Origin of the sequence: Caballeronia sp. INML1, assembly GCF_023631085.1 — a bacterium.
Lineage (GTDB): Bacteria > Pseudomonadota > Gammaproteobacteria > Burkholderiales > Burkholderiaceae > Caballeronia > Caballeronia turbans.
On the sequence record NZ_JALQDT010000069.1, the window covers coordinates 1 to 115,343 of the forward strand.

Below are 115,343 nucleotides of genomic sequence, written 5' to 3' on the forward strand. Positions count from 1 at the left end.
TTATTCGACGCCTGCCGACATGCGCGGCGGCACGCACATTTCTGCGGCCGATGGCAGGCATCGAATAAACCTTAACGAGCGGCGACGTCCTCGAAGACCTTCACTTTCGGGCGATCTTCGGGGACATCAAGTACGGTTACCGGCCTGCGCTCAGTTCCTCCTGCCGCCGCACTCGCGCATCTTCCTCAAGACGTGTCGCTTCGAGTTCCTGCAGAACGCCGTCGAGGTCCACAGGACGCGTGTCGGCTTCGATGCGACCGGTCAGTTCGGCCTCGACATGCAGCCGCCCTGCCTCGAAAAGCGCCCAGATCTCCGTCCCATAACTCGCGGTGAGTATTTGCGGTGCAAACCGTCCGAAGTACGCGGCCAGGTTGTCGACGTCTCGCTTGAGCATGGAGGCAGCTTCGTTGTTTCCGGATGCGTCGACGGCCTGCGGCAGATCAATGATCACCGGCCCGTCTGCTGCCAGGAGGATGTTGTATTCCGACAGGTCGCCGTGAATTACGCCCGCGCAGAGCATGCGGACAACCTGGTTCAGCAGCAACGCGTGCAGTTCGAGGGCGCGGGCTTCGGTCAGCTCGACGTCGTTGAGCCGTGGTGCGACGTCACCCACCTCGTCGATCACCAACTCCATCAGCAACACGCCGTCGGTACAAATATAGGGTTGCGGCACGCGCACACCTGCGTTGGCGAGCCGGAACAGCGCGTCCACTTCAGCGTTCTGCCATGACGCTTCCTGCATCTGACGGCCGTAGCGCGTACCTTTTTCCATCGCCCGCAACTGCCGGCTGTTCTTGACCTTGCGACCGTCCCGATACGACGCTGCTTGCCGAAAACTGCGTTGCTTCGCGTCCTTGTAGACCTTGGCGCAACGCGTCGATTCGCCGCAGCGCACGACATAGACTGTCGCCTCCTTGCCGCTCATCAACTGGCCGATGACTTCGTCGATAAATCCTTCTTCGAGAAGCGGCGCAAGCCGTTTGGGCATTTTCATACGATCGTCGCCCGCGGTTCGTGAAACGTGCATTCCACGCGCGTGGATCGTGAATGGCCCGCTAAGGTATGCGAGACCAACAAACCGATGAATCGAGAAGCTGTTGCCGGCGGCCGTAAGCTTTCTACGTGGGAGATGGGTGGAGTCATGCCGGATTATACGGGTGGTCGAGGACGCGCAGGCGAATATCTCCCGGCGACTGCGTAGATGCATTGAGCCGCCTCCAGACAGCTCCCGGCTTGGCACGACAGGCAGCACGCGACCCGTAAGCGACGTTCGCCTCGCAGCCCCTGAGCGTCCGCTTTCTGGTCGAGTACGGCCTATCGAACACCATCGCATGTAGCCCAAGCGTCAAGCGGGGGGAGTTCGCAAACGCCCGTTCTCTTCGCTACATGCAAGTATCACGCGGTATCGCAGCATCTCATCTTCCAGCCACGATGCGAAGGTAGCGAACGGTGCACAGTCGCGCCTCTGTTCTGGAAACATGAGATAGGTCTTCTGCGCATTAATCGCGGCATATCCGCCGATTCGGATCAGTTGGCCGGAAGCAAGTTCCTGTTCGATCAGAACGCGTGGCAGGAGTGCGACCCCAAGTCCCGCGACCGCCGCGCGGATAGCCATGATAAAGAAGTCGAAGAAATGATCGCTACCATCGCGCGCATGTTCAGCCCTTTCCGGTGCGACCGTTTCACTCCACGTCATCCATGCAGCAGGCAAATCGCGCGTGTGGATCCACGGCATGGAAGCGATATCGCAATCGGCATAGTGCTCCGTAAGGGAAGGCGACGCTACCATCCACACTCTATCGTCGGCTAGCAGCACCTTGCTCGCGAGTCCAGGCAACGGCGATTGCTCGAAGTGAATCGCCGCGTCAAAGTTCAGATCCTGAAAGTAGGTCGGTTGATCACGGCCCGTCAGCCGCACCTGAATGTTCGGATGTGCGCAATGAAATCCCGGCAGCCGCGGCACGAGCCATTGAGCGCCGAAGGTCACGCCGACCGCGACGCGCAGCGTCGAACGCTCCCGGTTCGCGACCAGATGCCGGGTGTCTCGGCGAATCTGTTCAAGATTCACCCGTATGCGATGGGCATAGTCGGCGCCGGCATCGGTGAGCACCAGCCTTTGGCTTACGCGCCGGAACAACTCTACGCCGAGACTCGCTTCAAGTTCGTTGACTTTTTTGCAGATGGCGCCGTGCGTCTGTTGCAACTCGGCGGCGGCTTTCGAAAAGCTCTGATGACGCGCCGACGCCTCGAACGCCTGCAATGCCGTCAGGCTGGGAATTCCTCGACGCAATGACACGGGCGGATCTCCATGGAAATTCCGCTCATTTTAGCGCCATGCCTGCGGACGGCACGCGGCGTCGTTCGGGGTCGAGTGCGATCGCTAGCGCGGAGCCGACCGTCATCGCCACGGCGATTGCTATGAATGCGAGCTGGAATGTGCCGGTCGTATCGCGCACCCAGCCGATGAAGTACGGCATCATAAAACCGGACGACACGCCGATGCTCGTGATGAGTGCGATGCCGGCCGCCGCCGCTCGGTCGGTAAGGATACGACTTGGCAATTGCCAGAAAGTGCTGATGCTGCAGAAGCACGCAGAGGTGCCAATCGCGAGCACCGCGACCGTTGCCAGCGGTGACGACAGATATAGTGCGCTCGCGAGCGTCATGGCCGAAAGCATCATCGGCCCTGCGACGTACAGCGCGTGAATACGCTTGTGACTTACGATGCGCCCCCAAACGATCACGCTCACCACTGCTACCGCAAACGGCGCAGACGTGATGAGGCCAATCTGCGTTAGTGAGAGTTGCGAGCCTCCCTTGAAGGTCTTGACTACTTGCGGCAAGAAATAGAGCAGCCCAATGATGCCCGAGTTTATACCGAAGTAAACAATTCCTAGTCCCCACACCTTGAAGTTCGTTAGCGCGCTCCGCGCGTTCCCCGGCTGAATGGCGACCGCCGCGGCTTGTTCTTCGTGTGCGAGCGTCGTGCGAATAGTGTGGCGATCTTCGTCAGACAGACCACGCCAGTCGTGCGGGCCATCGGGCAGGTAGAACCATGCGATCACACCGAGGATGATGGCCGGCAAGCCTTCGAGAAGGATCATCGCGCGCCAGCCGGTTACGCCAAAGACGTTTGCGTGATCCATGATCCAGGTGGAGACCGGCGCGCCGATCATCCCGGTAAGCGGAATCGACATCGTGAAGAGCGACATCATCCAGACACGGTTGCGCGAGGGCATCCACAGTGTGAGGTAGTAGACCATGCCGGGATACAGTCCCGCTTCGAACGCGCCGAGCATAAAGCGCGCAACATAGAGCCATTGAGCGTTCGGCACGAAGCTCGTGAGCGAGGAGAGCAGCCCCCAACTCACGAGTATGCGCGTCATCCAGCGACGCGCCCCGTAGCGATGCATGCACAGGTTGCTCGGCACCTCGCACAGGATATAGCCGAGAAAGAAAAGGCTCGCAGAAAGCCCGTATTGCGCGACCGTCAACCCGAGTTCGGCGTTCATCGTCAACGCCGCATAGCCGACGTTGGCTCGGTCGAGTTGATTGGCGACGTACATTAGCACCATCAGCGGCGCGAGGCGCCACACAATGCGCTTCATCAATTGTGGCGGCAAGGTGCTCTTGAAGTCTGGGGTCTGCATATCAGGTGTCCAGTGCTAGCGTCACGTGCATTTAGCACCGGCCGAATTTCCGTGACAATTCACGAAAAGTATCTCTCCTGTGACGCTTTGGCATGACCTCCTGCCGAGCCTTGTGTCGCGGGCCGTCCGGCACCCCGCTTGACGAAAGCTCACACGACAGTGAGCAAATCGCCATGGACGGCCCGAGTACTGGCGCGACACAATGAGAATCCTGAGGGCTACAGATTCTTTCCCATTACTTTCATTTCCGAAGGTGCCGTATGTGCCTGGCTGACTCGAACGACCACCAAATCCCTACTCCGATCGGTGGCCCGCTTCCAGTGCCCCGTGAGTTTGCCGGCCTGGAGGACGAACGCAGCCATCGCAAGCTTAAGCTCGCGGCGGCCTTCCGTTTGCTCTCGCGCTTTGGACTGACGGAGGGGATCGCTGGGCATGTGACGGTGCGCGATCCCGAGCATCACGACCGGTACTGGGTCAACCAGTACGCGCAGCACTTTTCCACGATTCATCCGGACGACCTCATATGCATCGACGACGCGGGTGTTGTGCATCATGGTACTGGCCCCGTCAATGCGGCGGCGGTCGCGATCCACTGCGGCCTACATCGTGTGAATCATTCGGCAATGGCGGCTGTGCACACCCACACAACTTACGGACGCGCATTTGCGGCACGTGAACGGTTGCTCGCGCCGATCAATCAGGAAGCTTGTTTGTTCTTTGAGAACCACGTTGTCTTCCGCGGAGATATTGTCGTCCTCGCCGCTGACGAGGGTGCGCGCATTGCGCGGACGATGGGCACTTGCAAGGCCGCGATTTTGCTGAACCACGGCTTTCTTACGGTGGGGACCAGTGTGGATTCCGCAGTGTACCGCTTTATTTCGATGGAGCGATGCGCACAAGTTCAGTTGCTCGCCGAGGCAGCCGGCGCGCTCGCTCCCCTCAGCGCCGAGGAAGCACGCGCGACACGCCGACATCTGGCGTCGGACTATGTTGCCTGGTTAGCGTTTCAGGGCTTGTACCGGCAGATACTGCGCGACCACAAAGACTTGCGAGATTATGCGAAGACTTTGCCACAGTAACCAACTGAGCAAAAGTGTCGTCACCGTCGGACGTGAGACAGTCAACAGGCCACGTAGCTAGCGCTGACACATCAGAGAGACTTGGCCAGCGTGCCCTAATCCTGCCCGGGATGCCTCACAGTAATCGGCGTGTCATCGAACACGCTGCTGTCCAGAACGGCATCAGGCTTCGGATAGAGTTCCACGCGCCCATAGCCGGGGACCGCGATCGTATAGCCGCCGTCCAACCTTCGCCTCAGTGCGAAGTTAGGCCCAGAGAAACAGCCTTCGATGACGCCGGGCGCCTCAGCGGTCCGCAGCGCCGTTCCGATCACGTTGATGGCGGGCAGGTCGATGTCATGATGCTGGCAGAACAACGCGCTCCAGGCGCCTGCCGCGAGGACAACAGTGTCCGCTGCTTTCGACTGGACTCCCGTTATCTGCGCCCACTGGACGGTGCGCAATGGATCACTGTCAGCAAGTGAAATCTGGGCGCAAGCGTGATTGCGTCAAATTGCAACCCGCGCTGCGACACATCCACCCCTCACGCCAGCGCAACCCGGCGACGCTGAACCACCGCTCCCGCCTTGCGGCACACCACTTCGAGCCGCTCCCCGGCCGCGGGACGCGGCAGCTTTAAAACCCCATCCCCGATCACTCGCGCCGCATCGAGCGGCCTGCCGTCCACATAAAGTTCAAGCTCGTCGAGCCCGGCCGTCGTCACCGTGAGTTCCGACTTGCCGAGCGTCACGCGAAGGCTCGAATACGGTGCGCCCGCCAGAAACCGCGCGCACCAGTCGATGAGATCGGCGTTGCCGTCGAGCACGTCGCGCCGGGTCATCGCATACGGAATGCCGGCGATGCCGAGGTCTTCGATCGGCACGCCGGCCGCATCGCCGGCACGCACCGCGCGGCGAAATGCCATCGTGAAGCTCACGCCGTCGGGCAGTCGCGGCAGTGCGAAGTCCGTTCCGTCCAGTGCATCGGTCAGGTCATGGCTCGTCCACACGTTCGCGCCGCCCGCGCCGGTCGCCTGGCCCACGCACACGAGCGGCCCGATTTCGTTGTCCACGAAGCCCGCGCAGAAGAGGTCGCCGGACGAGTACGTGTTGGCATCGGCGACGCACACGACCGGCCCGCCATAACGCTGACCGACGTCATCGCACCAGGACGGATCGGTGATCGGCAGCGCCTGCGAGTATCCCTCGCCGGTCGAGATCGCCGATTCGAGCGACGCGATCCACGGTTCGAGCTCCATGCGGTTGAACGCGCTCTTCGCCATCGCGCGCGTCAAGGGCGTGGCAACGAGGCTGAAGCGCGTCGGCTGCACCTTGTTCGGCGTGAAGAGTTGCAAAAGGCGCTCCGCCGCCCAGATCAGGCCGCCAGGATTGCCGCGCACATCGACGATGAGGCCCGTGTCGGGCAACTGTCCGACGAGGCGCGTGACCTCATCAACGAAGGCTTCGTGATCTTCGACATCGAAGCTCCAGATGCGTAGATAGGCGACATCGCCGAGCACTTTGCTCGGGAACGTGCGCGCGGAAAGCGCGTCGGGAAAGCGGGTCTTGATCCAGCCGGCGTCGCGCGCCATCACCGCGCGCAGATGCTCGGCGTTCCATTCCTTGCCCGAGAACATCAGCTTTTTCGCGCGCCGGACCTGTTCCGCCGCCGGATTCACCGCGACGCGCCGCGCGGTATGCGCGCCGGGCCGCACGCCGGTCGCGGGGCGGCCCGGCCAGACGATGCGCCACGGTATGCGCACTTCGCGCCGCGCCCTCGCCGGACCATCGCGAAAACCGATGTCGACCCACATCTCGTCGGGCGGCGGACCGTATTGCAGCGAGCGGAACGTCAGCGATTCGAGCGCGCGCGCGAGCCGCGCATCGGGGCGTCCGCCCGTTTCGCGATCGGCATGGATCGCGACGGCGCGCTCGAACGGTATGCCGTTCCAGGTATCGAGCAGCACGCCCGGCTTGAACGAGGGGTCCTTGATGAGCTTGCTGTGCCCGACTTTCGTGACGAGAAACGAAGGCTCGTCCGTCGAGCCGAACTGTTCGACCAGAAAGGGCAGTTGCGCGACCGCGCCGGCGAGCGACGCCGGGCCGGCATAGAGCGTGTGCGCATCGCGCAGATCGACGACGATTCCCGTCACGATCATATGGAACTCGGCTTCGCTCATGTCGGCGGCGTGCGTGCGCAGCAGTTCTAGCGCCTGCACGGGATCGTTGGCGTAACCCGCGCGCTTCTGATGCAGATGACAGTACGCCCCGGCGATGACCGTCAGAAGCGCATCGACGATGACTTCGCGATCGGCGGCATCGAGCTGATCGCCGGATGCTGCCGGACGCCGCGCGTGAGTCGTCTTCACGAGACCCGCGCGCTCGGCGAGCAGCACGCCCATCTGCGCCTTCAATAACGATGATGTTCTCGTGGCCATGATTCGCTCGCGATGTCACGCATAGAACTTTTCGAGGCCATCGAGCAGGCCGCCGTGGAAGCCGCGTCCGACGAGCGAGGCGAAGAAGGCCGCGTCGTGTGCGAGCGGCTGGATCGGCGGCACGACGATCTCGCCGAGATTCTTCGGCAGCCCGCCGATAGGCAGCTTGCCGAGCGGCATGTCGAGCGCGAGCCGCAGACGAGGCGCTTCGCCCGCCATGCGCGCTGCCGCCGCCGCATTACCGGCGGCATCGATTTCCTTTTTCGGATCGGCGCGGACCTGTTCCAGGCGCGTCAGCACTTGCGCGAAACTCCACGGCTCGGAAGCATTGTCGAGTTTCGTCATCGACAGGACGCGCTTCGTTCCGGCGATTTTCAGTTCGGACGGAAACGTGGCCTTCGCGGCCTTCATGAGCTTCGCATTCCCGTAGCGCGCGCGTGCGCCGATGACCACCAGTTGCACGTCATTCTCGGTGGCGGCGAGCACGGTCGCGAACGGATCGGCGGAAGCCTTGGCCGCGATGACGACCACATCGCCGAGCGCATTCAGCTCAAGGCGTCCGGCCTGCACGTTCCAGGGACCGGCGATCGCGTCGCCGGGTTCGCAGGTGATCATGCGCACGAGATCGAAGGGCGTGAGGTTCCATCGCTCGCGTTTGCTCACCAGCGCGGCGACCTTGATTTCACCGAGCACATTGCGCGTGCCCGATGGCCCCCAGTCGGACCCGACGCACACGCGGATCTTTCTCGCCAGCGCGGACGGCACGCTGGTCGTGCTGCCATAGAGCCAGAGGTTCGAGAACGGCGACCAGACGACCGTGCCGGGATCGGTCCATGCATCGTAATCGCCGGGATTGAGCGCATTCGTGTGAATGGCGACGAAATCCTTCTGCAGGCAGCCGCACTTGCGCGCGCTCTGATACTCGTTGGCGGCGATGGAGCTCACCTGCCCTTCGGCGCAGTGATAGATGAAGCCCGCGCCCGCTTTCATCTGCGCGGATCGTTTCGCGAGGACTTCGGGCTTGACCGTCAATGTGGAGGCTAGCACGCGGTTCGACGAGATGGTTCCGCCGAAGGTCTCATCCTCGACGTTGCGCACCATCCAGCCGTCGAGCGGCCGGTTCTTCGGCGGCGAGCCCTGAATGCTCGTCGTGCCGCCGATGAGCGCGCGCACTTCGGCGTAGGCGAGCGACGCTTCGGGAGCGGCGGTGAGAAGCGCGTAAGCGGGCCAGGTGATGTCGCTTGCATAGGTGCTGGCGGACGGCCACGAGTCGTGATGCAGGAACGGTGTCGTGCGGCCGGGCTGGGTCCAGAGCGGCAGCGTCGCGTAGGCGAGATGGCTGTGAAGATCGACGAAACCGGGCAGCACGAGATCATCGCCCACATCGACGACGGCCGCTTTGTCGAAGCCGCTGCGCGGACCGGCTGCGTTGCCGCGCGTGACGCGCTCGATGCGCCCGTCGTCGCCGATCCACACCTTGCCGGCAAACGTACTCTTCTCGGACGTTCGCGCAAGCGGAACGATGCGGCCGGAAATCACCAGACTCACGCTGCCTCCCGGATATTTTTCGATACCTTATTGTCCCGAGGATAGTGGGCGTTTGCGCATTTCCCAAGAAGATTTCGGGCATCGAAATAAAGCCGTGCATATCTATAATCGATGCATCCGGCGAGGCGCGCGAAATTCAGCCGCGCTACCCTACGCCTTTTTCTGCGAGGTCAGCGCGATGCCGTCATCGACACCGACCGTGAAGCTCATCGTCGTCACCACGCTCGTCGGGCTGGGTGCGGGGCTCGGCGGCATGCTGCTCGCGTTGCTGCTGCACGAAATCCAGCACGTCGCGTTCGGCTACAGCCTCGATGCGCTCACTGGCGGCGAAAGCTTTCTCGTCGGCATCTCGGCCGCGTCGCCGCTGCGCCGTTTCATCGTGCTGACGCTGTGCGGCGTGATCGCGGGCGTCGGCTGGTGGTGTGTGCATCGCTTCGGCAAACCGCTCGTCAGCATCCGCCAGGCCGTCGATTCCGACGATCCGCGCATGCCGCCCGGTAGCACGATCGCGCATGCGCTCCTGCAGATCGTCACCGTGGCGATGGGCTCGCCGCTCGGCCGGGAAGTCGCGCCGCGCGAAATCGGCTCGCTGTGGGCAGGCTGGCTCGCGCACTACGCGAGGCTCACGCCCGCGCAGTCGCGCATCATGGTTGCGTGCGGCGCGGGCGCAGGACTCGCCGCCGTCTATAACGTGCCGCTCGGCGGCGCGGTCTTCGTGCTCGAAGTGCTGCTCTGCACGTTCGATGGCGTCATCGTCGCGGCGGCCTTCACCACCTCCGCAATCGGCGCGATCGTCGCGTGGATCGGGCTCGGCGACGGACATCAGTACCATCTGCCCGCCTTTGCGCTCGATGCACAGATGATCGTCTGGGCGATCGTCATGGGACCGGTGTTCGGCGTGGCCGCGTGGTGCTTCATGACGCTCGCGGGCGCCGCGCGCAAGCACGCGCCGCGCGGCAATGCGCTGCCTGCGCTGGCGGTCCTGAACTTCGCGCTGATCGGCGTGCTCGTCATCTATTTCCCGCAACTCGCGGGCAATGGCCGAGGCCCCGCCGGTCTTTCGTTCGACGATTCGCTCGGCTTCGCGCTCGCCGGCGTGCTGCTGATCCTGAAGGTGACAATCGAAGTCAGTTCGCTGCGCGCGGGCGCGCAAGGCGGCCTGCTCACGCCGAGCCTGACCAACGGCGCGTTGCTCGGCGTGGTCCTTGGCAGCGTGTGGAACGGCATCTGGCCCGGCACGCCGCTCGGCGCGTTCGCGGTGATCGGCGCGGCGGCGTTCCTCGGCCCGGCCATGCAGATGCCGCTGACGGCGCTCGTGCTGATGATCGAGTTCACGCGCTTCAATCACGACTTCCTGATCCCGACGGCGCTGGCCATGGCGGGCGCGTCGCTCGCGTATCGCGCGCTCGCGCGCTCGCGCATCGAACGTCCGTCGACCGCACCTGAACAGACGCTGCGGCGTCTCACCGATTGAGCGCCCGAACATCGCGACGAAGCTGCTGCTCTCACAGTCAAGCTGGTCCGCGACGTATCAGCGGTGATGGCGCCGGCCTCGACGGCCGCATTGAGCGCGAGGATATTGGTCTGAAACGCGATGCCTTCGATCACGCCGATGATGTCGGCCATGTGCGACAAAGCCTGCGCGATGCTCCGCATGGTCGCCACCACATTATTGACCGTGTCGCCGCCCTGAGTCGCGTCGCCGAATGCTTTCGTCGCCGCGTGCGTGCCCTCGGCGGCGTTGTCGGCATTCTTCGCGACGGTGCTCGCGAGTTCTTCCATGCTCGCCGCCGTCTCTTCGTTTCTTCGAGCGATGCGGCCTGCGACTCCGTGCGCTTCGACAGATCGACGGTGCCTTGCGCGATCTCGCTGGCCGCTTCGGCGATCGCCACGCTCGATGACTGAATGCCGAGAACGATCGTGTTCAGACGCGCGCGCGATCGTTTTGAGCGAGACCATCAGGCTGTCGGGGGGTGGCACGCCGATCTTTCGTTTCTTGCTCGCTCGGCACGCATAAACACAGCTGTCCGCGTGCCGTGCCGCCCGGCCCCCGACCGGATTCGCCGACATGCGCGCTGCGTGTGACGAGTTGCTGATCGCGCGGCAGCCGCCAAAGGCTGAGAGCGAGGCGACGGAGAACATAACGCGAGCGCCTGTGATTCCGTTTAAGAATTCTCCGGTAGCGGGCCTGTCGTTGGCTTAAATCGCTAAGCCTCCGGAACGGCTCGCTGCGGCGTACATAGGCACGATGTTCGTGTCACGACTGATCGCACCTGAGCGCGTTGGTATGCTCCAATCATTCCCACTCTGATGCCGACCAACTGAAACCAAAAGCGACCAGACAAGCCCTATATTCATTGGGAGTTCGTGAAAGATGTACGTGGTGGAGAGCTTACATCAAGCATTTCGGACTGCGAAGATGCGAATCCGCAGGATCGCGTCGCGCATACCAATCTTACAGAAGGTTTCGTCCAATGCGTTGTAGGCAATCGGCGACCGCGTATCCATCGACAGGCTTACTGAGAAAACACACGGCGCCTGCGTCGAGCGCCTGACGCCGGGCGTCGTCCGAAGCGAATGCTGTAATAAAAATCAGTGGCAAGCCCGGCTTTAACTCGCGCACCCGTCGTTGAAGTTGCAGGCCGGACATGCCGGGCATGTGAAGATCGGTGACGATGCACGCAAGGCCTTCGAGCGAGTCACCGCTGAGAAACGATTCCGCCGACGGATAGAGGCTGACCTCCCAGCCCAGCGAGCGCAAGAGGCTTGAGGAGGCGACGCGGACAGACTCGTCGTCATCGATCACTGAAACTCTGGATGGCGATAACAAGGACGTTTTCCTCGACGGTGTGTGTGATTGGCGGCACTCGTAGTGGTCCCGCTCCGATGAGGACGAGCTTACGCGGGCGAAGCCGTCCGCGAAAGCATATTAAGGTATAGCGCTGAAGCGACCCAGCTCGTGACCAACTACGCGCGCAGCGCTTCCCTGTCTCGTCGGGCGCTCTCACTTTCAGTCACGAACGTCGCGAACAGTCGAGACGAACCTCAACTCGCGCGTCGGACCTTGATTGTCGACGCATTTACGCAGAGGTGAGCATTCACTCTACCCTTTCCCAGTCAGGGAGAAGTCGGTCAATACAGACCCTGGTCGCGGCGAAACTACGTGCAATGGGCTGACGGAATTCATTTCTGGCTAACGTCTGCGTGGGATCCCCCAGATTGGCTCAGCACTCAAATCAGTGCAGCGGGACGTGGCATAGGTGGAGGTTCAAACGCTCCAGATCTGCGCCTGTACTGCCTTTCCGACCCTATACGGAGAGATGAGAACGCCGAATGCAAGTCTGATGGCGCAGAGCGTTCCAAGATCGTATCGTGAGTCCATTCGGAGGAGGTGCGCCGAAAGGGCCGCCTCTCGCCATGCGAGCTAAGTTCGCGCGTCGCCCGATGCGCTCCCCGGGCGCCTTCATTCGGAAAGGATGCATCGGACCAACGGCAAAACTGCGCTGGACTTTGCTGCAATCGCGCGTCTACCGCTCGCCCACCTTTCAAACGGACCAGCACCATGTGGATTGTCAAACTGGCCCTGCGACGGCCCTATACGTTCATCGTTCTCGCGGTGCTCCTCTTCATTTTGGGGCCGCTCGCGATCCTGCGCACGCCCACCGACATCTTTCCGAACATCGACATTCCGGTCGTCAGCATCGTCTGGTCGTACAACGGCTTCTCGGCGGAAGACATGGCCAAGCGCATCACATCGAACTACGAGCGCGCGCTGACCACCGATGTGGACGATATCGAGCACATCGAATCGCAAGCGCTCAACGGCGTTTCTGTCGTGAAGATCTTTTTTCATCCGGGCGCGGATATCAATCGCGCCATTGCGCAGGCGGCGTCCAATTCGGCATCGATTCTTCGCGTGCTGCCGCCGGGCACGCTACCGCCGAACATCATCACGTACAACGCTTCGACCGTTCCGGTGCTGCAGCTCGGTCTTTCCAGCAAGACGCTGCCCGAACAGACGCTTTACGATCTCGGCAACAGCTTCATCCGCACTCAACTCGCAACGGTTCAGGGCGCCGCCGTGCCCTTGCCTTACGGCGGCAAGATCCGTCAGATCATGGTCGAGCTGGATCCGGCAAAGCTGCAGGCGAAAGGCCTTGCGCCCGTCGACGTGGTCAATGCGGTCAACGCGCAGAATCTGATACTGCCGGGCGGGACCGCGAAGATCGGCACGCGCGAATACAACGTCGAGATGAACGGCAGCACGCAGACCGTCGCGGCATTGAACGACCTGCCGATCAAGACCGCGAAGGGCGACGTCATCTATGTGCGCGACGTCGCGCATGTGATAGACGGCTTCGCACCTCAGACCAACATCGTGCGGTCCGACGGCAAGCGCGCGGCGCTGCTTCAGGTCGAGAAGACCGGCAGCGCATCGACGCTGACGATCATCGGTCAGGTCAAGGCCATGCTTCCCAAAATCGCAGCCGGCCTCCCCAAGGCGCTCAAGATCACGCCGCTCTCCGATCAGTCCGTATTCGTGAAGTCCGCGATCTCGGGAGTCGTGCGGGAGGCACTGATCGCGGCCTGCCTCACCGCCGTGATGATCCTGCTGTTCCTCGGGAGCTGGCGCGCGACGCTCATCATCGCGGTGTCGATTCCGCTCGCGGTGCTTACATCGCTGATCGCGCTAAGTGCGCTCGGTCAGACGCTCAACATCATGACGCTCGGCGGGCTTGCGCTCGCGGTCGGCATTCTCGTCGACGATGCGACCGTGGCAATCGAGAACATCACGCATCATCTTGAGAACGGTGAGCCGCTGCACGGCGCGATCCTTAATGGGTCCGGCGAGATCGCAGTGCCGACCTTCGTCTCGACGCTTTCAATCTGCATCGTCTTCGTGCCGATGTTCCTGCTTTCGGGCGTCGCGCGCTATCTCTTCGTGCCGCTCGCCGAAGCCGTGATCTTCGCGATGTGCGCGTCGTACTTCTTTTCGCGCACGCTCATTCCGACGCTGGCGATGTATCTGATGCGCGCGCCATCGAAAACGAGCAAGGCGGTGCGTGGCATCGGCGGTGCACTGACGCGCTTCCAGTCGGCGTTCGAAAATCGCTTTGAAGCTTTACGCGCACGCTATCGAGACGTGCTGCAACGGGCCATCGACAACCGACGCCGCTTCGTGCCGCTCTGGATCGCGCTGTGCCTCGCATCTCTCGTGCTGGTGCCATTCGAAGGACGCGACTTCTTCCCGTCCGTCGATACCGGCGAGATTCGCCTGCATCTGCGCGCGCCAACCGGAACGCGCATCGAAGAGACAGCGCGCATCACCGATGAGGTAGAAGCGAAAATCCGCAGCTTAATTCCCGCGAACGAACAGGCCGCAGTGCTCGACAACATCGGCGTGCCGGTGAGCGGCATCAACCTGACATACGATTCGTCGGACCCGATCGGCCCCGAAGACGCTGACATCCTTATCACGCTCGCGCCGAAACACCAGCCGACCGAGCTGTACGTCTCGAAGCTGCGAAATGTGCTGAATGCTTCGTTTCCCGGTGTGAGCTTCGCTTTCCTGCCCGCGGATATCGTCAGCCAGATTCTCAATTTCGGCCTGCCCGCGCCGATCGACGTGCAGATCGTCGGCAACAGGCTCGATGAGAACCGCGCGGTCGCGAATCGTCTGCTCGATGAAATGCGCGGCGTGCGGGGTCTCGTCGATGCGCGCATTCAGCAACCTGGCGACGAACCGACCATCAACGTGAACGTCGATCGAACGAAGGCCATGCAGGCGGGGCTCACACAGCGCGACGTCGCACAGAACCTGCTGATCGCGTTAAGCGGCAGCTCGCAGACGACGCCAAACTTTTGGCTTGATCCGAAGAACGGCGTGAGTTATCCGCTGATGGCGGAAGTGCCGCAATGGGACATTCATTCCTTGCAATCGCTCGCGAACATCCCGGTTACGACCAAGAACGTGTCGCTCAATCCGCAGAATCAACTCGGCACGCTCGGCACCACCTCGCGCAGCGAGCAGGAGGCCGTAGTCTCACACTACAACGTGCAGCCCGTGCTGGATATCTTCGCGTCGACGCAGTATCGCGATCTCGGCGGCGTCGCCGCGGACGTGACCAAGCTCGTCGACGCCGAGCGCGCGCACCTGCCGCCCGGCTCGTCTATCGTGATTCGCGGTCAGGTGCAGTCGATGAGCGAATCGTTCAGTGGCCTGGGCCTCGGGCTCGTATTTGCCATTGCCCTCGTCTATCTGCTGATGGTCGTGAATTTTCAGTCGTGGATCGATCCGCTCATTATCATCAGCGGCCTGCCGGGTTCGATGGCGGGCATCGCCTGGATGCTCTTCGTCACGCAGACGACGCTCTCCGTGCCCGCGCTTACCGGCGCAATCCTGTGCATCGGCATTGCGACGGCAAACAGCATTCTCGTCATCAATACCGCGCGCGACGCACTGCTCGGCGGCGCGCCACCGCTCGCCGCCGCGCTCGATGCCGGCTTCAACCGATTCCGCCCCGTGCTGATGACCGCGCTCGCCATGTTGATCGGCATGATGCCGATGGCACTCGGCCTCGGCGACGGCGGCGAACAGAACGCGCCGCTCGGCCGCGCAGTGATTGGCGGCCTCGCCATCGGCACCCTGTCCACGCTCATATTCGTGCCGGTGGTGTTCGGCATGGTGCACGGCTGGCTGGCGAAGCGTCGCACGAACCGGCCCGGATCTGCCGAACTCCCCCCAAGCATCGAATGAGGACCTCGAATGGAATCGCCCACTCCCACGCGGCTGCGCCCGATCCCTGCCGCGATCGCCGGACTCGTCGCGATCATGCTCGTCGCCGGCATCATGCCCCGGCTGCATGCGCGCGCCGCGCAGACACATCAGATTGACGAGCAGCGCGAGCCGATCGTCTCGACGATCTCGCCGAAGCAGGCGCCCGCGACGCAGGAACTGCTTCTGCCCGCATCCGTGATGCCCTGGGCCGATGCTTCGATCTATGCACGCACAAGCGGCTATGTGCGGCAGTGGTACGCGGACATCGGCACGCACGTGAAGGCCGGACAGCTCCTTGCGAGCATTGAGACGCCCGAGCTCGACGCGCATCTTCAGCAAGCCCGCGCCGATGCTGCGATGGCAGAAGCCGACTATCGCTTCGCGAGCAGCACGGCCTCGCGCTGGCAGACGATGCTTCAGACGCAATCCGTCTCGCAGCAGGACGCCGATGCGAAGACCAGCGACAGCGACGCGAAGCGCGCCGCGTTGCAGTCGAAGCAGGCGGATGTCACGCAGCTTCAGGAGATGGTGTCGTACCAGAAAGTGACCGCGCCATTCGATGGCGTGATCACCGTGCGCAACATTGACATCGGCTCGCTCGTGACGGCGGGCGGCGCGCCGGGCCTGGCAGGCATGCGCGGAGAGTTGATGCATATCGAGCAGACGGACCGCCTGCGCGTCTTCGCCGATGTGCCTCAGGACGATGCGGCAAGCGTGCAGCCGGGCGCTGCGGTCTATCTCACGTCGCAGCAATATCCGGGGCGCCGTTTCACGGCGACCATCGCGCGCAGCGCAGGCGCGATCGATCCTGTGAGCCGCACGTTGCACGTCGAGGCCGATATCGACAACCGGGATGGTGCGCTGATGCCGGGCGCCTACGCGGAGCTTCATCTCTCGCTTCCGAACTCCTCGCCCGGACTCCAGCTTCCGGCGAGCGCGCTCCTGTTCCGGCCCGCTGGCGTGACCGTCGCGGTACTGGGCAGCGACGGCAAGGCAAAGCTGAAGCAGGTCACCATCGGACGTGACTTCGGAGTCTATGTCGAGATCGCGACGGGACTCCAGCCGGCCGATCGCGTGATAGACAACCCAGGCGATTCGATTCGCGACGGCGAAGCCCTTCGTACGAACAGCAAAACGTAAGTGGACACACATCATGCTCGATCTCTCTGCGGCGCCCTTCCGCGCGGTGCTTGCCGTGTGCCTCGCAGGCACCTTAGGCGCCTGCTCTACACTGCCACGCTACAGTGCGCCTGCTGTCGACGTTCCCGCGCACTATTCAGCCGCCCAGCCGTCGGCCGGGTGGACGGTCGCGTCACCCGGCGATAGTACGCCGCGCGGCCCCTGGTGGACCGTATTCGGTGACCGCGAGCTCGACCAGCTTGAAGAGCGGGTCGATGTTTCGAACGAAACCGTGAAGAAGGCAGTCGCGCAATTGGAGGCAGCACGCGCGATCGTAGCTTATCAGCGTGCGGGCTACGCACCGACGGTGAGCGCAGGCGTTTCACAGGAGCGCTTTCGCACGTCGCAGAATCTTCAGCATCGGGCTCTCGCGGGAAAGACGATTCCCGACTATTCGGCGGGGCTTGTCACCAGCTGGGAGCCCGATCTCTTCGGCCGGGTGAAGGACGCCACCGCGCAGGCCAGCGCCAGCTCGCAGGCAGGCCAGGCTGATCTCGAAGCCGTGCGGCTATCGGTCACGAGCGAACTCGCCGCCGATTACTTCGAGTTACGTTCGCTCGATCGTCAGAAGCAGTTGCTCAACGACACTGTGACCGCCTACGGGTCCTCGCTGGGCATCCTCCAGCAGCAGCTTGACGATGGCGCCGTCGATGCCTCCGCCGTCGCGCAGGCGCAAACTCAACTCGAAAGCGCCCGCACGCAGGACAGCGACATCGACGTGAGGCGCACGCACATGCAGGACGCCATCGCGACGCTGTGCGGCGTGCCGGCGTCTTCGTTCACTCTTCCGTCCAAGACGTGGTCGATCACACTCCCGGACATTCCGGCAGGAGTGCCGTCCGAACTGCTTGAACGCCGCCCCGACATAGCCGCGGCAGAGCGCCGGGTCGCGGCCGCCAATGCGCAGATTGGTGTTGAACGTGCGGCCTTTTATCCCGATCTCACGCTTACGGCATCGGCGGGACTGGAGAGTACATTTTTCGCGCCGTGGCTCACAGCATCGAGTCTGTTCTGGTCGCTCGGGTCTCAACTGACGGGCACGCTATTCGACGGCGGCCGCCGCGAGGCCACGCTCGCCAAGGCGAACGCTCAATACGAAGGAGCCGTCGCCGATTACCGGCAGACGGTACTCACGGCCTTTCAGGAAGTCGAGGACAGCCTCAACACGCTGAACACACTGGCGCAGGAGGCGCAGAGCCAGCAGCGAGCGACGGCCGCCGCCGAGCTCTCACTGAGGCTCGCGACGAACCGCTATCACGCGGGGGCAGTTGACTATCTGGAGGTCGCCAGCGCGCAGACCATCGCGCTCGAAAACCAGCGCAACGGCGAGACGATCGACGCGCGCCGACTGAATGCTAGCGTTCAACTGCTCAAGGCGCTAGGAGGCGGCTGGGATCGCACGGCGCTGCGCGACCCGGAGACCGCAAAGCGATAACACCGTTGTAAATACAGCTTTGCGACGTGAGACCGACGAAGGCCGCGAACTGTCGTGACCTCGAGCGCGCACTCATTGGACTTCGCAGTCGTCTTAGGCTGTCCGGGAGGCGTATTGGCCACCTAGTATCAATAAGGCAGGGCGTTTGCCAAGCGTCTCCGACGGTGCAAACCCCCAATTAGTAAATTGGCGCGCCCTACGCCGAGTTGCCACTCATCGATCAGCGGGGGTCATATACCAAAGAATGACACGGCTGTATCGACGGCGGATGGCGCGAAGTTCCGGAGCTACGATTCGTTCACCGGCAGGCTCGCCGGCTCTCGATCGGCCCGGTCCAGCTCATCCTTATAGCGGGCAATGCTTTGTTCCAGTTGCTCCATGCGAGCCGGAAGCTTGCGGCCGGCAAAGTTCTTGTCACGGTTGTTGACCGCCCTAAATTTGCTGCCGTCGATAGCAACGGTCGCGTCTGCGAATAGCTTCAACCGGCGGCAAAGCAACACGACTCGCGACAGACTTTGCAGATCGCAACGCCGTTGTCCTTCCGAAAGTCCGCGATGGTCTTGAAGTCAGGCGCCAGCCGGCCTGTCAACCAGATCAGTTCGAGATTCCGTCGCGCATCCCGCTCAAGGCGGCGACTCGATTGAATTCGATTCAAGTACCCGTAGATGTAAAGCTTGAGCAAGGTCGACGGATGATATGCCGGTCTGCCCACCAACGAGGGCGAGGCTCGCTCGAAGCCAAGACCTATCAGGTCAAGCTCCGTACGGCGTTATCGGCATCGACGTAATCGTCGGGACACTCAGGTAGCAGTGCAACTTGATCTCGCGCCGCGCCTTCAATAAATCGCTTCATGGGCCACCGTCGAAAGACCCGTTGACTAACTATAGGCAACCAACGCGTTTTTATACAGCCTCGACCCCAAGCAGACCTTCGATCCGGCGAGTGTCGAGCGGCGGATGTCCGATGCATAGCCGCCCTCCAACTGCGCTCCCTCGCATAGACGCGCCTGCCTAGGAAAGGCCTGCGGCGAAGACCGCTACCTGGTTAGCAGAATCAAGATTGTCAATTGATGTTGATGCGCGCTCACATGATTGCACTAATCTGCCAAGGTACGAATTCGTTCTGTCCATAGCCGTGCCGCTCACTGCGAGAACGGGTCCCCGAGGCGACATCTAGCAGCAATTCGAAAAGGACTCGACCCAGTTGCTCGATCGTCGCTCGTCCTTCCAACACTTCTCCGCAGTTCAGGTCTATATCATCGGACTGTCGTTGCCACAGAGCCGTGTTGGTCGCGAGCTTGACCGACGGCGTGGGCGCGCAGCCGTAAGCTGAACCACGCCCCGTGGTGAAGCAGATCAGGTTCGCACCGCCTGCTACCTGGCCCGTTGCCGACACTGGGTCGTAGCCCGGCGTGTCCATAAAAACAAGGCCACGCGCCGTGATCGGCTGGGCGTACTCGTACACTTCGGTCAAATTGGTGGAACCGGCTTTCGCGATGCCTCCCAGCGATTTTTCAAGAACGGTCGTCAAGCCACCTGCCTTGTTGCCCGCAGACGGATTGTTGTTGATCTGCGCCCCTTGCCGATGCGCATAGGCTTCCCACCACTTGATGCGATCAATCAGCTTCCGGCCCACCTCGGGCGTTTCGGCGCGGCGCGTCAGTAAGTGCTCCGCGCCATAGATTTCGGGCGTCTCCGAGAGAATCGCGGTGCCGCCGTGTTGCACCAGCAGATCGACGGCAGCGCCGAGCACCGGATTGGCGGTAATGCCCGAATACCCGTCGGACCCTCCGCATTGGAGACCGACTGTGAGATGACTTGCACTGACCGACTCTCGCCTTACGTTGTTTGCTTCTGGCAACATGCGCCGAACCAGTTCTATTCCCTTCGCGATCGTCAAGGTGGTCCCACCGCTGTCTTGAATCGTGAACGTTCGCAAGCGGTCGTGTTCTCGGAGTCCCTGCGTCTCCAGAAGTCGCGGGATTTGATTCGTTTCACAACCGAGACCCACGACCAGCACGCTTGCGAAGTTCGGATGGCATGCATAGCCGCCGAGCGTGCGCTGCAAAATCGCAAGACCGTCGCCCTCCGAATCGATTGCGCAACCGGAACCGTGTGTGAGCGCCACGACGCCATCAACATTCGGGAACGCGGCTAGTTCCTCTGGATGAATGTCGCGGCGAAAATGATCAGCAATGGCTCGCGCAACCGTGGCCGAGCAATTTACCGAGGTAAGGATCCCGATGTAGTTGCGTGTGGCAACTCGGCCGTCTGCGCGCACAATGCCTTGAAATGTTGCGGGCTCGTTCGAGCGTACAGTCTGACGCGCGGCCTGACCGAACGCGTAGTCCCGCGCAAAGTCGCCCATAGCGAGGTTGTGGGTGTGTACATGCTGCCCCGCGCGAATCGGCTGACTGGCAAAGCCGATTACCTGGCCATAGCGGTGCACCGCCTCACCCTGCCCGATGTCCCGTGTCGCCACTTTGTGCCCGGGCGGGATCAGTCCTGAGACTGTCACCGCTTCCTTGTCAATCACCGTACCGGACACAAGCTGTTCGAGTGCGATAACGACATCGTCGGCAGGATTGAGCCGTATGACACGAGCCGACATCGACGCGGCGGATCGGGCGGACGTGTCGGCAATATTCAACGACATGGCACTACTCCTACGTTTCTCACGGTAACAGCGGGTCGCGCCTAGCCACATGGGGCTCGCGAGACGCGCCGTGAAGCGGTTGACAGACGACGTTTAACCGCTTAGCCAGCGCTCCAGGGTGTTTTGCAGCGCGTGTACTCGAGTTGATAAAGCGTCGTGTCCGGCGTTGTTGCGCCGGGCCGGGGCAATGCCGCCAGTCCCGAAACGAAGCGGTCCACGGCTGAACGCGCATAGTCCGCCCGGCACCCTTCGACTAACACGATCCACGTGGGTACCTGCGTGCCTTCTGAGCGCGCCTTCTTCTCCGCCGTTTCCACCTTGCTGACCGCTTCGTCAGCAAGGCACAGGTGCACGCCCGTGATACCTGGCAGATCCACGAGCGGCGGCAGCACGCGCTGACGCAAACCCTTCACGACCTCTGCCCGGGCATCCGAAGGCACGTCGAAGCGCACCGTCATGAGATAGGCACCCTGCCCAACGCCGTCCGAATAGGCGACGTGACAGATCGAGCGTGCGACGCTCCGGAAAGAGGCGACGACCTGCTTGGTCCACGGCGTCGGCGTATTCAGCCGAGAAAGGTAGTCTTGCGCGCCGAGCACCTCGACGGTGTCGGCCTCGTACAGATTGAAGTACTCCGGACCTGCATCCATTGCTATGAAGCGCCGACCGCGCCTGAACCCAGGGATGCCCGCTCGTTCGGGCATGTGCTCGCGGTTGTGCCACTCGTAAAAATCATCTTTCGCTTCCGGCAGCAGGTCATGCCAGATTGCGACGACGCCCGTTCCAGCAAGGCTCATATCTCCTCCCTTTTTAAAAATAGAATCGTCTTACAGTGCCGATGGATATTCGCCGCGGCCCCAGGCCGCGCCAAGAGACTCTGCGTACTGCACGACCTTTTGGGTCTGCGCGCCGAGTCCGCTGCCGCCGAGCGTCATGGTGTCGCCGGGTTTGAGAAAGACTGGCGGCTTCTGACCGAGGCCTACGCCGGGAGGCGTGCCCGTAATGACCACGTCGCCAGCCATCAAAGGCATGAAGCGGCTGAGATACGCCACGATATGCGCGACGTTGAAAATCATCGTGCGCGTGTTGCCGGTCTGACGGCGCGTACCGTTCACGTCGAGCCACAGGTCGAGCGCCTGCGGATCGGGAACTTCGTCGCGCGTCACGAGCCACGGACCAAGCGGAGCGAACGAAAATCCGCTCTTACCCTTGGTCCACTGGCCTTCGCGTTCGAGCTGATAGGCGCGTTCGGAAACATCATTCGCGAGGCAGTAGCCCGCCACGTGCTCCAGCGCGTCGGCTTCGTCGATTTGCCACGCGGGTTTGCCGATCACCACGCCGAGCTCCACCTCCCAATCCAGCTTTTGTGCGTCTGAGGGCAAGACGACCGGGTCGTTGGGGCCGCTGATGGAGCCCGTGTGCTTGTTGAACACCACAGGCTCGAGCGGTATCGGCGTGTCGGTTTCAGCAGCATGATCGGAGTAGTTCAGACCAATGCACACGAGATTACGGACATTGCCGACGCAAGCGCCGAGACGCGTCCCTGCCTTAACGACAGGTAAACGACTCAGATCCAGTTCGCTCAGCTTTGCAAGGCCGACTGGTGAGACGGTCGTTCCGTCAATGTCGTTCACGATGCCGGTAAGATCGCGGATCGCGCCGCTCGAATCGATGATACCGGGGTGCTCTTGACCAGGCGGGCCGAAACGGACGAGACGCATCTAGTACTCCTCTCAAAACAGTAAAGTAAGTGGTAATGTGCCGAGCTCGCCGAAGCCGATACGCAGCTCGCGACCGACTGGCAATTCCAGAACGCCCGCGTAAGACCCGGTGATTACGGCTTGGCCTGCGTACAGTCCGAGGCCGCGGACGCGAACGAAATTGGCGAGCCATACGATCGGCGCGAGCACGCCCCGATCGGGGTGGCGTCCCGCCAAGGTGACCGCTTCTTCCCCGACTCCGCTCAGACTGACGTTGAATTCCGCGGGGAGATCAGCCGGCGTGGCGCCATCGAGGAGCCTAACGCGGGGTCCGAGAACCAGGCCCGCGTTAAACAGCCCGTCTGCCAGTAGTTCAGGGAACGTCAGCTCTTCGGGATGCGCATAGCGGCTGCCCAGCAGTTCGAGCGCGACGTGCGTGTCCCCAAGAGCGTCGAGCACTTCGGCTTCGCCATAGGCTTCACGCCGTGGCGGCAGATCGCGGTCCAGTAGGCAGGCCAGTTCTGGTTCTGCCCTTACAGAGCCACGCGGAGACCCGCGCATGCGACATGCAAGGCCTCGATGAATATCAGCGTCGTAGATCGGAGCGGCGATGACTTTGCCCGGGCGCGGAAGCGCGCATTTCCATGCGCCAGTCCGCCGCCCTAGTTGTCGGCTGACCTCTTGCTGGATCGCGAAACCGTCGTCCACATTCGCAGGCTGTAGCTCGACGGGCAGTCTCTCGACGAGCGCGCCTTTTTGGCGCGCTGTCACAAGAAGGCGTGCTGCCTGTTCGCGCGGACTGGCGATTGCCTCGGCGGCCTGTGCTGGGGCTGTCATCTTCAAGCCGCCTCACTTACGTTAGCCTCAACGCTCCGGCGCGGCCATACCGCACCTAGCTTCGAAGCCGCTTCTTTCAACAACGTGTAGAAGTCGTCATAACGCTCGGGCTGAACGCGCATTACGGGTCCAGCAATGCTCATCGTGCCGACCACCGTACCGTCGGTCAACGACTGCACGGGCACCGCCAACGCGGCAACGCCAGGCTCGGCTTCTTCTACAACAAGCCCATAGCCGCGCTGCCGAGTCAGTTCCAACTCCGGAATCAACTGCTCGACGCCGGTGATCGCCTTAGGGCCAGAGGCGCGGGTGGCTGCTTTTCCGAGTCCCCCGCGCAATGCATATTCGACCGCCCGGTCGTTTGGCATCGACGCCAGCCACACCTTGCCGTTCGCCGTTGTATGCAAGGTAATCGGGCTATCCATTGACGGCGAATACATGAGGCCCGGTGCCGCGCCTTGGGAGGACGCCAGCCACGCGAGCGTCCCTTCGCTGACTACGGTCAGGCGAACCAATTCTCGGCATTGCGCGGCCACCTCATCGAGGATCGGCTGCACCAGGCCCGGCAGGCCAAGCCCATGCAAATACCGCTGACCGAGCAGGGACAACTTCAGAGTCAGACGGTATTGGGATGTGTGTTCATCCTGTTCAGCCCAGCCCTGCTCGCACAACTGCGCAAGCACTCGATGGGCGGGGCCCTTCTCCAACTCGAGCTCGGCGGCGATGTCGGACATTCGCATCCAGCGCGCCTCACGTGCGAGCAACTCGATCGCTTGCAGCGACCGGTCAACTGCTCCCTTGACAACTCTCATGATTTGCGTAACATCCTTCCTATTGGAACGGTGTTACAACAATAGACCAGCAACACCGGAAAGTCAATCACCCATGGAGACAGGCATGAACGCAAAGGCACCGGCTAAGCCTCACGGCAAGCGCCAGTCGAAGATCGCAGCCGCTAGTGGCTGGATCGGCTCGGCGCTCGAGTACTACGACTTTTTCATCTACGCGACTGCGGCGTCATTGCTGTTCCCGCAGCTGTTCTTTCCCTCAAACAATCCAACGGTAGGCATCGTCGCTTCCCTGGCGACCTTTGGCGTCGGCTATGTCGCACGACCCATAGGGGCAATGGTGCTCGGGCACATCGGCGACCGCCACGGACGCAAGACGGTCTTGATCTTCTGCATGCTCTTAATGGGCGTCGCAACGATGTGTGTTGGCCTCTTGCCCACCTATCAGCAGATCGGCATCTGGGCGCCAGTGCTGCTCGTCATCCTGCGGCTCATTCAAGGATTCGCAGTCGCCGGAGAGATGTCCGGCGCCAGCTCCATGATTCTCGAACATGCGCCGTTCGGACGGCGTGGCTACTTCGCAAGCTTTACCCTTCAAGGGGTGCAGGCAGGGCAACTCCTCGCGGCAGGCGTCTTCTTACCGCTCGCCCACTTCATGCCGAAGGATCAGTTTGCTTCCTGGGGTTGGCGCATTCCGTTTCTGCTGAGCGTCGTCGTGATCATCGCGGGCTACATCATTCGGCGCGAGGTCGATGAAACCCCCGCGTTTTCTGAAGAACAGGCACACGGAGAGGTTCCTCCCTCTCCGGTCATCGAGGTCCTGCGCGAGAGTTGGGGCGATGTCTTGCGCGTTGTCGGCATGGCACTTGCCGCGGTCACCGCGCTTCTAGCGACCGTGTTCGGTGCTACCTATGCAGTCCAGCCGGCGTATGGCATTGGCTTTCCTGCCGCCGTTTTTCTGTGGGTGCCGGTGCTTGGCAACCTTTGCTCCGTAATATTGATCCCCCTCGTTGGCAACCTCTCGGACAAGATTGGTCGCAGGCCCCCGGTTCTGGTCGGCGTCTTGAGCTCCGGGGTCCTTGCTTTCGGCTACCTGTACGCCATCAGCATCCACAGTATCTGGCTCTCACTGGTCTTTTCCATGCTCATGTGGGGCGTCGCTTACCAAGGCTTCAACGGCGTGTTCCCGAGTCTCTTCCCCGAACTGTTCCGCACGCGCGTGCGTGTCACCGGCATGGCGATTGGACAAAACGTCGGGACGACTTTGTGTGCCTTGCTGCCGTCGCTTTTCGTCGCGGTCGCGCCCCCCGGGTCCTCCAACATCCCGTTGAAGATCGGCTTTCTCACGTTCGGCATCTGCCTGGTCGCAGCGTTTGCGGCGTTCACTACCCGGGAAACCTACCGCATCCGCCTCGCCGATCTGGGCGACCGCAACGCGATTCCCGTACCGAAGGCCGAATATGAGCGTCTACGCAGCGAAGCCATAACCTCGGCTAGCAAGGATGCCGCTGAACCCGAGTTTGCCAGTAAGGTGCGGTCTTAAGCAGCCGCCAGCCGCCTGCTCGCCGTAATCAGCGCGTGGGCGCAACGCAGGCTCGACATCACTGCAAAGGTGCACTTCGGCGCCGTATGCCGGTTCGAATGTGCACGAATTGACCTTCGTCCTAGATCGAACATCAAACCGAAATGCAATCACATATCTCAGGTACAACGCGCCTCTACGGTTTGGTAGGCGACCCGCTGAGTTCCGCGAAGTCGCCACAACTGTTGAACCGGCTGTTTCTCGAACAGCGCGCCGATGCGGCTTGCGTTCCTTTCTGGGTCAAGGCAGATAACCTCTCGGCCTTCGTTAGCGGAGCACGAGCGATGGGCAATCTGTCCGGCATGCTGGTCACGATGCCTCATAAACAACGGATGCTCGCATTTGTCGACGAGCTGGATTCGACTGCTCGCGAGGTCGGCGCGCTCAACGTCATCCGCTGCGAACCGGATGGTCGCTGGGTCGGCGCGATATCCGATGGCATCGGCTGCGTTCTTGGGATGCAGTGGGAAGGCAACCATCCGGCGAATAAGTCGGTGCTTCTCGTCGGCGCAGGAGGCGCGGGTAGAGCGATCGCATTTGCCGTCGCTTACGCAGGCGCTAGCAAGCTGACGATCTCCGATGTCGACGAGCACCGTGCCAGGGATCTTGCGGCGTCTGTCGCCGCCGAAACGGGTCGTGCTGTGCATTCAGGGCCATCCGATCCGGATGGTTTCGAGGTCGTGATCAATGCGACGCCGCTCGGCATGAAAGCAAGCGACGCCATGCCAGTTGATCCGGAGCGGCTCGCACCGGGCACTATCGTGGTAGACATCATTAATGCGGCCGAGCCGACGCCGCTGCTCCGAGCCGCGCAGGCACGTGGATGCCGTACCCAGGACGGCGGTCCAATGCATCAAGGACAGGCGTTATACGCACTGCGCTTTCTCGGGTTCGATTACCGCCCTGAAGGCCGAGCCGGGGTGGACGTCGGCGCGACGTGAGCAGCGTAGCAGCCACGCACGGCCCCAGTCGCGAAAAGCGGCCGAATTAAGTCAGTTGTTACCCCTTCAATCAAGAACGGGCGGAATCTACGAAGGAGAACATGTATGAAAGTTGCCTTGTTGGAGGTGAGCCACTGGCATGTCCCGCTGTATCTTGATGCGCTCGAAGCGCCCGGGATCGAGGTGGTTGCCGTCTCCGATGCGCAGCAAGCGAAGGGCGAAGCGATCGCTGCACGCTTCGGATGCAAGCTTTACTCGTCGGCCTACGAGTTACTTGAGCGCGAGAAGGTCGATTTCGCTTTCGTGTTCGGGCGGCACTCCGAGATGCCTGCGCTTGCCGAGGCCGTAATTGCGCGGAACATTCCGTTTGCGTTAGAAAAGCCGTGCGGCGTCAACATGTCTCAAGTCACCCGGCTTCGCACGCTGACCGAAGAAGCGAATCTTTATTGCGCGGTGCCGCTAATCTTCCGAATGAGCGAGTTGCTCGGGTCACTTGGAGAAGCGGAGGGACGCATACCATCCGACTTTAACTACATGTCATTTCGTTTCGTTGCTGGACCGCCGAGTCGATACGAAGCATCAGGCTCCGGTTGGGCAGTCAACCCCGTTTATTCCGGCGGTGGATCCACTATCAACCTGGCGACACACTTCATCGATTTTTTCCGGCTGCTCACAGGCAAGGAGGTTGCCCGTGTCTCGGCCGTCATGAACGCAAGAACGCATCGAGGCGCCGTAGAAGACTATTCGCTTGTGACCATGCAGACCGAAGATGGCGTGATCGGCCTTATCGAGACGGGATACAGCTTTCCCAGTACCGCCGACGAGCAGCGCGAATTTTCCTTCACTTTTTCTTCGGACCGTATGTACGCGAAGTCTGGCCCGGACAGAATCGAGTTCCGCGACCGGAATCAGCTTTCGGCAGGTACGCGAAGCCGCCGACTCCAGCTCGAGACTGATATCTACTACCCCTTGTTCGTCAAGCGGGTGCTCGCCGAGAGCCAAACCGGCGCAAAGCCGATCGCATCGTTGCGCGACGCGGAGCTGATGATGCAAGTCATGGACGCGGCCTACGCTTCCGCTCAACAAGGCGGAGTGCTCGTTCACCTCGAGCCGATTTCCTAGGTCACACATCAGTCGGGTAGGAATGATGCAAGACGGTCCGAACTTGAAACCACCGACGGCCGCCAATTTGCAACGGCCGTTCGGCTGAATCCCTGTTGGGCAATTAGTCGGCCGCGGAGGCGCATAGTGCAAACGTCGAGGGGAACAGCGGCGGCCTAAAACGAGCACGATGAAAATTGAGCCGTGTCGCGCCCTCGTCGGCGTGCGCGCGATCGAACGCCCACACTGCAGGGAACCCGATCAACTCACACATCTCTGAGAACGGATACATCCCGTCGTCGGCGGCTTCCGTACTTCGACGCGAGAATCTGCCCGTAGACATCTTCAAGCGCCTTTGCGACGGTTAAGAAGCCCGACGCTGGATAAATGGTTAGGGAGAATCCAATTTTCTGCTGGGGCGCAAGGTGCGCGCAACGATCTGGAAATCGCTGTGGCTGCGAGTTTCAACCGCCACTTTTATCTTGCTCACCATATCTTCGACCGGAATCACGGTAGGGTCCACGCTTGTCAGGCAGCGGCATCACACTCAAGAGCGCGCCGAGCCATCCGGCGATCGAGCTGAAGCCACGGCCGCGCCTAGTGCTGTGCAGGCTCCCCATGAACACCGTAGTGATGATCCGGATAGCGCGGCGGTACTTCTTGCAGCGCGCGATGACAGTCGAGGATCAGCACTCACATAGCCCTTCGTTGTATTCACGAGGGCGGGCAACGAGCGACGTGCACCGACACAAATCGTTCACGCTGCGGAGCAAAGCAGAAATCGATCTTTGGCGCACCGGGCCGCGTTGCTAACATCGCCGCTCCATTCCAACGGCCTACCATAACGACAATGATCTCGTCCCGTTCGATTGCGCTCCGTCGCGCCGCAGTCGCGCTTGCCATAGGCAGTCTGTTTACGCTTGCCTCGTGCGGTTCTTCCGACGACGGCGCGCCCGTCACAACGCCTGTCGCCTCCGCCGCCAAGCGTCCCAACATCCTCTACATCATGGCCGACGATCTCGGCTACTCGGACATTCATGCCTTCGGCGGTGAGATCAATACGCCCAACCTCGATGCGCTGGTGCAGTCGGGCCGCATCCTGACGAATCATCACACCGGCACCGTCTGCGCCATCACGCGAGCGATGCTGATTTCGGGCACGGATCATCATCTCGTCGGCGAAGGGACGATGGGCGTGCCCACCGACGAGCGCAAGGGTCTGCCTGGTTACGAAGGCTACTTGAACGATCGCGCGCTGTCGGTGGCGCAACTGCTCAAAGACGGCGGATACCACACCTACATGGCGGGCAAATGGCATATCGGCTCGGGCATCGTCGGCAGCGCGACGGGCGGCGGACAGACGCCGGATCAGTGGGGCTTCGAGCGCAGCTACGCGCTGCTCGGCGGCGCGGCGACGAATCACTTTGCGCATGAACCCGCAGGCTCGAAGAATTACACCGAGGACGGGCAATACGTGCAACCGGGACAGCCCGGTCAGCCGGGCGGCACGGGCGGCAGTCCGGCCGTGTTCTATTCGACCGACTTCTACACGCAAAAGCTCATTGCCTACATCGATTCGAACAAGGGCGACGGCAAACCGTTCTTCGCGTACGCCGCGTACACGTCGCCACACTGGCCGCTGCAGGTGCCGGAGCCTTATCTGCACAACTACGCGGGCAAGTATGACGCCGGCTACGATGCGATCCGAAGTGCGCGCATCGCGCGACAAAAAGCGCTCGGCATCATTCCGGCCGACTTCACGCCCTACCGGGGTGCTCCGGAAACACTGACTCAATCGCCCGCGACGGCGAACAACGGCGCCGCGAACGCGAAGTACGTCAGCGCCGTGCATAGCGCAGCGCAAGGTTACGGCGACTATGGCCCGGGAACCGTCGACAAGTCCTGGAACAGTCTGTCCACCGCGGAGAAGAAAGCGCAGGCGCGCTATATGGAAATCTACGCGGGCATGGTCGAGAACCTCGATCACAACATCGGGCTGTTGATCCAGCATCTGAAGGACATCGGTGAATACGACAACACATTCATCATGTTCCAGTCGGACAACGGAGCGGAAGGCTGGCCGATCGATTCTGGCGCCGACCCGACCGCAACCGACACCGCGAACGCGACGGACGCGATCTACCCGACGCTCGGCACCGACAACGGCAAGCAGAACGCACAGCGCCTGCAATATGGCCTGCGCTGGGCCGAAGTAAGCGCTACGCCGTTCCGTCTCACCAAAGGCTACGCGGGCGAAGGCGGTGTGTCGACGCCGCTCATCGTGCATCTGCCCGGTCAGGCTGCGCAACTGCCCACGCTGCGTGCATTCACGCACGTCACCGACAACACGGCGACCTTCCTCGCGATCGCGAAGATCGATCCGCCGACGCAAGCTGCACCGCCGCTCGTCAACACGTTGACGGGCGTCGATTCGAACAAGGGCAAGGTCGTCTACAACAACCGATATGTGTATCCGGTGACGGGTCAATCGCTGTTGCCGTTGCTCAATGGCGATGCGTCGGGCGAAGTACACACCGCCGCATTCGGCGACGAGGCCTACGGGCGCGGCTATCTGCGCAGCTCCGACGGCCGCTGGAAGGCGCTGTGGACCGAACCGCCGAGCGGTCCCGTCGATGGACACTGGCAGCTCTTCGACTTGCAGGCCGACCGCGGCGAGAACAACGACGTGGCGACGCAGAATCCGTCGATCATCGACAGTCTCGTGCAGCAGTGGAACACCTATATGAGCACGGTCGGAGGCGTCGAGCCGCTACGTCCGCGCGGCTATTACTGAGCGCGACATGAAACGACACTGGCAGACCATCGGCGGCGCGGCGCTCGTTATCGGCATACTCTTCGCGGGAGGCTTCGGCGCCGCGCTCGCTGTCGACTCCGATCGCGGCTTCGATCCGCGCAATCTGACACGCGCGCTTGCACCGCTCGGCTCCGAGCAGCAATGCGAGCGTTACACTGGCCTGCCCGCGCACTGGCGTGACGATTCGCACGCGGGCATGGTGCATCTCAGCGGCGGCGAGTTCGTGTTCGGCAGCAAGCTCGGTTACGAGGACGAGCGTCCCGCCGGCGACGGAAGAACGAAAGTCGGAGGCTTCTGGATCGACCAGACCGATGTCACGAATGCGCAGTTCGCCACCTTCGTCGAGGCCACCGGCTATGTGACTGAAGCCGAGCGCCAGGGCGGCGCGGTCGTCTTTCACGTGCCCACGCGTGAGGAAATGAACGCACGCGATCTCGCGTGGTGGTCGTGGGTGAAGGGTGCGTCATGGAAGCATCCGCAAGGTCCCTCGAGCACGTGGAAGAGCCACGAAAATGAGCCCGTCACGATGGTCACGCTCGCCGACGCGCTCGCCTACGCGCACTGGCTCGGACGTGACCTGCCGACGGAAGCCGAGTGGGAATACGCGGGCAAGGCCGGTCACGAAGGCGCTGAACTGGACGCCGCCCCGCGCGATACGCACGGCAAGCCATCGGCGAATTACTGGCAAGGCGTCTTTCCCGTGCTCGATTCGGCCGAGGACGGTCACGCGGGTCTCTCGCCAGTCGGCTGCTATGCGGCCAACGATTTCAGGCTCTACGACATGATCGGCAATGCCTGGGAGTGGACCCGCGATCCGTACACGGGAGCGCGCCAGCCACATTCGAACGGAGACACCGCGGCCGTCGCCCCCGCCACGCGCCGGCACGATACGGCGATGGTCATCAAGGGCGGCTCGTTTCTGTGCTCGCGTGACTACTGCGTGCGTTATCGGGCGTCGTCGCGCGAGCAGCAGGAAGCGGATCTGCCCGCCTCGCATATCGGCTTTCGCACCGTATCGAGGGATGAGTGATTCGTTTGAGTCGAACTCTCCTCGGCGCGCTCGTGGCCGTCTGCTGCACGTTCGTCGATGCGGCGCCGCGCGCTGTTCGTATCGGCGTGACGGCGGGCGAAGAATCCCAGATCATGTCGCAGGTGCGCGACGTCGCCGCGAAGCAAGGGCTGCGACTCGATATCGTCGTCTTCGAGAACCCATCGCACATCGACGCCGCGTTGGCGGGGGGCTCGATCGACGCGGCCAGCTTCGAGGACGAAGCAAGCCTCGACGCGCGGCGCAGGCGCGACGGCTATGCGATTCGAAGTGTCGCCGCGACAGTGACATTGCCGATGGCGTTCTACTCGCGCAAGCTCGCATCGCTCGCCCAACTCACACGCGGCGCGACCATCGCCATACCCGACGATGCGCCCGGCATGGCGCGTGCGCTGATCTTGCTGCAGAACTATGCGTTCGTCACGCTGAAGGACAGTGCGGGACTTTCGCCCACTGTCGCGGATATCACGAGTAACCGCTACGGCCTGCTCATCCGTCGTGTGCCACGCGCCCGGCTGTACGCGATGCTCGATACGGCGAGCTTCGTCGCAATGAATGCCGACGACGCCGCGCACGCCGGCCTGATGCCCGGACGCGACAGCATCGGCATCGAGGATGCCCGCTCGCCCTGGCAACACGTGCTCACGGTGCGTTCGGGCGAAGCGAACGCGCCGTGGGTCGCGCAACTCGTGCGCGCCTATCACTCCGGCGACGTCGCCCGCTTCATCCTCGCGCGCTATCAGGATTCGGTGCGCCGACCATGGTGAGCCCGTTTCCACATGCGTTTTCGTTCGAATGCACGGCGTGCGGCAAGTGCTGCAATAGCCCGCCCGCGTTGTCGTTACGCGAATTGTTCCGCTATCGCGATGTGTTCATCGGCGCCATTGCGATCAGCCGGGCACCGCCCGTGCGGGCGGGCCAGCGTGTGCGCACTGGCCCATATGAAACCCTTCTGAGCGATGAGCACGCGAGCGCTTGTGACGCGCTCGCCCGGCTACACACCTTCTCAATCGGGGCGCATGGCGATTCCATCAGCGTGACGACACAGGCCATCGACTACGCTTCGTCCGGCCGTTGTACCGCACTCGCGGACGACGGCCTTTGCCGCCTGCATGCCGATGGCAAACCGGATCAGTGCATCGCCGTGCCGCTCGACCCGCTCGTGCCAGACCGTCTGCAACATGTCGTTCTGGCGCAGCGCTCGTTCGGCGAGGGCTGGCTCGGTGCGCAATGCATCGAGCCGGGCGAGCGGCGCGAGCCGGCACTGGTCGCGAACGGCGGTATCGTCGCCAACGACGCGAAAGCGGCGGTGGAACGCAGGCGTCGCGCGCTTGCAACGGAGCGCGAGTGGTGCGGCCGCACGATCGCCGATGCACTACGGCGCGACTTCGCTGCCGATCCGCGCCGCGCGCTGGCTCAGGTTCCCGAGAACGGATACCGGACCATTTCGCTCGTGCCCGCGTTGCTCTTCATTGGCGCAATGTCGCCGGTGCTTGCGCGGCATTGCATCGGCTATATCGACGCTCAGACGGCGCTGATCCGCCGCAACATCGCACGCGCGATCGAGCGGCGCCGCCTCGACGACCGGCCGATGACGCAGACATTGCGCGCTTTTCTCGATGCCCTCGCCCGCGCGCGCGAGCAACTCGCGAGCATGCGCACTCAATCGAATGGATGGCCGCTCGCAAAAGAAGCCGAAACCTACTTTTTATGCTAGGCGGCTGATGGGGCCGCGATACATGCTTCGTCCGTAAGGCAACGGCTTTATCCTCACGCCACACATAGATTTCTCGGATACGAAGAAAATTCCCAGGTAAGCGTGGCATGCGCAAGTCGCGTTTAACGTTGGCAGTTTGGCGAGCTGACGGCGTTGGCGACGTGGACCGGCAGGACGGTACCCGTGCATCAGCGAAGTCACACTTACGGCCCACATCTGCCCTTCGACCCGACGCCCGCGCTACGGCTGCTTCCAAAGTGGAACAGCCATTCGAGCAGCCGTCTCGGCCGGCAAGTTCTTGGCCTTTGCGGACCTTCGACGAGGCTTCCTTGGACGTCGGCGATGTGTCGGGTTGCCGCCATTAACAGCGTCGCGCAGCAGAGGGTCGTTTCCTGCATTCGCCAACTCACAGTTTCGGTAGAGTCGAGATGTGGCGCGCTAGCGGCAGGTTCGGTTTGTCTGTTGCCGCCCCCTTCGTCTGGCGGTGCCCGAGTAACCGTCGCCTTAACCCCGTCTCCACATCCCGCTTAGCGAACCGGACATGCAGATCTCCCGCATCCGCAATCCAATGGACAAACCGTGAGGAAGTATCATGACAGATACCGGCGTGCTTACGAGCCACCAGCGCTCACTATTCGATCATTATGTAACCAATCCCAGATAATCGTGAGCCGCCTCGTCCTGCCATTCTTATCGCGACACAACCCGCGGACGTGCCCCCGGCGCAAGCACGACAATGAGGCGATATGCACAACACAAAATATTTCGAACCCAATCGCCGCGCCACCTGGCTCGAGTTGTTCTTCGACCTGATTTTTGTGGTAGCGATCGGTGACGTAACGCATATCTTGAGCCACACGCACGATGGTCATCTTGACCCACTCCAGTTCTGGCAATACGTCCTGATTTTCATACCTTTGTGGTGGATTTGGGCCAGCCACACGATGTATGCCAATCGGTTCGATGCCGATGACCGGAAGCATCGGGTGGCAACCCTGTTCATCATGTTCCTGCTGATTATCATCTCAGGCTTGATCGACCAACGATTCCTGGCCAGCTTTGACGTTATCATCGTCTGCTACGCTTGTTCGAAATACATCGTCGCCATGATGTATTTCGTGTCCAAATACCGGCATGAGGAAAGCGAGGCAGTCACAACGGCAGTTGGCTGGGTAATCGTCGCTGGCACCACCATCAGCCTCGCTTCGATCCTGTTCCCGGCGCCACAGCGTTATGTCGTGTTTTACCTTGGAATACTGTTCGATCTGATTGTGTTCATCTTTTTTTTGCCGCGTCGTCTCCAAGGCATCCCAGCGCATACCGAACACCTGATCGAGCGCGTGGGTCTGCTCACGCTCATCATGCTGGGAGAGTCCGTTATCAGCCTGTCGACGGGACTGGCCAATATCAGCTGGAGTGTGGAGAGGCTGATGACCGCCGCCACCGGCTTCGTGACGATATCGAGCATCTGGTGGGTCTACTTTGACAGTTTTCACCTGCTGTCCAAACAGAAGCTCGCGACCGGCCATTCGGTCCTGTACTCGCATTTTTTCGTTTTCATCGGCCTGTCGATCCTGGCCAGCATGATCCGGCACGCGATCCTGGACGACATAGTGGTATCCGATTTCCGAGTACTGTCGGTCATCGGCGCGGTCTGCTTTTTCATTGGCAAGCAGTACGGCTATTTCATGGAGCGTCCCGAGTTGCGGCGCCAACTGGTCGTCAACACCCTGATCGTATTCGTGTTGATCGGGTTTGCCCTGCTATTGCCCAGAACCAGTTACATCCTGCTTGGTCTTACCGCTGCGGTGATTTGTTATGCTTTCCTCAGTCTCAGATACCTGAACGTCCCGCCCCAGCGTCACGACCGTCCGCGCGACAGCGCTATCACAGGAGACTAGCCATGAGCGACACCGCAAGTTCTCCAGCCACGATGCGCGGCTATGCCATCAGGGCCTGTTGCGAAGAGATGGTGCTGATGAACGATCTGCCGCTTCCGACACCGGGGCCGCACGACATCCTGATGGGGTGCGTAGTGCGGAAGTCGGCGATTGGGACGAACTGGTGCGCACCGGGGCTCTGATAATCATATAGCCGGCTTCCCTCCGTTCGACTCGACCCGCTGGCGGAGAGTCGGGGGCCCTGTCGCAGCAGGCCGAGCGCGAAAAGGCTGCAGGAACCGGAGTCACGATCTGTGGAGCGGCGCATCGTTGAATTTCACCAGTGTCTAACGCTTTACCTTGTTGGCATTCAGGAAGCGATGGTCAATTATCGACTAGACTTCCGCATTGGAAGCGGTTGACTCCGAATTGGGTTTTGAGTTGATGACCGCCTACTGCAAGCGACGGAGGTGACATCAACCAGTCCTCCTATCGTTCGGCCGCTCATCGTCCTGCAGCGGCCGCTGTGCCCGCGTCAGACAAACGTCCGCTAAGGCCGATCAAGCAACGTTCACCATCTTGAATTGAATGGCCGCTTCCTGGGTGGAGACGACGTCTGAGTGTCCCAGCAACGGTGCGGGCGCATGACGCTTCATGGCCGAACTGTGCCGACCCTCGAGCCATCCCCGAAAGTTTCCCACGGCATCAGTGCTGACGCCCGCGCCCGACAGTGGCCGCGGCACCCGTCCGTCGCTGCTCCTGACGCCATGAATTCAAACGGCGCCCGCCGGATCCAATCGTCAACGGACCTCGACATCGCTCGAGCCTCTATCGTCCAGATTCCAAAAAGACGATAGTCGAAACCATTCAACCGCCGAATCAATGCGACGAAACATATAGCGCGGACCCCGGACCCGCCTCCGGGACTGCAGAATGCTGTTTCATTCGTCGCAATTCTTCCGAAGGCGTGCCACCAAAGAGCCGCTTGAATTCGCGGCTGAACTGTGACGCACTCTCATAGCCCACCCGTGCGCTTGCCGCAGCAGCTGTCATGCCTTGCCGCGCCATCAACAGCCTCGCCTGATGGAGTCGCGTCGACTTGATGTACTGCAGCGGAGAAGTGTTCGTGGCCGCCTTGAAGTGCAGATGAAACGACGGCACGCTCATTGCCGCTTCCCTTGCGAGCGTTTCGATCGTCAGCGCCTCGGCATAACTAGAGTGAATCATGCGCAGCACTCTCGATATGCGCCCGAAGTTTCCATTCAGGTTGAGCGCCGCACGCATCGAAGCGCCCTGTTCGCCGATGAACACGCGAAAGTAGATCTCCCGCACGAGGGTTGGCCCCAAAACCGCGGCTTCGAGGGGATCGCGCATCGCATCGAGGAGCCGCACCATGGTTTCGCCGAGCGCCACATCCAGCCTCGTCGTGGCCATGCCGCCCGGCTCGCCCGGCACCACGCCGTCGCGCTCGTCGATCTGCAACAACACATCGGCGGCAAGCGTCGCATCGAGGCGCACGTACACCGCGAGCAACGGTTCGTCGGCGGTCGCGTCGGTTTCCATCGAGAACGGCAGCGGCAAGGCGACGGCCAGATAGTGCTGCGCATCGTAGACATAAACCTTGCTGCCGAGATAGCCGCGCTTGCAGCCTTGCGCGATGACCACGATCCCCGGCTCGTACAGCACCGGCGTGCGCGTGAGCGGACGATTCGACCGCAACAGGCGAATGTCAGGCATCGGCGTCGCGTTATAGCCTTCGTTTGGCGCGAGTTCCAGCAGCCGGCTCACCATCGAAGCGTGCACGCGAGCGAGTGCAGCGGCTTCGGTTTCTATCATCGGCAATTTGGAAGGGCAGTGCATTTTCATGCTTCGAGTTCGATAACAGTGTGTTCATAGAATCGGGCAAGCTTCGCAGACGATCAGACGTTCCCGTCACGTTGCCACATCCCTAACATTCGATCATGCATCGGCATGCGCGAATTGCGATGCCTCGATGCCCTGAGAAGACTCACTTACTTCGGAGAAAAAAGCATGATCGATGTAATCAATCCCGCCGACGGCACACTCGTCGGGCAAGTCGAACATCATTCGGAAGCGCAGGTGCGCGCGGCCATCGATCGGACATGCGCGGCCTTTCCAGCGTGGTCGCGCACGCTGGCGCGCGAACGAAGCGCACTGCTGCGCAAATGGTTCGACGTCGTCAGCGCCGACAAGACCGCATTCGCCGAACTGATGTGCCGCGAGAACGGCAAGTGCATGTCGGAAGCCTTCGGCGAAATCGACTATGGCCTGGGCTTCGTCGAATGGTATGCCGAGGAGGCGAAGCGCGTGTACGGCGACACCATCCCCACGCACGCGAGAGACGCCGCGGTCATCGTGACGAAGGAACCGGTCGGACCGGTCGCGTCGATCACGCCGTGGAATTTCCCCTTCATGATGATCACGCGCAAGGTCGCGACCGCGCTCGCGGCGGGCTGCACGATCCTGCTGAAGCCCTCCGAGGAAACGCCGCTGACTGCGTACAGGCTGCTCGAATACGCGCGCCGCGCCGGCATTCCGGAAGGCGTGTTCGAGATGGTCACGGGCGACCCGGCGCAAATCGGCAAGCTCATCACCGACGATCCGCGCATCCGCAAGATCTCGTTCACGGGATCGACCGCGATCGGCAAGCTGCTCGCCGCGCAGTGCGCCGGCACGCTGAAGAAGATGACGATGGAACTGGGTGGCAACGCGCCGTTCATCGTCTTCGACGACGCCGATCTCGACGAAGCCGCCAAAGCGCTCGTGTCCGCGAAGCTGCGCAACAGCGGGCAGGTCTGCATCTCGCCGAACCGCGTGTATGTTCAGGCGAGTGTGCATGACGCGTTCGTTCAGCGCGTGAAGGCGCTCGTCGAAGCGATTCCGGTCGATCAGGGATTGCAGGACGGATTCGTCGTCGGTCCGCTGATCAATCGCGCGGCCATCGAAAAGGTCGCCAAACTCGTCGACGATTCGCGCGAACGTGGTGCCCAGGTCGTGCTCGGCGGACATCCGCACGCAAAAGGCGGACTCTTCTATGCGCCGACCATTCTCGTCGATGTCGCGGACGACATGCCGATCGCATCGACCGAAATCTTCGGTCCCGTCTTCCCGGTCTATCGCTTCTCGACGGAAGCCGAACTCATCGCGCGCAGCAACGACAGCGAGTACGGTCTTGTCGCCTATGCGTTCACGCGCGATCTGGGCCGTTCGTTCCGGCTCTCGCGCAACATCGAGGCGGGCATGGTGATTCTCAACTCCGGCTCGGTCGGCACGGCTTCGGTGCCGTTCGGCGGCGTGAAGCAATCGGGTTACGGACGCGAAGGCAGTCATCATGGAATCGAGGAATATGGGCATGTCAAATACACACTGATGGCCGGTCTCGCCTGAACCACGCGAGGCGCGACATCACGATGCCGCGCCTCGCGTGATCGTTGGCTCAGCGCACCGGCAACTGCACCGCGTCCGCAGGACTTGCGCATTGGACTTCGCGATTGCGCTGACGGATGAGCCGATCCTGCCGCAGTCCCCAGAAGAACGTGACGGCAAGACACGGCAACAGCGACACGATCGAGTACCCGACGCCTGCAAGCGGGTTGCCCGTCAGATTGACGAGCGAAAGGCTGATCAACGGAAGGAATCCACCGAACAGCACATTGCCAAGTTGTTGCGACAGTCCGAAGCCCGTAGTCCTGCTTTGCGGCGGAAAACATTCGGCGATGAACGCGGGCAGCGGCGCCATGATCATCGCGGTCAACATGGCGAGCAGCGCGACGAGCAGCGTCACCGAGGCCCAGCTGCCTGCGAGCGCGTTTGTCCTGATGCCCGCGAAAGCCGGATACGCTGCGAGTATCCATAGCACGATGCCGATGAGCATCACACGCGCGCGGCCGATCGCATCGGACAGACGGCCGAACACCGGATAAAGCGGCGCGGCCACGACAATGGCAACGCCGAGGCACAAATTCGCGCGCGACGGTTCGACCTTCAATACGTTCTGCAGGAAGTACAGCATGTAGACGATCGACGTATAGAGCGACACCGACGTTCCGCCCTGCGCGCCGAACATCGCGACGAGAATCGCCTTCCACGACGTCGCGCTCGACAACGTGTCCTGCAACGGCGATTTCGACAGACGGCCGGCCGCCTTCATCTCCGCGAATACGGGCGTTTCCTTCATGCCTAGGCGGATCCATGTCGCCACCGCGACGATCGGCGCCGAGATCAGGAACGGCACGCGCCAGCCCCACGATTCGAACGCCGCTGCATCGAGCGCGAACTTCAGCGCAGACACGATAACCAGCGCCAGCAAAAGGCCGAGGCTCGCGGTGCTTTGCAGCACGCTCGTCGCCATGCCTTTGCGGCCTGCGGGCGCGTGCTCCATCACGTAGACGACGGCAGAGCCGTATTCGCCGCCGAGCGCGATGCCTTGCACGACGCGCAGCAAGATAAGTCCGATCGGCGCGAGCAAGCCGGCCGCTGCGTAGGTCGGCAGACAGCCGATGCCCACCGTTGCGATGCCCATGATCGCGAGCGTGATGACGAACGTCTTCTTGCGTCCGATGCGGTCGGACATCGGGCTGAAGATGATCGTGCCGAGCGGCCGCGCGACATACGCGATGCCGAAGGTGGCGACGCCCGCCATCGCGGCGACGGTCCGGTCGGTCGACGGAAGGAACAAGTGCGTCAGCGTCGATGTCAGCGCGACATAGACGAAGAAATCGTAGTACTCGAGCATCGTGCCGAGGCTCGATGTAGCGATGATCCGCATCATGCCGGGCTTGGCATTGCGGGCGCCGGAAGTCGTGGACATGGTCGTCTCCTGTGATTCGGTTTTGTGAGGCCACGCGCGATCGACGCCGTGGCCGTATCGGCGCATCACATGTGCGTGCGCTTCTTCGCCGCCTGCTGCTGCAGAAACCGGTCGACAGCCTCCTTGTGCTCGCGGCCGCACAACAGAATGGCCTGCATGCTCGCCGCCATTTCGAGCGTCGTCGCAAGCGATGCATCAGCCGCTTCGCGCACGAGCCGCTTCGCCATGCGCAGCGCCGTCGGCGGGTTTTGCGCGATGCGCTTCGCAAGCGACAACGCCTCGATGTCGAGCGCATCTGCCGGTACGACCTTCGACACGATGCCGAGGTTCAGCGCCGCTTCAGCATCGATGAACTCGCTGGTCAACGTCAGTTCGAGTGCCTTTGCATAGCCCACGATCCGCGCGAGAAACCATGATCCGCCTATGCCCGACACGAGTCCGAGCCGCAGGAAGCTCTCTGCGAACACGGCGTTCGCGCTTGCCATGCGGATATCGCACATCAACGCGAGATCGCAGCCGGCACCGACTGCGGCGCCATTGACCACGCATACCGAAGGCACGTCGAGACCGCTCAGTGCGCGCGTGATCCTGTGCAAGCTGCGATGCAGGCGGTCGCGCACATCTTCGACGCCGCCGCTCATGAGATCGCTGCCGCGTTGCATGTCCTTCACGTTGCCGCCCGTGCAGAAGTGCCGCGGCGACGACGAGCGCAGCAGCACGCAGTGCACGTCGCGCCGGTCGTTGATCTGCTCGAGTGCGTCCGATAGCGCTTGCGTCATCGCGACGTCGAGCGCGTTGCCGTTGCTCGGGCTGTTGAGCGTGAGCACGAGCACGCCGTCATCGACGGACGATTCGACCAGTGAATCGGCATCGTTCGATTGAGTTGACACGACAAAGTCTCCTGATTGTTCCGGCGATCACCGGTTCTGGAATGCGGCCTGACGGCGTTCGAGAAACGCGGCCATGCCTTCTTTCTGATCGGCGAGCGAAAAGCCCGCGTGAAAAAGCCGTCGCTCGAACAACAGCCCTTCCGACAGCGACGACTCGAACGCGCGATCGACGGCTTCCTTGATCGCGACGATCACCGGCAGCGAATGACGCGCGATCTGTTCGCCGACGCGCAGCGCTTCGTCGATCAACTGCTCGCGAGGGACGACCATCGACACGAGCCCATAGGCCAACGCCTCGCTCGCATTAAAAGGTTCGCCGGTCAGGCACGCGAGCATCGCCGTCGATTTGCCGACCGCGCGCGGCAGACGCTGCGTGCCGCCCGCGCCCGGCACGATGCCGAGCTTGATCTCGGGCTGGCCGAAGCGCGCGTCGTCCGCGGCGATGACGATGTCGCACATCATCGCGAGTTCGCAGCCGCCGCCGAGCGCGTAGCCGCCTACCGCCGCGATCAGCGGCTTGCGCGCCGTGCGGATGCGGTCCCAGCTACGTCCGATGTAGTCATTCGAGAATGCGCTCGCGTAATCGAGCTTCGACATCGCGACGATGTCGGCGCCGGCGGCGAAAGCCTTGTCGGATCCGGTCAGAACGGTCGCATGAACTTGCGGATCGTTTTCGATGCGCAGCAAGGCATCGACGAGTTGATCCATCAACGCATCGGTCAGCGGATTGAGCGGGTTCTCCGACGCGAGACGAACGAGCGCGACCCGCCCGCGCCGTTCGCTTACGATCATCGCGGCGCTCATGCGCTCACCTTGCGGTCTTCGTTGCACGTCTCGCGCGGGGCGCGGCTCACGCGGATCACGCCCGCGTTCAGCAGTCCCGCGATCTCGCTCTCGGCGAAACCGTATCGTTCCAGCATTTGCAGCGTGTGCTGGCCCGTCAGCGGCGCCGGCATGTCCGGCGCGCTCGCACGGTCCGACGGGCCGAGCGCGAAGCCATGCGTGCGCATGGGACCCGCGACCGGATGATCGATCGTCTGCGCCAGTCCGCATTCGGCGTATTCCGCTGTTTCGATGACATCGCCGTAAGTAGCGACGGGCGCGCAGAGGATGTCGCGCGCCGCGAGCCGTTCCATCCAGTCCGCAGTCGTGCGTTCGACGAAACGCGCCGCGAGTATGTGATGCAGCGTCGCGCGATGGCGCACGCGATCGTCGTTCGTGGCGAAGCGTGGATCCGCTTCGAGTGCAGGCGTTGCGACCACTTCACATAACGCGCGCCATCGTTGCGGGTGGTAGGCGACGACCATCATCCAGCCGTCCTGCGTCGGAAACGCCTCGTTCGGGCACGCATAGGGCGCGGCGCTGCCGGTCTTGTCCGGCTCGCGTCCGGATGCGAAGAACGCGGCGAAGCCGATCTGCTGCAGCATCAGCGTCGCGTTGTAGAGACTCACGTCGAGATGCTGCCCCCCGCCGCCCGCGCGGACCTGATGCAGTGCGCCCAGAATCGCGATCGAGGCGAGATAGCCGCCCATCATGTCCGCTATGGGGATCGGGACTTTCAGCGGCTCGTCGCTTGTCGTGCCGAGCGTGCTCATCAGACCGCTGACGGCCTGGATCACGCCATCGACGCCAGGCCGCTTGCGATTCGCGCCCGTCTGTCCGAATGCGGAGATCGAGCAGTAGACGAGCCGGGGATTCGGGTGCCGCAAGGTGTCGAAGTCGAGTCCCATCGACGCCATCACGCCCGGCCGGAAGTTTTCGACGAGCACGTCCGCATTCCCCAGCATGCGGCGAACGGCCTCGCGCCCCGCGTCGGTTTTCAGATCGATCGCGACGCTGTGCTTGTTGCGGTTGACACTGATGAAGGCCGGGCTTTCACCGCTTATCCACGGGGGCCCGATGCGTCGCCCGATCTCGCCGTCAGGCGGCTCGATCTTGACGACGTGCGCGCCGAGATCGGCGAGCGTCATCGAGCAGACCGGTCCGGCGAGAACGTGCGAGAAATCGATCACCCGCACGCCGTTGAGGCTGTCTCTTGGCATTTGTGATTGTCCTGTCTCGTGATTCGCCACCGCGACGAATCATGCTGACGAGAATAGGTACCCACCGCCCTACCGGACAATCTACAATTTAGAAACGAGCCGTTGACTTTTTGTTAAAGGGTCGGCGGCTTGTCAGAGCTATTCGCTGAGCAACGTGAGCAGCCATCGGCGGAAGATCTTCAGTGCATCCGATTGCGGACGCGCCGTCGGCCACGCGAAATAGTAGGTGTGATGCCCGCGATCGAGCTCGAACGAAAACGGCGCGACGAGCAGACCGCTTTCGAGTTCGCCGAGCACCAGCGCCTTCTGCGCCATCGCCACACCATGCCCTTCTATCGCTGCCTGGTACGCGAGCAGCGACGTTTCATAGCGCATTTCGCGGCGCCGCGCGTTCAATGGAAAGCCCGCTGCCTTCAGCCATAGCGTCCAGTCTTCCGGGCGCGCGAGCGTGTGCAGAAGCGTCTCGCCCTGCAACTGCGAGCGTGCCTTGACCTGCCTGGATGGCGCGGCGACCGGCACGAGCTCGTTCGCGATCAGACGTTGCACGCGCAGGCCGGGCCATTTGCCGTCGCCTAGCTGAATGCCGCCGTCAATGTCCTCACGCGCAAAATTCAGCGGAGCCGGGGATGTCGTCAATTGCACGTCGATGTTTTCGTGCAGCCGATGAAAGCTCGCGAGACGCGGTATCAGCCAGCGCACCGCGAACGTCGCGGGCGAGCGGATCTTGAGCACGCGCGCGCGACGCTCGGAGGAACGCAGGCTGTCGGTGGCTTCGCGCAGCGATGCGAACAGCGGCATGAGTTCCGCCAGATACCGCGCGCCCGCCGACGTCAGCTCCAGTCGCCCTTTCATCCGCTCGAACAAATCGACGCCCAAGTAAGTTTCGAGCGTACGCACCTGCCGGCTGACGGCGGCGGGCGTCACGGCCAGCTCGTCAGCGGCCTTGGAGATGCTCAGCAGGCGTCCGGTCGCCTCGAACGCCCGGGCGGGATTTAACGGGGGAAGCGGTGCTCGACGTTCCATGGCCTATCCGTGTAGAAGCATGATGAGATTGTCGCTCGAAATGCCCGAAGGACGGTTCAGAACGTGGCCACGCGCCAGATAGTGAAGCACGGAACAGCGGAGACGGGGCAAGAGACTATTCCGGCAGCGTGCGAATCGCGCAGCGTGTCGTCCACTCGATCACGATGATTACGCGAGTTCCACGTCGATGGTCGACTGGGCGAGGCTGATCTCGCCCAAATAAGCGCTTTCGCCCAACTCGCATTCCCGGCAGGCGTTGCCGAGCGCATGACGGATTTCGACACGGTACGTGCCGCTTCCCTTGGCCAGGCCGCCGAACCGGAAATCACCGAAATCGTCCGAGACGGTTTCGGCCAGCTTTTGATCGCCGACATACAGGGCGACCGCGGCACCCGGTACGCACTCGACCACGTCGCCTATACGAGCGCTGACGCTCGCGCCGATGAAGCAGGTCTCCCAACGCTCCAAGCCGCTGTACCACACACGCGGCTGCGTGCCCAAGTTCGGCCGCAATACTTTGAGTCCCTCACGCCGGGCCTTCTCGGACATCGCTGCATCATCAACCTTGACCGTCTCGAATACATCGGTAGGGCATGACTGCTGGCAACGTGGCTGAGGCCAGCCCTGGTCGAGTAGATGGGCATCAAAAATCCACGTCTGCGGCAGTTGCAGTTCTTCGTTCCAGACGATCGCCTGATACGGGCACGACTTCACGATGTCTTTGCGGCCCCGCGCCTTCTCCGGATCGATGATGACGATGCCGTCGGCGCGTTTGCGAATGGCGTCGCCGCCCACCCGCATGCACGGTGCTTCGTCGCAGTGGTTGCACATCACAGGCAGATAGGTGGTCTCGACCATATGCGAGTCGCCCTGAACCCGGCGCAATATGCGCAGGGGGCTGACGGCATCTGCCGCAGCGGGCGCGGCATACCCTGGGAAGTCGTTGCCGACATGCTCATCCCGTCCGGCGATGACGCAATTCTGGCAGTTTTCGCAACGCCCGACTTTGACGATCAGGTTCCACTTGTTCACTCTATGTTCCTCATGCTGCGCGACCGAGCATGAACGCCTCGGCACTTTTCCACTTTTCGACCTGTACAAGGCAGGAGTTAGGGCTCATGCTGCTTGTGCCGGCGGTTTGCGGCCGGTCAGGGGTAAGCATATTCATGCAACCTCCGATTTCGACGCGCTCGCCATCGATTTCAATCAGCTTGAATTCGGCGCTCGCCTCGTACGACTTGACGACTCCCGCATTGACCAGGGGAGAGACATCGGCCGCGCAGATCACAGCGCCTCGGTCGTTATAAACTTTGACGAGGTCGCGATGCGAAATGCCCCGGATGACCGCGTCTGCTCGACTAAGTCTCAGCAGCCAGAAGCGGTGTCCGCCGATTAATGCGCGATGGTCTTCGACACTGTTGACCGAGGAATTCTTCCCGTCGCAATGGGTATGGAAGCTGTAGCGACTGTGGGTGGCGATCAACTGCAGCGGATAGCGCTGAGCCTGTTCCGAGCGCAGTCCCTCCCAGGAAGGGATGTATCGGTTGAGCGCGGGTCGCTCGGGATTGTCTGCGGCGTGCCGCTTCAGCAACTCCGGCACAAATTCCAGCTTGCCACTTGGCGTCTGCAGGCCCATGCCGAATTTCTCGGCGAACTGGGACGGTAGCGGATGCGGTTCTTGCAGGTCCTTGCGGCGGCCCTCCGCGAACCAACGCATGTCCACCGGATGGCGCAACTCGGGCTTTTCGGGGGGCACGACAAAATAGCCCTTGCGGCAGAATTCGCGCCACGAAACATGATCGGGCAGATCCGATGAGTCGAAGACTCGCTTGACCCAATCCAACTCGCTGCATCCCTCGGTAAATACGCCGCCCAAGCCCAACCGGGTCAAGATGGCGGTGAAGATGTCGTAGTCCGAACGGGACTCACCCAGAGGCTCGATGCACTTGTGCTGCAGCATCAACATGCGATGATTCACCGTGCCATGCCCATGGTGCGCGTAGCCGCCGGAATTCGACCATTCACCGATGTCCCAGCGCTCGAGCGCAGTACACGCAGGCAGGATGATGTCGGCAAATTGGGCTTCGCCCTCCATCCAGATCGACTGGTTGACCACGCACTCGATGCTGGGGTGCCGGTAAGCCTCGGCCCAACGTCCGGAATTCGTCACTGTGCTAAACGCGGACCCGCCGTAACGATAAATCATGTGGATCGGCGAATACCCAGGCATGGGGTAGCTGAATGGGGCGAACTGGGCTTCCTGAGAAATGCCGTCCCAAAGATAGCCGATCGCCTGGCCGTTGATGATGGCATCGGGCAGTTGCTGCCGCGGCACCATTTGCTTGACCGGGTTCATGGTCAGAATGTGCGGCATGCGCTGGTAATTGTTGACCGCATTCGCGGTCCACGCGAGGTCGCCGGAAATGCCACCATCCGCATAGCCGGGGAAATAGAAATGGAGGTCGTGAGGCGCACCGACTTCAAGGCAGCCGAAATTGACCCCCGGCTTACCCCAACCCCGCATCGCCATCATCATGATCATGCAGCGCGCCCATTGCGCTCCGGTCGCGCCACGGCCTGCTCCACCGAATCCCGCGCCAGTCATACCAACGGCGAGATGGACCTTCTTGCTCCCCCATAGGCGCGCCAGCGCTCGGACGTCCTTGGCGGGCACGCCGGTCTCGCTCTCCTGCCACTCGGGCGTCTTTCGAACGCCGTCCGTCTCGCCCAGCAGATAGGCCTTCCACTCGTCGAATCCGGTCGTGTGGGTGGCGATGTAATCCTTGTCGTACAAGCCCTCCACGGCCCACACGTACATGATCGCCGTAGCCAAGGCGGCATCGGTTTGCGGTCGAACGGGAATCCAGCGCCCGCCCAGCAGTTGGGCAGTGGGATTGCAGTGCGGGTCGATATGAACGAACTCGATGCCGAGTTCCTTGGCCCATAGGCGCCGCGGTGTCCCTTCGAAACCCGCATAGGCCCCGTTGGTGCTTTCTGGATCGCAGGACCAGAAGACGATCATGTCGGCTTCCTGAAGACAATCCTCGATGCCGCCATAGCCGGACGGCACGCCGATGCGCATCGAGTTGCCGAAATGATGCATGGCGCCCCAGTACCAGCCTTCCCAACTGTCCGGATTGGCGGCGACCCGCGTAAAGCCAATCAGATTAGCGAAGCGTGTCAGCGCGCTGAGGTAATAACCCACATTGCCCCATTGGTGATGGGACGACATCGGGAAGGTGATGGAACCGGGACCGTGAACCCGCTTCTGCCGGTTGATTTCCTTGGCGACGATGTCCAAGGCCTCGTCCCAACTGATCCGGACATAGCCGGACTTTCCCCGGTTCTGGTGATTGCGTTCGCCATCAGCATCGAAATCGACCCGCTTCAAAGGATGAAGGATGCGCTTGTCGGAGTAGACGAGCGATTTGAGCGTCAATGCATGGGGCGCGACCAAGCCACGCCGCGGCGGGCTAAAGCGGCGTCCGCGCGCCTCGATGACCCAACTTGGCGCATCTTTGCTATCCAGATCGATGGGGGTGACCCGAACGACGCGGTCGTCCTTGACGTAGACGAACAGCGGCCCGCCATTAGTACATGTCGTGTAGCGGTGGGTGCCGTCACGCATAGGCATGCCCATCGGCAGGCCGACGGTCTGCATCATGCCCAGGTTTTGCAACAGCCAGACCAACAGTTCGTCCTCGCCCTCAGTGACCACTTTGAAGTTCTTGGCGGCGTGGATGATCTCGCCTTGGTCCGGACTGGGCGAGAGGAACTTAAGTGCCGTGGCGACATCCTTGAATACCATGCGCACGTCGGGCCGCGAATGCCTTCCGGCGCGCGACCGGACACGCCCGTTCCTGAACTTGATGACGCGGCCAATGCTTTCGTCCGCGAGTCCGATCCACGCCACAAGATCACGCTCCTTCAAGCGATCACGATAGGCGGGAAAGCGGCGTGCCGTCAGATCAAGGACCTTGGGCAACGCAAAAAGTATCGTCTTCAGAATCTGTCGTTTCATGATCCGATCCAAATTGAAGCTCGCCGCAAACGACTGACCGCATCTTCAATTGTCCAAGCAGCCCGGGCGAACCTCGTCATGCTGCGTTGAGGGTTGTAGACCTGGAAAGAGCGGGCCTTATCGTGGCAGCGCGCGTCGTGATATGTCGTAGTCGGCGATGAAAGCGCGGATCAAAAGCGAGTCCGGGGGCGCGAAACATGACGTATTCCATGTCTTTAATGAGCATTCAGCCCTCTCGGTTGGCGCACTGATGACCCGTACGCGCTAGAACGTATAGGCGACGTTCAGATAGACGTTAAGTGGATTGAGTCGTAGCGTCGAGGTGGAAACGACCTGTGTTCCCGTTGCGGTCTGCCCGTATAAGGTAAGGTGCGTCTTCACGGGGATATAGCCGACCGAAGTTCCGACCGACCAGTGTTTTGTAATCGCGTAACTCGCCCCGATTTCGAATACGGGATTCCACGATGAACTGAGCTCCGCGTGCGCCGAACCGCCGGGTCCCAGGTTATCGGTCACAAACTGGCTATTGGATATCCGAACTTGAGTGAACCACGTGTAGTTCACGCCAAGGCCTATGAATGGACGGAATTTCGACGCGCCTGAAAACACGTGGTATCGCAGTTCAATGGCGGGCGGCATCGGCTTGGTCGAGCCGAGGTTGCCATACTTCTGTAGCGTCCCATCGCCAACCAGATTGACTGTGAGTGGCAGCCCAACGAGCATGGCGACACCAATGTTGTCCGTGACGTAGTACTCAGTGGCGATGCCCACTGTGTCCGTTGAGCTCGGATGCGCCCCGCTTCCGGCCAGCTGCTGACTCACGCCGACGCCCCCGATTTTTTCTACGGTAAGTGGCGTTGCGTCGCCCTGGGGCGCAACGTGAAGCCAACCTGTCGACAGTGTGATGCTCCCGGCGGACTGCGCGTAGGCGATCTCAGTGAGCGCAGCCGAGCAGATAAGTGCCGCGATGCCGGCGGAGCCGATCGTTCGCCTGTAATTCCTCAAGTGTCTTCTCCTGTCTCGTTGCTTGGATATTTTTATCAAGCCCGGTGCGTCAATTTGGAACCAATCCGCGCACCGTCACGGGTCGTGGGACGCTTTTCACAGTCATCGCCCGGGCACGAGGACCAGAAATCATGTATTTACGTAGTTATACTAAGTAGCTATGAGAACGTGCTGTTTAACACCGCTGCCACCTCCTACACGTTTTGTTGAGACTCGTTTTCTCGTTCTCTTTTGCAGCGCTGTCTTCCCCGTTTCGCCGGGTGCCGTGAGCGGACACCGTCGCATCTCTACGCCTTGTCCCGCCTATATTTCCGGATATTCAATGCTTCAATCTTCCCACGCGCTAATATGCGCGCAACGCAAGGCGTTCAGCCTCGGGCGGGAACACGCACCAAGCACCGTCGCGATGGCGGAAGAAAAATAGTTCAACCGGCCCTGTCGGCAACATCAGCTTGATACGCACGCCGTGTTTCCGATTCGAGGCCGCATGACCGAATCGGGTAACACGAACCGGTACCGCAGAGGTTGGCCCCAGCCACTTTTCAACAAGCGATCGCAAGGACCTTTCCGTCACAACAATCATCCTCTCCCTCACCTGACCGTTCCAGGCCCGTAGCTCATTACGCTCGCAGTTGAAGCTCGCCACCGGGGCGAGTAGGCGTGACCGAATGCGCCCGCTGATATCGTGGTTCGTGTACCTTAGGCTGCCTGGGCATCTCCGATGCAGTTCGCCCGTCAGCGTTGCTCTACCCGAGATGGCTTCGCGGCGGAAGAGACCGTAAATGCGAACGGAAAGCGCCCAAGCGCGGATATCGCCAATGCTTCACGCGCGGGATTGGGAAGCTCGACGTAGAGTGCCATCCCGAGCGAGGCGTCCTCAATGATGCTAACAGCTGCATCCTCGACGCCCGCCTCCACTAATGCCATCCGTACGGCGTCTTCCGTTTCGCGGCGTCTTAGCGCGGGCTTAAAGATCTTGCCGACGCCCGTCAGCGGCATCGCATCCACGATGCGTATTCCTTTTGGAAACGCGGCCCGTTCGTTGATCTCGTGACGCAGAAACTCCGCCAATTCCGCCTCGGTCGTGACTGCGCCTGGCTTTAGCTGAACATACGCGACCGGCAACTCGCCCGCGTGCATATCTGGGCGCCCCACGGCTGCAGCGACCTGGACGGCGGGATGGCGATGCAGTGGCTCTTCAATTGCCGCCGGGTCGATGTTGTGTCCGCCCCGGATAATCAGCTCCTTTTTCCGGCCGGTGAGCCAGAAGTAGCCGTCGGCGTCGCAGCGACCGAGATCGCCGGTGTTAAGCCAGTTCCTGCCGTCACCCAGCTCTATCCAGATGCCATGGTTCTGCTCTGGGCAGCTATAGCCGACGAACACGTTGGGGCCGGAGATCACCAGTTGGCCGACCTCATTCGCATCGCAATCCCGTACATATCGGCCGGTTTCATCGACCAGCACTGCCTTCATCGCCTGCCCGGGAAGACGAAGTCCGATCGAACCGACCCTGCGTTCGCCAAACGGCGGATTCACGCTGCTCACGCAGGTACCTTCCGTAAGGCCGTAGCCCTCGAGGATTCTTATTCCTGTACGATCTTGGAAAGTGCGCAGTAATTCAACCGGCATAGGGGCGGCGCCGCACAGGCCATACTCGAGCGAACTGATGTCGTGTTCGCCAACCGGAACGTCCAGCAGCGACCCGTAGAGTGTCGGGACACCGCTAAAGAAGTTGATGCGATAGTGCTCGACAATCTCCCAGAAATGCCTTACAACACCCTCGCCCCGATAGCCTTGCGGTGTGCCGAGCACGATGTGGGCGCCGCGTGAGAACCCCAGCAGCCCTGTCACCGTCACGGCGTTGACATGGAACAGCGGCAATCCGCAAAAAATCACTTTGCCGGGGCCGATGCTCTCGCCAAAGAATTTACCCGCGTTCAACGCATTCGCCACCTCGTTGCCGTGCCGGCGCATCGCAATCTTCGGCAATCCCGTGGTGCCGCCCGTGCAGAAATAGGACGATATGTCATCGGGGCTGATTCGAAGCGTGCCGCTGAGCGCAACGCCCGACTCATGTTCGATCGCGGTGCTGTAATCGTGGATGTCAATCTGCGAAGGAACCACGCTACGCACACCGCCCTCGCCATACAACCGCGAACACTCGCCACGCTGGAGCATCCGCGCCACGAATCGCTTCTCGACCGGCATTCGGTCGATCAGATTGACGAGCACCAGATGCCGTAGTGCAGGAACCTTGTGCAACACGGACTGCACCTTCTGCCAAAGGTCAACCCCGCCCATCGGCGCCAGTGTGACAAGCACGCTTGCCCCTGACGCGATCAGCAGCTCGCCGATGGCCTCACCTTCAAGCAGCGGATTGATGGCGCAGACAATCCCGGCCGCTTCGCCGCCCCAGATCACGAAGTGCGTCTCGGGGAGGTTGGGTAGTACGTAGGCAACAACCGAGTTGCGTTGAACGCCCAGTCGGGAGAACAGGTTCGCGGTGCGGGTGACATCGCGCACAAGGTCACGATACGTCCAGCTTTCGGCGTTTCGATAGTCGTCAGCCGTGGCGAAGAACGAAAGTGCCAGTGCCGATGGATTGATGGCGGCACCCCGGCAGATCATCTCGTAAGTGCTCGACGGGAGATCGGCCTCCTGCCCCTGCGCTTCGATAGCAAGGACGTCCTGTACGTGTGCGACGCCTTTCATGCTGCCTCTTTGACAACAACGTTATGCTGCACGCCCAGATTGATCGAGCGGTCGGAGCTGGCAATGTGCGCTTCTACGACGTCCCCCACCTGCAGGTATTGCGGCCTCTCCTCCTGCATCTTCAAGAAAATCCGCCATTTTTCGACCTCAGGCAGCTGCGCCGCGGCGCGCTGCTTTTCGGGTGACGGGATGCTCAGTGCACAGCCGGAGGGCGTACCGGTTGCGAGCAGGTCGCCGGCGTGCAAGTCGTGTATGCGGGAAAGCTCCGTCAACGTCTCTGCCGGACCATAGACGAGACCCGCCGTGGTGTCGTTCTGGCGGACCGTTCCGTTGACCGTCAGCGTCAACACGAGCTCCTTTAACTTTGGAAAGTCCTCTTTCTCGAGGAGGCAAAGATAAGGACCGATGGGACCAAACGTCCGATAGCTCTTGCCCTTGTAGAACTGCATTTGCGGAATCTGGATATCGCGCGCGGAGTAATCGTTCACGATCACGGCGCCAGCAATGTATTCATGCAGGTTCTCGTCGGTGACCGTTTCGCGGGAGGTGATGTCGCGCTTGAGTACCAAACCGAGCTCGATCTCGTAGTCCAGGAAACGAACTTCGCTTGGTTTCACCACGTGCGAATTCGCCGGGACGATGCAGCTTGTCGCCTTCGTGAAGATCATATTGAATTTCTTCACGTCCGGGTCCATGCCAGACTCAATCATGTGCTCGCGGTAATTCGCACCCTGGCAGATGAACTGTTGATTGGCCGTCACGGGCGATAGCCATTGCACTTTGGACTCCGGAATCGTCGGAGCGCCGAGCATCAGTAACCGTTCAACCGGGTTGGCCTCGATAAACTCAGCGGTCGACTTGAACTCGCCGGGAATTGGGGTGATGGCGCCATGAGCAACCACGCCCCACTGCGCGCGGCCATCATGCAAGTAATGCAGAACGTGAAGTGCCATTTATTGATCTCCAGGTGCCATGGAAGAGGTTGGTTCAGGCGAAAATCTTCGCCAGTGTCCGCAGCTTGCTCAGCGTCAGATCGGGACTACGGCGCAGGTTTCTGAAGAGCGCCACGATGCTCGCGGGGGTAAAGCTCGGCTTCGTGAAGCTGCGCGGCATCGTCGGCCCCCACTGTGCCATCGCCTCACGGCTCACCGCGTGCACGCCCGTCGGCACATCGGCGGTAAACAGATCGCCGTCGCAATAGTGCTCGTGCTTGTTGCCCCACGGGTCCTGCCAGTAGTCAAAGATCTGGCTGCCCAGGATATGTCGGCCAATCCCCCACGCGTGCGTCCAGCCCTTCTCGCGCAGGACGCGCTGACCCATGCCGACCGCGTCGGCATCGACGAGCTCATACGCGCTATGGCTGTAGGTGGGCTGAAAGCCTTGTGCGAATGCAAGCGTATGATGATCGGCCGGCTTGTCACCCAGGTCGAGCCGCATGAACGCAACGACGGGCGAGCCATCGGGAAGCACCTGCACATCGCTCGGGATGAAGCCGAAATGCTGCGTGTACCATGCGCACGTTTCCTGATAGTCGGCGAGTTCGAGCACGACATGTCCGAGCCGGATAATTTCCGGAGCATTCTCGGGCGGCCGCTGCGTCCCATTGATGCGGACGGTCGCATCTACGGAGTTGAACGGCAATGCTGGCCGATGGGACAACGGCGCAGTGCGCTCCTGGCCCCATATCGCGTCCACGCGAAAACCTGACGGGTCCGCCAGTCGTACTACATAGCCGCCGCCTGCCAAGGAGAACCGTTCGACACCCGAAGCGCCAGGCAGTTTTGCGAGTGCATCAAGATCGGCCCTGTTATCGACCTGCAATCCGAAGCCGACGAACCGGGCTTTCGAAGCCTTCCGAACGACATAGCAGAAGGGCGAAGCGCCCGTTCCCCGCAAGAGGAGGAGCGCCTCACTCCGCGACACGGTTCGAAGCCCGAAGTCATTGAGGAACTGCTCGGCTTTCTCAAGGTCTGGCCGATCGAATATCAGATAGGCCAATGCCGACGCTTTGGTCGTGGGATTGGGGTGGCGGGCCGGATGCGCAGTGGTCAGTTTCATAGAATATTCACGCGGTGTGGATAGCGGTTTCGAGACGCCAGGCAGTGTCGCGCTCACTGGCTAACCAGCAGTGCTGTCCTGGCAAGGAAAGCGTCGTAGGGTTGCGCCCACCGGTTCGCAACCCACCAATAGAACATCCGCCGCTGGCGGAAGCGTTTCGATCCGCTGACCAGCCCGGCCGTGCGAGGCGAACGGCCCGGCACCTTCCTTTGATGTTGTCTCCACAGTCACTCCGTCTCCGTTTACAAGGCCGGCTCTCTCTGGCCGTTTGTGACATTAAACTCATCGATGATCGTTTTGTCAATATAGAGGTTTGAATCTATACTGCGGGTATAACCAGACTTGGGATCACCATGACGAACGCGATAAATCGCCGGCCGGCCAAACGTTCCAGCGCTGCTGCACCCGTCACTCCGCCTCCCGTCGCAGAAGAGCGGGAGCCACGCGGCGCGCGCCGCAAACGCGAGACACGTTCCCGTCTGCTCGACGCCGCCCTCAGGTTGATGGCCGAAAAGGGCATGGAGGGCGTCGCGATCAACGAAATCACCGAGGCCGCCGACGTCGGTTTCGGCTCGTTTTACAACCACTTCGAATCGAAGGAAGCGATCTACGCGACGCTCGTCGATAACGTGTTCGAAGAATTCGCGAACATGCTCGATCGCCTTGCGGGCGGCATTACCGACCCCGCAGAGGTGGTCGCCGTCTCTGTGCGCCACACTGTCCTGCGGGCGCGGCACGATCCGGTGTGGGGGCGTTTCCTGATCCGTGAAGGGTTTTCTGCGCGCGCGATGAGCCGCGGGCTGGGCCAGCGGCTACTGCGCGACATCGGCAACGGCATTGCCGCAAAACGGTTCGTCGTTGCCGACCCGTTTATCGGATTTCTCGCAGTGGGCGGCACGGTCCTCTGCGCGATCGCCGCCGAGCTGAACTTCGTCGCGCCTGGCGCGAACGCGGCGGGCGTGCTGAAAGAACTCGGCTTCAGCGGCGAGCACTTCCCGGAGCGCACGGCAGCGATGTTGCTGCAAACGCTCGGGCTAAAGCGCGCTGAGGCGGAAAAGATTGCGGCGCGGCCACTGCCCATCGTCGATGAAGCCGTCGAGGAAAATTGAGGATCGCGAAGCGAGCAAATCCGTTGGTCATGCTCTGGCAGGACTGACCAACGGCCGCGCGTACAATACCGTCGCGCCGCGCTCCGATGACGTGAACAGGCAGCGCAGCGTCCTCTGACACTCGTTTTCCGCAGCGGGGCGTCTGTCGTTGTATGTTCCAAACGCCTATCGTCTGGTTCGGGCTGAACGGCGAGGACGATCCGATCCGGCCAGATCGCCCTTGCACGTTCAACAATGCCGTCATTGCGTTGAAGTTTTCGTTGACGCAGCCGTCTGCTGAGCCGCGGGTAGTTCGCCCATCGCCTGGAACAATGCCGCTGTATCACTCATGCGCTGGGCCGCTGCGCGCGTGGCACCTATCTGGGCGTTGAGATACCTTGCCTCGGTAGCATGGGTTGCCGCCGAAGACAGTGAGCCCATGCGATGGCGCGACGCCGTATCGTCGAATGCCTCACGCGCGGCTTCTGTCGCGGCCTCGTTCGAAGCGAGCGTCTGCGCGTCGTTATCGAGCGCGGCAAGAGAATTCGCCACATCCTGGAAGGCAGAGAGCACCGTCGACTTGTAGTGCAATACAGCGGCGTCGTATGCGTCGATCGATGCGCGGCGCTGTGCGAACAGCGCGCCACCATGAAAGATCGGCTGCGAAAGGCCCGCGCCGATAGCCCACAGGCCGCCCGCGCCTGAGAGCACTGCTGGCCAGCTGAAGCCCCCGCGCCCCATCGATCCGGTTAGCGACAGGCTCGGAAAGAGTTGCGCGGTTGCAGCCCCCACGTCGGCCGCTGCTGCCTTGACGGCCGCGTCGGCGGCCCGGATATCCGGACGCGAGCGCAGCAGGTCCGAAGGCACGGCAACCGGTACATGCTCGGGCAGCGACAGGCTATCGAGATCGGGCACGCTCGGCGCGTTGTCCGGCGTGCGGCCGATCAACACCGCCAGCGCATGGATCGCGAGCGCGCGTTGCTGACGCAGCGCCGGCAGCGTCGCCGCGATGGCAGCGGCGTCCTGTTTCGACGCAAGCGCCTGTGCGCGCGAGACCGAGCCCAGCGCATAGCGCTGCTGATCCTCGTTTGCGGCATCGCCGGACACCGCAACGAGACGCTCGCTGAGCGCGATCTGCCGGTCGAGCGCCGCCACATTGATCGCGCTGCCGACGATGTTCGCGGCAAGCGCACGACGCGACGCCTCCAGTTCAAACGCCTGCGCGTTCACACGGGCCGCGCTCGCCGAATTCATATACCGCGTCTGGCCGAACAGGTCGAACGTGTAATGCGCGAGCAGTTGCCCGGCAAAGAAGTTGTATTGCACCTGCTCAGGGCCAAGCCCCGGCACGACGGGTGAACGCGCGCGCTCGACCTGCACGGCGCCGTCGATGGACGGCAGCGTCGATGCGCCCACCTGCGCGCGAAGTTCCTCTTGTGCTGCAGCAAGCGTGCGCTGCGTCGCCGCGAGCGTCGGACTGTTGCGCAAGCCTTCGTCGACGAGGGCATCGAGGCCGTCGGAACGGTAAAGATGCCACCATTGCGGAACCGCAGTTGCGCCGACATCGAATGTCTGTACGACACCACCCGCATCCGCGGTCTTCGACGGCTGCGCCTGGGCGCCATAGCGCGGGGGCGACGGCGTGGCCGGCGGCTCACCGCTGGGCCCGAACGAGCAAGCCGTCACAGTGAGTGCCGCGGCCACAGCCACCGCGGATGTCTTGTATGTAAAATTCATGATCAAACCTCCGCATGCTCGACGACGACGGGTTGCGCACTGCGCTCGTCGCGGCGCACCCTGAAGCACGTCGCGTAGAGCGCTGGCAAAAAGAACACCGTCAGCATGGTGGCGACGGTGATGCCGCCCATCAGTGCAGTCGCCATGGGTCCGAAGAAGCCCGAGCGAAGTAGCGGGATCAGCGCGAGCACGGCAGCGGCGGCCGTCAGCATGATGGGCCTGAAGCGCCGCACCGTTGCGCCGATAATGGCGTCGTAGCGCGCGTGCCCCGCCGCGATGTCCTGGTCGATCTGGTCGACCAGAATCACGGAGTTGCGCATGATGATGCCGAACATCGCAATCACACCGAGCAGCGCGACAAACCCGAACGGTTTGCCGAACAGCAGCAGTGCAGTCACCACCCCAATAAGCCCCAGCGGCGCCGTCAGCACGACGATAAACGTGCGCGCGAAGTTCTTTAGCTGGATCATCAGCAGCGTCAGCACGGCGATGATCATCAGCGGCATTTCCGCGTTGATCGACGTCTGGCCCTTCACGCTCTCTTCGACCGCTCCGCCCACCTCGATCCGATATCCGACAGGCAGCTTAGAGCGCACAGCGGTAAGTGCGCGCTCGATGTCGCGCGTGACGTCGATGCCCTGCGCGTCGCCGCGCACGTCCGCCTGCACGGTGATGGTCGGCTGGCGATCGCGCTCCCAGATCACGCCGTATTCCAACGTGTTGCGCACATGCCCGAGCGAGCCGAGCGGCACCGCGCCGTTCGGTGTCGGGATGGCGAGGCTCGTAAGCTTCGCGGGGTCGACGCGCTCGCTCTTCGGCGCACGTAGGTCGACATTGATCAGCTTGTCGCGCTCGCGATACTGCGTGACCGTGTAGCCGGACAACGTCATGGCGAGGAAGCTGGACACGTCCTCCGATGTGACGCCAAGCTGGCGGGCCCTGTTCTGGTCGATCTCGAACGAGATTGACCGTTCGGCCGGCTCGTCCCAGTCGAACTGGACGTTGCGCGTCCGTGAGTCGGCGCGGACCTTCTGCGCAACGGTGTCCGCCAGCGTGCGCACCGTTGCGATATCGTCACCGCTCACGCGGAACTTGATCGGGAAACCCACAGGCGGCCCGTTTTCGAGGCGCGCGACGCGTGTGCGCACGCCGGAAAAGTCCTTTTCCAGTTTCCCGTCGAGCCAGTGCATCAACGCCTCGCGCGTCTCCACGTCTTTGGCCGTGACGATGAACTGCGCGAAGTTGGGCTGCTGAAGCTGCTGGTCGAGCGGTAGATAGAATCGCGGCGCACCGGTGCCGACGAAGTCGACGAAGTGGTCGATCCCGTGCTTACCATCGAGAATTTTCTCCAAACGCTTTGATTCACGTAATGTCGCCTCGAACGAAGCACCTTCCGGGAGCCTCAGGTCGACGAGCAACTCCGGGCGCTCGGAGTTGGGGAAGAATTGCTGCGGGACCCGCGTGAACGCTCCCATCGCAATGACGAAGAGCACGGCGGTGACCCCGAGCACGACCCAGCGTCGGTCAATGCACAACGCGACCCAGCCCGACAGGCGCCGATAGAAGCCCGTGTTGTAGACGTCGTGTTCATGGTCGTGGCCGCCGCTCGCATGATCCTTGCGCTCCGGAAGCAGGTGAAACCCCAGCAACGGCACAAGCACGACGGCTGCGAACCACGAGACGACGAGCGAAATGGCCGAGACTTCGAAGATCGAGCGCGTGTACTCGCCCGTGCTCGATTTCGCAAGCGCAATCGGGAGGAAGCCCGAGACGGTCACAAGCGTGCCCGTCAGCATGGGGAATGCCGTACTCGTGTACGCAAAGGCCGCCGCGCGCACGCGGCTCCAACCCTGCTCGAGCTTCACGGCCATCATTTCGACGGCAATGATCGCGTCGTCGACGAGCAGCCCCAACGCGAGCACGAGCGTGCCAAGCGACACCTTGTCCAATCCAATGCCGAACAAGTGCATGCATAGCGCCGTCACTGCCAGGACGATCGGGATCGTGATGACGACGACCATGCCCGTTCGCAAGCCCAGCGAGATGAGGCTGACAACCAGCACGATCGCCACTGCTTCGCCAACCGCCTCGACGAAGTCGTCTACTGAATGCTTAACCGCATGCGGCATGCTTGAGACGGCCGCGAGTTTCAGACCCGCTGGCAATGAGCCCTGCAGTTCAGCCGTCCTCGCGTCCAGTGCCTTACCGAGATTGATGACGTCGCCGCCCTTTTGCATGGTCACGCCGATGCCGAGTACCGCTTGACCGCCGAGGCGCATTTGGGTAACTGGCGGATCGTCGTAACCGCGTTTGATCGTCGCAATGTCGCCGAGGCGGAACGCACGCTTGTTCACCGTGATCAGCATGTCCGCGAGCGCCTGCTCATCCTTGAAAGCGCCGCTCGGCCGTACAAACACACGGTCGTCCGCCGTCGTAATAGTGCCCACGGGTGCGACGGTGTTCTGCGCATCGATGGCCTGGGCGAGCTGCTGCGGCGTGATCGACAGTCGCGTCAGCTGCGCATTCGAAATTTCGACAAAGATGTGCTGATCGGGATCGCCGAAGTATTCGACCTTTGCCACGCCAGGCACGCGCAACAAGACGGTACGCAGCTTGTCTGCGTAGTCATGCAGTTGCGCGGGCGTGAAGCCGTCGCCTTCGAGCGCATAGATGTTCGTGTAGACGTCGCCGAACTCGTCGTTGAAGAATGGTCCTACCGCGCCTTTCGGAAGCGTTGCCCGTATGTCGCCCACCTTCTTGCGCACCTGATACCAGGTCTCGGGCACCTCCTTAACAGGCGCCGAGTCCTTCATCGCGAAGAAGATCATCGACTCGCCTGGGCGCGAATAGCTCTTGATATTGTCCACATAGGGGGCCGCCTGCAGTTGGCGACCGATCCGGTCCGTGATCTGTTCCTGCACGTCGCGGGACGCAGCGCCCGGCCAGTAGGTCTTGATGACCATCGTCCGAAAGGTGAACGGCGGATCTTCCGATTGTGCTAGCTGCGTATAACCGATCACACCAAAGAGCGTCATCAGACCGATCAGAAAGATCACAAGCTGCTGATGCCGCAGCGCCCAGGCAGACAGATTGAAACCGGTTCCGCCAGCGGCGGCATTATCAGAAGCATTCACGGGCGCGCTCGCGCGCGCGCTTTCATGGTCGCGCGCGTTCATGTCGGGAAGTTCTCCTGATGAAGCGGAGGCACCGCCTGCGCCTGCTGGCCTGAACTCACGGCATGGACGCCTTGCAGAACGACCCGGTCGCCGTCATGCAGGCCCGAACTCACCGAGACCGTGCGCTCGTCATATCGCTCGATCGTGACCGGGCGCAGCTCGAGCGTATTGCTGCCGTTACGCACGACCCAGACGGCCGGATTCTCGCCCTTGTGAAAGAGCGCTGTCACCGGCAGTGTGAACGGCTCGCCCGAAGCGCTATCGTCGGCCACGTCGAACATCACATTTGCCGTCATGCCAAGGCGCACTTGCGGACCCGGTGCAGCCAGCGTCAACTTCACCCGCCATGTGCGGCTTTCGCTATCGGCCGCGGCCGACACCTCACGCACCCGCGCTTCGAGCGTCTTGCCCGGCAGCGCCGGCAATGTGACGCGCGCTCGTGCCCCGATCGTCAACGCGTTCAGTGCCCGTTCCGGCGCGTCACAGACGATGTCGACGTCGCCCGTCCAATCAACGTGATAGACGGCCTGCGTGGCCTGCATGTTCTGTCCGGTATCGGCATCCTCCGATGTGACCACACCGTCATGGTCAGCTGTCAGCGCCGTGTAGCGCAGTTGATCGGTCGCGAGCGCCATCTGGGCTCGCGCCGAATCGCGCTGCGCCAGAGCCGTCGCATAGGCATCCTGAGTCTGCTCTAGTTGCGCTGCGGCGATCAGGTTCGCGTGCGCCTGCGCCTGATCACGGTCAAGCTGCTGCTTGGCGAAGCTGAGCCGATGCTCGGCGGCGGCCAACAGTGCTCTTGCATTGGCAAGGTTGTTGCGCAGATCGGTTGGGTCAAGTAACGCAACCGTCTGCCCCGCCTTGACCGAATCGCCGATGCGCACTCGTCGCTCGATGATTTTGCCGCCCACGCGAAACGACAGGGGTGTGGAGTAACGGGCCTGGACCTGCGCAGGCAACGAGGCACTCGCGTTGTTCGCATCCGGATGAACCGCAAGGGCGACAACCGGTTTGGCTTCCGGCACGACGGCTTCACGCTGGTGGCATGCCGAAAGAAGGATTGCGCCGCACGCCGCGACGACAACGGGTAACCGGTGCGTCGACCGGAACAAGAAGGGTAACAAAGAGCGCGCCCGTTTTAGCGCGACGGGTCCGGATAGTTTCACGATGTTCACAAGGCAGGTGATGAGTCGAGGTAGAAATGCCAACAGCGCTGATCGGGCTAGCCGTGGCCGCGAGAAGCAAGCCTCGCCAGCAGAGCGAGAACAAGAAAGCTCCTGATGCGTCGCTGACTCGCTACAAGAACTCGAATTCAGCGAAGCCCCGCATTCGGCGAGAGATCGCACGCGGAACGCCCGGCCATTGCAAACTTTCTGCGCTACGGTCCCCGATCTTGGTATGTTCGGGTCCGGTAAAATGCGCTCATCAGATAACGGCGCCGCAGTTCCCGCAAAGCAGAAGCGAACACCGCGCTGGCAGGCAATGCAAGCAGAACGCCAAAGAAACCAAACAGCTCGCCAAAAGCAAGTAACGAGAAGATGACGGCAAGCGGATGCAGGCCAATGCGCTCGCCGACGAGCCGGGGCGTAAGAACGACGCTCTCCAAGATTTGCCCGACTCCATACACTACAATCACGGCTCCGAACCCGTACCAGTTTGCGAACTGCAGAAACGCAGCCAGAAGCGCCAATGCCAGCGCGGTCGCGAACCCGATGTAAGGGATGAACACGGCAAGCCCTGTGAGAAGACCGACGGGCAGTGCGACGTCCAACCCGGCGATCTTTAGCGCAACCGGATAAAACAGCGCGAGTATTCCGACGACGAGCAGTTGCCCGCGCAGATACTGCGACATCATCTGATCGATCTCCGCAATGAAATCCCGTGTTTTCGCGAGCCAGCGTCGCGGCACAAAGCTCTCTATGCGCTCGAACGCTTCATGCCGGTCATAGAGCAGGTAGAAAAGAACGAGGGGCACGAGCACCACATTCCCCGCGACGCTGACCATCAGGCTGCCGCTTGTGCGCAGATACTCCCAAGCCGAGGGAGCAGCGCCTTGCTCGCTTGCTGATAAACGTGCGGTTAAAGCCTCACGGATATTCGCCAGATTGACCGAGTAGTCAATTCCCAGTAAAGCCATCCGCGGTCTCAGAACGGCGTCGAGATTCTGCACCATTGAAGGAAGCTGCCTCGCAAGCTCAGGTCCTTCCTTTTGAAGGACAGCAAATACTAACAATGCGAACAACCCGATAAGCATTGCGATCAGAGAGATCATAAGCAGGGCGGCGAGGCCCCTGGGCGTGCGATGTCGAACTAGCCACTCCACGCCCGGCTGTAAAACGTACGCGATGATTGCACCGAGAAGAAACGGTGTTAGAACAGGACGCAATGCCCACAGCAAAACACCGGCCAACAAGGCTACGGCGCCCCAAAACAACGACTGGCGATGGTAAGTAGTCAAAGGTACTCTCATCCGGGTGCTAGCTGGTTGCGCTTCTTCGCCCGGGAACGTTGCATGCATGATCGCGCATGGTCCGCATAAATTACTTTGGCTTCCTAATAGTAGAAAGCGCCTCTCTGTCGAAACGATATGGTTTGGCTGCCCTTATTTGTTAAGGATGTCAGGCTTCCAGCGGTCGAAATCGGCCCAGCCCCCCCTAACTCCGGGGCAAAAGTTCAGTCATTTATCGTCTTCGTATTCGGGGCCGTGCTCAATGACCCACGATAAGAAGGCGACAGCAATAGTCCTTAAGCCCTTGCCGCACATGTTTGGCCCGTTAATCATGTTGAAGAACATAATGCCATCGCTGATACTCGCCATCCCGATCGCCAGTGCCTCTGTCTGTCCGCGCGACAATTCCGCTTTATTGGCCGCCCGTAGGCTCCGAATGCACTCACCCGTAGCGGCTAATCTCTGGTTTCGCAACGCATTGATGGGATCTCGGTACGCAGCATCCCTCGATGCTAGAAGAGCACCTTCTGCCCAAAGACTGAACGAATCGGGCCTGAGGGAATCGGTGAAACAGGCAGTGGCACGTTCCTTCACTTCATCGGACGTGCCGCCCTTCTTCGTGATCGCGTGCAAATTCAAACAAGTCCGTTCGCCGTCCCGCCGCAACAGCTCGATTAGCACTTCAGCCTTGCTCTCAAAGTTAAAGTAGAACGCACCACGCGAGTATCCGGCCTCCTCCGAGATGTCGTCCACGCTCGTTGCAGCCAACCCCTTACGTACGAACATTGTCTCGGCCGCGTCGAGCAGCCGTTCCCGCGTTCGCTCTTTGCGCTCCGCGCGTGTTAGGCGTTTCCGCTTCATAGCAACGGCTCTGGTTACAAACAGCTTGCTGCCACTGCCTTCAAACTGCACCTCTCTCGGAATACGCAGGTTGGAGCTCTCATCACGGGGGTAGTCCGCGCCTCCGTTTCGGAAGATTAAACCGCAAACTGATATCTATGTCAACAATGGGTTTAACGTCATACATGATTGAACGCTACACGCGCTGCTTTCGCGTTGAGGGGGCATGACCGAGAAGTCGCCTTGATACTTTTCGGCGATCGGCGACCCGCCTGCCCGCCTGGGCGTTTGGCTGCGTCTACGCTTCCGGGGTGCCAGCGGCCGCAGCGGTGCGCGCGGAGCGAACGTCGTCCAACGAAGCAACGCCAGCCGGAGAGACGTTGGCCGCTTGGTTCGCCGAGCGCTATGCGACCGCTTGCTTGAAGATGGACGACGAATGGATGGCATTGTCAGCGTCGCGCTGTGGCTCGGCCCTTACGCAAACTTCTTCCTATTCGTCACCTGCTCGTTCCTGCGAACGCGCTTGCCGCCGGCAGCATAATAAGAAACGTACACGGGCATGACGCGCTCGTGGTTGCAACGAACACCCGCTGTCGGTTTGCCGTCGCCGTCAGTCAGTCGTCGTGCCTGACGCGGGTCTCGTCGAGCACCGTATGAACGCCATCGAGCGAACGAACCGCCTCGTATGCGACCTTTTTCGCGGCCGCCGACGATACCGTGCCTCGGAGCGTGACGGTGCCGTCGGCGACGCGCATTTCGATATCGTCTGCCTCGATATCGGCCGCACGGCGCATGGCCGCGTGGATACCGGACGTCGCCTGCAATTGCATCTGCCGGTCACTGACCCGCAACAGGTTGACTATTCCGGTGATGCCTGTCAAATGCGCGACGACATGCTCCGCGAGTTTTCGCTGGAAGGACCACGGCATCTCGCCCGACAAGGTGACGCAGCCATGCTCTACCGCAACTTCAATCGCATCCGCAGGAAGGCACGCCTCCCATCTCAGCGCCACGCGCACATCCGACGCCAGCGCGGCATCCGTGCGCTGCGCTTCATGCGACAGTTCCACTACGATGCAGTCGTTTACGGAGTCAACGCCCGGCAGTGCGCCAGCGATCTCGCATATGACCCGCTTATTCGCGTAGCTTCTGACGCTTCCCCGAAGCGTCACGCGCCCGTCATGAACATCTACGATCACCGGTTCCGATGCAAGGTGCGCGTCCAGCCGAAGCGCATCGTCGATTGCGACGATCAGCGCGTTGTCGTTTTGGGGCGAGCCCTCTGCGCGCCGTTCTGCCGGCAGGGTTGAGCGGGGTGCGGAAACATTCGTCGGCGACATCGTCAGCGTGCTCATGTCAATCGTCCCACAACGCATTGATCAGACCGGCCGTGACAGCGAAGCGCATGCCGAGGCAGACATCAGTCGCCCGCGAACGGACCCACGAGTCCTTGACGTTGTCACGGTGAACCAGACTACCGCCGTCGAGCCAGACTCGTTTGATAAGGATCAATTGCAGCGCGCGCCGAGTCGCGACGTCGTCGCGCTCCTCGGCGCATCATCGCGCGCGCGGCGCTCGTCGGACGATGACGGTCAAGGCGTAACGAGCGGCCAGACATAGACTTCGTGAAGGCGAGTTTGCTCCGGGTCTCGGTCTTCGGTGCAGGGTGTATTCGTTCATCCCATAGCATGCGCAGCATCTCCGCCACGAGCGGGCCCGCGAACAGGCCAATGAGTCCGAACGCGGCAACGCCTCCGATGATACTGAGCAACGCCAGGGCGAACGGCATGCGCACCGCATTGCCGATGACCACCATGCGGATGACATTGTCGACCGAGCTGACCACCAGCGCGCCCCAAAGCAGCAGACCGATGCCGCCCCACAGATTTGATTCCATGAGCAGCGCGACGCCGGTGGGCAGCCAAACGAAGAGCGCGCCGAACGGCACGAGCGCCGCGAATGCCGTCAGCAACGCAAGCAATAGCGGCTCATCGACGCCTGCCGCCCAGTAACCTATGCCGGCACACGCCGCTTGCCCGATTGCAGTGAGGGGAACCCCGATTAGCACCGCGCGCGTCACGCTGCGAAGTACCGCGACGTAGGCTTCGAGCCTTGGACCTATAAGCGGTTCCAGTAACCGACGTACCTTCGCAATCAGCGATTCACCATGCCGATAAGTGAAATAGAGCGCAATGAAAGTAAAGCCGAAGTGCAGCACATTGCGGCCTGCCAGGCGGCCCGCCTTCGACAGGGCGCTCAACCATCCGTCGCCTGGAAATGCGACATCTTTCCTCAAGGCTGGCGCGTCGCGTATCAGCTCGGATAGTCTCGCGCCGACGACCGGAACATCCGCGACAACTGAGGCAAGCCGCTTCGGCTCCCCGCCGCTCCACGCGACGAATCGATTAGCGACTTCGACGACCTCGCGGGTCAACGGCACTCCAATGGCAATCGTCGATCCGACGATGACCAGCGCGACCGAGACGGTCATCATCAGCGCGCTCAACGACGCGCCGCCGCGCATGCCCTTACGCATGAATATGTACAAGGGCCACGTTGCATAGGCAAGAAGGAATGCCCACAAGACCGGGCCGATGAATGGGCGGACCAGCAGTGCTCCCAACGCGAGGATCACGATTGGGGCAAACCACGATGCATTCGACGCATCCGTTCGCTTTTTCATTTCGCTATTGCCGCTATATCGCCGCTATCGGAGCGGAGCGTCGGGTTGAGTGTCAGCGCCGATATGAACCTGACGCGCCGCTTAGCAGAAATCTGACGCAAGACGGTGCAGGCGAACCGGCCAGTTGGTCCGCCTTCCATCCATCATGATGCGATCGCAAGCTGCGCCGATCTGATCTAGATCAACCTCCCCGACGCGGGCGCAATCAAGATGGTGCTATCGCATACAGAAGGGCACGCCGAGACGACTGCCCGATATACGAACATGGAACCCACTGAAGATAAGGCCGAGGCCTATCGGCCGCGACGAGTACTGATCGCCCTCGACACGTCGCCTGCATCGGAGAACGCGCTTCGCTACGCTTGCAGCTTCGTCTCACCCGGCACGTTCGTGCGTCTTGTCAGCGTGGTCGATAACCCGTATGTACCGCTGCCGCTTCCGGACAGAATCCCGCTTTCACTCGACTCGGTCCGCCGCGATCTGATCGAAAGCGGCCGCGAAATGCTGCGTCACGCCCAGGCGCAATTCGCCGGGCATGGACTTCATGCCGATACCGAGCTTGTCGAATTATCGAAGCAAGGTGGGGACGTCGTGCATGCGATCGCTGAAGTAGCGACGAAGTGGAATGCGGATCTGCTGGTCATCGGTGCGCGTCAGCATCACGGATTGCTGCGCTGGATCGAAGGCAACGTAGCCGAGCCGCTGACCGCCAATGTCAAGCTGCCTCTCCTGATCGTTCCGGAGTCTTTCGCAGCGACGGATGAGAAAGGTCCGCGGCGCATTCTCTTCGCTGTCGACGGCAGCACCGAGGTCGTTCCGGCGCTTCGCGTGGGCGCGAAGTTCGCGACATCGGAAACTTGCATAAAAACGATCTACGTCATCGACAAAGCCGCGCGGTTCGACAATCCTCTGCCCTTTGCCTTGTTCGAAGAAGCATTCATGGCAGAAGGCAAGTCGGCCATGACGATCGCGCGACGCGTGCTCGATCACGTTCCCGGACACAAAACCGCTGAGATCGTGAGCACCAGCCAGTGCAGGGACGATATCGCTCATACAATCGTGCGCGAGGCGAACGCGTGGCGTGCCGACCTGCTCGTCATGGGCACGCATGGCCGGCGCGGAGCCGCGCGCTGGGTGCTCGGCAGCGTTGCGCGCCGCGTGGTGGGCATCACGTGCACACCGCTATTGCTCGTCAACTCCGCATTCGGCTAAGTGCTGCACGTTGCTCAGGCGCTGTCATCGAGTGCATGAAAAAGCTCGTCCTCCTGCGCGCAGTGCAGGCGGACGACGGCATCGAGGACGTACAGCAGTCGCTGCAACTCTCGTACGCACCGTTCGTCCGGTCCGTCTGCCGGAAGATCGGCCGCTATGCGCCGTAACACGTGAACAGTGCGAAAGATCTCCGCGTGAGTGCCGGCCATCGCCGCCATGGGGTCTTCACCGCCGAGCCGCCTGGCGAGGTCTGGATACAGACGGATATCGTCCTCCTTCTCGTGCGCCAGCAGAACACGCACCAGGAGTTCGTTGATTCTTTCCAGCTCCGCCGAGACTGCTTGCCTCGGAAGCCCAGGCAAACCTTCAGCGAGACGCCTGATTTCACCCAATACCGGTTCGAGTCCGAGGTGGGCGGCTCGCAGGCGCTCCGCATCGCCTCGCGGCAGCGCATGCTGGCGCGACCTGGACTTCATGTGCAGGACACGAAGCGCGTTTGCGATCACGGCGATGTCTATCACTTCCTGCAACACAGCGCCGTACGGTGGACTCAGGTAACCGAGCGCTGCCACGATCATGGCAGCGATCGACAATCCCATGCCCGCCGCCGCACTTTGTACGGCGATGTGCTGGCATCGTCTGGCGATTTCCAGGCCCTCCACGAGGCGGTCGAGCCGATCGGTCAGCAGCACGATGTCAGCAGCCTGCGCGGAGGCCGCGGCACCCCGCGCGCCCATTGCTACGCCGATATCGGCGGCCGCGAGCGCGGGCGCATCGTTGACGCCGTCGCCGACCATGACGACCACACCCTCCGCGCGGGCAGAACGGATCAAAGAGAGCTTGTCGCCGGGCGTCTGTTCGGCATGGACTTCGTCGACGCCCAGACTCGCGCCGATGCAGTCCGCGACATCCTTCCGGTCGCCCGTCAGCATGGCGATTCGCCTGATGCCTGCGCGTCTGAGCAAGCGCAATGCACGGGGCGTATCCAGCCGGATGGGATCGGCGAGCCTGAGTGCGCCGACCATCACGCCGTCCACGTCCACAAAGACGGCCGAACCGCCTTCATGACCGAGATGGCGCAGGACCGCAGCGCTCCACGGCGCAGCTTGCGCCCGGGCGACTGCATGCGCGAATGAACCGATGACCACGACCTTGCCATCGACTGTGCCGATCACGCCCGCTCCTGGACACTCGGTGACCTGCGACGGCGCAACGAGCGAGAGGCCGCGCTCGCGTGCCGCCACCGTGAGCGCTTCTGCCACGACATGTGCCGACGCCTGCGCCAGCGAAGCGGCCAGTTGCAAAACGAGTTCGGGTTCGATGCCGGGACTGCTCTCGATCGAGACGAGCCGGGCGCGTCCGCTCGTCAGCGTGCCAGTCTTGTCGAAGAAAAGGATCTGTGCTCGCGCCAGACGTTCAATGGCGTCGCCGCTCTTGACCAGTACGCCGCGCCTGGCGCAAGCGGACATACCCGAAACGATCGCAATGGGCACGGCGAGTAACAGCGGGCAAGGCGTCGCGACGACCAGAACGGCCAGCGCGCGGATCACGTCGCCGGTCAAGATCCAGCATGCGCCCGCGACGACGATCGTGAGCGGAACGAAGAATATCGCGTATCGATCCGCGAGACGCGCGGTCGGACTGCGCGCCTGTTGCGCCGCTTCGACCATACGGATGATGCCGGAGAACGTGCTGTCACGCGCCGCCGCTGTCGCGATCATTTCGAACGGCGCGCCCGCGTTCAACACGCCGCTTTGAATGAGCTCGCCGGCGCCTCGCGGCCGTATGGCCGCCTCGCCGGTAAGCGCCGACTCATCGAGTTCCGCTTCCTGTTTGAGCGTGCCGTCTACCGGCACCCGCTCTCCGGCCCGGACGAGCAAGCGGTCTCCCGTGCGAATCGCCTCCGGATCGACCTGACGCCATTCTCCCGCTTCGTACCGGTGCCCATAGTTCGGCGCAAGCGTGAGCAACGCCGTCATCTCGGCGCCCGCACGCGCCTGCCCGAACGCTTCGAGCGCCCTTCCGCCTGCCACCATCAGCGAGATGACTGCCGCGGTGAAATATTCGCCGGTAAGAGCAGCGACGCCCATCGAGAGCAGCGCGAGGACATCGACGCCCGCCTCGCGCCGACGCAACTTTTGTGCGGTCGATAAGCACAAGATCGCGAACGATGGCGCCACGCACGCAAGCCAGAGCGCGTGCGCGATGGCGATCCGCCCCGCCGTGAACAGGCCTGCTCCGGCCGCAAGCCCGAGCGCAACGACACCGACGACGTAAAAGTGAAGTGAGGACGATCTGCTCGACATGACATTCGACGCTTGCTCTCGTCGACAGGAGGGTTCGAGTGCGGGGCTTCTCTTCAAAGAGCGGCAGGCGTGCCATCGACTCGCGTTCGATGCGCCGGGTGAGTTCACCGAGCCTCGCCGAAGTTTCGACGGGCAATGGGTCTGCATGATCGGTCCGTTGGATTCGGGCCAGCATAAGCCTGAGCGCAGGCAATTCGTTGATGTGAGTCAAGCGAGAGTGGGAGCGCGTTCGAGCGTAGCGGTACCGTCAGGCGCATGCGGACTGATCCAGATCAATCGCGATGTCACGCGAGGTGAAAGAATCAGTCAACTCCCTCTCATCGGATGCTTTCATCGGCGAGCATGCAATCATGGTCAGACCGCTCTTTCGCATCGGCGCCGTGCTGAATGCACCGGCACCGCGTCCGCTCGACACGGCGCCGAACGCCGTCATCGTTCTTCCCCGGCCGCTGCGCTTCGGCGGCATGCCCTTGCTGGATGCGCTCGCCGCGCGCCGGACCTCACGGGAATTCTCGGATGAAGCCATCAATCTCGATGTGCTCGGCGAGTTGCTGTGGGCCGCCAATGGCATCAACCGCGACGCGGAGGGCGGCCGTACGGCGCCGTCCGCGCTCGGCGGCTATGAGATCGATATCTACGTGCTGCTTGCCACGGGCTCGTATCGGTATGACCCGGACGCACACCGGCTCGTGCTCGCCGCGCCGTTCGATCTGCGCGCAACGACGGGATACCAAGACTTCCTCTCGAATGCGCCCGTCGATCTCGTCTATGTCGCCGATCTGAACCGCATGCAGGACGTGCCCGCCCGCCAGCGCGAGAGCTTCGCGTATGCAAGCGCCGGCGCGATCGTGCAGAACGTCTATCTGTATTGCGCTTCGGTGGGGCTGGCCGTGGGTGCTCGTGGCTGGATGAACCGCACGGCGCTCGCGGCCAATCTGAAGCTGCCGGTCGGGTCGAGCCCCTTGCTGGCGCAGACGGTCGGACACTTCGCGCACGCTCATCGAAGCCCATGAATGGTCGCACTGGAGCCACTATGAACGACACAACCGAACGCGCCGCACTACACGTGATCCGTCTCGATCACAAGCGGCTTGCCTCCGTCACCGAGACCATGCTCGACTTCGTCCGCATGCTCGGCGAGGGCGGCTCTCCGCCCGATCCCATCGTGCTGCGCGCAATGCTTTACTACATCCGCGAGTATCCGGAACAGTTCCATCACCCGATGGAAGACCGCTTCCTCTTCGCTGCGCTAAGAAGCCGCACGGACGACTTCGACGACGTGCTGGACGAACTGCAATGCGAGCATATCGAAGGCGACGTGCGCCTGCGCAATCTCGAGCACGCGCTCACCCGTTTCGAGTTGAAGGGCGAAGCCGTGCTGCTTGGTCTGCGCACGCTGATGGAGCAATACGTCGACTTTTGCGCGAACCACAGGCGCGTCGAGGAGACGGTCATCATTCCTGCCGCCGAACGTTTTCTGACTGAAGCCGACTGGGCATGCCTCGATGCGGCCGTCGAGCGTCGTCTGGACCCGTTCGGCGAGGCGACTTTCGAAGGCGAGAGCCTGGCGAGCCTCTATCGTCTGATCGCCAATGCGGTGCCCGCTGTCGCTGAAGCACATCAGAACGCGTGAGCACGATGTTCGAGCCTGCGATCGCGTCATTGCGTGAGCCAGAGGCGGATCGGCGCCGCCCGGTTCGGCACGCCCGCTCTCACGTGACCCGGACGCTCGGCGCGTTCGTATGCGTGAGTGTGTGCGGCCCCTGCCTCGCGTTCACGACGCCGGAACCTTTCGGGCTCGTCGACGCGCAGCGCTGCATGTTTTGCCATAAGGTCGACACGGCTTTCCGCGCGCCCTCGTTCCAGCAGATTGCCGACCGCTACCGCGACGTGCCCGGCGCAAGCGACATGCTGGAAAAAAAACTGCGCCAGGGCGGCGAGGCGCACTGGGGAAACATGGCGATGCCCTCCGCAGCCGGGCGAGGCGGCGGCCCCCTTTCGAGGGAAGACGCACACAAGCTCGTTCAGTGGGTGCTGAGCCAATGAAGCGGACGACATCATGACCCGCACAGCAGATTGTGAGGCTCTCATGACCTTCAAGACGATCGTCGTGCAACTCGATACGGGCACGCACGCGAAGCACCGGCTCGACGCCGCAGTCGCGCTCGCCGAACGCTTCGATGCCCATCTGTACGGCGTGTACTCCGAATTCACGCTCGATCCGCGCTTCTACTACCAGGCGGATCGCCAGCACCGCTACGAGGTGCCGCTTGCGGATCTATGCCGCGAGCGGCGCGAGCGCGCCGAGCACATGTTCCGCGTGCGCCTCGCGTCGACCAAAGTGGAGCACGACTGGCGGGCAAGCGAAATGACCGGAGGATCTTCGGTCATCGATCATGCGCGCTGCGCCGATCTCACCATCGTGGGACAACATGATCCGGACGAGCCCGACGCCTATCTCGCCGACCGCTTTCCCGAAAGCACGATCATGGGTGCGGGCGGCCCGGTACTGGTTTGGCCCTGCAAGAACTCGCCGAGCCCGCTCGGTGCGACGGCGGTCATCGCATGGGACGGCAGCCGGGAAGCCGCGCGCGCCGCTTACGATGCACTGCCGTTGCTCTCAAGGGCGAGGCGCGTGGACATCGTATCTATCCGCACTGACCGAGACCCGCCGCTCGGCGACGGGCGCGCCGCGTCGGACCTTGCGCGAAGCCTGATCCGGCACGCGGTTCGCGCGAACGTCATCGAACTCTCCGTCCCGCGGGGCGCACATGTCGAGGAGGCATTGACCTCCTATCTGAAATCGCAGAGCGCGCGACTGCTCGTCATGGGCGCATTTCACCATGGCCGCGTGCGCGAAACACTCCTTGGCGGCTTCACGCGGGCCGTGCTCCGCGAAGCCGAGCTTCCGGTCCTGATGTCGTACTGACCGGACGGACCCGTCGCCTTCAACGAAGCAGATCGGCAAGCGTCAAGTGAATGGGCGCGTTGCTCGGACCCAGCTCGCCGAGCTTGCGGGCCGCGACGAACAGAAAGTGCTCCGGGTCGGCCATGAAGAGATTCTTCATGCTTGCTTCGTCGAGATGCCTGACCTGCAACAACTCGCGAAACACGTCGCCCTCGACGCGGAAGGTCTGCGGTCTTCCGTCCAGACTGCCGGTGAATTGGACGCAGCCGCCCTCGCAACATACCGGTGCGTCGAGCGTTAATTCCTGAATCATGGATGCACTCCTCGGCTCGTAGCCAATCGCACGGCGCGCGATGACGCCGTGCCCACGCAAGCTCAGATGCCCGGCATGATCGGGTACGGGATGGTGTGATCCTCCACCCGCTTGACGCCCGGAATGCTCTCCGACGCGATGCGCATGGCATCCAGTTGATCGCTCGACCAGACAGTGCCCCACAGATGCACCACGCCATCGCGCACGACGATATTGCGCCCCGGGAACGCCCAGCCGCGTCCGGCGAGCTCGCCCATGAGCATTGCGCGGATTTCCGCATCGCTCGTCGCGGGAGCCCGCGGCTCAACGAACGCGGAAGCCAGCGCCTGCACGAGATTCGAACGGCTCACGATGCCCACGACGCGCCCTTCGCGCAACACAGGCACGCGCTTGATGTGATGGCTTTCGAGCACCGAAGCAATCTCGGTGAGCGATGCGTCCTCGCTGACACAGATGGGGTCGCGACTCATGATCTCGCCCACCTTGCGCGCGTGCGACCTGATGTAGTCTTCCGCGCCGCTATCCGAGCCCAGCATCTCGAGCCACCAGGACCGGCGAGACGGCGTCTTCTCGGTATCGATCTCCTCGCGATGGAGCAGGTCGCCCTCGCTGATCATGCCGACGACATGCTGTTCCTGATCGACGACAGGTGCGGCGCTGATACGGTGCTTCGTCAGCAACATCGCCAGTTCGTGCACCGTCGTATCGGGCGTCACGGAAACGACAGAGGTAGTCATTACGTCGCGTGCTTGCATCTTCATCTCCAGGCGGCTAAGTGATCGGAACATGAGGGAAAGTCGTCTTTCGACACATCCATCACGCACTTTCTCGCGTGCGTGGTTCACGATACCGCGCGCGCTCTGCACGCCGTTGACATGCATCAACTGCTTGCAACTCGATCGTGCTGGTCGCGAACCAGCATCGAGGGAATCTTCGCGAGGCTCGCCACCCGGTTGGCGACGCTGCCAACGAACGCTCGCATCACGCCACGTCTGCCGTGCGTTCCCAGCACGATGAGATCGGCGTTCCAGCGTTCGGCTTCGCGCAGCAGCGCATGAGAGACATCGTCGGCGCTGATGTCCGTGCTGATCAGATCGACCGACACGTGCGAGCGTGTGACGTTGGGCGCAGATGCCAGCCCCCCTGCCGCCGCTGCGATCGCCGACTCGCCTTCCTTGACGAACGCGTCCTCGAGCGCGGTCACGGGTACGAAATCGCTGTAACGTACCGCGCGATCGACGACATAGACCACACGTATCCGCGTGTCAGGCGTCGCAAGCGCGGCACCGAGGTTCACCGCCGCGAGCGACGTCGGACTGCCATCGACCGCGAACAGAATCCGATGAATGCCAGCGTCGCGCGCGGCGTCGTAACCCGCAGGCACCGCGATCATCGCGCAAGGTGCAAGCTGGCTCAGCCTGTCTGTCACGGACGGATCGAGCCACCTCACGAGACCGTGATGTTGCCGGGTACCCAGGATCATGAGATCCGCGTGCTCTGCCTGTGCGGCTCTTGCGAGCGCATGCGCAACATCGCCGCCCTCTTTCGCGAGATCGATCACCCGTGCTCGCACGGAGGCGGTCGCGCCCGCGAGCGCACTGCTCGACTCGGCAATCGCGCATTTCGCATCTTCCACCAGCTCTTTGTGCGCAGCGCCGAAATCAAGCCCGGCGAGCGCCGCGTGGGGTGCGAGCAGATGCGGGTCGAGTGCCACAGCGGCAATCGTGAGTTGGGTGTCAGGCCGTAAGAAATGCCGCGCAAAAGCGGCGGCGCAGCGAGACGCGTCGGAGGAATCGACGCAAAGAACGACGCGCCTGAAGCCGCCAGCGCGCGCCGGCGTGTCCTTGTCTGCTTCCATAACTTACCTCCCGGCGCGGCCCGCGGATTCGATTCGCACCGCCTACCGCTCGCTATGACACGACGCCTGACGCAGATCAAGCCAATGCGGCGTATCGCGTTCGGCATGTTTCATTGACTCGTGTCGAATCGCCCTCGCCTGACGCGCGTACCCAGCCGGTCATGTCTAAAAGATGGCGCCTCCAATGGCGCGACAATGCAAGGCATTCAGTTGAATTCGAGGTTATCCACCGAGCGGCCACTGGCTGCATCGAATCGAATCCGGCTAGACGTTGATCGTATGGGTGGCCTTTAGACGAATCCACGCCATGCCTTCGCGCAGCCCGGCAATTACGGCTTCACGTTCGTTATCGAAGGTGCTCGCGTGCCTGAAGCGATGCATGAAGCGGCCACCCTCCACGTTGCGCTGCTCGACGCTGATCGAACATTCGACACCTCGGGGCGTTTGCTCCGTGCAGCAGGTGACGGTCCAATCGGCATCGTCTATGGATCCCTTGAGCGACATGGCGGTTCTCCCTTGGATAAAGCGAATATCAGTTGTCATGCCGCGCCCGTTTCATCGTTCCGGCGTAGAAGCATCGGGCGCTTCAATCATTCCGTTGCCTGCAGCGAGCCCGACACGCCGATGCTAAGCGCAGCGCGCAGCGCGGCCTTGAGCCAGGTCAATGAATGACGCATCTGTTTTCGCGATGCCATCGTTTGATTTGAGTCAACGGAGATCTGCTCCACGATCCGCAGAATCTCCCCATGCAGGCCAGCGCGCAGCGGAAGCGCCGGCAACCGGATCGAACCGACGAGCAGGAAGTGGTCCTCTGGAAGGACACCGGACGGTGCTGCGCGATGACGATACCCGTGCTCATGTCCCACTGAACCGCACCTCTTTCACCTTTCGAGGAGCCCCCCATGTACACCCGCATACTCGCGCCGATCGACGGTAGCGTCACTTCCGCGCACGCCTTCGATGAAGCCATCAAAATCGCGCGAGCGAACGGCGCCGAGCTGCAGCCGCTCTATGTCGTCGATTTGCAGCCGATCGCGTATGACGCCGCCGCTACCTTCTATCCCGACATGCGCGAAGCGCTTCTCGAAGAGGGCCGGCGCCTCGGCGCGCAAGCCGTCGAGCGCATGGTGCGCGAAGGCGTGAAAGGCACGCCGCGCATCAGCGAAGTCGAGCTGACCGGCGATGACATCGCGGAACGCATCCTGCGCTGTGCCGAGGATTTCGGCGCCGACCTCGTCGTCATGGGTACGCATGGCCGGCGCGGCTGGCGGCGCCTGGTGCTGGGCAGCGTCGCCGAGCGTTTCATGCGAATTGCACATTGTCCCGTGATGCTCGTGCCGGGACGCGAGGCCGAAGAGGACGCGCAACGCCGGGAGCAAACCGCAGAAACTGCCGACTGATCCCGGCGGCGCGCGCGTCGACCCTATAATTAATTCGCACTTCCCTTACTGCGCAGCTTCACGACACGCAAGCACGGACCGCCGAAGCGTATGAGCGAAAACGAAGGTCGAAGTCCCGCGCAAGCGAACGGCCAGCACGTTCGACGAGCCTCGTCGCGCGAAGCAACCGGGCAAGCACTGCTGGCGGGAGCGACACTCTTCGGCGTGTGCTGGATCGGCGTTCAATACCTGCCTTCGATTTGTACGCTGTCTGTCGCAGCACGGGCGTGGCTGCTGGCGGCCGCCGCGATCTGCGCCCTGCTGCTTGCGAGCGCCATCCTTCTACTTTCCACGCAACGCGTCAGGCGGGCGAGCGCCGGTTCGACAACCGTGAGCCACACGCGGCTCGACGGCATCATCCGGTCTACGACGGACGCCATCATCACAGTCGATTCGACGCAACGTATTGTCCTGTTCAATCCCATGGCCGAACGCGTGTTCCGGTGCGCGGCGAGCGACGCGATCGGCGGGCCGCTGTCGCGCTTCATCCCCGAGCGTTACCGGTCGGCGCATGAGCACCAGGTCCGGCACTTCGGAAGCACGGGGGTATCGGATCGTCAGATGGGCCCGCAGCGCGTGCTATACGGCCTGCGCGCCGACGGCGAGGAGTTTCCCATCGAGGCATCGATATCGCAGGTCGAAGATGACGACGGCAAGCTGTTCACCGTGATTCTTCGCGATGTCACCGAGCGCGTGAAGGCCGAGGCCGAGCTTCAGCGTTCGCGCGAAGAATTGCGCGCGCTCTCGGCCAATCTCCAGCAAGTACGCGAGCAGGAAAAGAGCCGCGTCGCACGCGACTTGCACGATGATCTCGGGCAAACGCTGAGCGCGCTCAAAATGAATATATTCGCGCTGCACGCACAGCTTGGCGCGCACACACTGCTGAATGAAGACGTTGCCGCTCAGTTTCAGCACATGGTTGGGCTTATCGACCGCAACATCGCCTCGCTCAGACGCATCGCATCGGATCAGCGGCCCGTCATGCTGGACGACCTGGGGTTATCGGCTGCCATCGACTGGCTTGTCGATGATTTCATCCGGCGCCACGGCATCGACGTGAGGCACAATCTCGATACCGGCGATCTCGCGTTCAACGCGGATGCCGCAACCGCGGTCTTCCGTATCATCGAGGAGGCGTTTGCGAATATCGTGCGACACGCCCGCGCGAGCCGCGTCGAAGTGTCGCTCAACGCCGATGCTGCCAACTGCGTGCTGCGCGTGGGCGACGACGGCATCGGCGCCTCGTCCTTGCCGGCCGCGAACGGCAAATCGTTCGGCTTGATCGGGGTGCGTGAACGCGCGCATGCACTGGGCGGGCGCGTGTTCATCGATTCGACGCCCGAGTGCGGCTTCGTGCTGACAGTCGTCCTGCCACGCGAAGCGGTGGCGGAGAGGGAATCGCAACCATGACTACAAGAGTGCTGATTGCGGACGATCACGCGATGGTGCGCGACGGCCTGCGCCACATTCTCGGCAACGCGAGTGGTTTCGAGGTGGCCGGTGAAGCCTGCGACGCGGCGAGCACACTCGCGCTGGTGCGCTCGACGCCGGCGCAGGTGCTGGTGCTCGATCTGTCCATGCCGGGCCGCAGCGGCATCGACCTCCTCAAGCAGATCAAGGATGAAAGGCCCGCGCTACGCATTCTCGTACTCACCATGCATGCCGAACAGCAATACGCCGCCCGGGCATTCAAGGGCGGTGCGTCGGGGTATCTGACGAAGGAAAGCGCGAGCGCGGAATTACTGGCTGCCGTCACCAAGGTCGCCGCGGGCGGCGTGTACGTGAGCCTCTCGATGGCCGAGCGCCTCGCGCAAAGCCTGACCGAGCCTGCCGACGCGCTGCCCCATCAACGCTTGTCGGACCGGGAGTTCGAGGTGTTTCAGCGGCTTTGCGCGGGCGAGTCCATCAACCAGATCGGCGAGGCGCTGTCCGTGAGCGCGAAGACCATCAGCACATACAAGGCGCGCATTCTCGAGAAAATGCAGATGCCGCACGAGGCCGCCCTCGTGCGCTATGCCGTGCGCCACAAGCTTTTCGACGACGATAACGACGACGCGTAAGCGTTCGCTCGTCAGGATTTCCCTACACGCCTGCCGAAATCCCTACCGAACTTTCCGCCGCCGCCGATTTAATTTCGAGACAGCGCGGCCAATAATTCGACGCATGGAATCATCCGCCGCGCATCGAGACGCCGACTTCCCCGGCATCCGCCTCGCGCGCGCGAACCCCGGTTCGACAGGAGACACACCATGTTCCCAGTGAGCGAAGGCCGATCCATCCTCCGACAATCCGAAGCGCCGGTCCCGCGCCGCACTTTCCAGATCGCGGATAGCTCGGAAACACGCAAGGGTGCGCGCTGTTCGACCTGCTCGATGCAGCACGTGTGTATGCCGAGCGGTCTCTCGTCGGATGAATACGAGCGGCTCGACGCGATCATCTGCTCGACCCGGACCGTGCGGCGCGGTGAGACGCTCTATCGATCCGGGGATGCCTTTCAGAGCGTCTACGCCGTGCGTAGCGGCTGCTTCAAAACCGTCGTCATGCATCGTGACGGCAACGAGCAAGTCACGGGCTTTCACCTGGCAGGCGACGCGCTCGGGCTCGACGGAGTCAGCTCGGATCACCACGGGTGCGACGCGATCGCGCTCGAAGACAGCGTCGTCTGCATCATCCCCTTCGACTTGCTCGAACTGCTTTGCCGCGAGGTCAAGACGATCCAGCATCACGTGCATCGACTGATGAGCAGCGAGATCGTGCGCGAATCCAACCTCATGATGCTCCTCGGCACGATGACGGCCGAGCAACGCGTCGCGGCTTTCCTGCTCAACATCTCGACGCGCATGAAGGCGCGAGGCTATTCCCCCGCACAGTTTCTGTTGCGCATGACACGCGAGGAGATCGGCAGCTATCTGGGCCTCAAGCTGGAGACGGTGAGCCGCATGTTCTCCAAACTGCAAAAGGCCGGCGTGGTCGATGCGCGCGGCAAGGAAGTGCGGATACTGGATCAGGCAGGGCTCGAAAGGGTGTGAGCGGCGGATCTGTGTCTGCACGCCTGGCGGAATGTCGGCCGCACACTGAAACCGTCACCTGACCGGGCGCGTCCGATGCGTGCCCGCAGCAGCGCCTCCACTGCTGAACCGGAAGTATCCGCTGCGAAGCACGACCGGTCTGCAGCCGACGCTGGTCAGCAATTGTTCTGCTGCCCCTTCTATGACGGCGCGGTTCATCTCGAACGCGCGTTGGAGGTCGTCCTCGCGCGAGGACGCTGCGCCGAAATGATCCTGGAGCGCTTCCGCCGATATGGTGCATTCAATGCGCGTGTCGTCCACGAGCGCCCAGAACATGAGCGCGGGCTCATCGCCGAGATACGCGGGCGCCTGGATTGGAAAGCTGATGTTCATGATCGCGCTTCCTCGCGGATGTCGGCTCGTACACCACTCAGTGTTTGCGTTCGACCCATGACCGGCGTTGACTCAGATCAACGCCCGCGAGAGAAGCACCCGCATGATCAATGTGTGAACACTTCTCTCACCGATCATGCACACTCACCGCTTTCTCGGTCATCGCGCGCGATCCGATGGCCCGCGCGTTCACGCCCGACATGTCGCACTGGGTGCGCTTCTTGCCGCACTGCTGCTCATCGCATCGCGCGCGCTCGCCCAGCCCGAACCGAGCGCACTCATCGACCAGCAGCATTGCATGTTCTGCCACACCAACGATGCGCCTTTCCTCGCTCCATCGTTTCAGGAGATCGCCAACCGCTACCGCGACGACCCACGCGCGCACATCATGCTCGAACACAAACTGCGCGTCGGCGGTCGTGCGCATTGGGGAAACATGGCCATGCCCTCGCCCGCGGAGCGTGGCGGCCCGCTCTCGCCTGAAGACGCCCATACGTTAGTCGAGTGGGTATTGCGTCATTGACCACTTCGCAGGAGACCGTTATGCGAATCACCATCAAGCTCGACGCTTTTAATCGAGAAGCCGAATCGGCGTTTGCGGTGCTATGGCTCGATAAGGAACGCGGACGCTGGTCGCGGGAAGCGCATGACCGCATCGAGCTGCCATCATGGGGAACGTGGGAACTCACGCCGGGCGGCACCCTGCTGCGCGGTCCCGACGTTTCTGCTCCTGTCGCCATGCTCGAGGGCCTGGTGCTCGCGGCGCGGCAAGTAGTGTCCGGCACCGCGGAACTTGTGACGTGCGAGCGCGGACGAGCCGTAGTCTTTGCCTGCGGCGACTCAAACGCGCCTCGTGCCCCGAACGCAGGGTATTGGCACATCCAGTGCGTCGACAGCGAAACTACGCTTGCTGAACACGAGATCTTTTCCGACGAGCCCGACGTCCTGGGTGAAGGAAGCGCACAGACACGCGGTCCCGGCCCATTCGCAACGTGAGCCGAACGCCTCAGTTCGACGAAAAGCGCATGTGTTGAAGACAGCGCATCGCGTTGTCGAATGCCTGATGAATCGCCGCGCCGACATCCAGGTCCGAGGCGTGTTCAACTGGAATAAGATCGAAATCACGCGTCACGAGATCGAGCCGCGCATCATAGCGGCGGTCTCCAGACTGATCCCGATACGCTTCGATCGTCAGATGGCAGTTCGCGATGTCTTTCGCGGCGCGCTCGAGTCGCACGAGTTCGACACCGGCCGCGCGTTCGACGTCGTTACTACCGACAAAGCCCTGATAGGCGATTTGCATGCCGAGCCCCATGATCTTCCTCCCCCACCGAACTTTGTCCTTGCCGGTTTTGCTGATGAATCCGGCGTTCTTCGCACGTTGCGACGTCCACTCATCGTCCGCTTTCAATGCGTAACCGAATTGACTCATGTCAAGTGATGCTCGATCACGCAGCATCGTCCGCGCAGCCTTCAGCCGGCGCCAGGACGAAGCCCCGGAAATTCATCTCGATGCTGCGAATCTGACTGGCGCATTGCGCGTAGAGCCAGCCGGGGCCGCCGTCCATGCCATACATGCCGCGGCACATGCCTTTCAAGCTGATGCGCGCGCGCCCGCTGCCCGGTGCCGCCGGCGTACGCGTAGCCCACAGATACACCACGCCGGCTTCGAGCGGCCGGCCCGTTTCGATCGCAGCCGCATCCGCATGACGTATGCGAGTGGCTGAATAGCGCGCGACGTACTGGCGCGTGCGGTCCCAACGTTGCGCACATTCGTCGCTTCCCGAGCAGTCGATCGTTGCAAACTCTCGCGCCTCCACGAGGGTGGGCTCGGTCTGCCGAAACTGGTTCCAGCGTGCATCGGATGCGCAAGCCGCCAGTCCCAGAAGCAATACTGTCCCCATGCACTGCTTCCTCATTTCGTGCTCCGCATCAAAGCTTTTCATCGACGATGCCGGCCTGTCATCGATACTCGCAAACGTGAGCGACAGCATCCCGTAGCCCAGCAGGGTCTCAGCAAGCGTTGCGTCACGCCTGAGCGAGTGATCGGATCAAAAGCACCGGACAAGTCGAATGTCGCAAGAATGCTTCGGCGACGCTGCCGAGGACCAGCCGCCGAATACCGGTGTGGCCGTGCGTGCCCATGACAACCATGTCGACTTGCGTTTGCGTCGCGAAGCGCTGAAGGCATCGCGCAACCGTGTCCGTTGTGTTTTCGGTTTCCAGCAGTTGTGTCTCGCATTCGAGACCGGCCGCCTGAACGCGCTCCCGCGCGCCGTCGAGCATGCGGCGCGCGTTGCTGAACACCTCGTTGCGATGACGCACCGGATATGACGACAGCGCCGCCGCATCCGCGACGAAAACTGCGCGCACTCGCGCTTGCGAGCCCTTTCCACAACGGATCGCTTCGTCCAATGCACGTTGCGACGGTTCGCTTCCGTCGAGTGCGACCATGATGTTCCGGTACATTGATAACTCCGATTTCCTATTAACCGCTTACACGGCCCATTCGAGATTGTCGATTCGCGCCAGCGTGCGCTCGATACGATCCACGAAAATCTCGATGAAGCGCTGTTTCGCCTGTGCATCCAGCCGGGCTGTAAGGGCGCAACGCGCGACCGGCTGCTTGCCGGCGAGTTTCGTCATCTCGCGAAAAACCTTGGCATCGCCTCGCATTTGCTGCGTGCAGAAAAAGGCCACATGCGGCAGCTTGCGCCGGTGGATAGCGAGCCATGCGCGTACCGGCGCGCTGATCGTACCGGCCCATACCGGCGTCCCGACAACGACCACGTCGTAATTCGCCACATCGCGGCGCGATTCCTCGATATGCACACTTCGCGTGAACACGGCATCGGCGAGAGAGCGCAAATAGCCCAACGGCCCCGAGCGATCGACCGGTTCCGTGATGACCTCGAAGTCGGCGTGCAGCCGCTCCGCTAATGCCGCACCTATGGCACGCGTTGTGCCGCTGCGAGAAAAGCAAACTACGAGCACTTTGGACATCTGCATTCTCCGCGACTCATTCATGACATTTCGATGATGACGATCTGACGAGGCCACTGTATCCCCGTCATGGTGTTGCCGATTGACCTGAGTCAATCCAAACCGGTCCCTTCGATAAAGCGCGGCGCCGTTGACCTGAGTCAACCGCGCCGTCGAGCCGCCTCCATAAACTGGGTGCCAGTGAAGAACACGCGGGCATGTGCACTCATGCAGCGCAATTCGACTCGAGGAGCCATCCGATGAGCTACAAGACCATTCTCGTGCACCTGGACACCAGCGTGCGCGCGCATCCCAGACTGGAAACCGCGTTGCAGCTCGCCAAGCGCTTCGGCGCGCATGTCATCGGGCTCTTTGCGGTGTTCGAGCCCGACCCGCGCGCCTTCAACATCATGGCGGGTACCGCCGAGTACTACGAGCAACACGCGGCCAGGCGGCGCGAACAGCGCGGTGCGATCGAGCGGCTGTTTCATGCGGAAATCAAGCGCGCGGGCGTGTCGGGTGAATGGATCGAAACACAGCAACGAGCGAACGATTCCATTCCCCGTTTTGCGCGCTGCGCGGATCTCATCGTCGTCAGCCAGGACGATGCGGCCGATCCGGAGTCTTACGTCGGCGACCACTTTCCGGAGACCACCATCCTCACCTCGGGCCGACCGGTCCTGCTTGTCCCGTACACGGGCTTCTTCGCCTCGGTCGGAAAACATCCGATGATCGCCTGGGACGGCAGCCGCGAAGCGACCCGCGCCGTGCATGACGCCCTGCCCTTTCTGAAGACGGCCGAGCGTGTCTCGATCGTGAGCGTCGATACGCCGCGGCGGGAAGCAGGCGACGACCGCATTCCGGGCGCGGACATCGCGGCCTGCGTCGCGCGGCATGGCATCAAGGCCGAAGTCTCATCGGGCGGCGTTACTCCGAACGCATCCGCGGGTGAAATGCTGCTTTCCCGCGCTGCCGATCTGAATGCGGACCTGGTGGTCATGGGTGGCTATGGACATGCGCGCTGGCAGGAACTCGTGCTCGGCGGCGCCACGCGAACCTTCCTCGCGTCGATGACCGTGCCGGTATTGATGTCCCACTGATGCCCGTATCGCATCGTGCCCGGTCCTGCTCGTGCCCGCGAGATCGCACGAAAGACCCTATGGCTCGATGGCTCTCGAGGAGACGACGTCATGAACTGGAAAACCATTCTCGTCCATCTGGATAACAGCCGGCGTTGCGATGTGCGGACCCGGTATGCATTGGACATCGCCCGCCGTTTCGATGCGCATGTCATCGGTCTCTATCTGGTTTGTCAGGACCTCGTTCATCACCTTTTCGAGCCGGCAGAGCCCCTGCTACGCAACGGATACGAACAACAGCGCCGAACCTCGCTCGACCGGGCGCGCGAAGCATTCGAGCGCGCTGCCGAACTGGCCGGTATCAACGCAGAGTGGCGTGCGCCGGCAGGCTCCGTACTCGATGCCGCCACGTTACATGGCCGCCATGCCGACGTGATCCTGCTCGGACAGGATGATCCTGACGATCCCGATGCTTTCGTTGCGCGGCATTTCGTCGAGGACGTCGTGCTCGGTGCGGGACGCCCGGTGCTGCTCGTGCCGCGAACGGGCGACTTTGCGACTATCGGCGAGAACGTGGTCATTGCGTGGGACGACAGCCGCGAAGCCGCGCGCGCAGTCGCCGATGCGCTGCCCATCTTGCGTCGTGCCCGATTCGTCGAGATCATGACCGTCGAGCGCCATAGAGACATACAAGCGCCCGCAGGTATCGAAATTTCCGCTTATCTGGATCGTCAAGGCATTCGCGCGAGTTTCTCCTCGACGCCTCGCGTGAGCGGCGAAAGCACAGGGATGACGTTGATAGACAAAGCGAACCGTGTGCATGCGGACATGCTCGTCGCGGGCGCCTATGCGCATTCGCGTGGACTCGAAAGGGTGCTGGGCGGTGTGACCAACAATCTCCTGCAGGTATCGACGCTTCCTGTTCTTCTGTCGCATTGAGCAGATATGTTGCTGTCAGCGACACGCCTTGGCGAATCCCGTCGATTCTCTCTAATCGGCGTTTCGCCAAATCGTGCACTGAACGACAAGGACAGCAACGACGATAACTATCAACACGACGACGCCGACTAATCCAATGATCTTTCCCATTGCATCGACTCGCAAATGCTTGCTTTGAAGGTACAGGTTAAAGATCGCGAGGCGGTCGTCATTTGATTTGCGTTAAATGTTTCCGCTCCTGGCACAAAGCACTGCGATTGCAAAGACGCGACAAGACCGCTGCCCTCATAGGTCATAATGCACGCTTCCACGGTCGCAACAGAAGAATGAAAAGATGCTACGAGCGAAGCCGAAATCCTTTGACTCGCGCGCTGCGCGATCGGTCTTTCTCGCCTTCCTGAAACTTGGCTTGACGTCTTTCGGCGGTCCTACCGCTCATATCGGCTATTTTCGCCATGAATTCGTCACGCGTCGGCAATGGCTGAATGATGCGCAATTCGCTCAACTCGTCGCTTTGTGTCAGATCTTGCCCGGCCCGGCAAGCAGCCAGGTGGGATTCTCGATTGGATTGCTCAGGGCCGGCTGGTTGGGCGGATTCATGGCATGGTGCGGCTTCACATTGCCCTCTGTCGTCGCCATGGTCGCCGTCGCGATCGCAGCACCCTTCGCTTTTCATAACACGCTCGGAGACGCGCTCGTTCACGGCCTGAAGCTGGCTGCCGTAGTGATCGTGACTCAAGCGCTGCTCGACATGGCGCGGCGCTTGTGCCCCGGAGTGCGACATGCCGCCATCGCTCTGCTCGCCGGAGCATGTCTTTTCATATCGCCTCTGGCATGGAGCCAATGGATGGTGCTCCTCGGAGGCGCGTTTCTCGGATCGCTGCTCTTGCGACCTTCGATTGCGTATGAAACCAAAGCCGCATCGATCGACTCCGCGAGCATCTTTTGCGTGCCATTCTCGCGTGTCGCGGCATACGCTTGTCTGAGCACCTTTGCAGTCTTATTGATCGTCCTTCCGGTCGTCGCCGACGTCACGCGACTTCAAGGCATTCGCTTATTCGATGCTTTCTTTCGTTCCGGCGCGCTGGTGTTCGGCGGCGGTCATGTCGTGCTTCCGTTGCTGAAAGCGGCGACAGTCGACTCGGGCTGGATCGGCACGAACCTCTTTCTCGGCGGCTATGCTGCAGCACAAGCGTTGCCGGGGCCGCTCTTCACGTTTGCAACGTTTCTCGGATGGAGCATCGGCGTACCGCAATCGTGGGGCGGCGCGGCGATCGCGACGATCGCCATCTTTCTTCCCGGGCTATTGCTCGTCGCCGGCGCGCTTCCTTTCTGGGAAGCAGCGAGCCGGCACACGGCCATGCGGGGGCCGCTCGCCGGGATCAATGCGGCGGTGGTCGGGCTGCTTGCGCATGCGCTTTATGATCCGTTATGGACCACCACGGTGCGCTCGCTGGCCGACGTTGTTTTCTGGGCTATCGCTCTCGGCATCACGCTCAAACTCAGATTACCGCCGCTCGCTGTGGTGCTCCTGAGTACGGGCGTCGGCATGTGCATTGCACTTTTTTGATGTTCCTTAGCCAAAGATGGAATTTGCCGCGATCGTCTCCTGCGACGCGCATCGGACCGACGTTTCATAACGGCACGGCACGCCTCCCGTGAAGTCACATCATGACGAGCTACTTTCACTACGATCTGCACTCACTGCGGCTTTTCATCGTCGTCGCCGAGCTCGGCAGTCTCACGCGCGCCGCCGACCGCACGAGCATGACGCTGTCGGCGGTCAGCAAGCGCATCGCCGACCTCGAGCGCAGCACCGGCTGCGATCCCATTCAGAAAACGGATACCCCGCATTCGAACATTTAATTTGTCGATACCCCGCGTCTCCTATATTTTTGTACAGGTCCAGCACGGCGTCGCCTTCAGTGCGACGGCGTGGACCCCAACGGAGACTTACCTATGTCAACCAATACCTACTACGCGCCTCATGGCGGTCATCCATCACAGACAGAGTTGCTGACCGATCGCGCGATGTTCACCGAAGCATATGCCGTCATCCCCAAAGGCGTGATGCGCGATATCGTCACCAGTCATCTGCCGTTCTGGGACAAGACGCGTCTGTGGGTATTGGCGCGGCCTCTGTCGGGCTTTGCCGAAACGTTCTCGCAATACATCATGGAAGTGGCGTCCGGCGGCGGCAGCGAGCATCCGGAACAGGACCCGAAAGCCGAAGGCGTGCTGTTCGTCGTCGAAGGCGAAATCGAAGTAACGCTGCAAGGCACCCTGCACGTGCTGAAGACCGGCGGCTATGCGTTCATTCCGCCCGGCACGAACTGGCAATTGCGCAATCGTCATAAAGATACCGCCCGCTTCCACTGGGTCCGCAAGCACTATGAAGCCGTGGATGGCGTGCCGCTGCCCGAAGCGTTCGTGACGAACGAGCAGGACGTGGAGCCGATTCCGATGCCCGGCACCGAAGGACGCTGGGTGACGACGCGCTTCGTCGATACCAGCGACATGCGTCACGACATGCACGTGAACATCGTCACGTTCCAGCCCGGCGGCGTCATCCCGTTCGCGGAAACGCACGTGATGGAACACGGTCTCTATGTGCTGGAAGGCAAGGCGGTTTATCGGCTGAATCAGGACTGGGTCGAAGTCGAAGCCGGTGACTTCATGTGGCTGCGCGCATTCTGCCCGCAAGCGTGTTATGCAGGCGGCCCGAGCCGTTTCCGCTATCTGCTGTACAAGGACGTCAACCGTCACATGAAGCTGACGCTCAACTCACTGCGCTGATTTCTCGCGCGATGCGGCACGCGCTTTTAATCGGGCGTGCCGCCCGAACGAACGCTGTGTGATTGCCAGCGCCCGGTCACGCGTGATAGAAGTCAAAGTCCGAAATTCAAAGATCGACCGGGTCGATGAAAAACGTTCCCCAAGCCCGTACCCCGCTCTTCGACCTGGATCTGCTGAAAGCCATCGTCATGGTGGCCGATTGCGGCACCTTCACCGCAGCCGCCGCACGGCTTCATTCGACGCAGTCGACAGTGAGCCAGAAGGTGCGTCGCCTGGAGGAAATGGCGGGACACAAGCTGCTCGAACGCGGCAGCCGCGACGTCCTTCCGACCGACGCCGGAGAAACGCTGCTCGCCTACGCCCGCCGGATGCTCGCACTCAACGATGAAATGATCGAGGCGCTATCCGGTGCGAACGTCGGCCTGACGGTGCGTCTCGGCGTGCCGGAAGACTTCGTCGGCGGGCCGACGACGCACATGCTCGCCGCGTTCAATCGCAAGCATCCGCAGGTGAAGCTCGAAGTGACGAGCGGACTGTGCCGCGACATCAGCAACAGCTACGATCGCGGTGAGCTCGATCTGGTCCTCGTGAAGCAGCGGCGCAATAGCCGCGAGGCCGTCGCGAACTGGCCGGAGCAACTAAGATGGATCGACAGCGCGAAGAGTCCGTCGATCGGACTCGATCCGATTCCGCTCGTCGCCTTCCCGCCACGCGGGCTGTATCGCGACGACATGACCAACGCGATCGAAAGCATCGGACGACGCTGGCGCCTGAGCTTCATCAGTTCGAGTCTGAGCGGCATTCAGGCGGCCGTCGCCGATGGTCTGGGCATCAGCCTTCTCCCGGCGCGGGCCGTTGCGCCCGATCACGTCGTGTTGACGACGAAAAGCGGGCTGCCGGCCATCGAGACGATGGACATCGCGCTGATGCATCGCCCAACCGCCGACGCCGTTGTGAAGGCGCTTGCACGGGCCTTGTCGCGGATGTTCGGGCCGCAGCGTCGGTGACTGGCAGCGTTCAAAGGCTGGTTGCGGGACAGACGATTAGTTGCATGGCTTACTGAACCCATCCGCGCTCGATGAGCGGCACGTCCCACGCCGGCTCCGGGCCCAGTCGCTCGGCGAGAAACTCGACCAGCGCCTTCACCTTGAGCCCCTGACGCTGCGTCGCCGGATAGACGGCTGCAAAGTTCATCGGTGAGAGTGCGTAGTCCGCCAGAATCGGCACGAGCGCCCCATTCAGCAGCGACGCGCTCGCCACCAGCGTCGGCAGGCACACGATCCCGCCGCCCGTCAGCGCGTAATCGTGCAGCAGATGGACGGAATTGGAGCGGATGATGCCGGGCAATTCGATTTCGACGACCTCGTCGCCGCGCGTCATCGTCCAGCGATTGCGCGACGGATAGCCCGAATAGAGCGCCGTCCTGTGATCCAGCAATTCACGCGGATGCCGCGGCGCGCCATGCTCTTGCAAATACGCGGGCGCCGCGCAAAACAAACGCCGGACGGTGAAAAGACGCCGCTCGATCAAGGATTCGGAGATCGCCGGGAAAATCTGGAAGGCGACGTCGAAGCCTTCCTCGATCGGATCGACGACGCGGTCATTGACGATCACGTCGAGCTGGATACCGGGATACCGTCGATTGAATTCGGCCATCGACGCGCCGAAGTGACCCAGCGCGAAGCCCGGCAGCATCTGGATGCGCAGCCGCCCGGTCGGGGTTGCGCGCAACTCGCGCATCTGGTCGGTCAGTTCGTTGACGCGTCCCACCACTTCCGCGCAGTCCCGATAGAACGCCTCGCCGACGTCGGACAGCCGCACGTGCCGCGTGCTGCGATGAAACAGCGGCACGTTGAGAAACTTTTCGAGCTGCTGGATGCGCGTCGTGACCACCGAGCTGGCCACCCCGAGCTGACGCGCGGCCTCCGCGAAGCTGCTGGTCTCCGCGACCCGCACGAAGGCCTCGATGCTGAGAAAACGATCCATGCTGGTTCCTTTCGATCGTGTCCAGCATGTCAGTGTATCCGCTGCGCGCGAGGCTCCCGGGCGGCACACTTACTCGGGCTGCTCGCTTCCAGTGAGCTCGACCGCCCGCGCATTGCGGCGCACCCTGGCGGGCGCGGTTTCTTCGAGCAGCAAACTTACGCCGATACCGAGCAGCACGGCGCAGATCGGTAGCCAGAGAATATTCTGGATGCCGAATCGTGTCGCGACGAATCCGGAGAGCGCCGGCGCCACCCCACCGCCGAAAATCTCCCCTGCGCCCACCACGATGCCGATTGCGGTCGACACCATGCCAACGGGCGCCGCCTCCGTCGCGACCGGCCCGGAGAGCAGCGAAACGAGGCCCAGCGTAAAGAAGGACGCGACGAACAGCACGACGAAGAGGACGAGCGGCTGCGCCCCGAGACCGCGAAACACATACAGCATGACCGCCGTGCCCGCGAAGCCGGCGATGCTCGCGAGCCGCCGGCCGACGATATCGGAAAGCCCCGGCAGACCGAACTGCCCGACGAAGCCGCCAAAGCCGATTGCCGACACCACGATGCCCATGCGCTGAGTGTCCAGCGAAAGGTATTCGGTAAGGTAAAGCGGCAGCATCGCGCCGAGCACGAAGACTCCGGTCATCGCACAGAAGAGCGCAATCATGGCGACGGGAATGTTGCGACGCTTCAGCACGTCGCGCCAGTTGCCCTCTGCGACCGTCGCCTGCCGATCCGTAGACGCCGGCTCGATCGCTCGCGGCTCGCGAATCACGAAGAACATCAGCAGCCCGAGAATCAGGCCGGGAACGGAGACGAGCGCGAAGACCCAGCGCCATGAGACCACGTTGAGCAATTGCGTGGCGATGATCGGCGAAAGCGCGAGCCCGAACAGCGCGAAGCCGCTTTGCTGGAGCCCGAGATTGAAGCCGCGCCGTTTCGGATGGGACGCGTCCGCGGTCGCGGCGAAGCTCGTCGGGCAGAACGAGCCTTCGGCCACGCCCATGAGCGCGCGCACGGCGATCAGACTGGCGAGACCGCCCGCGACGCCCGAGAAACCGGAGAGCAGCGAGAAAGCGATGATCGCGGGGATCAGCACCTTGCGTCGCCCGATCTTGTCGGAGATGCCGCCCATCAGCGCCGCGAACACGCCCCATGAGAGACCCAGTACGCCGATGCAGTTGCCGACGTCCTGCGCGGTGAGATGCAGGTCCTTCATGATCGCCGGGAAGAGCGGCGCGATCAGCCACCGATCGAGGCCCACGAGGCCGAAGCCGAGCGCAAGGAGCGTCACCGCTTTCCATTCGTAGGACGTATCCCACCGTTTCGAGGTCATCTTTGTCTCCTGAGTCAGAATCGCCGGCGGATTCGTCGCAGTGCGCCTCGCCGACGCAACAGAGAGTGGCCCAGACACGGTTTGAAAAGAACGGCCGAACCGGCGAATGCGTCATTTGCGAAATGCAAACAATGGCGCAACCGTAGTCGTCGCCGGGTATGGACGATGCGCTTCAGGCCGTACCAGGGATACTTCGGATGGACGCTTCGTGTATGCAGTAACCTTCAGACACGGGCAGAAGGAGCACGACATGACCAAACTACTGAAAATCCGCGCGACGCTCTCAGCGCTGGCAATCTCGCTCGCCGGCTGCGTCGCGGGCGGCACGCAGCAAAGTGCGACGAACCTGAGCGCAACGCAATGCCGCGACCTCACCGCGCTCAGGAACCACGCGCCGCCCACGCGCGAGCGCAACCTGAGCGAACTGGCGGCGCTGGAGCGGGCCGGATACGACCCATCCAAGTTTTTCGATCCGTACTATCCGGACGATCTGCACGCGGCGCAGCGTCAGGTCGATCGCTGGTATCAGGCGGAATGCCCGCAGGCGCGGCCGGATTGAGGCGGGAAGGCTACCGATATAATCGGCGTTCCGTCCAACGAGGTTATCGCATGAAAACAGTCATCGCCTTGCTCGCAGCATCGGTCATCGCATCGAGCGCGTTCGCCGCCAACGCCGTCGACAAATTGCCATCGGGCGTGGTCGTCGAACACATCAAACAAGGCACGGGTGCGCAACCGAAAGCCGACGACGTGGTAAGCGTCAACTATCGCGGCACGCTTGCCAACGGCACCGAGTTCGACAGTTCGAGCAAGCACGGCGGCCCCGCGACCTTCCCGCTCAACCGGGTGATTCCGTGCTGGACCCAGGGCGTGCAGAAGATCAAGGTCGGCGGCAAGGCGAAGCTGACGTGCCCCGCGGCAACCGCCTACGGGGATCGTGGCGTCGGCGCGATCCCGCCGAACAGCGACCTGACGTTCGAGGTCGAACTGCTCGGCATCGGCAAGTAAAAGCAAGTCACCGGGGCGGCATTCGATTCACTTGCCGCCCTCCTCCCGCAACTGCGCAAGCGATGCACGTTGCTTGCCGTTCGCGTCGAAGTTGTCGTCGGCGAGCCAGCGCTCGAAAGCGCGCCGTATGCGCGGCCAGTCCTTGTCGATGATCGCGTACCAGGCGGTATCGCGATTGCGTCCCTTATAGACGATCGCCTGCCTGAAGATGCCTTCGAACTCGAAGCCGAGCCGCAGCGCGGTCTTGCGCGAAGGCGCGTTCAGGCTGTCGCACTTCCATTCGTAGCGCCGATACCCCAGGTCGTCGAAGACATGACGCATCAACAGATACTGCGCTTCCGTCGATATGCGCGTCTGCTTGAGCAAGGGCGAAAACGTGACGCTGCCCATTTCGATGACACCATGCACAGGCTCGATGCGCATCAGCGCGAGTGTGCCGACCGCCTTGCCGCTCGCGGAATCGACGACGGTGTAGTGAAGCGGATCGGTGGATGCCGCGGCTTTCGTCAGGTAGTCGCGGAACGCGTCGAAGTCCGTGAACGGTCCGACGAAGAGATAGGTCCAGTCGCTGCCGTCCGGGGCCTGTCCATAGGCGTCGAAGAGATCGGCCGCGTGGCGATCCGCATCGAGCGGCTCGATGCGGCAATGCTTGCCTTCGATGGCGATGCGCGCGGGCCGCTCGCGCGGCGTCCAGTCGATCACCGCTTCGCCGATGGGCTGCTGATATTCGTTGGTTCTCGTCATGCGTGAAGGAACTCCGGTTGCGTGAGAAGGAGTGAGAGTACGGCGCGTCATCGCGTTGTGTGTTAATCGGGCTTCGCCGGTTCCCGTTAGCGTGTCGGTCTATTGGCGTTGCCCCTCTGCAAATAAACCAAGTAGAAAGCGGCATCCGGCGAAAGCCCATACCGTCCCGGAAAATGCACGCACCTAGCGCGCCCCCGCGCCCAGCTTCACGGTGCCATCAGGCTGAGGAACTTCGATCGGCTTGACTTCGACCGCCGCCGTGCCCTCCTTCTTGATCCCGAGCTTGTCCGCCGTCTTCGGCGAAACATCGACGATCCTGTCCTTCACATACGGGCCGCGATCCCGAATCTGCACCACTTCGCTATTGCCGTTCTCGAGATTCGTGACCCGTGCTTTAGTACCGAGCGGGAGCGTCTTGCTGGCGGCCGCGTCGGATTGCGGATTCATCTGCGTGCCGTCGGCCATCTTCTTCTTGTAGAACTTGTGGCCATAGTACGAAGCCTTGCCCTTGCGCGGATTGCCCGAGCGGTCGAGACCGCGTTCATGAGCGGATGTGGCCTTCGTGTGATGGCCGCTGGCGGATGCCGTCTTGTGTGCGGGATACGCCGTGCTCATGCAGCACGACACGATCACGCATACGAATGTCCGAAGCCGTTTCATGTTCCTTTCCTCTTGAACTCGACGTCTCGTGGCTTCCTGGTAGCAGGGATCGATCCGTTTCCGTCTGCTCAATGGATCGAACGCCCGCACGGTGAGCCGGTTGAGCCCGTGAGCGCTACTGCTCCGGAGCGGACAACGGCCGGGTCGCCATCGCGCGCGTCAGACCGTGGACCGGGCGACGCGCGGCCACATCGAACGGATTGATCTGCGGCCCGATAATCGCGGCCTGACGCTTCAGCAACTCGACCACCATCGGCAGGCGGTCTTCGCCGAGACGCGTCGACAGCGTGCCGACGCTCAGCGCGCCGACCGCAAGCCCGGAACGATCGAGAATCGGCACCGCGACGCCCGCCATGCCGTCGATCAGCCCGCTGTTGCGCCCGGCATAACCTTGCGCACGCACGCGCTCGATCTCGGTGCGCAGATAGACCTCGTCGAACACGCCATAGTTATGCAGCCGCGGCACGTTGAAGCGGATGATCTCCTCGCGCTCTTCCTCGGGTTGAAACGCGAGAATCGCGAGGCTGCCCTGCCCGACGCCCAGCGCCACGCGTCCGCCCACGTCGCCGGTAAAGGAGCGGATCGGGAACGGGCCTTCGCACATGTCGAGGCATACCGCATCGAAGCTGCTCTTCACGAGCAGGAAGATGGTGTCGCCGAGACTCGCGCATAGCCGCAGCAGCGCAGGCCGGCACAGCGTGCGCATCCGGCTCGGGTTGCCCGCGCGCGCCGCCAGCGAAAAGAAGTCGACGCTCAACCGATAGCGCTTGGTCCCTTCGTCCTGTTCGACGACGCCTTCAGCGATCAGCGCGTGCAAGATGCGGTGCACCGTCGCCTGCGTGAGTCCGACCGCCTTCGCGAGCGCGGTGACACGACTGCCTTCGGCCTGATCCTCGCCGAGGGCGCGGATCACGGCGAACGCACGCTCGAGCATGCCGACGCCGGGCGTTTCCGGCGCCGATGTTCCGTTTCCTTCGTCAGAAGCCTTCATCTTCGCCTCGTTTATTCCATTCGATGGAATGGCCGCGCTGCGCGCTCTTTCCGCCACTATTCGACCCGATCCGCGCGGGTTGCGCAATCTAAGGGATTACCCAGATCACGTTCAGCAGAATAAACCACAGTCTAAGAAGCAAACAATTCCGCTGTTCGAAATTTGGCATCAACTTTCAATCACTCACTGGAATTTTAAATTGACGCTTCGGAATTTGGCTGGCTAGAGTCCATTTCATCGGAATCAGTCGTACATCGCCGGCGCGCGCCGCGCCGAAGGGGCAGGCCATGTCGTTTCTCACGTTGACCGATCTTTCGAAATCGTTCGGCGATCTGCACGCCGTCGCCGACGTCAATCTGTCGGTCGAGAAGGGCGAATTCGTCTCGCTGCTCGGGCCGTCGGGCTGCGGCAAGACCACGACCTTGCAGATGATCGCGGGATTCATCGAAGCGACGCGCGGGCGCATCATGCTCGATGGCCGCGACATCACGCACATGCGCCCGAACCGGCGCGGACTCGGGATCGTGTTCCAGAGCTACGCCCTCTTTCCGCACATGAGCGTCGAGCAGAACGTGAGCTTCGGGCTGGAGATGCGCGGCATCGACAAGAGCGAGCGCCGCGAGCGCGTGCGCGAGGCGCTGTCGCTCGTGCGGCTCGACGCGTTCGCGCATCGTTTTCCGCGCGAACTGTCCGGCGGCCAACGTCAGCGCGTGGCGCTCGCGCGCGCGATCGTCATCGCGCCGCCCGTGCTGCTGCTCGACGAGCCGATGTCGAACCTCGACGCGAAGCTGCGCGAGGACATGCAGTTCGAGCTGCGCGGCATTCAGCGCAAGATCGGCACGACGACGATCATGGTCACGCACGATCAGTCGGAAGCGCTGTCGATCAGCGATCGCGTCGTCGTGATGGAAGCGGGCCGCATCACGCAGGTCGATACGCCGTATCGTGCGTATGAGCGTCCCGAGACGAGCTTCGTGTCGCAATTCATCGGCAAGGCCAACATGCTGCGCGGCACGATTGTCGCGCGCGACGGCGAGGCCATTCGCATCGATCTCGGCCACGATCTCGCAGAGACTGGCTCGACCTCGCAACTGCCGGAGCGCGAGCGCGCGATCGGCGTCGGCGATGCCGTGACCGTGTGCATCCGCCCCGAGAAACTGAAGCTCGGCGCGGCGGGCAGCGGACGTCTGCCCGGCCGCGTGACGAGCCGGTTCTTCCTCGGTAGCCAATGGCTTTACCGGCTCGACAGCCGCGCGGGCGAAATGCTCGTGTGTTGCCAGAATCACGGCGACGAACCGCTCGAAGAAGGCGCGCAAGTAGGCATCGACTGGAACACGGAGTCGATCCGCTTTATCCAGCAGGAGGCCGCTCGTGGATAGCACGCTGCGCTCTTCCGAGCCCGCCGCAACGGGGAAATCGAAACGCACCCGGCGCGCCCCGTGGCATGCCTATCTGCCGATGTGGATGATGAGCGCGCCCGCGCTCCTGCTCTTCGCGGTGCTCGTGATCGTGCCGCTCGCGATGACGCTCGCGCTCACGTTCTATCGTTTCGATCCGGCGATGGGCCCCGTCGCCGCGTTCGATCTGCACAACTACGCCGAAGTGCTCGGGTCGTCGTACTTTCACACGATCTTCGCGCGCACGTTCGGCATCGCCGCGCTGGTGACCTTGCTGTGCGTCGTCATCGGCACACCCGAGGCGTACATCCTGTCGCGCATGGGCGATCCCTGGCGCTCGATCTTTTTGCTCGTGATCCTCGCGCCGCTGCTCGTCTCGGTCGTCGTGCGCGCGTTCGGCTGGAGCATGCTGCTCAACGTGAACGGACTCGTGAATCAGTTGCTCGGCGCATTCGGCTTCGGTCCGTACAAGCTGCTTTATACGACGTTCGCGATCGTCATCGCGCTGGTTCACGTGATGCTGCCGTTCATGGTGATCCCGGTGTGGACGGCGCTCCAGCGCATCGATCCGCAGACCGAAAACGCCGCGCTCTCGCTGATGGCCTCGCCCGCCGTCACGCTGTGGCGCATCGTGCTGCCGCAACTCGTGCCGGGGATTCTTTCGGGCAGTCTGATGGTGTTCGGCCTGTCCGCGAGCGCCTTTGCGATTCCGGGACTGCTCGGCGGACGCCGTCTGAAGGTCGCGGCCACCACCGTCTACGACCAGTTCCTCAGTTCCATGAACTGGCCGCTCGGCGCCACCATCGCAATGCTGCTGCTCGTCGCGAATCTGGTGGTGATGCTCACTTACTATCGCGTGCTCGAGCGGCGCTACACGCGCAGCATGGGCTGAACGAGGCGATCCATCATGCGCAAAAACGGTCCCGTCGCGCTCGCGTTCCATACGATCGTGATCCTGTTCGTGCTGGCGCCGCTCGTCATCGTCGTGCTCGTCGCGTTCACGCCCGAAGAAACGCTGACGCTGCCCACGCGCGGCCTCTCGCTGCGCTGGTTCCGCGCGATTCTCGATTATCCCGACTTCATCTCGGCGTTCTTCAACAGCGTGAAGCTCGCGTTCGCATCGGCGACGCTGGCGCTCGTCGTCGCGTTGCCCGCGGGACTCGCGATCGGCCGCGCGCGCTTTCCCGGGCGCGGCTTCCTGAACGCGCTGCTGCTTTCGCCGCTCGTGATTCCCGGCCTCGTGCTCGGCATCGCGATGCTGCGCTTCTTCGCGCTGATCGGCGTAACCGGCTCGTTCGCGTGGCTGATCCTCGCGCACATGGTCATCATCACGCCGTTCGTGATGCGGCTCGTGCTCGCGTCGGTGAGCGGCATGGACCGCAGCATCGAGCACGCCGCGTCGTCGCTCGGCGCGAGTGCGTGGACGACCTTCCGCCGCGTCACGCTGCCGATGATCCTGCCCGGCATCACCGGAGGCTGGCTGCTCGCGTTCATCAACAGCTTCGACGAGCTGACGATGTCCGTCTTCGTCACATCGCCGCAAACGGTGACGCTGCCGGTGCGCATGTACATGTACGCGACCGAATCGATCGATCCGATGATGGCGTCGGTCTCCGCGCTCGTCATCTTCATCACTGCGGGCGCGATGCTGATTCTCGACCGCGTGTACGGGCTCAACCGCATTCTGATCGGCCAGCACTGAACCCACTCATGAGCACCGTAACGATTCATCATGCGCCGCAATTCGTCCGTCTCGATGAGACCCATCGCGCGCGCATTCCCTTCGTTCTCGATGGCGTGCCGGCCGAAGCGCTCGCGGGCGATACGCTCCTGACCGCCATCCTCATGCGGCAACGACACGTGCGGCATAGCGAATTCAGCGGCAAGCCGCGCGCGGGCTTCTGCCTGATCGGCGCGTGCCAGGATTGCTGGGTGCGCGGCGAAGACGGCAAGCGCATGCGCGCATGCTCGACGCGCGTGGAGGCGGGCATGCGTGTCGTCACGGAGGATGTTCGATGAGCGGCGCGCATCGTGTGGTGATCGTCGGCGCGGGGCCGGCGGGCATTCGCGCGGCAGAGACGCTCGTCGCGGCGAGCGTGCGGCCGGTCGTCATCGATGAAAACGCGCGCTGGGGCGGCCAGATCTATCGACAGCCGCCCGCCGGCGCCGGCTTCAAGCGCAGTGCAGCGACGCTCTATGGCTTCGAGGCGAAGAAAGCCGAAGCCGTGCACGACGCGATGGCGAAGCTGCTGCCGAAGATCGACTATCGTCCCGACACGCTCGCGTGGGCGTGCGAACAGAACCGCCTCGACACCCTTCACGCGGGCCGCGAGACGAGCGTGCCGTTCACGCATCTGATCATCGCGAGCGGCGCGACGGATCGCATCGTGCCGCTGCCCGGCTGGACGCTCGCGGGGGTATTCACGCTCGGCGGCGCGCAGGTCGCATTGAAGGCGCAAGGCTGCGCGATCGGATCGCGCGTCGTGTTCGCGGGCACCGGACCGCTGTTGTATCTCGTCGCCTATCAATACGCGAAGGCGGGCGCGCGGGTCGCGGCCGTGCTCGATACGAGCCCGCTCGCGCGTCAGGCCGCCGCCGCGCCGCGCATGCTGAGCCAGCCGTCGATGTTCGCCAAGGGCGTGTATTACGTCGGATGGCTGCAGGCGCACGGCGTGCGTATCGAACGCGGCGTGACGCTCGATCGCATCGATGGCGACGATGCCGTGCGCGGCATCCGCTGGCGCACGCGTCGCGGCGAGCCACGCTCGCTCGACTGCGATGCCGTCGGCATGGGCTTCGGCCTTCGCCCCGAAACGCAGCTCGCGGATCTCGCCGGATGCCGCTTTCGCTTCGACCCGCTCAATCGCTGCTGGCTCCCCGAGCGCGACGCGGCGGGCCGCAGCTCGGCGCGCAACGTCTATCTCGCCGGCGACGGCGCGGGCATCGCCGGTGCGGACGCCGCCGAGCTCGCGGGACGGCGCGCCGCACTCGCGCTGATCGAAGACATCGGCATCGTGACGCACCGAAGCGCGCAGCCCGATGCCACGAAACTCGAACGCGAACTCGCACGCATCGCCGTTTTCCGCGCGGGCATCGAGCATGCATTCGCGCCGCCCGTGAACGCCGCGCAGCACTGGCCCGACGACATGACCGTGTGCCGCTGCGAGGACGTCACCGCGGGCACGATGCGCGCGTGCATCCGCAGCGGGCTCGCCACGGAAGTCAACCGGTTGAAGTCGCTGACGCGCATCGGCATGGGCCGCTGTCAGGGCCGCATGTGCGGCGAATCCGCGATCGCCCTGCTTGCCGCCGAAACCGGCAAGCCGCTCGCCGATGTCGGCCGTCTGCGCAGCCAGGCGCCCATCAAGCCCATCCCGATCACACCGATGCTCTACGACGACGGCGTGCACGTGCAGCCCGAGGAAGCCCACGATGAATGACACGCGTGCGGGTGTGAGTCATTTCGATGTGGTGATCGCGGGCGGCGGGCTCGTCGGCTCGTCGACGGCACTCGCGCTCGCGAAATCGGGCATGCGCGTCGCGCTGATCGAACGGCGCTTCTGCGGCGCGCAGGCGAGCGGCGTGAACTACGGCGGCGTGCGCACGCAGGGACGCACGGCGGAACAGCTGCCGCTCGCCGTGCGCGCGCGGCGCGTCTATGGCCGCTTGCCGGAGCTGATCGGCATCGACGGCGAGATGGTCGTGTCGGGTCATCTGCGTCTCGCGCGGCGCGAAGCCGATCTCGACGTGCTCGATCGATGGTCCGCGATGGCGCGCGAACACGGCGTCGAATCGCACGTGATGAGCGGCCCGGCGTTTCGCCAGCGCTATCCGTGGCTCGGTCCTGCGGCGATCGGCGGCTCGCTCTGCCCGAGCGACGGCCACGCGAATCCGCGTCTCGTCTCGCCGGGTTTTGCGCATGCCGCCCGGCGCGCGGGCGCCGACGTGCGCGAGCAGACCGAGCTGTCCGACATCACCTTCGACGGCACGCGCTTCCAGATGCGCGCGGGCCGCGAGCGCATCAGTTCGGACTGGCTCGTCAACAGCGCGGGCGCGTGGGCGAACCGCATCGCGGGGAGCTTCGGCGAAAGCGCGCCGATGAAGCCCATCTACCCGAACATGTGGGTAACCGAGCCGCTGCCGCTTTTCATCGGGCACAGTCTCGGCGTGGTCGGTGGCGGCATCTATGCGCGTCAGGTGGAGCGCGGCAACTGCGTGATCGGCGGCGGGCGCGGACATGGCGACGGCGAGTACGCGCAGCCATCGACGGCCACGACGCGCGCCGTGATGCGCGACGCGTGCGCGCTCTTGCCCGCCCTGCGCGATGCGCTCCTGATCCGCACATGGAGCGGCGTGGAAGGCGAAACACCGGACGGCAATCCGATCATCGGGTTAAGCCGCACCACGCCGCGCCTTCTGCATGCGTTCGGTTTTTCGGGCGGCGGCTTCCTGCTCGCGCCCGGCGTCGGCGAAGTGCTCGCCGAACTGGTTACGCAGGGCGAGACCAGCACGCCGATCGACGCGTTCTCGATCGGACGGTTCAGTTCGATGCCTCTATCCGTCACTCATTAGCCACTCACTCAGCCAGAACAAGGAAAACTCACGATGAAGCTGCCCCGCACACTCGTTTCGATTGCCGCGCTCGTCGCGCTCGGCGTTGCGCCGTCCGCCTGGTCCCAGAGCAAGACGATCTATATCGGCATGAACGGCGGACCGATGGAAAAGGCCTATACGAGTCAGGTTCTGCCCGAGTTCGAGAAAGCCAACAACGTGAAGGTCGTCGTGGTGCCGGGCACATCCTCGGACGTGCTCGCGAAGCTGCTCGCGAACCGCAACAGCCCGCAAATCCACGTCGCGTTCCTCGATGACGGCGTGATGGCGCGCGCCGTCAGCATGGGCGTGTGCCAGAAGCTCGACGATTCGCCCGTGCTGAAGGAGCTCTATCCGTTCGCGCGCCTGAAGGACGACATGGGCGCGGGCGTGCAGCTCGGCATGACCGGCATCGGCTACAACACGAAGCTCTTCAAGGAAAAAGGCTGGGCGCCGCCGACCTCGTGGATGGATTTCGCCGATCCGAAGTACAAGGGCAAGGTGGTGTTCCAGTCGGCCTCGAGCAGCACGTTCGGCCTGCATGGCTTCCTTGCGATCAACCGCATCCTCGGCGGCAGCGAGAAGAACGTCGAGCCGGGCTTTTCCAAATGGGCGACGACAGTCGGCCCGAACGTCGTCGAATACATTCCGAACTCGGCGAAGCTCTCGGAGATGATCACGACGGGCGAAGCCGGCCTCTTTCCGCTCACGCCGACCGCCATCGGCGATCTGAAGGACAAGGGTCTACCGGTCGCGTATGTCGCGCCGAAGGAAGGCGCGGTGCTGCTGCTCGTCGATGTATGCGTCGTGAAGAACAATCCGGATCCGGCGCTCGCGCAGAAGCTTGCGCAATTCCTCCTCTCGGCGCCCGCGCAGACGAAGGCGGCCGAAGCCGGCAAGCAGATTCCCACCAACACGCAGGCGAAGATGACGCCGGAGATGGAGAAGAATCTCGGCGACCTGAACGCACTCGTGAAGAAAGTGACCGTGGTGGACTGGGACACGATCAACGCGAATCGCGCGCAGTGGGATCAGCGCTGGAATCAGCAGATCGAGAAGTAACGCTTAAAGATCCTTCACCAGACGAAGCGCATCGTAGATGGCGGCGTGCGTGTTGCGCGCCGACACCGCGTCGCCGATCCTGAAGAGCTGGAAGCGCCCTTCGGGATTCGTCTGCGCGCTTTGCGGCTTGCCGTCGATGAGCGCCTCGTAGTTCACCGAGCCGCGATTCTTCGAAAGCGGCTTGAGTTCGAAATACAGTTCGTCCATCGGAATCGTGCCGTGATTGACGACGATCTGATCGTGGCGCTGCTCCTTCTTCACACCGCCGTAGTCGCTGCCGATCGTCGCCACCAGTTCGCTGCCTTCGCGGCGAACGGACTCGAGGCGAAACGTCACCGTGAAGGTCGTCGCGAGTTTTTGCAGCGAGCGCATATAGGGCACGAGATTCATGCTCATGACTTCGGGCGAGAAAGAGCGGTCGGGCGTCATCACTTCCACCTTGCCGCCGGCCTGTGCAATCGTTTCGGCCGCCTGAAGCGCGGCGTGATCGCCGGCATCGTCGAAGATCAGGACATTCGCGCCGGGTTTCACATCGCCGGAAATGATGTCCCACGAAGAGACGACATGCTCGTTCCCTTCGCTGCAGACCTCCGTGTGCGGCATGCCGCCGGTCGCGACGATCACCACATCCGGATTTTCCGCCAGCACCGTTTCGTTGTCGGCCCACGTATTGAACCTGAACCGGACGCCGAGCCTTTCGCACTGCGCCATGCGCCAGTCGATGATGCCCATCATCTCCTTGCGGCGAACGTTTTGCGCGGTGAGGCGAATCTGGCCGCCGGGATCGTTCATCGCTTCCAGCACGACGACGTCGTGCCCGCGCTCGCCCGCGACGCGCGCAGCTTCAAGACCCGCGGGCCCCGCACCCACGATGACGATCCTGCGCTTCGTCGCGGCGGGTTCGATCGTGTGCGGCATCTCCAGTTCGCGGCCCGTCGCGGCGTTGTGGATGCACAGCGCCATGCCGCCCTGATAGATGCGATCCAGACAATAGTTCGCGCCCACGCAGGGCCGGATATCGTCTTCCCTGCGCTCGATGATCTTGCGCACGATATGCGGATCGGTCATATGCGCGCGCGTCATGCCGACCATGTCGATCTTGCCCGACTCGATCGCATGGCGCGCCGTCGCGACGTCCTGAATGCGCGCCGCATGAAACGTGGGAAAGTCCGTCGCTTGCCGGATCTCGCCCGCGAAGTCGAGATGCGGAGCGCTCTTCATCCCCATGATGGGAATGACGTCGGTGAGCCCGGCATCGGTTTCCAGATGCCCGCGGACGACATTCAGGAAATCGACGAGGCCGCTGTTCTTGAGGCGCTTCGAAATCTCGATGCCTTCTTCTTTCGTGATGCCGCCCGGGAGCATCTCATCGGCCGTATAACGGATGCCGACGAGAAAGCGCTCGCCGACGCGCTCACGCATCGCGCGCAGCACGTCGAACGTGAAGCGCATGCGGTTCTCAAGCGAACCGCCATACGGACCTTCGAGCGTATTCGTCAGAGGCGACCAGAACTGGTCCATCAAGTGACCATAGGATTCGATTTCCAGCCCGTCGAGGCCGGCGGCCTTCATGCGCTCCGCCGCATCCGCGAAGTCCCGGACGATGCGCTCGATATCCCAGTCCTCCAGCTTCTTCGGGAAAGCCCGGTGCGCGGGCTCGCGACTGTGCGACGGCGAGACGGCAGGCAACCAGTCGCCCTTGTCCCAGCGCGTGCGGCGGCCGAGATGGGTCAACTGGATCATCACCTTCGCGCCGTGCTCGTGGCACTCGTCGACGAGGTCCTTCATCCACGGCACGACTTCGTCCTTGTACGCGAGGATGTTGTTGAAGACCGGCGGGCTGTCCTTCGATACCGCCGCGGAGCCCGCCGTCATCGTCAATGCAATGCCGGCCTTCGCGCGCTCGACGTGGTAGGCGCGATAGCGCTCCTTCGGCATCCCATCCTCGGCGTAGGCCGGTTCATGCGACGTCGTCATGATCCGGTTTCGAAAAGTGAGGTGTTTCAGCGTGTAAGGCTGCAGCAGCGGGTCCGTGGACATGGATGCCTCATCGAAGCGAGTGGGAACGAAACGCCTGTCGTGGTGAAGAGTAGAACCACTGTACACATGTGTCAAGTAGGGAGACAATGGTGTACATTGACTGTGACGCATGATCGACCAGGGAAAAAACGAAATGGACGAGACGCTCGACGTGGTGCGCGGCTCCGCCGAAATGTGGCTGGATGCGGCGTATGAAGGCCTCCTCGAAGGAGGCGTGGATGCGGTGCGCATCCTGCCGCTTGCAAAAAAGCTGAATCTTTCGCGAACCAGCTTCTACTGGTTCTTCAAGGATCGCGAGGAACTGCTCGCCGCACTGCTCGACCGATGGAAACAGAAGAACACAGGCAACTGGATCGAACGAACGGAAGCGTATGCGGACAGTGTGTGCGAAGCGATGCTGAACGTATTCGACTGCTGGTTCGACGACACTATTTTCGACTCGCGATTCGAGGCCGCTATACGCAACTGGGCGCAGCAATCGCCGGAAATTGCGGCGCAGATGGCGCAGGACGATGCGCAACGCATTGCGGCGCTCACTGCCCTGTTCGAGCGATTCGACTATGCGCCGCGCTCAGCCGATGTCCGCGCGCGCGTGGCTTATTTCACGCAGGCCGGCTATGTCTCGACGAAACCCGACGAAGACATGTCGGTCCGCATGATGCGCATTCCGGAGTACGTCGAAGTCTTCACGGGCGTACGGCCGAAAAAGCACGAGCTTCAGCGCTTCTACGCGCGGCGCAACTTCGAGTTCGAGTGAGCGATCGCGCCCGCGGGTTACTTCGCGGTCAACTGATCGAACACATGCTCGCATGCGGCTTTCCACGCCGCGTTGCCGCCGAGCTTTTCCAGCACCTCCAGTCCTTGCGCCGTATAGGTGCCCGCCGTCGCGATGGATGAACCGATTTCGCCGATTCCCGACGATGCTTTGTATCGCGAGTAAGCAACGCAGTCTTCAACGCCACTGAGCACGAGCTGTCTTGCATCGTCGGGTGTGAAGCCCTTCTGAACGAACCATTGCTGCAGATCGTGAAGCAGAAAATAGAACCATCCGTTCATGCATGCGCCCACCGTGGCAAGCTCGAATTCGCGTTCAGTCGAGAGAAGCACCGGATTTCCCAGCGCAGCGAGCAATGGCGCCATCGCTGAGCTTGCGGGATAGACCGCGACCGTCGAGCGATTGATCTCGGCAGCAAGAGACAACATGGCGCGGGTGCATTCCCGGGCGCCGAACATACGCTGCAAATCGCCGACGGGCACGCCGCTGACGACGGAAACGAGCGGGATGCCCGGCTTCAGCGTGATCTCCTGCGCGAGCTCGTCGAGTTGCCCCGGACGAACGCCGATCAGAATGACATCAGCGGCATCCGCGACTTCCTGGTTATCGCGCATCAACGCACAGCCGACATCCTTCGCGAGACTTTCCGCCCTCGTGCGGCTTCTGGGCGAAAGGATAAACGCCGTATCGGTGCCGCTACGATGCAATCCTCGAATCATCTTCTCGGTCAGATCGCCGACGCCGAGCACCCCGAGCTTCATCATGAGTTTCGCCACTCCTCGCTGGACCTGATTTGCCGAACTGGACAATCGTTCAGGCTGTGCGATGCGACTTGACGGGAGAAAGTCTGTCTCTCGCCGACAGCAAGCGATCGACCTGTTGCTCGCCAGCCGTCGCGTGACACGCTTGCGCGCTTAACCTGAACCCGCTCGACGCCTATGAACAGAGACTTTCGCACCCATTGGCACGCCGCGTGCAAATGAATGAGTGGCGAATTGCATGTCGCCATTCACTTCACTTTTGCCAGGAGACCCGCCATGACCACTCTGACCATCACCGATCTGCCTTGCGTCGACACGATCGACCGCCAAGCGATGTCCGCCGTGCGCGGCGGGATCGCGCATGTGACCCTGCCGGGCGGCGGCAACACGATTCCCGAGTTGCCGCCGTCGCTGCCGGCGTCGTGGCCCAGCGCCGCCGCGCTCTTGAAGGAACTGCACATTCCGGTGCCATTGCAGATTTCGCCGCAACCCGCGACGCAAGATCCTCGTCTGCTGTGAGCGCGGGTCGCATCACGCTCGACGCGCCTTCATCGTTCGTAATAGATCGCAAGCCATACGGTTTGCTCGTCGGCATGCGTCCACGCGACGCGATGCCGGCAATGCGGCTCGATCAGCACGTAGTCACCCGGATGCATGTCGTGCCGCGTCGAGTCCTCCTCGAACTCGAGCACGGCCGCGCCCGTCAGCAACACGACCCATTCGGCGCGCGAGTCGTCGTACCAGAAGCCTTCGGGACTCGCGTGTCCCATCGACACGATGCGCTCCACGTTCAGGCGCTGTCCCGTGACGAGCATGTCGATCCGCTCTTCGCTGCCGTGCTTTGCCTCGAAGCCGAACAGGTTACCCGTTTGCAGTTGCATGGATCGACCTCACGTCAACGTTCAGTTCGCTGATATCGATTATGTCCGAACTCGACTTCCATGCAACATCTCAAGCAGTCACGCGGCCACTCCGCCCACCAGCAGCTCGCGCATCGCGTCGAGCGCCGCCGAGAAATGCCCCTTGCGCCACACGAGCAGCGTATCCACACGACCGAGCTCGCCCATCGGATGCAGGTCCACTTCGCCATCCAGCCGCGCGAGCTCGAGCACCGAGCGCGGCGCCACCGCGACGCCCGCCCCTGCCGCCACGCACGCGACGATCGCGTGATACGAACCCAGCTCCAGCACCCGCGCGGGCCTGATACCCTGCTGCTCGTACCAGCGCATCGCGTATGAGCGGTAAGCGCAACCGCGCTCGAACGCCACGAGCGTCAGGCCCGCCGACTCGCGCCCCATCGCCACCGGATGCTGTCCGCGCGGCGTGATCAGCGCCAGCTCTTCCTCGAACACCGGCACGGACTCGAACTGCTCGGCGGCAAGCGCGTCGGGCTCGATGGGACGCGCCATCACAGCCGCGTCGACTTCGAAGGTGCGCACGCTCTCGATGAGCGCGCGGGTCACGCCCGTCGCCAGTTCGAGCGTGACCTGCGGCCAGCGCTGGTGGTAGGCGGCCAGCAAGCGCGGCAGGCGGCTCGCGGCCGTGCTTTCCATCGTCCCGAGCCGCAGACGGCCTTGCGGACGATTCTCGCTGACCGCGTGCCGCGCTTCCTCGGCGAGCGCGAGCAGACGTTCCGCGTAAGGCAGCAAGGTCTCGCCGGCCGGCGTCAGCACGAGACGCCGGCCATCGCGGATGAAAAGATCCGTGCCGAGCGTCTCTTCCAACTGACGGATGCGCGTCGTGACATTCGACTGCACACGATTGAGCTTCGCCGCTGCCCGCGTCACGCCGTTCTCGCGCACGACCGCCCGGAAAATCGTCAATGCCGACAGATCCATGATCTTTCCAGAAGATTGGTTGTATCTCGATTATTCATTTTTCAAGATACTACGATCAAGCTAGGATGGGTGCATTACCGCTTCGCCTATCGACTATGGCATCGCCCGCTCAAGCATCGTCGTTGCCCGCTCATCACGCGCGATATGCCGCGCTCGCGTGCGCCGTCGTGCTCGCGGTGGCGCTCGGCGTCGGGCGATTCGCCTTCACGCCGCTGCTTCCGCTGATGCTCAAAAGCGGCGCGCTCGATATCCGTCACGGCGGCTGGCTCGCATCGGCCAACTACGCCGGCTATCTGATCGGCGCGTTGTCGTGCGCGGCGATCCGCATCGATCACGCGCGCATGGTGCGCCTCGCGCTCGCGTGGACCATCGTGCTGACGCTCGCGATGGGCCTCGTCCATCTCTTCTGGCTGTGGGCCGCGATACGGTTCGCGGCGGGCGTCGTCAGCGCGTGGGCATTCGTGTTCGCGTCGCAATGGGGCTTGCGGCGGCTCGCCGAGCTCGACGCGCACGGCCTCGGCGGCGTGATCTATGCGGGCCCCGGCGTCGGCATCGTGGCGACCGGTTTGCTCGGTGCGGCGGCCGCGGCGTTCGGCGTGCCGGCGCCGTGGGTATGGATCGGCTTCGCGGTCTGTTCGTGCGTGGCGGGCGCGCTCGTATGGAGGACGCTCGCGCATCGGGCACCGGCGTCGCGCGAGCGCGCGCATGCCGCCGATCGCGTGGCGCCCGCATCGTCGCGCGCCGATTCGATCGGGCTCGTCGGGCTCTACAGCCTCGCGGGTTTCGGCTACATCATCGCCGCGACCTTTCTTCCTGTCATCGCGCGACAGGCGTTGCCGGGCTCGCCGTGGCCCGACCTGTTCTGGCCCGCGTTCGGCTTCGCGCTGATCGCCGGCGCGCTGATCGCCGCGCGGCTGCCGCTGTCGTGGGATAACCGGCTGCTGTCGGCGGCGTGCTATCTCATTCAGGCGCTCGGCATCTTGCTGGGCATCGTGTTTCCGAGCGCGCTCGGCTTCGGTATCGGCAGTGCGCTGCTCGGCTTGCCCTTCACCGCGATCACCTTGTTCGCGATGCGCGAGGCGCGCCGGCTGCGCGGTGAAGCCGCGGCGGGCCTGATGGGATACGCGACCGCCGCATACGGGCTCGGACAAATCGCCGGACCGCTCGTCGCGGCGCCGATCGCGGCGCACACGGGCTCCTTCTCCATCGCGTTATGGATTGCGGCGGCGGCGCTTGGACTCGGCGCGGCCGGCCTCGCATGGCTCGGGATGCGAGGGCGCACGACGACCACCTGACGCAGCAGGATCGTCCTATCAGTGTGCCGGCGCCGCATGTCAAAGTGACAGGCATCCTCATACGTGGAGCATGCCGTGTCCGCCGCTGAAACATCCGCTCTTCTCTATCGCCCCTTCACCGCCGATGACATCGCCGCGGCGCATGCGCTCTCGGTGGAAGTCAAATGGCCGCATCGCGCCGATGACTGGCGCTTCGTGCTCGACGCCGGCGCGGGTTTCATCGCGCAGGACGGCGAGCGCGTGGTCGGCACCGCGCTGTGCTGGAAGTATGGCGACGACGGCGGATCGCTCGGCATGGTGATCGTCGCGCCGGATTGCCAGGGCAAGGGCATCGGCCGCAAGTTGATGGAACTGCTGCTCGAAGCGCTCGGCAAGCGCATCACCGTGCTGCATGCCACGCCTGCGGGCGAGCCGCTTTACGCCAAGCTCGGGTTCAGGCGCATCGGCGCGATTCATCAGCATCAATCCGCCAATTTCGACGTGCCTGAAATCGACTTGCCGCCGGGCGAGCGAATGCGCGCGATCGAGCCGGGCGATACGCGCGCCATTGCCGATCTCGCATCGCGCGCGAGCGGACTCGACCGAAGCGCGCTTTTGCCTGCGTTGCTGAACGTCGCACGAGGCGTCGTGCTCGAACGCGACGGCGAAATGCTCGGCTTCTCGCTCATCCGCGAGTTCGGGCGCGGTCATGCGATCGGCCCGGTGGTTGCAGTCACCGCCGATCAGCAGCACGCGCGACGCGCGCGGGCGCTCATCGCGCATGCGCTCGCTTCCCGCGAAGGCACGTTCACGCGCATCGACACGCCGGATGAAAGCGGTCTGTCGGACTGGCTCGAAGGCATCGGGCTCGAGCGCGTGGATACGGTCATCAAGATGGCGCGCAACGGCACGCCGCCGCACGATGCATCCGTCGCGCAATTCGCGATCATCAATCAGGCGTTGTGCTGACAGCGATGACGATCCTCTATAAAGCCGATCCCGAACGCGGCCGGCAATGGGCGCAGCATTTCGCGCAAAAAGCGCCGGACGTGGCCTTCCGCGTGTGGCCCGATATCGGCGATCCCGCCGCGGTGCGCTATCTCGCTGCATGGCAGCCGCCCGCCGATGTCATGCAGACGTTCCCCAATCTCGACGTGATTTTCTCGGTCGGCGCGGGCATCGATCAATTCGATCTGTCGGGCGTGCCGCCGCATGTCGCGGTCGTGCGGATGACCGAGCCGGGCATCGTCGAAGGCATGGTCGAATATGTGACGCAGGCGGTGCTGACCATTCATCGCGATCTCTTCGATTACGCCGCGCAGCAACGCGAGCACGTATGGCGCGAGATGCCCGTGCGCGCGGCGTCGACGCGGCGCGTCGGCGTGCTCGGCCTCGGCATGCTCGGCACCGCGGTGCTGAAAACGCTGCGTCTTTTCGGCTTCGACTGCGCGGGCTGGAGCCGTTCGCCGCATGAGATAGAAGGCGTCGAATGTCATGCGGGCATCGAATCGCTCGATGCGTTCCTCGCCCGCACCGATATCCTCGTGTGCCTGCTGCCGCTCACGGAGGCGACGCGCGGCCTCATCGGCAAACACGTGTTCGAGACGCTGCCAAAAGGCGCATCGTTCATCAACGTCGGGCGCGGCCCGCACGTGATTCAGCAGGATTTGCTCGATGCGCTCGACAGCGGCCATCTCCATGCCGCGATTCTCGATGTCACCGATCCCGAGCCCTTGCCGCCGACGCATCCGTTCTGGACGCATCCGCGCGTGCGCCTGACGCCGCATATCGCAAGCGCGACGCGGCCCGAAAGCGCCGTCGACGTGGTGCTGGAGAACCTGCGACGCCATCGCGCGGGCGAGCGCATGATCGGCGAAATCGACCGCACGCGCGGCTACTGAGTCCGTCGTCGGGGGCGCGCAGCACAAAATGCTGCGCGCCCCTGAAAAACGCCGCGAATTTGCTTTTTTGCGATTTTTTTGGCGATGCGCGCGATACGGCTCTGCCGATAGTATGAAGCGGTCAAGAGCCATTCCGCCCCCTTCGCGAAAAGAGAGCCGCATCATGTCGATCAAGTCGCTTGTCGAGTCCGACCGCCAGCATCTGATTCATCCCGTCGTCAGCTATCGCGCGCATGAGGCGCGCGGCGTGACCGTGCTCGATTCCGCCGATGGCGTATTCCTGCGCGATATCGAAGGCAAACAGCTGCTCGACGCCTTCTCCGGCCTGTGGTGCGTGAATACGGGTTACGGGCACGCGAGCATCGTCGAGGCCGCTGCGAAGCAGATGGCGAAACTGCCCTACGCCACGGGCTATTTCCACTTCGGCTCCGAACCCGCGATCGAACTGGCCGCAAAGCTCGTCGAACTCGCGCCCGCGTCGCTGCAACACGTGTACTTCACGCTCGGCGGCTCGGATGCCGTCGATTCCGCGCTGCGCTTCATCACGCACTACTACAACGCAACGGGCCGTCCGTCGAAGAAGCATTGCATCGCGCTGCAACGCGGTTATCACGGTTCGTCGTCGATCGGCGCCGGACTGACCGCGTTGCCCGCGTTTCATCGCAACTTCGATCTGCCGCTGCCCAATCAGCATCACATTCCTTCGCCGTATGCGTATCGCAATGATTACGCCGATGACGCCGCGCTCATCGCGGCATCCGTGCAGGCGCTCGAAGCGAAGGTCGCGGAGCTGGGCGCGGACAACGTGGCCGCATTTTTCTGCGAGCCGATTCAAGGCTCGGGGGGCGTGATCGTGCCGCCGGTGGGCTGGCTGAAAGCGATGCGCGATGCGTGCCGCAAGCTCGGTATCCTCTTCGTCGCCGATGAAGTGATCACCGGCTTCGGCCGCACCGGTCCGCTCTTCGCGTGCCAGGGGGAAGGCGTCGAGCCGGACCTGATGACGGTCGCGAAGGGCTTGACCGCGGGCTATGCGCCGATGGGCGCGGTCCTCATGTCCGATGCGGTCTATCGCGGCATCGCCGATGGCGCCGATGCGTCCGCGGTCATCGGACATGGCCACACGTACTCCGCGCATCCGGTGAGCGCGGCGATCGGGCTCGAAGTGATGCGGCTCTATCATGAAGGCGGCTTGCTCGCGAACGGCCACGCGCAGGCGCCGCGATTCGCGCAAGGACTCGACGCGTTGCTCGATCATCCGCTCGTCGGCGATTCGCGTCATCGCGGCTTGCTCGGCGCGCTCGAACTCGTCGCCGACAAGGACAGCAAGCGCAGCTTCGATGTATCGCTCAAGCTGCCGGACCGCATCGCCGCCGCGGCCTACGGCAACGGCCTCGTGTTTCGCGCGTTCGGCGACAACATTCTCGGCTTCGCACCGGCGCTGTGCTACACGCAAGCGAACTTCGACATGCTGTTCGAGCGCCTCACGAAAACGCTCGATGACGTGCTCGCGCAAAGCGACGTGCGCGACGCGCTGAAAGGCGGATCGGGCTTCAGTTCCCGCGCGGCTGCGTGATAACATCGACCGACCGCCGACATGCGAGACCGAACCCGCCGCGATGAGCACCGACAGCAAGCTGGACCGAATCGATCTGCGTATCCTCTCGCAATTGCAGAAGCGCGGGCGCATCACGAACGTGGAGCTCGCCGATGCAGTCGGTCTTTCGCCCAGCCCTTGCCTGATTCGTGTGAAGCGGCTGGAGAAAGCGGGTTATATCGTCGGCTATGGCGCGCAGATTCAACTCGAAAAGCTCGGCGACGTGCAGGTGGTCTTCACCGAAGTCACGCTCGCCGATCATCGCCGCGAAGACTTCATCAACTTCGTGAATGCCGTGAAGGATGTCGACGAGATCGTCGAATGCCATCTCGCGAGCGGCGGTTACGACTATCTGCTCAAGTTCGTCACGCGCAGCGTGAGCCATTATCAGAGCATCATAGAAGGGCTGCTGGAACGTGGGATCGGCATCGAGAAGTACTTCAGCTACGTCATCATCAAGACGTCGTTCGTGAAGACGCACTACCCGCTCGAAACACTCTTCTCGCAGCATCATCATTGAGGCGCGCGCCTCATTCTTTCAGCATGAATGCACGCACGCGCGTTTTGCACGTGCGTGCTTTTATCGTCGATCATCTTCACGCGGAGTAGCACATGTCCAGCAAATATCGTATTGCCGTGATTCCGGGCGACGGCATCGGCAAGGAAGTGATGCCCGAAGCATTGCGCGCGCTCGATGCCGTGAGCGAGCGCTTCAATATCGAGCTGGAGTACCGGCATATCGAGTGGGCGAGTTGCGATTATTACGCGCAGCACGGCCAGATGATGCCCGATGACTGGAAGGCGCAACTGCAAGACGCCGATGCGATCCTGTTCGGCGCGGTCGGCTGGCCGGACACGGTGCCGGACCACATCTCGCTGTGGGGCTCGCTGCTGAAGTTCCGCCGCGAGTTCGATCAATACATCAACCTGCGCCCCGCGCGTCTTTTCGACGGCGTGCCCTCGCCGCTCGCGAATCGCAAGGCGGGCGACATCGACTTCATGATCGTGCGCGAAAACACCGAAGGCGAGTATTCGTCGGTCGGCGGCACGATGTTCGAAGGCACGGATCGCGAGTTTGTCTCGCAAACGTCGATCTTCACGCGCAAGGGCGCGGAGCGCGTATTGAAGTTCGCGTTCGATCTCGCGCAAAAGCGCGAGAAGACGCTGACGGTCGCCACCAAAAGCAACGGCATTTCGATCAGCATGCCGTGGTGGGACGCGCGCGCCGCCGAAATCGCCGCGCAGTATCCCGAGATCAAATGGGACAAGCAGCACATCGACATTCTGTGCGCGCGCTTCGTATTGAACCCCGATCGCTTCGATGTGGTCGTCGCGACGAATCTCTTCGGCGACATTCTTTCGGATCTCGGCCCGGCATGCACGGGCACGATCGGCATTGCGCCTTCGGCCAACATGAATCCGGAGCGCAACTTCCCTTCGCTGTTCGAGCCGGTGCACGGTTCCGCGCCGGATATCGCGGGCAAGAACATCGCCAATCCGGTCGCGATGATCTGGTCGGCCGCGATGATGCTCGACTTCCTCGGCGAACGCGGCGCGCACGACGCGATGCTCTCCGCCATCGAGACCGTGCTGAAGCAAGGACCGCATACCGGCGATCTGGGCGGCCGCGCGAACACCACGGAAGTGGGCAAGGCCATCGCGCATCTGCTCGCCTGATCTTTTCCGGAGACCATCATGACGCAACGATACGAGTTGAGCGATCTGATTCGCGCCGACAATTTCATCGACGGAAAGTGGGTTCCCGCCGCGAGCGGCAAGCGCTTTGCCGTCACGGATCCCGCGACGGGCGAGGTCATCGCGCAAGTGGCCGACAGCGGCCCCGCCGATGCCCGCGCCGCCACCGATGCCGCCGCGCGCGCCTTTCCCGCCTGGCGCGACACGCTGCCGAAAGATCGCGCGGCCGTGCTGCATCGCTGGCATGCGCTGATCGTCGAAAACGCGGATGCGCTCGGGCGTCTGATCTCGCTCGAACAAGGCAAGCCGTTCGCGGAAGGCCGCGGCGAAGTGATGTACGGCGCGTCGTATGTCGCATGGTTCGCGGATGAAGCCACGCGCATCTACGGCGACATCATTCCGCAGCAGCAGCGCGGCAAGCGCATGAGCGCGGTGAAGGAGCCTGTCGGCGTCGTCGCTGCAATCACGCCGTGGAACTTCCCGCTCGCGATGATCGCGCGCAAGATCGCGCCCGCACTCGCGGCAGGCTGCACGGTCGTCGGCAAGCCCGCGGAAGACACGCCGCTCACGGCGCTCGCACTCGTGATGCTCGCGCATGAAGCCGGCGTGCCGGCGGGCGCGTTGAATCTGATCGGCGCATCGCGCGAGAACGCGCAGGACGCGGTCGCCGACTGGCTCGAAGATGGCCGCGTGCGCAAGATCACCTTCACGGGCTCGACGCCGGTGGGCAAGTATCTCGCGCGCGAATCGGCGGGCACGCTGAAGAAGCTGTCGCTGGAGCTCGGCGGCAATGCGCCCTTCATCGTATTCGACGACGCCGATCTCGATGCCGCCGTCGCGGGACTCATGGCATCGAAGTTCCGCAATGGCGGACAGACCTGCGTGTGCCCCAATCGCGTGTACGTCCAGTCGTCCGTGTACGACAAGTTCGCCGATCTGCTGGCAAAGCGCGTGGCCGCATTGAAGGTTGCACCCGCGACCGACCCCGACGCGCAGATCGGCCCGATGATCAACGCGCGCGCGGTCGACAAGATCGAACGTCACGTGAAAGACGCGCTCGAACGCGGCGCACGCGCGCTCACGGGCGGCAAACGTCTCGCCGAACTCGGCCCGAACTACTACGCCCCGACCGTGCTCGCCGGTGCCACGCCCGACATGCAACTGAGTTGCGAGGAAACCTTCGGCCCGGTCGTGCCGCTCTTCCGTTTCGACGACGAAGCCGAAGCGATCCGCGCCGCAAACGACACGCCGTTCGGCCTCGCAGCGTATTTCTACAGCCAGAACCTCAAGCGCATCGATCGCGTCTCGCGGCTGCTCGAAGCCGGCCTCGTCGGCATCAACGAAGGCGCGATTTCAAGTGAAGCCGCGCCGTTCGGCGGCGTGAAGGAATCGGGCTATGGACGCGAAGGCTCGAAGTACGGCCTCGACGATTACCTGTCGATCAAATATCTCTGCCAGGGCGGTCTCGAATGAACGCCTATCCGATCGAAATCACGTTCCCCGATATCAGCGCGCATGCAGCGGGCAACGCGGGCGTGCCGTACGTGCATACGTTCGACTCGGGCATCGACGGTCCGCATGTGATGATCAACGCCCTCACGCACGGCAACGAAGTGTGCGGCGCGATCGTCGTCGATGCCTTGCTGCGCGCTCGATTGAGACCGCGTCGCGGCAGGCTCACGCTTGCCTTCGCAAATGTCGAAGCATACGGGCGCTTCGACGCGAAGAAGCCTGATGCGTCGCGTTTCGTCGATCAGGATTTCAATCGCGTCTGGACCGCGCAAGCGCTCGACGACACCTCGCGCGATTCGAGCGAGCTGCGCCGTGCCCGCGCGATGCGGCCTGTCATCGACACCGTGGATCTGCTGCTCGATCTTCATTCGATGCATGAAAAGAGCAAGCCGCTGATCGTCGCGGGACCGCTCGACAAGGGCATCGAATTGTCGGCGCTGCTCGGCACGCCCGCGACCGTCATCTGCGACGAAGGCCATCCAGAAGGCCGGCGCATGCGCGATTACGAAGGCTTCGGCGATCCGTCGAGCGGCAAGAACGCGTTGCTGATCGAATGCGGACAGCATTGGGAAGCGGCTGCGGTGACAGTGGCGCGCGACGTGACCGCGCGTTTTCTGCTGCTCTCCGGCGTCATCGACAAGGAAGATGTGCCCGACGGCTGGATTCAGCCGTCACCACGAGAAATGCTCGTCGTGCGCGTGACGGAACCGGTCGTCGCGAAAAGCATGGACTTCCGTTTTGCGGGCGATTACACCGGCCTCGAAGTGTTTCACGAAGCGGGCAGCGTGATCGGATGGTCGGAGGGAGCCGCCGTCGCGACGCCCTATGACGATTGCATGCTCGTGATGCCTTCGTTGCGGCAGTTGCGTCCAGGCGTAACCGTCGTGCGGCTCGGCAAGATCGAACGGCGCATTCAATCTGCCTAGAAAAGGCACGCGGCCAGACCGGGACGCGGCGCATGGCATACGCGCCCCGGTCACGCACATGCCGACTATGCCCCGTGACCGACGATCCCCTTTACTTCGAGAAACGCCTCCAGTCCCCACTCGCCGTATTCGCGCCCATTGCCCGACTGCTTGTAGCCACCGAACGGCGAGCCCGCATCCCAGGCCGGATAATTCACGTAGACGCTGCCCGCGCGCATTTTCATGGCCACACGCCGCGCACGTTCCTGATCCTTCGACTGCACATAAGCCGCCAGTCCGTAAGGCGTGTCGTTGGCAATGGCGATCGCGTCTTCCTCATC

101 protein-coding genes and 5 pseudogenes (1 of these 106 running past the window's edge) are annotated in these 115,343 nt (G+C 62.5%); 52 read left to right on the forward strand and 54 right to left on the reverse strand.

The features are described 5' to 3' along the window. Positions 1-136: 136 nt before the first annotated feature. From NCR38_RS28445 to NCR38_RS28455, 3 genes are all read right to left on the reverse strand, one after another. The gene (locus NCR38_RS28445; RefSeq protein ID WP_250478033.1) at positions 137-994 is read right to left on the reverse strand and encodes a PA4780 family RIO1-like protein kinase; all 858 of its coding nucleotides are present in this window, start codon (positions 992-994) and stop codon (positions 137-139) included. A 351-nt stretch (positions 995-1,345) separates the two neighbouring features. Beyond that, on the reverse strand, positions 1,346-2,296 hold the full coding sequence (locus NCR38_RS28450; protein WP_061121632.1) for a LysR substrate-binding domain-containing protein: 951 nt from the start codon (positions 2,294-2,296) through the stop codon (positions 1,346-1,348). 25 nt (positions 2,297-2,321) lie between these two features. Beyond that, positions 2,322-3,650 (reverse strand): MFS transporter, encoded by a 1,329-nt coding sequence (locus tag NCR38_RS28455; RefSeq protein WP_061121631.1) that lies wholly within the window; start codon positions 3,648-3,650, stop codon positions 2,322-2,324. Between the two features lie 260 nt (positions 3,651-3,910). On the opposite strand from NCR38_RS28455, the gene NCR38_RS28460 reads away from it, so the two are divergent. Further along, on the forward strand, positions 3,911-4,729 hold the full coding sequence (locus NCR38_RS28460; protein ID WP_061121630.1) for a class II aldolase/adducin family protein: 819 nt from the start codon (positions 3,911-3,913) through the stop codon (positions 4,727-4,729). Between the two features lie 167 nt (positions 4,730-4,896). Here the strand turns inward: NCR38_RS28460 and NCR38_RS28465 are convergent. The 3 genes and pseudogenes from NCR38_RS28465 to NCR38_RS28475 all read right to left on the reverse strand — a co-directional run. Continuing rightward, positions 4,897-5,127 (reverse strand): annotated as a pseudogene (locus NCR38_RS28465) (D-amino-acid oxidase); the annotation flags it as partial. A gap of 125 nt (positions 5,128-5,252) precedes the next feature. Then, positions 5,253-7,145 (reverse strand): S41 family peptidase, encoded by a 1,893-nt coding sequence (locus tag NCR38_RS28470; RefSeq protein ID WP_061121628.1) that lies wholly within the window; start codon positions 7,143-7,145, stop codon positions 5,253-5,255. A gap of 15 nt (positions 7,146-7,160) precedes the next feature. Continuing rightward, the gene (locus NCR38_RS28475; protein ID WP_250478019.1) at positions 7,161-8,693 is read right to left on the reverse strand and encodes a hypothetical protein; all 1,533 of its coding nucleotides are present in this window, start codon (positions 8,691-8,693) and stop codon (positions 7,161-7,163) included. Between the two features lie 178 nt (positions 8,694-8,871). Here NCR38_RS28475 and NCR38_RS28480 point away from each other — a divergent pair, with 178 nt between their 5' ends. Continuing rightward, positions 8,872-10,167, forward strand: coding sequence for a chloride channel protein (locus tag NCR38_RS28480; RefSeq protein ID WP_061121627.1), 1,296 nt, complete (start codon positions 8,872-8,874; stop codon positions 10,165-10,167). Between the two features lie 134 nt (positions 10,168-10,301). Here the strand turns inward: NCR38_RS28480 and NCR38_RS28485 are convergent. Both NCR38_RS28485 and NCR38_RS28490 read right to left on the reverse strand, forming a co-directional pair. Next, positions 10,302-10,835 (reverse strand): annotated as a pseudogene (locus NCR38_RS28485) (hypothetical protein); the annotation flags it as partial. Between the two features lie 313 nt (positions 10,836-11,148). Further along, complete coding sequence (locus tag NCR38_RS28490) at positions 11,149-11,499, reverse strand: response regulator transcription factor (protein ID WP_086961622.1); 351 nt, start codon at positions 11,497-11,499, stop codon at positions 11,149-11,151. A 756-nt stretch (positions 11,500-12,255) separates the two neighbouring features. Between NCR38_RS28490 and NCR38_RS28495 the strand changes: the two genes are divergently transcribed. From NCR38_RS28495 to NCR38_RS28505, 3 genes are read left to right on the forward strand one after another with little or no spacing between them, the layout of a single operon-like run. Beyond that, positions 12,256-15,450, forward strand: coding sequence for an efflux RND transporter permease subunit (locus NCR38_RS28495; protein WP_061121625.1), 3,195 nt, complete (start codon positions 12,256-12,258; stop codon positions 15,448-15,450). Positions 15,451-15,459: 9 nt separating this feature from the next. Further along, positions 15,460-16,611 carry an efflux RND transporter periplasmic adaptor subunit gene (locus tag NCR38_RS28500; RefSeq protein WP_061121624.1) on the forward strand — a complete coding sequence of 384 codons (1,152 nt, stop codon included), beginning with the start codon at positions 15,460-15,462 and terminating at the stop codon, positions 16,609-16,611. A gap of 13 nt (positions 16,612-16,624) precedes the next feature. Then, complete coding sequence (locus tag NCR38_RS28505) at positions 16,625-18,085, forward strand: efflux transporter outer membrane subunit (protein ID WP_061121623.1); 1,461 nt, start codon at positions 16,625-16,627, stop codon at positions 18,083-18,085. Between the two features lie 317 nt (positions 18,086-18,402). On the opposite strand, the pseudogene NCR38_RS28510 reads toward NCR38_RS28505, so the two are convergent. The 6 genes and pseudogenes from NCR38_RS28510 to NCR38_RS28535 all read right to left on the reverse strand — a co-directional run. Continuing rightward, positions 18,403-18,937 (reverse strand): annotated as a pseudogene (locus NCR38_RS28510) (transposase); the annotation flags it as partial. Between the two features lie 231 nt (positions 18,938-19,168). Continuing rightward, positions 19,169-20,740 carry a UxaA family hydrolase gene (locus tag NCR38_RS28515; protein WP_061121637.1) on the reverse strand — a complete coding sequence of 524 codons (1,572 nt, stop codon included), beginning with the start codon at positions 20,738-20,740 and terminating at the stop codon, positions 19,169-19,171. A gap of 101 nt (positions 20,741-20,841) precedes the next feature. After that, the gene (locus NCR38_RS28520; RefSeq protein ID WP_061121620.1) at positions 20,842-21,537 is read right to left on the reverse strand and encodes a hypothetical protein; all 696 of its coding nucleotides are present in this window, start codon (positions 21,535-21,537) and stop codon (positions 20,842-20,844) included. A 30-nt stretch (positions 21,538-21,567) separates the two neighbouring features. Then, positions 21,568-22,461: a fumarylacetoacetate hydrolase family protein gene (locus NCR38_RS28525; RefSeq protein ID WP_061121619.1), complete on the reverse strand. Its 894-nt coding sequence runs from the start codon at positions 22,459-22,461 to the stop codon at positions 21,568-21,570. A gap of 12 nt (positions 22,462-22,473) precedes the next feature. Then, positions 22,474-23,277, reverse strand: coding sequence for a 2-keto-4-pentenoate hydratase (locus NCR38_RS28530; protein ID WP_250478020.1), 804 nt, complete (start codon positions 23,275-23,277; stop codon positions 22,474-22,476). Positions 23,278-23,279: 2 nt separating this feature from the next. Beyond that, entirely contained in the window at positions 23,280-24,089 is an 810-nt protein-coding gene (locus tag NCR38_RS28535; protein WP_061121617.1) for an IclR family transcriptional regulator, read from the reverse strand. An 85-nt stretch (positions 24,090-24,174) separates the two neighbouring features. Here NCR38_RS28535 and NCR38_RS28540 point away from each other — a divergent pair, with 85 nt between their 5' ends. The 9 genes from NCR38_RS28540 (at position 24,175) to NCR38_RS28580 (ending at position 35,352) form a co-directional block, all read left to right on the forward strand. Continuing rightward, positions 24,175-25,608 carry an MFS transporter gene (locus NCR38_RS28540; RefSeq protein ID WP_061121636.1) on the forward strand — a complete coding sequence of 478 codons (1,434 nt, stop codon included), beginning with the start codon at positions 24,175-24,177 and terminating at the stop codon, positions 25,606-25,608. A gap of 143 nt (positions 25,609-25,751) precedes the next feature. Then, positions 25,752-26,588 carry a shikimate dehydrogenase gene (locus NCR38_RS28545; RefSeq protein ID WP_061121616.1) on the forward strand — a complete coding sequence of 279 codons (837 nt, stop codon included), beginning with the start codon at positions 25,752-25,754 and terminating at the stop codon, positions 26,586-26,588. A 105-nt stretch (positions 26,589-26,693) separates the two neighbouring features. After that, positions 26,694-27,710: a Gfo/Idh/MocA family protein gene (locus tag NCR38_RS28550; RefSeq protein ID WP_061121615.1), complete on the forward strand. Its 1,017-nt coding sequence runs from the start codon at positions 26,694-26,696 to the stop codon at positions 27,708-27,710. Between the two features lie 829 nt (positions 27,711-28,539). Then, on the forward strand, positions 28,540-30,483 hold the full coding sequence (locus NCR38_RS28555) for an arylsulfatase (protein ID WP_061121613.1): 1,944 nt from the start codon (positions 28,540-28,542) through the stop codon (positions 30,481-30,483). Positions 30,484-30,490: 7 nt separating this feature from the next. Beyond that, complete coding sequence (locus NCR38_RS28560) at positions 30,491-31,534, forward strand: formylglycine-generating enzyme family protein (RefSeq protein ID WP_061121612.1); 1,044 nt, start codon at positions 30,491-30,493, stop codon at positions 31,532-31,534. A gap of 32 nt (positions 31,535-31,566) precedes the next feature. Next, positions 31,567-32,319 (forward strand): MetQ/NlpA family ABC transporter substrate-binding protein, encoded by a 753-nt coding sequence (locus NCR38_RS28565; RefSeq protein WP_250478034.1) that lies wholly within the window; start codon positions 31,567-31,569, stop codon positions 32,317-32,319. Further along, positions 32,313-33,269 (forward strand): hypothetical protein, encoded by a 957-nt coding sequence (locus NCR38_RS28570; RefSeq protein WP_061121611.1) that lies wholly within the window; start codon positions 32,313-32,315, stop codon positions 33,267-33,269. The genes NCR38_RS28565 and NCR38_RS28570 overlap by 7 nt, the downstream gene beginning before the upstream one ends. 746 nt (positions 33,270-34,015) lie before the next feature. Further along, positions 34,016-35,170 (forward strand): low temperature requirement protein A, encoded by a 1,155-nt coding sequence (locus NCR38_RS28575; RefSeq protein WP_061121610.1) that lies wholly within the window; start codon positions 34,016-34,018, stop codon positions 35,168-35,170. Positions 35,171-35,172: 2 nt separating this feature from the next. After that, on the forward strand, positions 35,173-35,352 hold the full coding sequence (locus NCR38_RS28580) for a hypothetical protein (RefSeq protein ID WP_061121609.1): 180 nt from the start codon (positions 35,173-35,175) through the stop codon (positions 35,350-35,352). A gap of 676 nt (positions 35,353-36,028) precedes the next feature. On the opposite strand, the gene NCR38_RS28585 is transcribed toward NCR38_RS28580, so the two are convergent. Next, positions 36,029-37,015 (reverse strand): AraC family transcriptional regulator, encoded by a 987-nt coding sequence (locus NCR38_RS28585; RefSeq protein ID WP_250478021.1) that lies wholly within the window; start codon positions 37,013-37,015, stop codon positions 36,029-36,031. 165 nt (positions 37,016-37,180) lie between these two features. Between NCR38_RS28585 and NCR38_RS28590 the strand changes: the two genes are divergently transcribed. Next, positions 37,181-38,557, forward strand: coding sequence for an NAD-dependent succinate-semialdehyde dehydrogenase (locus tag NCR38_RS28590; protein ID WP_061120937.1), 1,377 nt, complete (start codon positions 37,181-37,183; stop codon positions 38,555-38,557). 49 nt (positions 38,558-38,606) lie between these two features. Here the strand turns inward: NCR38_RS28590 and NCR38_RS28595 are convergent, their stop codons facing one another. The 11 genes from NCR38_RS28595 to NCR38_RS28645 form a co-directional block, all read right to left on the reverse strand. Next, positions 38,607-39,980, reverse strand: coding sequence for an MFS transporter (locus NCR38_RS28595; RefSeq protein WP_061120936.1), 1,374 nt, complete (start codon positions 39,978-39,980; stop codon positions 38,607-38,609). Between the two features lie 65 nt (positions 39,981-40,045). Then, a complete protein-coding gene (locus NCR38_RS28600) occupies positions 40,046-40,870 on the reverse strand; it encodes an enoyl-CoA hydratase-related protein (protein WP_061120926.1) in 825 nt (274 codons plus the stop codon). A 27-nt stretch (positions 40,871-40,897) separates the two neighbouring features. Beyond that, complete coding sequence (locus tag NCR38_RS28605; protein WP_061120925.1) at positions 40,898-41,674, reverse strand: enoyl-CoA hydratase-related protein; 777 nt, start codon at positions 41,672-41,674, stop codon at positions 40,898-40,900. After that, positions 41,671-42,912, reverse strand: a complete 1,242-nt coding sequence (locus NCR38_RS28610) for a CaiB/BaiF CoA-transferase family protein (RefSeq protein WP_061120924.1) — start codon at positions 42,910-42,912, stop codon at positions 41,671-41,673. The genes NCR38_RS28605 and NCR38_RS28610 overlap by 4 nt, the downstream gene beginning before the upstream one ends. 138 nt (positions 42,913-43,050) lie before the next feature. Continuing rightward, the gene (locus tag NCR38_RS28615) at positions 43,051-43,935 is read right to left on the reverse strand and encodes a LysR substrate-binding domain-containing protein (RefSeq protein ID WP_061120923.1); all 885 of its coding nucleotides are present in this window, start codon (positions 43,933-43,935) and stop codon (positions 43,051-43,053) included. Positions 43,936-44,103: 168 nt separating this feature from the next. Further along, on the reverse strand, positions 44,104-44,967 hold the full coding sequence (locus NCR38_RS28620) for a 4Fe-4S dicluster domain-containing protein (protein ID WP_061120922.1): 864 nt from the start codon (positions 44,965-44,967) through the stop codon (positions 44,104-44,106). Positions 44,968-44,977: 10 nt separating this feature from the next. Further along, positions 44,978-47,956, reverse strand: a complete 2,979-nt coding sequence (locus NCR38_RS28625; protein ID WP_061120921.1) for a molybdopterin-dependent oxidoreductase — start codon at positions 47,954-47,956, stop codon at positions 44,978-44,980. 264 nt (positions 47,957-48,220) lie between these two features. Then, positions 48,221-48,961, reverse strand: a complete 741-nt coding sequence (locus NCR38_RS28630) for an OmpW family protein (protein WP_061120920.1) — start codon at positions 48,959-48,961, stop codon at positions 48,221-48,223. A gap of 735 nt (positions 48,962-49,696) precedes the next feature. After that, positions 49,697-51,673: an acyl-CoA synthetase gene (locus NCR38_RS28635; RefSeq protein ID WP_061120919.1), complete on the reverse strand. Its 1,977-nt coding sequence runs from the start codon at positions 51,671-51,673 to the stop codon at positions 49,697-49,699. Further along, positions 51,670-52,626, reverse strand: coding sequence for a fumarylacetoacetate hydrolase family protein (locus NCR38_RS28640; protein WP_061120918.1), 957 nt, complete (start codon positions 52,624-52,626; stop codon positions 51,670-51,672). The genes NCR38_RS28635 and NCR38_RS28640 overlap by 4 nt, the downstream gene beginning before the upstream one ends. Before the next feature lie 34 nt (positions 52,627-52,660). Continuing rightward, positions 52,661-53,731 carry a VOC family protein gene (locus tag NCR38_RS28645; RefSeq protein WP_250478022.1) on the reverse strand — a complete coding sequence of 357 codons (1,071 nt, stop codon included), beginning with the start codon at positions 53,729-53,731 and terminating at the stop codon, positions 52,661-52,663. Between the two features lie 353 nt (positions 53,732-54,084). Between NCR38_RS28645 and NCR38_RS28650 the strand changes: the two genes are divergently transcribed. Beyond that, a complete protein-coding gene (locus NCR38_RS28650) occupies positions 54,085-54,840 on the forward strand; it encodes a TetR/AcrR family transcriptional regulator (RefSeq protein WP_061120916.1) in 756 nt (251 codons plus the stop codon). Positions 54,841-55,080: 240 nt separating this feature from the next. On the opposite strand, the gene NCR38_RS28655 is transcribed toward NCR38_RS28650, so the two are convergent. From NCR38_RS28655 to NCR38_RS28685, 7 genes are all read right to left on the reverse strand, one after another. Further along, a complete protein-coding gene (locus NCR38_RS28655) occupies positions 55,081-56,556 on the reverse strand; it encodes an efflux transporter outer membrane subunit (protein ID WP_061120915.1) in 1,476 nt (491 codons plus the stop codon). A 2-nt stretch (positions 56,557-56,558) separates the two neighbouring features. Then, positions 56,559-59,732 (reverse strand): efflux RND transporter permease subunit, encoded by a 3,174-nt coding sequence (locus tag NCR38_RS28660; protein WP_061120914.1) that lies wholly within the window; start codon positions 59,730-59,732, stop codon positions 56,559-56,561. Next, complete coding sequence (locus NCR38_RS28665) at positions 59,729-60,907, reverse strand: efflux RND transporter periplasmic adaptor subunit (RefSeq protein WP_409241445.1); 1,179 nt, start codon at positions 60,905-60,907, stop codon at positions 59,729-59,731. The genes NCR38_RS28660 and NCR38_RS28665 overlap by 4 nt, the downstream gene beginning before the upstream one ends. Before the next feature lie 203 nt (positions 60,908-61,110). Next, positions 61,111-62,202, reverse strand: a complete 1,092-nt coding sequence (locus NCR38_RS28670) for an AI-2E family transporter (protein WP_061120935.1) — start codon at positions 62,200-62,202, stop codon at positions 61,111-61,113. Positions 62,203-62,409: 207 nt separating this feature from the next. Next, on the reverse strand, positions 62,410-63,042 hold the full coding sequence (locus NCR38_RS28675; protein WP_061120912.1) for a TetR/AcrR family transcriptional regulator: 633 nt from the start codon (positions 63,040-63,042) through the stop codon (positions 62,410-62,412). Positions 63,043-63,635: 593 nt separating this feature from the next. After that, positions 63,636-64,376, reverse strand: a complete 741-nt coding sequence (locus NCR38_RS28680; RefSeq protein WP_061120911.1) for a BON domain-containing protein — start codon at positions 64,374-64,376, stop codon at positions 63,636-63,638. Between the two features lie 119 nt (positions 64,377-64,495). After that, complete coding sequence (locus NCR38_RS28685; protein ID WP_250478023.1) at positions 64,496-65,704, reverse strand: AI-2E family transporter; 1,209 nt, start codon at positions 65,702-65,704, stop codon at positions 64,496-64,498. 264 nt (positions 65,705-65,968) lie between these two features. On the opposite strand from NCR38_RS28685, the gene NCR38_RS28690 reads away from it, so the two are divergent. Next, on the forward strand, positions 65,969-66,916 hold the full coding sequence (locus NCR38_RS28690; RefSeq protein ID WP_250478024.1) for a universal stress protein: 948 nt from the start codon (positions 65,969-65,971) through the stop codon (positions 66,914-66,916). Positions 66,917-66,930: 14 nt separating this feature from the next. Here NCR38_RS28690 and NCR38_RS28695 read toward each other — a convergent pair whose 3' ends face one another. After that, positions 66,931-69,222, reverse strand: coding sequence for a heavy metal translocating P-type ATPase (locus tag NCR38_RS28695; RefSeq protein ID WP_250478025.1), 2,292 nt, complete (start codon positions 69,220-69,222; stop codon positions 66,931-66,933). Positions 69,223-69,572: 350 nt separating this feature from the next. On the opposite strand from NCR38_RS28695, the gene NCR38_RS28700 reads away from it, so the two are divergent. From NCR38_RS28700 to NCR38_RS28715, 4 genes are all read left to right on the forward strand, one after another. After that, positions 69,573-70,235 carry a nitroreductase family protein gene (locus tag NCR38_RS28700; RefSeq protein WP_061120934.1) on the forward strand — a complete coding sequence of 221 codons (663 nt, stop codon included), beginning with the start codon at positions 69,573-69,575 and terminating at the stop codon, positions 70,233-70,235. 20 nt (positions 70,236-70,255) lie between these two features. Further along, a complete protein-coding gene (locus NCR38_RS28705; RefSeq protein ID WP_061120907.1) occupies positions 70,256-70,855 on the forward strand; it encodes a hemerythrin domain-containing protein in 600 nt (199 codons plus the stop codon). 113 nt (positions 70,856-70,968) lie between these two features. Then, on the forward strand, positions 70,969-71,268 hold the full coding sequence (locus NCR38_RS28710) for a c-type cytochrome (RefSeq protein ID WP_061120933.1): 300 nt from the start codon (positions 70,969-70,971) through the stop codon (positions 71,266-71,268). A gap of 43 nt (positions 71,269-71,311) precedes the next feature. Next, entirely contained in the window at positions 71,312-72,151 is an 840-nt protein-coding gene (locus NCR38_RS28715; RefSeq protein ID WP_061120906.1) for a universal stress protein, read from the forward strand. 19 nt (positions 72,152-72,170) lie between these two features. On the opposite strand, the gene NCR38_RS28720 is transcribed toward NCR38_RS28715, so the two are convergent. From NCR38_RS28720 to NCR38_RS28740, 5 genes are all read right to left on the reverse strand, one after another. Continuing rightward, a complete protein-coding gene (locus NCR38_RS28720; protein ID WP_143756424.1) occupies positions 72,171-72,443 on the reverse strand; it encodes a hypothetical protein in 273 nt (90 codons plus the stop codon). A 62-nt stretch (positions 72,444-72,505) separates the two neighbouring features. Next, on the reverse strand, positions 72,506-73,198 hold the full coding sequence (locus NCR38_RS28725) for a CBS domain-containing protein (protein WP_061120932.1): 693 nt from the start codon (positions 73,196-73,198) through the stop codon (positions 72,506-72,508). A gap of 125 nt (positions 73,199-73,323) precedes the next feature. Continuing rightward, positions 73,324-74,301 (reverse strand): universal stress protein, encoded by a 978-nt coding sequence (locus tag NCR38_RS28730; RefSeq protein ID WP_250478026.1) that lies wholly within the window; start codon positions 74,299-74,301, stop codon positions 73,324-73,326. A gap of 264 nt (positions 74,302-74,565) precedes the next feature. Beyond that, the gene (locus tag NCR38_RS28735) at positions 74,566-74,805 is read right to left on the reverse strand and encodes a hypothetical protein (RefSeq protein ID WP_061120903.1); all 240 of its coding nucleotides are present in this window, start codon (positions 74,803-74,805) and stop codon (positions 74,566-74,568) included. A gap of 86 nt (positions 74,806-74,891) precedes the next feature. Then, complete coding sequence (locus tag NCR38_RS28740) at positions 74,892-75,167, reverse strand: hypothetical protein (protein ID WP_143756423.1); 276 nt, start codon at positions 75,165-75,167, stop codon at positions 74,892-74,894. Between the two features lie 36 nt (positions 75,168-75,203). Here NCR38_RS28740 and NCR38_RS28745 point away from each other — a divergent pair, with 36 nt between their 5' ends. The 4 genes from NCR38_RS28745 to fnr all read left to right on the forward strand — a co-directional run bounded on the left by NCR38_RS28745 (position 75,204) and on the right by fnr (position 78,769). After that, on the forward strand, positions 75,204-75,701 hold the full coding sequence (locus NCR38_RS28745) for a universal stress protein (protein ID WP_061120901.1): 498 nt from the start codon (positions 75,204-75,206) through the stop codon (positions 75,699-75,701). Positions 75,702-75,791: 90 nt separating this feature from the next. Then, positions 75,792-77,150, forward strand: coding sequence for a PAS domain-containing sensor histidine kinase (locus NCR38_RS28750; RefSeq protein WP_086961483.1), 1,359 nt, complete (start codon positions 75,792-75,794; stop codon positions 77,148-77,150). Beyond that, on the forward strand, positions 77,147-77,800 hold the full coding sequence (locus tag NCR38_RS28755) for a response regulator transcription factor (RefSeq protein WP_061120900.1): 654 nt from the start codon (positions 77,147-77,149) through the stop codon (positions 77,798-77,800). The genes NCR38_RS28750 and NCR38_RS28755 overlap by 4 nt, the downstream gene beginning before the upstream one ends. A gap of 189 nt (positions 77,801-77,989) precedes the next feature. After that, positions 77,990-78,769 carry a fumarate/nitrate reduction transcriptional regulator Fnr gene (gene fnr / locus NCR38_RS28760; RefSeq protein WP_061120899.1) on the forward strand — a complete coding sequence of 260 codons (780 nt, stop codon included), beginning with the start codon at positions 77,990-77,992 and terminating at the stop codon, positions 78,767-78,769. Between the two features lie 54 nt (positions 78,770-78,823). Here the strand turns inward: fnr and NCR38_RS28765 are convergent, their stop codons facing one another. Further along, positions 78,824-79,141: a DUF1488 domain-containing protein gene (locus NCR38_RS28765; protein WP_061120898.1), complete on the reverse strand. Its 318-nt coding sequence runs from the start codon at positions 79,139-79,141 to the stop codon at positions 78,824-78,826. A 136-nt stretch (positions 79,142-79,277) separates the two neighbouring features. Here NCR38_RS28765 and NCR38_RS28770 point away from each other — a divergent pair, with 136 nt between their 5' ends. Both NCR38_RS28770 and NCR38_RS28775 read left to right on the forward strand, forming a co-directional pair. After that, positions 79,278-79,664, forward strand: a complete 387-nt coding sequence (locus NCR38_RS28770) for a c-type cytochrome (RefSeq protein ID WP_311765936.1) — start codon at positions 79,278-79,280, stop codon at positions 79,662-79,664. A gap of 20 nt (positions 79,665-79,684) precedes the next feature. Further along, entirely contained in the window at positions 79,685-80,137 is a 453-nt protein-coding gene (locus tag NCR38_RS28775; protein ID WP_061120896.1) for a DUF3564 family protein, read from the forward strand. Between the two features lie 10 nt (positions 80,138-80,147). On the opposite strand, the gene NCR38_RS28780 is transcribed toward NCR38_RS28775, so the two are convergent. From NCR38_RS28780 to NCR38_RS28795, 4 genes are all read right to left on the reverse strand, one after another. Then, complete coding sequence (locus tag NCR38_RS28780) at positions 80,148-80,573, reverse strand: hypothetical protein (protein ID WP_250478027.1); 426 nt, start codon at positions 80,571-80,573, stop codon at positions 80,148-80,150. Between the two features lie 16 nt (positions 80,574-80,589). Continuing rightward, positions 80,590-81,045, reverse strand: coding sequence for a hypothetical protein (locus tag NCR38_RS28785; protein WP_250478028.1), 456 nt, complete (start codon positions 81,043-81,045; stop codon positions 80,590-80,592). A gap of 124 nt (positions 81,046-81,169) precedes the next feature. Next, entirely contained in the window at positions 81,170-81,610 is a 441-nt protein-coding gene (locus NCR38_RS28790) for a universal stress protein (protein WP_061120895.1), read from the reverse strand. A gap of 27 nt (positions 81,611-81,637) precedes the next feature. Continuing rightward, entirely contained in the window at positions 81,638-82,288 is a 651-nt protein-coding gene (locus NCR38_RS28795) for an NAD(P)H-dependent oxidoreductase (protein ID WP_250478029.1), read from the reverse strand. A gap of 95 nt (positions 82,289-82,383) precedes the next feature. On the opposite strand from NCR38_RS28795, the gene NCR38_RS28800 reads away from it, so the two are divergent. From NCR38_RS28800 to NCR38_RS28825, 6 genes and pseudogenes are all read left to right on the forward strand, one after another. After that, on the forward strand, positions 82,384-83,223 hold the full coding sequence (locus tag NCR38_RS28800) for a universal stress protein (protein WP_061120893.1): 840 nt from the start codon (positions 82,384-82,386) through the stop codon (positions 83,221-83,223). 90 nt (positions 83,224-83,313) lie between these two features. Continuing rightward, positions 83,314-84,141: a universal stress protein gene (locus NCR38_RS28805; RefSeq protein ID WP_061120892.1), complete on the forward strand. Its 828-nt coding sequence runs from the start codon at positions 83,314-83,316 to the stop codon at positions 84,139-84,141. 334 nt (positions 84,142-84,475) lie between these two features. Continuing rightward, the gene (chrA, locus tag NCR38_RS28810) at positions 84,476-85,711 is read left to right on the forward strand and encodes a chromate efflux transporter (RefSeq protein ID WP_250478030.1); all 1,236 of its coding nucleotides are present in this window, start codon (positions 84,476-84,478) and stop codon (positions 85,709-85,711) included. 101 nt (positions 85,712-85,812) lie between these two features. Continuing rightward, positions 85,813-85,962 (forward strand): annotated as a pseudogene (locus NCR38_RS28815) (LysR family transcriptional regulator); the annotation flags it as partial. Between the two features lie 138 nt (positions 85,963-86,100). After that, the gene (locus NCR38_RS28820) at positions 86,101-86,937 is read left to right on the forward strand and encodes a bifunctional allantoicase/(S)-ureidoglycine aminohydrolase (protein ID WP_061120889.1); all 837 of its coding nucleotides are present in this window, start codon (positions 86,101-86,103) and stop codon (positions 86,935-86,937) included. Positions 86,938-87,062: 125 nt separating this feature from the next. Beyond that, positions 87,063-87,944: a LysR family transcriptional regulator gene (locus NCR38_RS28825; RefSeq protein ID WP_061120888.1), complete on the forward strand. Its 882-nt coding sequence runs from the start codon at positions 87,063-87,065 to the stop codon at positions 87,942-87,944. Between the two features lie 49 nt (positions 87,945-87,993). Here the strand turns inward: NCR38_RS28825 and NCR38_RS28830 are convergent, their stop codons facing one another. Together NCR38_RS28830 and NCR38_RS28835 are read right to left on the reverse strand one after the other, a co-directional pair. Next, entirely contained in the window at positions 87,994-88,923 is a 930-nt protein-coding gene (locus NCR38_RS28830; RefSeq protein ID WP_061120887.1) for a LysR family transcriptional regulator, read from the reverse strand. A 69-nt stretch (positions 88,924-88,992) separates the two neighbouring features. Beyond that, complete coding sequence (locus tag NCR38_RS28835; RefSeq protein WP_061120886.1) at positions 88,993-90,255, reverse strand: MFS transporter; 1,263 nt, start codon at positions 90,253-90,255, stop codon at positions 88,993-88,995. Positions 90,256-90,505: 250 nt separating this feature from the next. On the opposite strand from NCR38_RS28835, the gene NCR38_RS28840 reads away from it, so the two are divergent. Next, entirely contained in the window at positions 90,506-90,814 is a 309-nt protein-coding gene (locus tag NCR38_RS28840; protein WP_061120885.1) for a DUF4148 domain-containing protein, read from the forward strand. 50 nt (positions 90,815-90,864) lie between these two features. Next, complete coding sequence (locus tag NCR38_RS28845; protein WP_061120884.1) at positions 90,865-91,263, forward strand: FKBP-type peptidyl-prolyl cis-trans isomerase; 399 nt, start codon at positions 90,865-90,867, stop codon at positions 91,261-91,263. A 45-nt stretch (positions 91,264-91,308) separates the two neighbouring features. Here NCR38_RS28845 and NCR38_RS28850 read toward each other — a convergent pair. The 3 genes and pseudogenes from NCR38_RS28850 to NCR38_RS28860 all read right to left on the reverse strand — a co-directional run. Then, positions 91,309-92,007, reverse strand: a pseudogene (locus NCR38_RS28850) (GNAT family N-acetyltransferase); the annotation flags it as partial. 183 nt (positions 92,008-92,190) lie between these two features. After that, the gene (locus NCR38_RS28855; RefSeq protein WP_061120882.1) at positions 92,191-92,667 is read right to left on the reverse strand and encodes a septal ring lytic transglycosylase RlpA family protein; all 477 of its coding nucleotides are present in this window, start codon (positions 92,665-92,667) and stop codon (positions 92,191-92,193) included. Between the two features lie 115 nt (positions 92,668-92,782). Further along, on the reverse strand, positions 92,783-93,658 hold the full coding sequence (locus NCR38_RS28860) for an IclR family transcriptional regulator (RefSeq protein WP_061120881.1): 876 nt from the start codon (positions 93,656-93,658) through the stop codon (positions 92,783-92,785). Positions 93,659-93,945: 287 nt separating this feature from the next. Between NCR38_RS28860 and NCR38_RS28865 the strand changes: the two genes are divergently transcribed. The 7 genes from NCR38_RS28865 to NCR38_RS28895 are packed head-to-tail and all read left to right on the forward strand — an operon-like array spanning position 93,946 to position 100,707. After that, positions 93,946-95,037: an ABC transporter ATP-binding protein gene (locus NCR38_RS28865; protein ID WP_061120880.1), complete on the forward strand. Its 1,092-nt coding sequence runs from the start codon at positions 93,946-93,948 to the stop codon at positions 95,035-95,037. Continuing rightward, positions 95,030-95,947, forward strand: coding sequence for an ABC transporter permease (locus NCR38_RS28870; protein WP_061120879.1), 918 nt, complete (start codon positions 95,030-95,032; stop codon positions 95,945-95,947). The genes NCR38_RS28865 and NCR38_RS28870 overlap by 8 nt, the downstream gene beginning before the upstream one ends. Positions 95,948-95,962: 15 nt before the next feature. Beyond that, entirely contained in the window at positions 95,963-96,757 is a 795-nt protein-coding gene (locus NCR38_RS28875; RefSeq protein ID WP_061120878.1) for an ABC transporter permease, read from the forward strand. A gap of 8 nt (positions 96,758-96,765) precedes the next feature. Then, positions 96,766-97,074, forward strand: a complete 309-nt coding sequence (locus NCR38_RS28880) for a (2Fe-2S)-binding protein (protein WP_061120877.1) — start codon at positions 96,766-96,768, stop codon at positions 97,072-97,074. After that, on the forward strand, positions 97,071-98,495 hold the full coding sequence (locus NCR38_RS28885) for an NAD(P)/FAD-dependent oxidoreductase (RefSeq protein ID WP_061120876.1): 1,425 nt from the start codon (positions 97,071-97,073) through the stop codon (positions 98,493-98,495). The genes NCR38_RS28880 and NCR38_RS28885 overlap by 4 nt, the downstream gene beginning before the upstream one ends. After that, a complete protein-coding gene (locus tag NCR38_RS28890) occupies positions 98,488-99,627 on the forward strand; it encodes an FAD-binding oxidoreductase (protein WP_061120875.1) in 1,140 nt (379 codons plus the stop codon). Before NCR38_RS28885 ends, NCR38_RS28890 begins: the two co-directional genes overlap by 8 nt. A 33-nt stretch (positions 99,628-99,660) precedes the next feature. Then, the gene (locus NCR38_RS28895; protein ID WP_061120874.1) at positions 99,661-100,707 is read left to right on the forward strand and encodes an ABC transporter substrate-binding protein; all 1,047 of its coding nucleotides are present in this window, start codon (positions 99,661-99,663) and stop codon (positions 100,705-100,707) included. 3 nt (positions 100,708-100,710) lie between these two features. Here NCR38_RS28895 and NCR38_RS28900 read toward each other — a convergent pair whose 3' ends face one another. Then, positions 100,711-102,747, reverse strand: coding sequence for an NADH:flavin oxidoreductase (locus NCR38_RS28900; protein WP_061120873.1), 2,037 nt, complete (start codon positions 102,745-102,747; stop codon positions 100,711-100,713). 133 nt (positions 102,748-102,880) lie between these two features. Between NCR38_RS28900 and NCR38_RS28905 the strand changes: the two genes are divergently transcribed. After that, positions 102,881-103,504, forward strand: a complete 624-nt coding sequence (locus tag NCR38_RS28905; protein WP_061120928.1) for a TetR/AcrR family transcriptional regulator — start codon at positions 102,881-102,883, stop codon at positions 103,502-103,504. Positions 103,505-103,521: 17 nt separating this feature from the next. Here the strand turns inward: NCR38_RS28905 and NCR38_RS28910 are convergent, their stop codons facing one another. Then, positions 103,522-104,286 carry an NAD(P)-binding domain-containing protein gene (locus tag NCR38_RS28910; protein ID WP_061120927.1) on the reverse strand — a complete coding sequence of 255 codons (765 nt, stop codon included), beginning with the start codon at positions 104,284-104,286 and terminating at the stop codon, positions 103,522-103,524. A gap of 273 nt (positions 104,287-104,559) precedes the next feature. Here NCR38_RS28910 and NCR38_RS28915 point away from each other — a divergent pair, with 273 nt between their 5' ends. Further along, complete coding sequence (locus NCR38_RS28915) at positions 104,560-104,802, forward strand: hypothetical protein (RefSeq protein ID WP_061120872.1); 243 nt, start codon at positions 104,560-104,562, stop codon at positions 104,800-104,802. Between the two features lie 29 nt (positions 104,803-104,831). On the opposite strand, the gene NCR38_RS28920 is transcribed toward NCR38_RS28915, so the two are convergent. After that, entirely contained in the window at positions 104,832-105,164 is a 333-nt protein-coding gene (locus NCR38_RS28920) for a cupin domain-containing protein (protein WP_061120871.1), read from the reverse strand. 78 nt (positions 105,165-105,242) lie between these two features. After that, complete coding sequence (locus NCR38_RS28925; RefSeq protein ID WP_061120870.1) at positions 105,243-106,121, reverse strand: LysR family transcriptional regulator; 879 nt, start codon at positions 106,119-106,121, stop codon at positions 105,243-105,245. 95 nt (positions 106,122-106,216) lie between these two features. Here NCR38_RS28925 and NCR38_RS28930 point away from each other — a divergent pair, with 95 nt between their 5' ends. From NCR38_RS28930 to NCR38_RS28965, 8 genes are all read left to right on the forward strand, one after another. Continuing rightward, positions 106,217-107,416 carry a YbfB/YjiJ family MFS transporter gene (locus NCR38_RS28930; protein WP_250478031.1) on the forward strand — a complete coding sequence of 400 codons (1,200 nt, stop codon included), beginning with the start codon at positions 106,217-106,219 and terminating at the stop codon, positions 107,414-107,416. Positions 107,417-107,491: 75 nt separating this feature from the next. Continuing rightward, complete coding sequence (locus tag NCR38_RS28935; protein WP_086961492.1) at positions 107,492-108,364, forward strand: GNAT family N-acetyltransferase; 873 nt, start codon at positions 107,492-107,494, stop codon at positions 108,362-108,364. Positions 108,365-108,369: 5 nt separating this feature from the next. Continuing rightward, entirely contained in the window at positions 108,370-109,296 is a 927-nt protein-coding gene (locus NCR38_RS28940) for a glyoxylate/hydroxypyruvate reductase A (protein WP_061120867.1), read from the forward strand. 163 nt (positions 109,297-109,459) lie between these two features. Next, complete coding sequence (locus NCR38_RS28945) at positions 109,460-110,869, forward strand: aspartate aminotransferase family protein (RefSeq protein ID WP_061120866.1); 1,410 nt, start codon at positions 109,460-109,462, stop codon at positions 110,867-110,869. A gap of 43 nt (positions 110,870-110,912) precedes the next feature. Beyond that, positions 110,913-111,410 carry an Lrp/AsnC family transcriptional regulator gene (locus NCR38_RS28950; RefSeq protein ID WP_061120865.1) on the forward strand — a complete coding sequence of 166 codons (498 nt, stop codon included), beginning with the start codon at positions 110,913-110,915 and terminating at the stop codon, positions 111,408-111,410. Between the two features lie 92 nt (positions 111,411-111,502). Then, positions 111,503-112,567: a tartrate dehydrogenase gene (locus tag NCR38_RS28955; protein ID WP_061120864.1), complete on the forward strand. Its 1,065-nt coding sequence runs from the start codon at positions 111,503-111,505 to the stop codon at positions 112,565-112,567. Positions 112,568-112,585: 18 nt separating this feature from the next. Then, positions 112,586-114,058, forward strand: coding sequence for an NAD-dependent succinate-semialdehyde dehydrogenase (locus NCR38_RS28960; protein ID WP_061120863.1), 1,473 nt, complete (start codon positions 112,586-112,588; stop codon positions 114,056-114,058). Next, entirely contained in the window at positions 114,055-115,023 is a 969-nt protein-coding gene (locus NCR38_RS28965) for a succinylglutamate desuccinylase/aspartoacylase family protein (RefSeq protein WP_061120862.1), read from the forward strand. Before NCR38_RS28960 ends, NCR38_RS28965 begins: the two co-directional genes overlap by 4 nt. A 65-nt stretch (positions 115,024-115,088) precedes the next feature. On the opposite strand, the gene NCR38_RS28970 is transcribed toward NCR38_RS28965, so the two are convergent. Further along, positions 115,089-115,343: part of an aldehyde dehydrogenase family protein coding region (locus tag NCR38_RS28970; protein WP_250478032.1), annotated on the reverse strand (this coding region is incomplete at its 5' end). The annotated region continues 247 nt past the right edge of the window; the window shows 255 of its 502 annotated nt.

Excerpts from the sequence above, each read along its gene's own strand:
- NCR38_RS28445 (WP_250478033.1), bottom strand. The coding sequence starts at position 994 with ATGAAAATGCCCAAACGGCTTGCGCCGCTTCTCGAAGAAGGATTTATC.
- NCR38_RS28455 (WP_061121631.1), bottom strand. The coding sequence starts at position 3,650 with ATGCAGACCCCAGACTTCAAGAGCACCTTGCCGCCACAATTGATGAAG.
- NCR38_RS28460 (WP_061121630.1), top strand. The coding sequence starts at position 3,911 with ATGTGCCTGGCTGACTCGAACGACCACCAAATCCCTACTCCGATCGGT.
- NCR38_RS28470 (WP_061121628.1), bottom strand. The coding sequence starts at position 7,145 with ATGGCCACGAGAACATCATCGTTATTGAAGGCGCAGATGGGCGTGCTG.
- NCR38_RS28480 (WP_061121627.1), top strand. The coding sequence starts at position 8,872 with ATGCCGTCATCGACACCGACCGTGAAGCTCATCGTCGTCACCACGCTC.
- NCR38_RS28495 (WP_061121625.1), top strand. The coding sequence starts at position 12,256 with ATGTGGATTGTCAAACTGGCCCTGCGACGGCCCTATACGTTCATCGTT.
- NCR38_RS28500 (WP_061121624.1), top strand. The coding sequence starts at position 15,460 with ATGGAATCGCCCACTCCCACGCGGCTGCGCCCGATCCCTGCCGCGATC.
- NCR38_RS28505 (WP_061121623.1), top strand. The coding sequence starts at position 16,625 with ATGCTCGATCTCTCTGCGGCGCCCTTCCGCGCGGTGCTTGCCGTGTGC.
- NCR38_RS28515 (WP_061121637.1), bottom strand. The coding sequence starts at position 20,740 with ATGTCGTTGAATATTGCCGACACGTCCGCCCGATCCGCCGCGTCGATG.
- NCR38_RS28520 (WP_061121620.1), bottom strand. The coding sequence starts at position 21,537 with ATGAGCCTTGCTGGAACGGGCGTCGTCGCAATCTGGCATGACCTGCTG.
- NCR38_RS28525 (WP_061121619.1), bottom strand. The coding sequence starts at position 22,461 with ATGCGTCTCGTCCGTTTCGGCCCGCCTGGTCAAGAGCACCCCGGTATC.
- NCR38_RS28530 (WP_250478020.1), bottom strand. The coding sequence starts at position 23,277 with ATGACAGCCCCAGCACAGGCCGCCGAGGCAATCGCCAGTCCGCGCGAA.
- NCR38_RS28535 (WP_061121617.1), bottom strand. The coding sequence starts at position 24,089 with ATGAGAGTTGTCAAGGGAGCAGTTGACCGGTCGCTGCAAGCGATCGAG.
- NCR38_RS28540 (WP_061121636.1), top strand. The coding sequence starts at position 24,175 with ATGAACGCAAAGGCACCGGCTAAGCCTCACGGCAAGCGCCAGTCGAAG.
- NCR38_RS28545 (WP_061121616.1), top strand. The coding sequence starts at position 25,752 with ATGCAATCACATATCTCAGGTACAACGCGCCTCTACGGTTTGGTAGGC.
- NCR38_RS28550 (WP_061121615.1), top strand. The coding sequence starts at position 26,694 with ATGAAAGTTGCCTTGTTGGAGGTGAGCCACTGGCATGTCCCGCTGTAT.
- NCR38_RS28555 (WP_061121613.1), top strand. The coding sequence starts at position 28,540 with ATGATCTCGTCCCGTTCGATTGCGCTCCGTCGCGCCGCAGTCGCGCTT.
- NCR38_RS28560 (WP_061121612.1), top strand. The coding sequence starts at position 30,491 with ATGAAACGACACTGGCAGACCATCGGCGGCGCGGCGCTCGTTATCGGC.
- NCR38_RS28570 (WP_061121611.1), top strand. The coding sequence starts at position 32,313 with ATGGTGAGCCCGTTTCCACATGCGTTTTCGTTCGAATGCACGGCGTGC.
- NCR38_RS28575 (WP_061121610.1), top strand. The coding sequence starts at position 34,016 with ATGCACAACACAAAATATTTCGAACCCAATCGCCGCGCCACCTGGCTC.
- NCR38_RS28580 (WP_061121609.1), top strand. The coding sequence starts at position 35,173 with ATGAGCGACACCGCAAGTTCTCCAGCCACGATGCGCGGCTATGCCATC.
- NCR38_RS28585 (WP_250478021.1), bottom strand. The coding sequence starts at position 37,015 with ATGAAAATGCACTGCCCTTCCAAATTGCCGATGATAGAAACCGAAGCC.
- NCR38_RS28590 (WP_061120937.1), top strand. The coding sequence starts at position 37,181 with ATGATCGATGTAATCAATCCCGCCGACGGCACACTCGTCGGGCAAGTC.
- NCR38_RS28595 (WP_061120936.1), bottom strand. The coding sequence starts at position 39,980 with ATGTCCACGACTTCCGGCGCCCGCAATGCCAAGCCCGGCATGATGCGG.
- NCR38_RS28605 (WP_061120925.1), bottom strand. The coding sequence starts at position 41,674 with ATGAGCGCCGCGATGATCGTAAGCGAACGGCGCGGGCGGGTCGCGCTC.
- NCR38_RS28610 (WP_061120924.1), bottom strand. The coding sequence starts at position 42,912 with ATGCCAAGAGACAGCCTCAACGGCGTGCGGGTGATCGATTTCTCGCAC.
- NCR38_RS28615 (WP_061120923.1), bottom strand. The coding sequence starts at position 43,935 with ATGGAACGTCGAGCACCGCTTCCCCCGTTAAATCCCGCCCGGGCGTTC.
- NCR38_RS28625 (WP_061120921.1), bottom strand. The coding sequence starts at position 47,956 with ATGAAACGACAGATTCTGAAGACGATACTTTTTGCGTTGCCCAAGGTC.
- NCR38_RS28635 (WP_061120919.1), bottom strand. The coding sequence starts at position 51,673 with ATGAAAGGCGTCGCACACGTACAGGACGTCCTTGCTATCGAAGCGCAG.
- NCR38_RS28640 (WP_061120918.1), bottom strand. The coding sequence starts at position 52,626 with ATGGCACTTCACGTTCTGCATTACTTGCATGATGGCCGCGCGCAGTGG.
- NCR38_RS28645 (WP_250478022.1), bottom strand. The coding sequence starts at position 53,731 with ATGAAACTGACCACTGCGCATCCGGCCCGCCACCCCAATCCCACGACC.
- NCR38_RS28650 (WP_061120916.1), top strand. The coding sequence starts at position 54,085 with ATGACGAACGCGATAAATCGCCGGCCGGCCAAACGTTCCAGCGCTGCT.
- NCR38_RS28655 (WP_061120915.1), bottom strand. The coding sequence starts at position 56,556 with ATGAATTTTACATACAAGACATCCGCGGTGGCTGTGGCCGCGGCACTC.
- NCR38_RS28660 (WP_061120914.1), bottom strand. The coding sequence starts at position 59,732 with ATGAACGCGCGCGACCATGAAAGCGCGCGCGCGAGCGCGCCCGTGAAT.
- NCR38_RS28670 (WP_061120935.1), bottom strand. The coding sequence starts at position 62,202 with ATGAGAGTACCTTTGACTACTTACCATCGCCAGTCGTTGTTTTGGGGC.
- NCR38_RS28675 (WP_061120912.1), bottom strand. The coding sequence starts at position 63,042 with ATGAAGCGGAAACGCCTAACACGCGCGGAGCGCAAAGAGCGAACGCGG.
- NCR38_RS28680 (WP_061120911.1), bottom strand. The coding sequence starts at position 64,376 with ATGAGCACGCTGACGATGTCGCCGACGAATGTTTCCGCACCCCGCTCA.
- NCR38_RS28685 (WP_250478023.1), bottom strand. The coding sequence starts at position 65,704 with ATGAAAAAGCGAACGGATGCGTCGAATGCATCGTGGTTTGCCCCAATC.
- NCR38_RS28690 (WP_250478024.1), top strand. The coding sequence starts at position 65,969 with ATGGAACCCACTGAAGATAAGGCCGAGGCCTATCGGCCGCGACGAGTA.
- NCR38_RS28695 (WP_250478025.1), bottom strand. The coding sequence starts at position 69,222 with ATGTCGAGCAGATCGTCCTCACTTCACTTTTACGTCGTCGGTGTCGTT.
- NCR38_RS28700 (WP_061120934.1), top strand. The coding sequence starts at position 69,573 with ATGGTCAGACCGCTCTTTCGCATCGGCGCCGTGCTGAATGCACCGGCA.
- NCR38_RS28705 (WP_061120907.1), top strand. The coding sequence starts at position 70,256 with ATGAACGACACAACCGAACGCGCCGCACTACACGTGATCCGTCTCGAT.
- NCR38_RS28715 (WP_061120906.1), top strand. The coding sequence starts at position 71,312 with ATGACCTTCAAGACGATCGTCGTGCAACTCGATACGGGCACGCACGCG.
- NCR38_RS28720 (WP_143756424.1), bottom strand. The coding sequence starts at position 72,443 with ATGATTCAGGAATTAACGCTCGACGCACCGGTATGTTGCGAGGGCGGC.
- NCR38_RS28725 (WP_061120932.1), bottom strand. The coding sequence starts at position 73,198 with ATGCAAGCACGCGACGTAATGACTACCTCTGTCGTTTCCGTGACGCCC.
- NCR38_RS28730 (WP_250478026.1), bottom strand. The coding sequence starts at position 74,301 with ATGGAAGCAGACAAGGACACGCCGGCGCGCGCTGGCGGCTTCAGGCGC.
- NCR38_RS28735 (WP_061120903.1), bottom strand. The coding sequence starts at position 74,805 with ATGTCGCTCAAGGGATCCATAGACGATGCCGATTGGACCGTCACCTGC.
- NCR38_RS28745 (WP_061120901.1), top strand. The coding sequence starts at position 75,204 with ATGTACACCCGCATACTCGCGCCGATCGACGGTAGCGTCACTTCCGCG.
- NCR38_RS28750 (WP_086961483.1), top strand. The coding sequence starts at position 75,792 with ATGAGCGAAAACGAAGGTCGAAGTCCCGCGCAAGCGAACGGCCAGCAC.
- NCR38_RS28755 (WP_061120900.1), top strand. The coding sequence starts at position 77,147 with ATGACTACAAGAGTGCTGATTGCGGACGATCACGCGATGGTGCGCGAC.
- fnr (WP_061120899.1), top strand. The coding sequence starts at position 77,990 with ATGTTCCCAGTGAGCGAAGGCCGATCCATCCTCCGACAATCCGAAGCG.
- NCR38_RS28765 (WP_061120898.1), bottom strand. The coding sequence starts at position 79,141 with ATGAACATCAGCTTTCCAATCCAGGCGCCCGCGTATCTCGGCGATGAG.
- NCR38_RS28770 (WP_311765936.1), top strand. The coding sequence starts at position 79,278 with ATGCACACTCACCGCTTTCTCGGTCATCGCGCGCGATCCGATGGCCCG.
- NCR38_RS28775 (WP_061120896.1), top strand. The coding sequence starts at position 79,685 with ATGCGAATCACCATCAAGCTCGACGCTTTTAATCGAGAAGCCGAATCG.
- NCR38_RS28780 (WP_250478027.1), bottom strand. The coding sequence starts at position 80,573 with ATGAGTCAATTCGGTTACGCATTGAAAGCGGACGATGAGTGGACGTCG.
- NCR38_RS28785 (WP_250478028.1), bottom strand. The coding sequence starts at position 81,045 with ATGGGGACAGTATTGCTTCTGGGACTGGCGGCTTGCGCATCCGATGCA.
- NCR38_RS28790 (WP_061120895.1), bottom strand. The coding sequence starts at position 81,610 with ATGTACCGGAACATCATGGTCGCACTCGACGGAAGCGAACCGTCGCAA.
- NCR38_RS28800 (WP_061120893.1), top strand. The coding sequence starts at position 82,384 with ATGAGCTACAAGACCATTCTCGTGCACCTGGACACCAGCGTGCGCGCG.
- NCR38_RS28805 (WP_061120892.1), top strand. The coding sequence starts at position 83,314 with ATGAACTGGAAAACCATTCTCGTCCATCTGGATAACAGCCGGCGTTGC.
- chrA (WP_250478030.1), top strand. The coding sequence starts at position 84,476 with ATGCTACGAGCGAAGCCGAAATCCTTTGACTCGCGCGCTGCGCGATCG.
- NCR38_RS28820 (WP_061120889.1), top strand. The coding sequence starts at position 86,101 with ATGTCAACCAATACCTACTACGCGCCTCATGGCGGTCATCCATCACAG.
- NCR38_RS28825 (WP_061120888.1), top strand. The coding sequence starts at position 87,063 with ATGAAAAACGTTCCCCAAGCCCGTACCCCGCTCTTCGACCTGGATCTG.
- NCR38_RS28830 (WP_061120887.1), bottom strand. The coding sequence starts at position 88,923 with ATGGATCGTTTTCTCAGCATCGAGGCCTTCGTGCGGGTCGCGGAGACC.
- NCR38_RS28835 (WP_061120886.1), bottom strand. The coding sequence starts at position 90,255 with ATGACCTCGAAACGGTGGGATACGTCCTACGAATGGAAAGCGGTGACG.
- NCR38_RS28840 (WP_061120885.1), top strand. The coding sequence starts at position 90,506 with ATGACCAAACTACTGAAAATCCGCGCGACGCTCTCAGCGCTGGCAATC.
- NCR38_RS28845 (WP_061120884.1), top strand. The coding sequence starts at position 90,865 with ATGAAAACAGTCATCGCCTTGCTCGCAGCATCGGTCATCGCATCGAGC.
- NCR38_RS28855 (WP_061120882.1), bottom strand. The coding sequence starts at position 92,667 with ATGAAACGGCTTCGGACATTCGTATGCGTGATCGTGTCGTGCTGCATG.
- NCR38_RS28860 (WP_061120881.1), bottom strand. The coding sequence starts at position 93,658 with ATGAAGGCTTCTGACGAAGGAAACGGAACATCGGCGCCGGAAACGCCC.
- NCR38_RS28865 (WP_061120880.1), top strand. The coding sequence starts at position 93,946 with ATGTCGTTTCTCACGTTGACCGATCTTTCGAAATCGTTCGGCGATCTG.
- NCR38_RS28875 (WP_061120878.1), top strand. The coding sequence starts at position 95,963 with ATGCGCAAAAACGGTCCCGTCGCGCTCGCGTTCCATACGATCGTGATC.
- NCR38_RS28880 (WP_061120877.1), top strand. The coding sequence starts at position 96,766 with ATGAGCACCGTAACGATTCATCATGCGCCGCAATTCGTCCGTCTCGAT.
- NCR38_RS28885 (WP_061120876.1), top strand. The coding sequence starts at position 97,071 with ATGAGCGGCGCGCATCGTGTGGTGATCGTCGGCGCGGGGCCGGCGGGC.
- NCR38_RS28890 (WP_061120875.1), top strand. The coding sequence starts at position 98,488 with ATGAATGACACGCGTGCGGGTGTGAGTCATTTCGATGTGGTGATCGCG.
- NCR38_RS28895 (WP_061120874.1), top strand. The coding sequence starts at position 99,661 with ATGAAGCTGCCCCGCACACTCGTTTCGATTGCCGCGCTCGTCGCGCTC.
- NCR38_RS28900 (WP_061120873.1), bottom strand. The coding sequence starts at position 102,747 with ATGTCCACGGACCCGCTGCTGCAGCCTTACACGCTGAAACACCTCACT.
- NCR38_RS28905 (WP_061120928.1), top strand. The coding sequence starts at position 102,881 with ATGGACGAGACGCTCGACGTGGTGCGCGGCTCCGCCGAAATGTGGCTG.
- NCR38_RS28910 (WP_061120927.1), bottom strand. The coding sequence starts at position 104,286 with ATGATGAAGCTCGGGGTGCTCGGCGTCGGCGATCTGACCGAGAAGATG.
- NCR38_RS28915 (WP_061120872.1), top strand. The coding sequence starts at position 104,560 with ATGACCACTCTGACCATCACCGATCTGCCTTGCGTCGACACGATCGAC.
- NCR38_RS28920 (WP_061120871.1), bottom strand. The coding sequence starts at position 105,164 with ATGCAACTGCAAACGGGTAACCTGTTCGGCTTCGAGGCAAAGCACGGC.
- NCR38_RS28925 (WP_061120870.1), bottom strand. The coding sequence starts at position 106,121 with ATGGATCTGTCGGCATTGACGATTTTCCGGGCGGTCGTGCGCGAGAAC.
- NCR38_RS28930 (WP_250478031.1), top strand. The coding sequence starts at position 106,217 with ATGGCATCGCCCGCTCAAGCATCGTCGTTGCCCGCTCATCACGCGCGA.
- NCR38_RS28940 (WP_061120867.1), top strand. The coding sequence starts at position 108,370 with ATGACGATCCTCTATAAAGCCGATCCCGAACGCGGCCGGCAATGGGCG.
- NCR38_RS28945 (WP_061120866.1), top strand. The coding sequence starts at position 109,460 with ATGTCGATCAAGTCGCTTGTCGAGTCCGACCGCCAGCATCTGATTCAT.
- NCR38_RS28950 (WP_061120865.1), top strand. The coding sequence starts at position 110,913 with ATGAGCACCGACAGCAAGCTGGACCGAATCGATCTGCGTATCCTCTCG.
- NCR38_RS28955 (WP_061120864.1), top strand. The coding sequence starts at position 111,503 with ATGTCCAGCAAATATCGTATTGCCGTGATTCCGGGCGACGGCATCGGC.
- NCR38_RS28960 (WP_061120863.1), top strand. The coding sequence starts at position 112,586 with ATGACGCAACGATACGAGTTGAGCGATCTGATTCGCGCCGACAATTTC.
- NCR38_RS28965 (WP_061120862.1), top strand. The coding sequence starts at position 114,055 with ATGAACGCCTATCCGATCGAAATCACGTTCCCCGATATCAGCGCGCAT.